Raw genomic sequence first — 112,276 nt, 5'->3', positions numbered from 1 at the left:
CCCCGACATCTGGCTGCCGACCGACGTCGGCGTCCGCAACGGCCTGGCCGCGCTGCCGGCCGGTGCCGCCGCCGACCCCGCCACCTGGGCGCCCTGGCGCTCCTACGCCCTGCTGCACCTGTGGACCTCGTTGTCCGCATCACTGGAAGGATGAACCCACCATGTGGACCGTCATCGAGTCGCCCGTCGGACCGCTCCGCATCGTCGAGCAGGACGGTGCGATCACCGCGATCGAGTTCTCACCGTTCCGCGACCACGACGGCCGTCCCCGCGGCCCACGCGCGGACGACGCGCCGCTGCTCGTCGAGACCGCACGCCAGCTGGGGGAGTACTTCGCCCGCGAGCGCACCGTGTTCGACCTGCCCCTGGCTCCCGTCGGCACCGGCTGGCAGCGCGACGTGTGGGACCAGCTGGTGAAGATCGGCTACGGCGAGACCGCGTCGTACGGCGAGATCGCGGCGCGGCTCGGCAAGAGCAACGCCGCCTCCCGCGCCGTCGGCACGGCCAACGGAGCCAACCCGATCCCGATCGTGATCCCGTGCCACCGGGTGATCGGCGCCAACGGCACGCTCACCGGGTACGCCGGCGGGCTGGACCGCAAGCAGCTCCTGCTCGGACTCGAGCAGCCTGCTCTGTTCTGAGGCTGGGGGCTATTCGGCAGCAGCGCGGCGCAGCGACTCCGAGAGCCGCTCGGCCGCGGCGAGCACGGCAGGTGCGTGCATGCGGCCGGGCTGGCGGGAGAGCCGCTCGAGGGGGCCGGAGACCGACACGGCCGCGATGACCTTGCCGCCGGGGGAGCGGACCGGTGCCGACACCGACGCCACGCCCTGCTCGCGCTCGCCGACCGACTGCGCCCAGCCGCGGCGGCGGATCGCGGACAGCTCGGCGGCCGAGAAGGCGGCGTTCTGCAGGCCGCGGTGGATCCGCTCCGGGTCGTCCCAGGCGAGCAGGACCTGCGCGGCGGAGCCCGCCCGCATGGTCAGCTGCGAGCCCACGGGGATCGTGTCGCGCAGGCCGGAGGGACGCTCGGCGGCGGCGACGCAGACACGGTGGTCGCCCTGGCGGCGCCACAGCTGCGCGGACTCGCCGGTGATGTCGCGCAGTCGCGCGAGGACCGGACCGGCCGTGGCGAGCAGGCGGTCCTCGCCGGCGGCGGCGGACAGCTCGGCCAGGCGCGGGCCCAGCACGAAGCGGCCCTGCATGTCGCGCGCGACGAGGCGGTGGTGCTCGAGGGCCACCGCCAGGCGGTGGGCCGTGGGCCGGGCCAGGCCCGTGCCCGCCACCAGTCCGGCCAGGGTGGCCGGGCCGGACTCCAGTGCGGTGAGCACCAGGGCCGCCTTGTCGAGAACTCCGACGCCGCTCGAGTTGTCCATATGGCAATACTGCCGTCTCGGATCTTGGGATGCAAGCGTAGGCTTCAACTTGGTTCACGGCAGTGGTGCCGCGAACGACCCGAACGAGGAGGAGCGAGTCATGGGCAGGACCCTGGCGGAGAAGGTGTGGGACGAGCATGTCGTCCGGTCGACCCCGGGAGAGCCGGACCTCCTCTACATCGACCTCCACCTCCTGCACGAGGTGACCAGCCCGCAGGCCTTCGACGGCCTGCGCCTGGCCGGCCGGAAGGTACGACGCCCCGACCTCACCCTCGCGACCGAGGACCACAACGTCCCCACCATCGACTGGGACAAGCCGATCGCCGACCCGGTGAGCAAGACCCAGGTCGACACCCTGCGCAAGAACGCCGCGGAGTTCGGCGTCCGGCTGCACCCGCTCGGTGACGTCGAGCAGGGCATCGTGCACGTCGTCGGCCCGCAGCTGGGCCTGACCCAGCCCGGCATGACGATCGTGTGCGGCGACTCGCACACCAGCACCCACGGCGCCTTCGGCGCGATCGCGTTCGGCATCGGCACGTCCGAGGTCGAGCACGTGCTCGCGACGCAGACGCTGCCGCAGGCCAAGCCGAAGACGATGGCCGTCACGGTCAACGGCACGCTCGCCGAGGGCGTCACCGCGAAGGACCTGATCCTCTACCTGATCACCCAGACCGGCACCGGCGGTGGGCAGGGCTACATCGTCGAGTACCGCGGCGAGGCCATCGAGGCGCTCTCGATGGAGGGCCGCATGACGGTGTGCAACATGTCGATCGAGTGGGGCGCGAAGGCCGGCATGATCGCGCCCGACGAGACCACCTTCGCCTACATCGAGGGCAAGCCCGAGGCGCCCAAGGGCGCGGAGTGGGACGCCGCCGTCGCGCACTGGCGGACCCTGGTCACCGACGCCGACGCGACCTTCGACAAGGAGATCGTGATCGACGCGGCCGACGTCACGCCGTTCGTCACCTGGGGCACGAACCCCGGCCAGGGTGCGCCGCTCGGCGCGAACGTCCCGTCGCCGGACGACTTCGAGGACCCGTCGGACAAGCTCGCCGCCGAGAAGGCGCTGGAGTACATGGGCCTCGAGGCCGGCCAGCCGCTGCGCTCGGTCAAGGTCGACACCGTCTTCGTCGGCTCCTGCACCAACGGCCGGATCGAGGACCTGCGCCTGGCGGCCGACATCATCAAGGGCCACAAGGTCGCCGAGGGCACCCGCCTGCTCGTCGTCCCCGGCTCCGTGCGCGTGCGCCTCCAGGCGATGGAGGAGGGCCTCGACAAGGTGTTCATCGAGGCCGGTGCCGAGTGGCGCGGAGCGGGCTGCTCGATGTGTCTGGGCATGAACCCCGACACGCTGCAGCCGCAGGAGCGCTCGGCGTCGACGTCCAACCGCAACTTCGAGGGTCGTCAGGGCAAGGGTGGCCGCACGCACCTGGTGTCCGTCCCCGTCGCCGCCGCCACCGCCGTCAAGGGCACGCTCGCGTCGCCCGCCGACCTGGTCTGAAACACCGAAAGGTCTTCCAGTCATGGAGAAGTTCACCTCGCACACCGGTACGGCGCTGCCGCTGCGCCGCAGCAACGTCGACACCGACCAGATCATCCCGGCGGTCTACCTCAAGCGCGTGACCCGCACGGGCTTCGAGGACGGCCTGTTCGCCGCATGGCGCAACGACCCGGAGTTCGTCGCCAACAAGCCCGAGTACCAGGGCGTCTCGATCCTCGTCGCCGGCCCCGACTTCGGCACCGGCTCGTCGCGCGAGCACGCCGTGTGGGCACTGATGGACTACGGCTTCAAGGTGGTGCTCTCGAGCCGCTTCGCCGACATCTTCCGCGGCAACTCGGGCAAGGCCGGCCTGCTCTCCGTCCCCGTCGAACAGGACGTCATCGAGCAGCTCTGGGCCGCGATCGAGGCCGACCCGACGACGCAGATCACCGTGGACCTCGAGGCCCGCACCGTGACCTGCGGCGAGCTGGTCGCGCCCTTCCAGATCGACGACTACACGCGCTACCGCCTGCTCAACGGGCTCGACGACATCGGCATCACGCTGGGCAACGAGGCCGACATCGCGGCGTACGAGGCCGGACGCCCGAGCTTCAAGCCGGTCACGCAGCACGCCTGATCCCGCTCAACGACGCGAGATCTCGGGGGAAACCCTGACGCGAGGACACGGGGTGGACAACTACAGTTCACCCCGTGTCCTCTTTCGTTCGCCCCGACGACAGGGTGACGGAGGAGCCTGACCCGGACGACGCGCCAGCGCCCGCGACGGCGTCCCCGCCCCTGGCAGCCGTGCTGCGTCGGGGCGTGCTCGGCAGCCTGCAGGCGGCGGCGGCCTCCGCGCTCGTGCTCGAGGCGGGCACACTCGGCCTGTTCCTGCCGCGCTGGTTCAAGGACCTCTTCTTCGACAGCGGCGCCTTCTACCTCGACACCCTCGTGCTGTGGGTGGTGATCGGCTTCCTGTGGGCGGTGATCGGGCGGCTGGCGTGGTCCATCGCCGTCGTCCTGACGACATCGGTCGTGGTCGCGCTCGCCAACCTCGTGAAGATGCAGTACCGCGAGGAGCCGGTCTACCCGAGCGATCGCGACTTCCTCTCCGAGCCGGGCTTCCTGGCCTCGCTGGTCTCGCCGGTGCTGCTCGTCGTGGCGGCCCTGCTGGTGGTCGGCATCTTCGTCGCTGCCGTCCGCCTCGCCGTCCGGATCGAGCGGCGCCATCCGCGCCCACGACTGCGGACGCTGGCGCGCGAGCACGTGCTGCTGATGCTCGGCCTGCGCGTCGGTGTCGGTGTCCTCACGGGCGTCCTGCTGGTCCAGGCCGCGCAGTTCAACCACCCGGGCAACATGTGGCGCGGCCTCTACGAGCTGCGCGGCAACGACTGGCGCTACTGGAACCAGAAGACCAACTACCGCTCCAACGGCTTCCTCGGCGGCTTCCTCTTCAACATGCCGGTCGACGCCATGAAGCAGCCGAAGGGGTACGACGAAGCGGCGATGGCCGACGTCGCCCACCGCTACACGGCGCTGGCCGACCGGATCAACGCGCACCGCAAGGGCAGCCTCGACGACGTCAACGTCGTGCTGGTGCTGAGTGAGTCGTTCACCGACCCCACCGAGCTCGACGGCTTCGAGCTCGGCCGCGACCCGATCCCGCGCACCCGCGCCCGGATGGCGTCCACGGCGTCGGGCCACATGCTCGCCCAGATGTACGGCGGCGGCACGGCCAACATGGAGTTCGAGACGCTGACCGGCCAGTCGCTCGGCCTGTTCCGGCCGCAGATGCTGTCGCCGTACCAGATGCTCGTGCCGGAGCACGACGACTACCCGTCGGCGGTCGGCTGGTTCCACGGCCAGGGCCACGACGTGATCGCCGTGCACCCCTACCGGGTCGGGATGTACAAGCGCGAGCAGGTCTACCAGCGCTTCGGGTTCGACGACTTCATCCACGACACGACGATCCACGAGACCGACACGATCGACGACAACCCCTACATCTCGGACGAAGCGGCGTTCGACGAGGTGCTGACGCAGATCGACGACCACGAGAAGCCACTGATGGTCAACCTCGTGACGATGCAGAACCACATCCCCGTCGACGGCAACTACACCGACCCGGTGCCGGTCAGCGGCGCCGGTGGGGGAGAGGGCAGGAGGATCGGCCAGTACGCACGGGGCCTCGAGCACACCGACGAGGCCGTGGCCGACTTCCTCGACAAGCTGGAGAAGGGACCGGAGAAGACGATCGTCCTCTTCTACGGCGACCACCTGCCCGGCATCTACGACTCGTCGGTGAAGCACGACAACAAGGGCCTCGCGCTCTACCGCACGCCTTTCTTCATCTGGAGCAACCAGCCCGGCCACAACGTGCCGCGGGCGATCCCGACGACGAGCCCGGCGTTCTTCCTTCCCCTGCTGTACGACGTCGCCGACGCGCCCGTGCCGCCGTACCTCGCCATGCTCGACGCGGTCCACCAGCACGTCAGCGCGATCCAGCAAGGACGCCTGCTCGATGCGTCGGGCGAGCCGGTGAAGGAGACCGAGCTCGACGCGACGACGCGCCAATTGCTCGACGACATGCGGCTCGTGCAGTTCGACTTCTCCATCGGTCAACGCTTCGCACTCGACGCGATGTGGCCCGGTGCGGTGTCCTGAAATGCCGGAAATCGCCCAATTACCGCCGTTTCCGTGAAAAAAGGTCCGGAAAGCACGGCGTGGTGATTGTGACTGTGCCCACTAGTGCCTAGCGTTCGCTGGAAGGACGGCTGGGCGAGGGCTCGGCCGCAAGCCCAAGGGACGCCCCCTCGGAGCGTTTCGAAAGGACAGGTAGTGAACAAGTCTCAGTTGATCGATGCGCTGGCTGACCGCTTCGAGGGCAGTCGCAAGGACGCGGCTCACGCACTCGACTCGGTTCTCGACACCATCACCCGCCAGGTGGCCAAGGGCGAGAAGGTCGCCATCACCGGCTTCGGCTCCTTCGAGAAGGCCGTCCGCAACGCCCGTTGGGTCCGCAACCCGCAGACCGGCGAGCGCGTGAAGACGAAGAAGAAGGCCGTTCCGAAGTTCAGCGCCGGCGCCGATCTCAAGAACGTCGTCTCCGGCGCGAAGAAGCTCCCGGCCCTGCCGAAGCCCGCCAAGAAGGCTGCCGCTGCTCCGGCCGCTGCCGCCAAGAAGGCTGCCGCCCCGGCGAAGAAGGCCGCTGCTCCGGCCAAGAAGGCCGCGACCACCGCGGTCAAGAAGGCTGCTGCGCCGGCGAAGAAGGCCGCCACCACGGCCAAGAAGGCCGCTCCGGCGAAGAAGGCTCCGGCTGCCAAGAAGGCCGCCCCGGCCAAGAAGGCTCCGGCTGCCAAGAAGGCCGCCCCGGCCAAGAAGGCCGCCCCGGCTGCCAAGAAGGCGCCCGCCAAGAAGGCTCCGGCCAAGAAGGCGCCCGCGAAGAAGGCTCCGGCCAAGAAGGCCTGACGCTCGACAGCGCCGATCGGGCCGTCCTCCTCCGGGAGGGCGGCCCGATCGTCATTTCCCGCCCGGGCGGGGGAATCAGGCGCGCAGCGTCGCGGGCAACGCGGCGGCCGTCGCCGCGCCCACGCCGAGCGTCACCGCGTCGGCCAGCGCCGCCAGGTCGTCGACGTCGCGGCGGAGGGAGACCAGCGAACCGGTCAGGGGCAGGGCGCCGGAGGCGCGGTGCGCGTCGGCGGAACCCGCGCCGAAGCGGGGATCGAAGGCGTCGTACGACGCCGTGTAGAGCGTCGTCCCGGTGCCGTCCGCGTCCGCGACGAAGCAGGGCCGCCCGGCAGCGCGTGCGTGGTCGAGGGCCTCGGCCAGGTCGGCCGCGGTCAGGGCCGGCACGTCGGCGAGCAGGGCGACCGGCTGCAACCCCGGCGCCAGGTCGTGCGCGAACGCGGCGCCATGGCGAAGGGCCGCATTGAGGCCCGCGCCCGGATCGGCGCACGTCGCCACACCGTCGCCGGCCAGCGAGGCAGCGAAGGCCTCGTCGTCGCTGACCACCACGACGAGCGCGACGCCCGGTGTCGTCGTACACACCGAGACGGCGTCGGTCGCGAACGCCGCCGCCAGTCGGCGCCGGTCGGCGTCGGGGAGCGCGGACAGGCGGGACTTGCCGCTCCCCGGAGACTTCACCGGCAGGAGCACGGCGAAGGAGCCCGGGCGCACGACCATCCCTCCATCCTCCCAGCCGCCCATGCGCGTCTGGAGGGCGGCCGCCCGTGACGAGCGGTAACCTGCATCCTCGTGACGGTGCGCAAGTTGCAGGAGAGACGGGGCTGGGCCTTCAACATCGCCGTCCCGATCATCAAGCCCGTGCTGAAGGCGACCACGAAGCGCGAGTGGATCGGCGGCGAGAACATCCCCGAGTCCGGCGGGTTCATCATCGCGCTCAACCACATCTCGCACGTCGACCCGCTCACGGCGGCGCACCTCGTCTACGACCACGGCTACAAGCCGCGCTATCTCGCCAAGTCCGGCCTCTTCGACAACAAGGTCCTCGGCTACTTCCTGCGGGGGGCCGGCCAGATCCCCGTGAAGCGGGAGACCAATGACGCCGTCGGCGCGTACGCCGCCGCGGTCGACGCCGTCCGCAACGGCCAGTGCGTCGTGATCTACCCGGAGGCCACGATCACCCGTGACCCGGCGATGTGGCCGATGAAGGGCAAGTCCGGTGCGGCCCGGATCGCGCTCGAGACCGGCTGCCCGGTCATCCCCGTCGGCCAGTGGGGCGCGCAGGAGCTGCTGGCGCCGTACACGAAGAACCCGCACCCCGTGCCGCGCAAGAAGATCGTGATGCGCGTCGGTCCGCCGGTGCAGCTCGACGACCTCCGCGCCAAGGAGCGCACCGGCGCGGTCGTCAACGAGGCGACCGAGCGGATCATGGCGGCGATCACGCACCAGCTGGAGCTGGTGCGTGGCGAGCAGGCGCCGGCGGAGCGCTACGACATGGCCGTGCACGGGGATCGATTCAAGAAGAAGAAGAAGGCGGCGGGCTGATGGGTGACAAGATCGCGGTCCTGGGGGCCGGTTCGTGGGGGACGGCCTTCTCCATCGTGCTCGCCGACGCCGGCAACGACGTGTCGATCTGGGCTCGGCGCGAGGAGGTCGCCGCGTCGATCAACGAGCGCCACGAGAACGTCGACTACCTCTCGGGCATCGAGCTGCCGCGGCGGATCACGTCGACCCACGACCCCGAGCAGGCGCTCGCGGGTGCGGACATCGTGGTCCTGGCGGTCCCGTCGCAGTCGCTGCGCGACAACCTCCCCACCTTCCTGCCGTACGTCGAGCAGGACGCCGTGCTCGTCTCTCTGATGAAGGGCGTGGAGCTCGGCACCCTCAAGCGGATGTCGGAGGTGATCGCCGAGGTGGGAGACGTCGGTGCGAGCCGCATCGCCGTCGTCAGCGGCCCCAACCTCGCCCGCGAGATCGCCCGCCGCGAACCGGCCGCATCCGTCGTGGCGTGCGCCGACGAGGCGGTCGCGACCCAGCTCCAGAAGCGCGTCCACTCGCCGGCCTTCCGGCCCTACACGAGCGTCGACGTCCTCGGCTGCGAGTTCGGCGGCGCCTACAAGAACGTCGTCGCGCTGTGCGTCGGCATGGCCGTCGGCCTCGGCTTCGGCGACAACACGACCGCGTCCCTGATCACGCGAGGCCTCGCGGAGACCGCGCGCCTGGCCATGAACCAGGGCGCCAACCCGCTGACCCTGATGGGCCTCGCCGGGCTCGGCGACCTCGTGGCGACCTGCTCCTCGCCGCTCTCGCGCAACCGCACCTTCGGCGAGAAGCTCGGCCACGGCATGACGGTCGAGGAGATCTACGCCTCGACCCGCCAGGTCGCCGAGGGCGCGAAGTCCTGCTCGTCGCTGCGCGCCCTGGCGGCCGCGACCGGCGTGGACGCCCCGATCGTCGACGCCGTCGACGAGGTCGTGCAGGGCCGGTTGACGACCGCGCAGCTGATGGAGGCGTTCATCAACCGCGACACGAAGGCCGAGCTGAGCTGACCGTCAGGCGTTGATCCGGTCCAGCGCCTGCACGAGGTCGTCCCAGAGGTCGTCGACGTCCTCGATGCCGACCGACATCCGCACGAGTCCCTCGGGGATGGTCGCGGCCTCGAGCTTCCAGCGGCGCCGGCGCTCGAAGGTCGACTCCACCCCGCCGAGCGACGTCGCGTGGACCCACAGCGAGGTCGCCCGCACCAGGAAGTCGCCGGCGTCCGCGCCACCGGCCAGGACCGGCGCGACGATCGCGCCGAAGCCGGGGTAGCGGACCTCCTCGACGGCAGGGTGCTCCGCGAGCCGGCGGGCGAGCTCGGCGGCGTTGGCCTGGGCCCGGTCGAGGCGCACGTGCAGGGTGCGCAGCCCGCGCAGGGCGAGCCACACCTCGAACGGCCCCGGCGTCGATCCCGCCAGCCCGCGGCGGGCCTTCAGGGCGTCGTACACCTCGTCGTCGGTGCCGGCAGGCGGGACGACGAGCGCACCCATCAGCACGTCGCTGTGGCCCGCGATGTACTTCGTCGCCGAGTGCAGCACGATGTCCGCGCCGTCGGCGAGCGGCTGCTGGAGCAGGGGAGTGGCGAAGGTGTTGTCGACGACGACGCGGATGCCGAGCTCGCGCGCAGCGGCCGCGAGGGCGGGGACGTCGGCGACCTCGAGCGCCGGGTTGGTCGGCGACTCGATCCAGAGGAAGGCGCAGTCCTCGTCGTCCTCCATCGCCTTGATCACGCCGGCGGTGTCGGTGATGTCGACGAGGTTGGCCCGCAGGCGCCCGCGCGACTCGGCGTCGGCGAGGGCGGCGACCGTGCCGTTGTAGGCATGCTGCGGCGCGATCACGCTGCTGCCCTGGCCGACCAGGTCCAGCAGCGTCGTCACGGCGGCCATGCCCGACGCGAAGGCCAGCGCGCGGCCGCCCTCGAGCGCGCCGAGGGCGTCCTCGAAGGCCGTCCAGGTGGGGTTGCCGAACCGGCCGTACTCGAGCTCGCCGGTCGCGACGTACGTCGACGTCATCGTGATCGGCACGTTGAGCGGCTGGTCCGCCTCGTGCGGCGGCCGGCCGGCGGTGACGGCGAGGGTGGCGGGGCGCAACGTGGGACCTGGCATGCCCCAAAGGTAGGGTCATCCGCGATGAACGCTCCCACTGGCCGCCGTATCCGCGTCGCCGTCGTCTTCGGCGGCCGCTCCAGCGAGCACGCCATCTCGTGCGTCACGGCCGGCAGCGTGCTGCAGGCCATCGACCGCGAGAAGTACGACGTCGTCCCGATCGGCATCGCGACCGACGGTCGCTGGGTGCTGGAGGCCGACGACCCGTCGCGGCACCGGATCACCGGTCCCGGGCAGCTGCCGTCGGTCGACGGCGAGCGGGCGTCCGTCTCCCTCGCCCGCACCGCCGAGGGCACCGAGCTGGTCGTCAGCGAGGCGTCCGCGCCGCCGCGCGCGCTGGGCGACGTCGACGTGGTCTTCCCGCTGCTGCACGGCCCGTGGGGCGAGGACGGCACCATCCAGGGCCTCTTCGAGATGACCGACGTGCGCTATGTCGGCTCCGGGGTGCTGGCGTCGGCGCTGTGCATGGACAAGGCGTTCATGAAGGTCGCCCTCCAGGCCGCCGGCCTGCCGGTCATGCCGTCGGAGACGGTGACCGCGCGCGAGTGGGCGAAGGACCCGCAGTCGGTCCGCGAGCGGGTCGCGACGCTCGGCTACCCGCTCTTCGTGAAGCCCGCCCGCGGCGGCTCCAGCATCGGCATCGCGAAGGCCCACACGGCCGACGAGATCGACGCGGCGATCGAGGGTGCTCTGGCGCACGACCCCAAGGTGCTCGTCGAGGTGTCGGCCGAGGGCGCCCGCGAGGTCGAGTGCGGCGTCCTCGAGGCGCTCGACGGCGGCGTCGACACCAGCCTCCCGGCCGAGATCCGGATCACCGGCGACCACGAGTTCTACGACTTCGAGGCGAAGTACCTCCCCGAGGAGCACACCGAGCTGGACGTCCCCGCACTGCTGCCGGACGGCGTCCAGGAGCGGATGCGCGAGCTCGCCGCGCAGGCGTTCACCGCCGTCGGCTGCGAGGGCCTGGCCCGCGTCGACTTCTTCCTCATGCCCGACGGCTCGCTCGTGGTCAACGAGCTCAACACCATGCCGGGCTTCACGCCGCTGTCGATGTTCCCGCAGATGTGGGCCGCGACGGGTGTGCCCTACGGCGAGCTGGTCGACCGGCTGCTGACGCTGGCGTTGAACCGCGACACGGGTCTGCGCTAGTCGCAGTCGTCGACGAGGGTCAGGTGCTCCTTGATGAGGGGCGCCAGGACCGCCATCGCCGCGGGACCCGCGTTGGGGCGGTACTCCGCCGGCACGGTGACCTCCACGCGCGGGCGGTAGCCGGCCGCCGTGATGGTCAGGTCGAGCCCCTGGTCGTCGTACTGCTCGTCGGGGATGTAGTAGCCCACGCCGTTGGCCTGCTCGCACGACGCGGCCAGGTCGAAGCCCTTCGGCTCGGGGACGCCGCAGCGCACGACGATCGCCGGGTCGCCGTACGCCGCCGCGGGGGCGTCGCTCGGGTCGACGTCGTCGCGCTCCTGCTCGGCGAGCGTCGCGGGCAGCGCGGCGGTGAAGGCGTCGCAGGTGGCGCGGTCGGCGTCGGACATCTCCGGGACGTCGACGTCGACCGGTCCGCCGCAGGCGGCGAGGACGGGGACGAGCAGCAGCAGGGCCGCTGTCCGGCGCATCCTCAGATGTGGACGACCGGGCAGGTCAGGGTGCGGGTGATGCCCTCGAGGTTCTGCACCTTCGAGACGACCAGCTTGCCGAGCTCGTCGACGTTGCGGGCCTCCGCACGGACGATCACGTCGTAGGGGCCGGTGACGTCCTCGGCCAGCGTGACGCCCTTGATGTTGCCGACCTCGCGTGCGACCTCCGCGGCCTTGCCGACGTCGGTCTGGATGAGGATGTAGGCCTGAACCACCATGGGACACGCCTCCTTCGTTGGGGTTGGTCGGTTGTGGAACGGCCTCAACCTACCGCGATCCGCCGCAGGCCGATAACCGGCGCAAGTGCCGGTTGTCGGCCCCGTGACCCGGGTCTGGTGGGATGGACCCATGACTTCCGGGACGGACCGTGACGCGAGCCTCGCCGACGTGGGGGAGTTCGGCCTGATCGACAGGATCAGCGAGATCGTCGCCGCCACGGCCCCCGGTGAGGACGTGCTCGTCGGGCCGGGTGACGACGCCGCGGTCCTGCGCGTGCGCAAGGGTCACGTGGTCGTCTCGACCGACGTGATGGTCGAGGGCCGCCACTTCCGGCGCGACTGGGCCGACGCCGCCGACGTGGGCGCCCGCGCGGCCGCGCAGAACCTCTCCGACATCAACGCCATGGGCGGACGCGCCCAGTGGCTCACCGTCGGTCTCGCGGCGCCGGCGGACCTGCCCGCCCAGTGGGCGCTCGACTTCACCCGCGGCTTCGCGGAGGAGTGCGCCAAGGTGGGCGCGGGGCTCGTCGGTGGTGACGTCAGCCGGGCCGACCAGGTGGTGGTCTCGGTGACGGCCATCGGCGCGTGCACGGTCTCGCCGGTGCTGCGCTCGGGAGCGGCCCCCGGCGACGTCGTCGCGATCTGCGGCCGCCAGGGCTGGGCCGCGGGCGGTCTCGCGGTGCTCGGTCGCGGCTTCCGCTCGCCGCGGGTGCTGGTGGAGGCCTACCGCCGCCCCGAGCCGCCGTACGACGCCGGGGTGGTCGCCGCCGAGGCGGGGGCCACCGCGATGGTCGACATCTCCGACGGCCTGCTCGCGGAGGCCGGGCACGTCGCCGAGGCGTCCGGGGTGTCGATCGACGTCGCCACCGCGTCCTTCGAGGTCCCCGAGCCGCTCCTCGCCGTCGGCCAGGCCACCGGCGCCGACCCGCTGCGCTTCATCCTCGCCGGCGGCGACGACCACGCGCTGCTCGCCACCTTCCCGGCCGACGTGGCGCTGCCGGACGGCTGGACGCGCATCGGCACCGTCGGCGCCGCGCCCGCCGAGGGTGCGCCGCGCGTCACGGTCGACGGGGCGTCGTACGACGGCCCTCTGGGCTGGTCGCACTTCTGATTCACCGCGCGAGCGCGTCTTCGCTCCGGCCGGGGGCAGCAAGCTGCCGTCGCTGCGCTCCCGCCGCGCTGCCGCGCCGCGGTCGTCCTGCGTGGGTCCAGCGTTGGCTTGGCGGCAGGCCGACACTGCATGGTCGGGAGCAGGCGACTGCGCGACGTCCTCGCGGGTATCTCCGCACCATGGATCTCGCACGTCCCGACCTCGCTCCCCGGTCGGTGTCCTTCGGCCCCCTGACCATCGCGTACGACGCCCGGGTGCTCACGCCCCGGCCGTGGACCGTCCTGCAGGCCGAGTGGGCGCGCGAGCTCCTCGCGGAGGCGCCGCCCGGCCCGGTGCTGGAGCTGTGCAGCGGCGCGGGGCAGATCGGGCTGCTGGCCGTCCACGGGACGGGTCGGCGCCTGGTGTGCGTCGACGTGGACCCGGTCGCCTGCGGCTACGCGGCCGCGAATGCCCGGGCCGCCGGCAGGGGCGACCTCGTCGAGGTCCGTCAGGTGGCGCTGGACGGCCTGCCGCGGGACGAGGTCTACCCGCTGATCGTCGCCGACCCGCCGTGGGTGCGCACCGACCAGACCGGCTGCTTCCCGGCGGACCCGGTCCTGGCGATCGACGGCGGTGTCGATGGTCTCCGGGTGGCGCGGGAGTGCGTGGCCGCCGTCGACCGGCACCTGCACGCCGACGGCTCGGCGCTGCTCCAGCTGGGCTCGGTCGAGGAGGCGCGGCGGCTGCGCGACGAGCTGCCGCCGACGCTGGAGCTGGTCGACGTCCGCGCGGAGGCCGGGTGTGGCCTGGTCCTGCTGCTGGAGCGCCCGTAGGCCGGAAAAATGCGCTGACCCGTCACGCCGGGGCGTGACGGGTCAGCGACGACGTGCTGGGGTCAGCGGGTGACCTTGCCGGCCTTGATGCAGCCGGTGCAGACGTTGAGGCGCTTCGGGGTGCCGTTGACGACGGCGCGCACGCGCTGGATGTTGGGGTCGAAGCGGCGCTTCGTGATCTTGCGGGACCACGGCCGGTTGTTGCCGAAGATCGGCTTCTTGTCGCAGATGTCGCACACGGCGGCCATGGGTAACTCCTGAGATCGCGGTCAGTTCGTGAAACTGGTCTTGAAGGCTGGTCGGCCCGCGCGCGGACGGCGCTTCGGGCAACCGGAAGAGAATAGCCGAGGAACGTCCCGTGGCCGAAATCGTCGGACACCCGTCCCGGCCCACTAATGTGAGGCCGATGGAGGACGGGACGACGGCCGGGGTGGCCGGTGCGGGCAGCGACGCCGGTGGCGGCATCGCGCTGGACACCGTGGCCCGCTTCGTCGACATCGCCGTCGACGCCCTGGCCCAGGCGCGCGAGGAGATCGACGCGCTCAACGTCTACCCGGTCCCCGACGGTGACACGGGCACGAACATGTACCTCACGGTCGTCGCCGCCCGCGACGCCGTGCGGGAGGCCCAGGCGGAGCCCGGCGCCGCTCGTGACGCCGTCCTCGCCGCGCTGGCCCGGGGCGCCCTGCTGGGCGCTCGCGGCAACTCCGGCGTGATCCTCAGCGAGATGCTCGGAGCGTCCGTACGCCGCATCGCGGCCGCGACCCCGCAGGAGGTGAACGCGGAGGTGATCGCCGACGCGCTGCGACAGGCGTCGGCGGCCAGCTACACCGCGGTCGGGGAGCCGGTCGAGGGGACGATGCTGACCGTGCTGCGGGCCGCGGCCGAGGCCGCCGCGGTCCAGGCCGCGAAGCCCGGCGCGCGCAGCAGCGACGTCCTGACCGAGGCGGCCGCCGCCGCCCGCGAGGCGCTCGGCCACACGCCCGAGCAGCTGGAGGTCCTCGCCCAGGCGGGGGTGGTCGACGCCGGCGGGCGCGGACTGTCGGTGATCCTCGACGCCGCCGAGACCGTGCTGACCGGCCGCCGGCCGATTCCGGTCACCGCTCCGCTGGGCAGCCACGCGATCCCGGTGCCGCACGTCGCCGCCGCGGGCGCGGGCGCGGACCTCTGCGAGGACGGCCCCGCCTACGAGGTGATGTACCTGCTCGACACCCCGGACGACGTCGCACCCGGGCTGCGCGCGAGGCTGGGCGAGCTCGGCGACTCCGTCGTGGTCGTCGGGGGCGACGGCCTGTGGAACGTGCACGTCCACACCGACGACGTCGGCGCCGCGATCGAGGCGGGGCTCGGTCTCGGGCGGCCGCACCGGATCCGGGTGACCCACTTCGCGGAGCAGATCGCCCGCCAGGAGGCGCAGCAGGAGGCTCCGGCGCTGCCGGCGCTGGCCGGCCGCCAGGTGGTGGCGGTCGCGGCCGGGCCGGGACTGGCGGCGCTCTTCGAGGAGGCGGGGGCGGTCGTCGTACACGGGGGGCCGGGACGGCGCCCGTCGACCGGCGAGCTGCTCGAGGCGATCACCGGCTGCGGGGCGCGCGAGGTCGTCGTCCTGCCCAACGACGAGCCGACGGTGCGCGCGGCGCTCGCCGCAGCGAGCACCGCCGAGGCCGACCACGGCGGCCGGGGGCTGCGGGTCGCCGTGATCCCGACCCATGCGCAGGTCCAGGGCCTGGCGGCGCTCGCCGTGCACGAGCCCGGCCGGGGGTTCGACCAGGACGTGACCGAGATGACCGCCACCGCACGCCACGTGCGGCACGGCGCCGTCACCATCGCGGCGCGGCAGGCGATGACCATGGCCGGTCCGTGCGAGCCCGGCGACGCGCTCGGCGTCATCGCCGGTGACTTCGCGGTCGTGGGTGACGAGCTCGGCGGCGTCGCGCTCGTGGTCCTCGACCGGCTGCTCGCCGCGGGTGGCGAGCTGGTGACGCTCGTGGGCGGCGTCGACTGCGGCGATCTCGCCGAGCGCGCCACGGCGTGGGTGGAGGAGTTCCACCCCCATGTCGACGTCGTGGTGTACGACGGTGGCCAGGAGCGCTACCCGCTCCTGATGTCCGTCGAGTAGGGAAGGACCCCGGTGGCGATCACCTTCGACTCACCGCTGACCGCCGTCCTCGGGGCGGCCAAGCCGGCGCAGCGCAAGAAGTTCGAGGACGGACTCGGGCTGCGCACGGTCGGCGACCTGCTGCGCCACTTCCCGCGGCGCTACCTCGAGACCGGCTCCCTGACGCGGGTCTCCGACCTCCGCATCGGCCAGCTGCTGTGCGTGGTGGGCGAGATCGCGGGGTCCACGACCCACCGCTACACCGATCGTCGTACCGGCCGGCCGGCGTACCGGGTCGAGGCCACCCTCCGCACGGGCGGCCCCAGCCTCACGATGACCTTCTTCGCGAAGACCGCGCACATGGCCGAGTGGCACGCCAGCCGCGTCGCGATCGGCAACCGCGGTGTCTTCCTCGGCAAGGCCGGGCGCTTCCGCGACCAGTGGCAGCTGACCAACCCGCAGCTGAGCATCTTCGGGATGACCGACGACGGCGACGAGGACAGCGCCGTGCAGGAGGTCCTCGAGTTCGGGGCGCTCTACCCGATCTACCCCCTCACCAAGGGCCTGCAGACCTGGGACGTCGCCCGCGCGGTGAAGTTCGCCCGCGAGGTCGTCGGCGAGGTGCCCGAGGTGCTGCCCGCCCCCGTGCGCGAGGAGTACGACGTCGCAGGCATCGCCGACGCCTACGAGTGGGTGCACCGGCCGGAGGACCGCGAGCAGGTCGCGCGTGCCCACCACCGGTTCCGCTTCGAGGAGGCGCTGGTCACCCAGCTCGTGCTCGGCCGTCGACGCCGGGCGGTCCGCGAGCAGGGCGCGACGGTCCGCGACGGCGGTGACGGCGCGGTCCTCGCGGCCTTCGACGAGCGGATGCCCTTCGAGCTCACCGCCGGGCAGGCATCGGTCGGCAAGGAGATCGACCACGACCTCGCCCAGCCGCACCCGATGAACCGGCTCCTCCAGGGCGAGGTCGGCTCGGGCAAGACGCTCGTCGCGCTCCGGGCGATGCTGCGCGTGGTCGACTCGGGCGGCCAGGCGGCGCTGCTCGCGCCGACCGAGGTGCTCGCCCAGCAGCACTACCGCTCGATCGTCACCATGCTCGGCGAGCTCGCCGAGGGCGGCACCATCTTCGGCTCCGGTGCCGGCACGCGCGTCGAGCTGCTGACCGGCTCCATGAACAAGTCCCAGCGCACGGGCCCGCTCTCGCGGATCGCCAGCGGTGAGGCCGGCATCGTGATCGGAACCCACGCGCTGCTGCAGGACAACGTCTTCTTCGCCGACCTCGGCCTGGTGGTCGTCGACGAGCAGCACCGCTTCGGCGTCGAGCAGCGCGCTGCGCTCACCGACAAGGCGGCCAGCCCGCCGCACCTGCTGGTGATGACCGCGACCCCCATCCCGCGCACGGTCGCGATGACCGTCTTCGGCGACCTCGAGACCTCGACGCTCACCGAGCTGCCCGCCGGTCGGGCGCCGATCCAGACCAACCTGGTCCCGCTCGCCGAGCAGCCCGCGTGGCTCGCCCGGGTCTGGGAGCGCGTCCGGGAGGAGGTCGGCAAGGGCCACCAGGTCTACGTCGTGTGCCCGCGCATCTCCGGTGACGAGGCCGAGGCCGGGCAGGTGGACGTGGTCGACCTGCCCGACGACGACGCGGGGGAGGGGGAGGAGGTGCGGCCCCGTCCGCCCGCCGCGGCCGTCGAGGACGTCGTCCAGCGGTTGTCGTCCGGCGCGCTGGAGGGCCTGCGGATCGGCCGCCTGCACGGTCGCCTGCCCGCCGACGAGAAGGACGCCACCATGCGGGCCTTCGCCGCGGGCGACATCGACGTCCTCGTGTCGACGACCGTCATCGAGGTCGGTGTCGACGTCGCCAACGCCACCGCGATGGTCATCCTCGACGCCGACCGGTTCGGGGTCTCGCAGCTCCACCAGCTGCGTGGCCGGGTCGGTCGTGGCGGCCTGCCCGGCCTGTGCCTGCTGGTCACCCACGCCGACGCCGAGTCGCCCGCCCGCGAGCGGCTCGACGCCGTCGCCGCGACCACCGACGGCTTCGCGCTCAGCCGGGTCGACCTGGAGATGCGCCGCGAGGGCGACGTCCTCGGCGCCTCGCAGGCCGGGCGCCGCTCCAGCCTGGTCAACCTGCGGGTGCTGCGCGACGAGGACACGATCCTCGCCGCCCGGGAGGCCGCCGAGGGCCTGCTCGACGTCGACACCGGCCTGGGCCAGGCTCCCGGTCTCGCCGCCGCCGTGCGCGACCTGGAGCTGTCGCAGCAGGCCGAGTTCGTGGACAAGTCGTGACCCGCATCATCGCCGGCCGCGCCGGCGGCCGCCGCCTGCAGACGCCCAAGGGCGACCAGACCCGACCCACGAGCGACCGCGTCCGCGAGGCGCTGTTCTCCGCGATCGAGTCCTGGTCGGGCTCGCTGCACGACCTGCGCTTCCTCGACCTGTACGCCGGGTCCGGGGCGATCGGGCTCGAGGCCTGGTCCCGCGGCGCGGCGGCCGTGACCCTCGTGGAGTCCGACCGGCGCACCGCCGACCTGATCCGGGCCAATGCCCGCAGCGTCGGGTGCGACGTGGCCGAGGTGGTGGCCCGCTCCGTGGCCGCCGTGCTCGGCGAGGCCGCGCGGTCGTCGTACGACATCGTCTTCGCGGACCCGCCGTACCCGCTCAGCGACGAGGCGGTCGCCACCGACCTCGCGCTCCTCGCGGCCCAGGGCTGGCTGTCGGACGGGGCGCTGGTGGTCGTGGAGCGCTCCCGCCGCAGCCCGGAGCCGACGTGGCCTCGGGGCCTGGAGCCGCTGGCCGGCAAGCGACGCCAGAAGAAGTACGGCGAGACCACGCTGTGGCTGGCGGAGGCCGCCTCGGACCCGACCGATAGCCTCGCCCCATGACCCGCGCGGTGTGTCCCGGCTCCTTCGACCCGGTCACCAACGGCCACGTCGACATCTTCCGGCGGACGGCTGCCCTCTTCGACGAGCTGGTCGTCGCGACCGGCACCAACATCTCCAAGTCGCGGCTCTTCGACCCCGAGGAGCGCCTCGAGATGCTCCGTGAGGCGTGCGCCGACCTGCCCAACGTGACCGTGATGGGCTTCACCGGGCTGATCGTCGACTTCTGCCGCGAGATCGACGCCCAGGCGATCGTGAAGGGCCTGCGCGGCGGCAACGACTACGAGTACGAGCTGCCGATGGCGCAGATGAACGCCCACCTCACCGGGGTGGAGACGGTGTTCGTGCCGACCACGGCCAGCCTCGGCTACGTCTCCTCCAGCCTGGTCAAGGAGGTGGCCTCCCTCGGGGGTGACATCTCCGGCCTCGTGCCCCCCGCGGTGCAGGCCCGGCTGACCGCGAAGCTGGCCTCTCGCACGACGGGACGGGGTGAGTGATTTGGAGCCGTCCCACACGCCCCACTACAGTTGCTCCGATCTGTTGTGCCCGGACCTGGAAGTGATCATCTGAACGGCCTGGACCCGAGAGCGCCGCTCGTGCTCGATACTCGCGAGCTCGGCCGCCGCCCGGGGTCCCAGCGTGAGGTGTCGCGGACAGTGCCGGCTCCAGCAGATCTGGGCATCGAAGTCCTCTCCGTTCCCGAGGGCGCGCCGGTCGAGCTCGACCTGCGCCTGGAGGCGGTCATGGAAGGCGTGCTCGTCACCGGGACGGCCTCGGCCGTGCTGGAGGGTGAGTGCGCACGGTGCCTGGAGCCGATCCACGACGAGCTCGAGGTGACGTTCCAGGAGCTGTTCGTCTACGACGACATCCGGGACTCCGCGGAGGCGGAGGAGGACGACGAGGTCAGCATGCTGCAGGACGACCTGGTCGACCTGGAGCCGCTGCTGCGGGATGCGGTGGTGCTCGCACTGCCGTTCCAGCCCTTGTGCCAGGACGACTGTCCCGGGTTGTGCCCCGAGTGCGGGGTGCGACTCATCGACGAGCCGGACCACGCGCACGAGGCGCCGATCGACCCGCGGTGGGCGGCACTGACCAAGCTCGAGCAAGACCCCACAGACTGACGAGCGCTCGACCCCGAGCGCACCCGAACCAAGGAGAAGACAGTGGCTGTTCCGAAGCGGAAGATGTCGCGCAGCAACACGCGTCACCGTCGTTCGCAGTGGAAGGCTGTCGCCCCGTCGCTGGTGACCTGCGCCAATCCGGCCTGCGGCGCCAAGCACCTGCCGCACCGTGCCTGCGGCACCTGCGGCCAGTACGGCGCGCGCGCCGACCGCCGCCAGGTCCTCTGACCTGACCCACCTGCGTCAGGCCGACGGCATCACTGCCTACGACGAGCTGCGACGAGCGCTCGGGGATCCCACGCTGGACCCCGAGCTGCTCGACCGCGCCCTGACGCACCGCTCCTACGCCTACGAGAACGGTGGTCTTCCGACCAACGAGAGGCTGGAGTTCCTCGGCGACTCGGTGCTCGGCGTCGTGGTCACCGAGACGCTGTACCGGGTCCACCCCGACCTCTCCGAGGGTCGGCTGGCCAAGCTGCGCGCGGCCGTGGTCAACGCCCGTGCGCTCGCCGGCGTGGCCCGCGAGATCGGCCTCGGCGCCCACATCAAGCTGGGGCGCGGCGAGGAGGCCACCGGTGGCCGCGACAAGGCGTCGATCCTGTCCGACACGGTCGAGGCCGTGATCGGCGCGATCCACCTCAGCGGCGGCATCGAGGTCTCCTCGGTCGTCGTCCACCGGCTCTTCGACCCGCTCATCGAGGCAGCCTCGGCGCTCGGCGCCGGCCTGGACTGGAAGACCTCCCTCCAGGAGCTCGCGGCCGACCAGAGCCTCGGCGTGCCGGAGTACGTCATCGAGGACGACGGCCCCGACCACATGAAGACCTTCGTCGCCCAGGTGCGCGTCGGCGACAAGCTCTACGGCAACGGCCACGGCCGCTCCAAGAAGGAAGCCGAGCAGGGCGCCGCCGAGACCGCCTACGGCGAGATCGCCGCAGCGCTCGGCCTCGACGCCAACGGCCGCCCGCTCGCCGCGGGCAGCTGAGCCCTTGCCCGAGCTCCCCGAGGTCGAGGTCGTCCGGGCCGGCCTCGAGCGCCACGTCACCGGCGCCACGATCACGCTCGTCGACGTCCTCCACGACCGTCCCGTGCGCCGCCACCCGGGCGGCGCATCCGGCTTCGCCGCGGCCCTGACCGGCCGCCGGATCGAGGGCGCCCGCCGCCGCGGGAAGTACCTCTGGCTCCCCTTGGACAACGGCGACGCGATCCTGGGCCACCTCGGCATGAGCGGCCAGATGCTCGTCCAGCCGGTCGACGCCCCGGCCGAGCGGCACCTGCGCGTCCGCTTCGCGCTCGCCGGCACCGACCACGGTCGTGAGCTGCGTTTCGTCGACCAGCGGATGTTCGGCGGCCTGTCGGTCTCCGCGGGCGGCGCCGAGCTGCCGCACGAGATCGCACACATCGCCCGTGACCCGCTCGACCCGGAGTTCGACGACGCGGCCTTCATCGCGCGGCTGCGCAAGCGCACCTCGGGCGTGAAGCGGCTGCTGCTCGACCAGGGCCTGGTCTCCGGCGTCGGCAACATCTACGCCGACGAGGCGCTGTGGCGCACGGGGCTCCACGGCGAGCGGCCGGGGGACCGGCTGACCCGCGCCCAGGCCGTGGCCCTGCTGGGCCACGCCCGCGACGTGATGACCGAGGCGCTCGGCCAGGGCGGCACGTCCTTCGACGCGCTCTACGTCAACGTCAACGGCGAGTCCGGCTACTTCGACCGCTCCCTGCACGCCTACGGCCGTGAGAACCAGCCGTGCGACCGGTGCGGGACGCCGATCCGCCGCGTGGCCTTCATGAACCGGTCGTCGTACTTCTGCCCGAAGTGCCAGCCGGCGCCGCGACGGCGCCACTGAGCCTGCGCCACTGAGCCTGCGCCACTGAGTCGGCGCCGCTGAACAGGTGTCCGGACAGGCCTCCGCGCGTTTGACCGGGGGCGTGTGAAGTGGGACTCTTGGAGACGGCCCCCACCCCCGGGCCAGACCTCACGAACCGGAAGGCTCAACTTCATGGCCAAGGCGCTGATCGGTCACCTGAACAGCGACCTCCGCGACCCCCGTCTCGCGGTCGAGAACGCTCGACTCCGCAACCGGGTCGCTGAGCTGGAGTCCCTCGTCCTCCGTCTGTCGGAGGAGAACGACAAGCTGATGTCGGCCCGTGCTGCCGAGATCCTCACGGGCGACGCTGCGGAGATGCAGCCCGCCTGAGTCACTGACTCCCGACGGCGGCCCGGCCGCCGTCACCAGGTGAACCACCACCACGACACGAACCACGTCGCCCCGACGGGCGAGCGTGGTTCGTCCGCTTTTCTCGTGCGGAAATCCGGTGGCGCCGGGCCCCGTACGACGCCTAACGTCTCGTCCTCGTGAGCCGGATCGTCGAAGCAGTCGCACCGGCCCGCCTCGGACCGGACTTCCGGCGACTGATGGCCTCGACCTGGGTGAGCAACCTGGGCGACGGGATCGCCCTCGCGGCCGGCCCGCTGCTGGTCGCCTCGCAGACCCGCTCGCCGGCGCTGGTGTCGATGGCGATGCTGCTCGTGGGGCTGCCGTGGCTGCTGTTCGGCCTGCTGGCCGGCGCGGTCGCCGACCGGGTCGACCGCAAGCGGATGGTCGTCCTCGCGAACTCGCTGCGGATGGTCGTGCTGGGCGCCCTGGTCGCCTCGATCCTCACCGACGTGGTCAGCATCGCGGTCGTCCTCGTCGCGATGTTGCTGCTCGGGACGGCCGAGGTGTTCGCGGACACCGCCTACCGCACCTTCCTGCCGATGCTGGTCGCCAAGCCGGACCTGGGCATCGCGAACGCGCGCCTGCAGGCGGGCTTCATCACGCTCAACCAGTTCGCCGGGGCGCCGGTCGGCGCGGCGCTGTTCGCGGTCGGGATGGCGGTGCCCTTCGGCGTCCAGATCGCGTGCGGGCTGCTGGCCGTCGTCCTCGTGTCCCGGATCGCGCTGCCGCCGGGACCGGTGCGCGGAGACGTCGACACGCACGTCCTGCGCGACATCGGTGACGGCCTGCGGTGGCTGATGGGACACCCGCCGGTGCGGACGCTGGCGCTCGTCATCGTCACCTTCAACGTCACCTGGGCGGCGGCCTGGTCGATCCTCGTCCTCTACTCGCTCGACGTGCTGCACATGGGCGCGGTCGGCTACGGCCTGCTGACCACCGCGTCGGCGGCCGGGGGACTGGTCGGCACCTTCGCCTTCGGCTGGCTCGAGCGGCACGTCCCGCTGGCGACGCTGATGCGCACCTGCCTCGCGCTGGAGGTCGTCATGCACCTCGGCTTCGCGGTCACGAAGGTGGCGTGGGTCGCGGTGCTGATCATGTTCGGCTTCGGCGTCTACGCCTTCGTCTGGGGCACCCTGTCGCAGGCGGTGCGGCAGCGGGCCGTCCCGACGGAGTTCCAGGGCCGGGTCGGCTCGGTCTACAGCGTCGCGATCTTCGGCGGCATCGTCGTCGGCAGCGCGCTCGGTGGTCAGATCGCCCAGCACGGCGGCATCACGGCGCCCTTCTGGTTCGCCTTCGTCGGCTCCGGGATCACGCTCCTCCTGGTGTGGCGGCAGCTGGGCCACATCGCACACGTCGACGAGGCCCACCACGACGGGCACGGTGGCGACACACGGGTGCAGGACTCGGACCCGATGGCGGGGTAGCCTGAGACCGCCGAGCTTCCCCCTGCGTCGGACCGGACCTGACGGACCCCTGAAGGGAGCCTGCGTGTATCTGAAGAGCCTGACCCTCAAGGGGTTCAAGTCCTTCGCGTCCGCCACGACCCTCCAGCTCGAGCCGGGCATCACCTGCATCGTCGGGCCCAACGGCTCGGGCAAGTCCAATGTCGTCGACGCCCTCGCCTGGGTGATGGGCGAGGCCAGCGCCAAGAGCCTGCGCGGCGGCAAGATGGACGACGTCATCTTCGCCGGTACGTCGGGGCGTCCGCCGCTCGGGCGGGCCGAGGTCGTGCTGACGATCGACAACAGCGACGGTGCCCTGCCGATCGACTACTCCGAGGTCACGATCAGCCGGACGATGTTCCGCACCGGCGGCTCGGAGTACGCCATCAACGGCACCACCTGCCGGCTGCTCGACGTCCAGGAGCTGCTCAGCGACTCCGGCATCGGGCGCGAGATGCACGTCATCGTCGGCCAGGGCCAGCTCGACCAGATCCTGCACGCGACCCCCGAGGACCGCCGCGGCTTCATCGAGGAGGCCGCCGGCGTCCTCAAGCACCGCAAGCGCAAGGAGAAGGCGCTGCGGAAGCTCGACTCCACCGACGGCAACCTCAACCGCCTCAACGACCTGCTGAGCGAGATCCGTCGCCAGCTCAAGCCGCTCGGCCGCCAGGCCGAGGTGGCCCGTCGGGCGGCGACCGTGCAGGCCGACGTCCGCGACGCCCGCGCCCGCCTGCTCGCCGACGACCTGGTGACCGCGCGGACCTCGCTGGAGCAGGAGCTCGCCGACGAGAGCGTGCTGCTCGCCCGCCGCCAGGAGGTCGAGGCGGCCGTCGCCCGGGCGCGCGAGCAGGAGGCCCGGCTCGAGGCCGCGCTGCGGGAGGACCTGCCCGCGCTGTCCGCTGCCCAGGAGACCCTGTCGTCCCTCAACGCGCTGCGCGAGCGCTTCCGCGGCACCCAGAGCCTCGCCGCCGAGCGGGTGCGCAACGCCGCCGGCGTCACCGAGGCCGAGGTCGAGCAGGGGCGCGACCCCGAGGAGCTCGAGGCCGAGGCCGCCCGGCTCGCCGCCCAGGAGGCGGAGATCGCCGCCCAGGTCGCCGAGCAGCAGGGCGCGCTCGAGAAGGCGGTCCAGGACCGTCGTACGGCGGAGGACGCCGCGGCCACCGAGGAGCGGCGCGTCGCGGGGCTGCTCCGCGCCGCCGCCGACCGCCGCGAGGGCCTCGCCCGGCTGCACGGCCAGGTCAACACACTGCGCTCCCGCGCCACCTCCTCGGAGGAGGAGATCGGCCGGCTGGAGGCCGCCCGCACCGACGCGGTCGCCCGCGCCGAGAAGTCCCAGCGTGACTTCACCGCGCTCGAGACCCGGGTCGCCGGCCTCGACGCCGGCGAGGAGGGCCTCGACGCCGAGCACGAGGGTGCCGTCGCCGCGCTCGACGACATCGAGGAGCGCCTGGCCAAGGTCCGCGAGGAGGCCCAGCAGGCCGACCGCGACAAGGCCGGACTGACCGCGCGCAAGGAGGCCCTCGAGCTGGGCCTGTCCCGCAAGGACGGCGCCGGCGCGCTGCTCGCGGCCAGCGACACCGTCTCCGGCCTGCTCGGCTCCGTCGCCGCGCTCGTGACGGTCCGCTCCGGCTACGAGGGCGCGGTCGCCGCCGCCCTCGGCGCCGCCGCCGACGCGGTCGCCGTCACCGACGCCGACTCCGCCGTCGCCGCCATCGACCACCTCAAGGCCGACGACCTGGGCCGCGCCGGCCTGCTGCTCGGCGGGGGAGAGGCCGAGGCCGTCTCGTCGTGGCCCGCGCTTCCGCCCGGGACGTCGTACGCCGCCGACGTCGTCGACTGCCCCGCCCAGGTCCGCCCGGCGCTCAACCGGCTGCTGCGCAAGGTCGCGGTCGTCGACGACCTGCCGGGTGCCCGCGCCCTCGTCGCCGACCTGCCCGACCTGGTCGCGGTCACCCGCGACGGCGACCTGCTCGGCGCCCACTTCGCCTCTGGCGGGTCCCACGCCACCCAGAGCCTGATCGAGGTCCAGGCCGCCGTCGACGAGGCGACCGAGCAGCTCGCCGAGGCCGTGGCCGCCTCCGAGCGGCTGTCCTTCGACCTCTCCCGGCTCGAGAACGAGCGCGCCGAGGCGCAGCAGCGCGTCGACGTCGCGCTCGCCAAGCTCCACGAGTCCGACGCCACCCTGGCCGCGGTCGCCGAGGAGCTCGGCCAGCACGGCTCGCTGGCCCGCGCCGCCCGGGCCGAGGCCGACCGCCTCACCGCCGCCATCAGCCAGGCCGAGACCGCCCGCGAGCAGGCGCTCGTCGGACTCGCCGAGCTCGAGCAGCGGCTCGCCGCCGCCGAGGAGGACGGTGGCGAGGAGGAGCCCGACACCACCGAGCAGGAGCGCCTCGTCGAGGCCACCCGCGCCGCCCGTCAGACCGAGATGGAGGCGCGCCTGGCGCTGCGCACCTCGGAGGAGCGGGCTCGCGCACTGCACGGCCGCGTCGACCAGATGCGCAAGGCCGCCGAGGCCGAGCGGGTCGCCCGCGCCCGCGCCGCCGAGCGTCGCGCCCGGTTGATCGCCGAGGGCCGGGCCGGTCAGGCGGTCGCCACGGCGGCGGCGTACGCCCTGACGCGGCTGGAGGCCTCCGTCGCGCAGGCGGCCGAGCGCCGGCAGGCCGTCGAGGACTCGCGCCGCGGCCGTGAGCAGGAGCTGATGGGTGTGCGGCAGGCGCTGCGCGACCTCGGCAAGGAGCTCGAGGAGCTGGTCAGCTCGGTCCACCGCGACGAGATGGCCCGCGCCCAGCAGCGGATGCGGATCGAGCAGATCGAGACGAAGGCGCTCGAGGAGCTCGGCCTGGAGCCCGACGGCCTCGTCGCCGACTACGGCCCCGACCAGCCGGTCCCCGTGCTGGAGCCGCCCGCCGACGGCGACGCGGCCGCGGACGCCGAGGCGGAGGCCGCGGACGGCGCCGAGCCCGAGCCGCGCACGGTGCCCTACGTCCGCGAGGAGCAGGTCAAGCGCCTGAGGACCGCCGAGAAGGCGCTGTCGATGCTCGGCAAGGTCAACCCGCTCGCGCTGGAGGAGTTCTCCGCGATGGAGGAGCGCCACCAGTTCCTGTCCGAGCAGCTCGAGGACCTGCGCCAGACCCGCAAGGACCTCCTCGACATCGTCAAGGACGTCGACGCCCGCGTCGAGGCGGTCTTCACCGAGGCCTACGCCGACGTGACCAAGGCGTTCGACCAGACCTTCGCGCGCCTCTTCCCGGGGGGCGAGGGACGCCTCGTCCTGACCGACCCGTCCGACATGCTCACCACCGGCGTCGAGGTCGAGGCCCGCCCGCCGGGCAAGAAGGTCAAGCGCCTCTCGCTGCTCTCCGGCGGCGAGCGGTCCCTGGTCGCCGTCGCCTTCCTGGTGGCGCTCTTCAAGGCCCGGCCCTCGCCGTTCTACATCCTCGACGAGGTCGAGGCCGCCCTGGACGACACCAACCTCGGCCGCCTGCTGGAGATCTACGAGGAGCTGCGCGAGAACTCCCAGCTCCTCGTGATCACCCACCAGAAGCGCACCATGGAGGTCGGCGACGCGCTCTACGGCGTCACCATGCGCGGCGACGGCGTCTCGGCCGTGATCAGCCAGCGGCTCCGCAAGGAGACCGCGTGACCGACGGCGTGAAGACCGAGGCGGACCGGAGCCGGCCGACCCGGTCGTCGTACAAGGCATGGCGCACGGCGACCACGCGGTGGTCCGACGACGACGTCTACGGCCACCTCAACAACGCCCGCTACTTCGACCTGATCGACACCGCGGTCAACGTCCACCTCCACGAGGAGACCGGCACCGACATCCGCGTCCTGCCGGCGATCGGAGTGGTGGCCGAGGTGTCCTGCCGCTACTTCGCCGAGATGGGCTACCCCCGCCCGATCGAGATGGGTCTGGCGGTCGAGCGGCTCGGCACCTCGTCGGTCGTCTACCGCGTCGGCCTGTTCCAGGGTGACGGCGACGAGGCCTGTGCGGAGGGCCGGTTCGTGCACGTGTACGTCGACAACACCGACCCCGCGCGGCCGGTCACCCCGATCCCGGACGTGATCCGCGCGGCCGTCGCGCCGCTCGTGGTGTGACTCCGGTTGTGACGTCGGTCGCTCCGTGACCGGATCGGGCCACGCCGGTTCACGATCGGTGCGGTCCGCGAGGCAGGATGGAGAGGACAGACCGATCCCTGCTCGGAGGAGTCGACCGTGCTTTTCGTCCTGCTGGCCATCCTGCTCAGCCTCGCCGTGTCCGGCGTCGTGGTCCTCTACGTGGCCTACCCGCACCGCGGCGAGCAGGTCCCCGGCGTCCCGTGGCTCGGCGACGCGATGGCGAAGGCCGTCGACGCCGCTCCGGTGATCGAGGACGAGGAGCGCGACCTGCTGCGCATGCAGTAGTCCCTCCGGCGGTCGAGGAGGTCGCGCAGCGACCGTCACGAGACCCCCGGACGCGATTGCCGGACTGTGCCGACGGCGTGATGGGATGGGTCCATGCAGGAGTGGATCTACCTGGTCATCGGCATCGCCGTCGTCGGCGTGCTCGCGATCGCCGGCTTCGTCACCACGCGGGTACGACGCCCGGGCGGCCTCCCCGAGAAGGCAAGCACCGACGTCATCACCCCGGCGCCGTCCACCACGGTCGAGGCGCCGACGGCACCACCGACCGTCGAGGTCGAGACCCCCGAGGCTCCGGCCGAGCCGGCGGCCCCGACCCTCGAGACGCCGGAGAAGCCTGCCTCCCGCCTGGTCCGCCTGCGCCAGCGCCTCGCCGGCTCCAACGCGCTGGGCCGAGGCCTGCTCGGCCTGCTCAGCCGTGACCAGCTCGACGAGGACACCTGGGAGGCCATCGAGGACCTCCTCATCGGCGCCGACATCGGCGTCGCCCCCACCCAGGAGCTGGTCGAGAACCTCCGCACCCGGCTCCGGGTCGAGGGCGGCCAGGCCGCCGACGCCCGCGCCGTGCTGCGCGAGGAGCTGATCAACCTGGTCGACCCGACCATGGACCGCGCGCTGAAGGTCAGCGGCGAGGGCGATGCTCCCGGCGTCGTGCTCGTGGTCGGGGTGAACGGGACCGGCAAGACCACCACCGTCGGCAAGATCGCCCGCATCCTCGTCGCCGACGAACGCACCACGCTGCTCGCCGCCGCCGACACCTTCCGCGCCGCGGCCGCCGACCAGCTGTCCACCTGGGGCGAGCGGGTCGGCGTCGAGGTCGTCCGTGGCCCCGAGGGCGGCGACCCCGCCAGCGTCGCGTTCGACGCCGTCAAGGAGGGCATCGACCGCGGTGTCGACACCGTCGTCGTCGACACCGCCGGCCGCCTGCAGAACAAGCAGGGCCTGATGGACGAGCTCGGCAAGGTCAAGCGGGTCATCGAGAAGCAGACCCCGGTCACCGAGGTCCTGCTCGTCCTCGACGCCACGACGGGCCAGAACGGCCTGATCCAGGCGAAGGTCTTCTCCGAGGTCGTCGACGTCACCGGCATCGCGCTCACCAAGCTCGACGGCTCCGCCAAGGGTGGCATCGTCGTCGCCGTCCAGCGCCAGCTCGGCGTCCCGGTCAAGCTCGTCGGCCTCGGCGAGGGCCCCGACGACCTGGCGCCGTTCGACCCGGCGGCGTTCGTCGACGCGCTGCTGAGCTGAGGCCTCCGGGACGGCGTCCGGCCGTCATGACCCCGTAACGGATCCGGGGAACTCGTTACCTGCCCGAAACACGACCCCTCTGCGGCCGAAACCAACCGCGAGGAACGTTCGGGGCATGGAAAACGGCTACTACACCTGGATGCTGGTGTCGGCCTCGCTCGTCCTCTTGATGACCGCCCCTGGCCTGGCGCTCTTCTACGGCGGCATGAGCCGGACCAAGTCGGTCCTCAACATGCTGATGATGTCGTTCAGCGCCCTCGGCGTCGTCGGCATCGTCTACGCCCTCTGGGGCTGGTCGATGTCGTACAGCACGACATTCGGCGACACCGACGGCGGCTCGGGCAAGGAGATCGCGAAGCTGTTCTCCGACCCGTTCAACCAGTTCGGGCTCGAGAAGACGCTCCCCGACAACTACGTGTTCGTGGCCTTCCAGCTCACCTTCGCGGTGATCACGGCCGCCCTGATCAGCGGTGCGGTCGCCGACCGGCTGAAGTTCTCGGCGTGGCTGGTGTTCCTGCCGATCTGGGTGACCCTCTCCTACTTCCCGCTCGCCCACCAGGTGTGGGGCGGCGGATTCCTCAGCGGTGTCGAGGGCGGCCTCGCCGACTGGCTGTTCTCCGGCCCGGAGGGCGCGGAGGTCGCGCCGATCGACTACGCCGGCGGCACGGTCGTCCACATCAACGCCGGTGTCGCGGGCCTGGTCCTCGCGCTGCTGGTCGGCAAGCGGATCGGCTTCGGCAAGGAGCCCTTCAAGCCGCACAACCTGACCCTCACGATGATCGGTGCCGGCCTGCTGTGGTTCGGCTGGTTCGGCTTCAACGTCGGCTCGATCGTCAACCTCGACGCCTACACGACCGAGACCGGCCTGGTCTGGCTCAACACCACGCTCGCCACCTGCGCCGCGATGCTGGGCTGGCTGCTCGTCGAGAAGCTGCGTGACGGCCACGCCACCTCCCTCGGCGCCGCGTCCGGCGTCGTCGCCGGCCTGGTCGCGATCACCCCGGCCTGCGGCAACCTCGTGCCGTGGAGCTCGATCGTGCTGGGCGCGGTGGCCGGTGGCGTCTGCGCCCTGGCCGTCGGCCTCAAGTACAAGCTCGGGTACGACGACTCGCTGGACGTCGTGGGCGTCCACCTCGTCGGCGGCCTCATCGGCACCATCGGCGTCGGCTTCCTCGCCTCCAACGACGGCGGCCTGCTCACCGGCGGCGGTCCCAAGCAGCTCGTCGTGCAGCTGGTGGTCGCGCTCTACGCGGTCGTCTGGTCGGCGCTCGCCACGCTGGTCGTGGGGCTCGCCATCAAGTTCACGATCGGGCTCCGGCTCGAGGCCGACGACGAGGTCGAGGGCATCGACTTCGTCGAGCACGGCGAGTCCGCCTACGACCTCGGTACCGGCGGTGGCGCCCGTCGTGCCTCGGTCCTCACCCCCTGAAGCGAGAGGTAGAGCCCAATGAAGCTGGTCACGGCAGTCATCAAGCCGCACAAGTGGGAGGACGTCCGCGAGGCCCTCGAGACCTTCGGGGTCACCGGGATGACGGTGAGCGAGGTCAGCGGCTACGGCCGCCAGAAGGGCCACACCGAGGTCTACCGCGGCGCGGAGTACGACATCGCGCTGGTGCCCAAGATCCGGATCGAGATCGTCGTGGACGACGCGGACACCGAGGACATCGTCGGCATCATCACCAAGACGGCCCACACCGGCCGGATCGGTGACGGCAAGGTCTGGGTGAGCCCCGTCGAGACGGTGGTCCGGGTCCGGACCGGCGACAAGGACAACGCGGCGATCTGAGCGCAGCGGGCTCCAGCCGAGCCATTCACCGCCGTGTAACGCGTACCGGGAGACGCGTTACACGGCGGTAACAATGCGCCTCCACAGTTTTCGGATGCCTGAACTGCTCCAGCCCCAGCTCGCGGTGGCCGCGGCCGACACGGCCGCCGGTGACACCGCCTGGCTCCTCGCCGCAGCCGCCTTGGTCCTGCTGATGGCCCCGGGCCTCGCCTTCTTCTACGGCGGCATGGTCCGGTCCAAGAGCGTCCTCAACATGATGATGATGGTCTTCGGCGCGCTCGCCGTCGTGATGGTCGTCTGGGTGCTCGTCGGCTACTCGCTCGCGTTCGGCGACGACCTCGGTGGCGGCCTCGTCGGCGACCCGACCCAGTTCGCCGGGTTCAAGGGGATGCTCGAGGCGGACCCGGAGGCGTCGTACCCGATCACGCTGTTCGCGGCCTTCCAGGGCCTCTTCGCGGTGATCACGGTCGGCCTGATCGCCGGCGCGATCGCGGACCGCACGCGCTTCGGCACCTGGCTGGTCTTCGCCGGGCTATGGACCGTCCTCGTCTACGCGCCGGTCGCGCACTGGATCTTCGACTTCAGCGCCGGCGACCACGTCGGTGGCTGGATGGCCAACCGGCTCGGCGCCCTCGACTTCGCCGGTGGTACGGCGGTCGAGATCAACTCCGGCGCGGCCGGCCTCGCCGCCGCCCTCGTGCTGGGCCGCCGGGTCGGCTTCGGCCGCGACCCGATGAAGCCGCACAACCTGACCCTGGTCATGGTCGGCGCGGGCCTGCTGTGGTTCGGCTGGTTCGGCTTCAACGCCGGCTCGGCGCTCGCCGCCAACAACACCGCCGCCATCGTCTTCGTCAACACGCTGCTCGCGGGCTGCACCGGCCTGCTGGCCTGGCTCGCGGTCGAGCGCTTCCGCGACGGCCACGCGACGTCCTTCGGCGCCGCCTCCGGTGTCGTCGCGGGCCTGGTGGCGATCACGCCCTCGTGCGGCGCGGTCACCCCGATCGGCGCGATGCTCGTCGGCGTCGCGGCCGGTGCGATCTGTGCGCTCGCGGTCGGCCTCAAGTACACCTTCAAGTACGACGACTCGCTCGACGTCGTCGGCGTCCACCTCGTCGGCGGCCTGGTCGGCACGATCATCATCGGCCTGCTGGCCTCCTCGGACGTGACCAGCGTGGACGGCCTGCTCTACGGCGGTGGGGCCGACCAGCTCGGCAAGCAGCTGGTGGCGGCCGGCGCGACCCTCGCGTTCTCGTTCACGATGACCGCGCTCCTCGTGTGGGTGCTCGAGAAGACGATGGGCTTCCGGGTCGACCCCGAGCACGAGGTGGCCGGTGTCGACCTCGTGATCCACGCCGAGACGGCGTACGACCTGCACATCACCGGCGGTGCCCGCCCCCATTTCGGCCCCGGTACTGGAAGCATGCACTCATGAAGCTGATCAGCGCGGTCGTGAAGCCGCACAAGTGGGAGGACGTCCGGCAGGCGCTCGAGGCCGTCGGCGTCAACGGGATGACCGTCAGCGAGGTCAGCGGCTACGGCCGCCAGAAGGGCCACACGGAGGTCTACCGCGGCGCCGAGTACGACATCGCGATGGTGCCGAAGGTGCGCATCGAGATCGTCGCCGACGACCACGACGTCGAGCAGATCGTCGAGACCATCACGAAGGCGGCCCAGACCGGCAAGGTCGGCGACGGCAAGATCTGGGTGACACCGGTCGAGTCCGTCGTCCGGGTGCGCACCGGCGACACCGGCCCGTCGGCCGTCTGACGCCGGACGCCGCCACCGCCCGATGACCGCCGCCGACCGCGTCGCCCGGACCGCCGCCGCCGACGCCCTCTGCGCCAAGGCGTACGACGACGCGGGCGGCCCCGACACGGGCGTGGCGCTGGTCGCGGTCGGCGGCTACGGACGCGGCGACATGGCGCCCTACTCCGACCTCGACCTGGTCCTCGTCTCCGACGAGGGCGTGGCCGAGGAGCGGGGGGAGTGGTGGGCGGAGTTCGCCGGCCAGGTCTGGTACCCGCTCTGGGACACCGGGATGAAGCTCGACCACTCGGTGCGCTCACTGCCGGAGATGCTCACCGCCGCGGGGGCGGACGTGCGGGTCGCCTCCGGCCTGCTCGACGTGCGCCACGTCGCGGGCGACCCCAACCTCACCCTGCGGCTGCGGACCACGATCCTCGCCCAGTGGCGACGCCAGGCCCGCGAGCGGTTGCCCGAGCTGCACGAGATGGTGCGCAACCGGCACCGGCTGATCGGCGAGCTGGCGCACCTGTCGATGCCCGACCTCAAGGAGGCCGAGGGCGGGCTCCGCGACGCGACCGTCCTGAAGAGCCTCACCGCGACCTGGCTGGTCGACGTGCCGGCGGCCGACCTCGAGCGCTGCCGGGTACACCTGCTCGACGTGCGCGACGTGCTGCACGAGGCGGCGGGCCGGGCCACCGACCGGATCGCCCCCGAGTTCTGGACGCCCCTCGCGGAGGGGCTCGACCTCCCGGACGAGCGCGCGGCGCAGCGCCACGTGCGTGAGCTCGGTCGCCGGCTGACCCACCTGTCACGGCTCGCCTGGCGGCGGGCCGACGACGCGGTGCGGCGTACTCCCGCGGCGCGGCCACGGCGGCCCGAGCTCGAGCGGATCGCGGCCGGGGTGGCCCTGTCCAAGGGCGAGGTCGTGCTCGACAAGGGCGCACGCCCGGCCCAGGACCCGGTGCTCCTGCTGCGGGCGGCCGCCGAGGCCGCCACCCGCGACGCCGTGCTCGCCCCGCCTACCGCCGCGCGGCTCGTGCGCGAGTGCCCTCCGCTGCCGGTGCCGTGGCCCGACGAGGCGCGCCAGCAGATGGTCCGCCTGCTCGCCGCCGGACGCGGCCTGCTCGGCGTGTGGGAGACGCTCGAGGAGACGGGGGCGCTGGCCCGGATCCTGCCCGAGTGGGAGCGGATCCGGCTGCTGCCGCACGCCTCGGTCATCCACCGCTTCACCGTCGACCGCCACGTCGTCGAGACGTGCGTCGAGGCGGCCGCGCTGATCCGCGACGTGTCCCGCCCCGACGTGCTGGTCGTCGCCGCGCTGCTCCACGACATCGGCAAGGGCGGGCTGACCGAGCACAGCGTCGCCGGGGCGCCGATCGCCCGCGAGATCGCCGAGCGGATGGGCTTCGCGGCCGACGAGGTCGAGCTGGTCGCGCAGCTCGTGCGCTGGCACCTGCTGCTCGCCGACATCGCGACCACCCGCGACCCCGACGACCCCGCGACCATCGACGCGCTGACCGAGCACATCCGTACGCCGGAGGCGCTCGCCCTGCTGACCGCGCTCACGGAGGCCGACGCCAAGGCCGCCTCCGCCAAGGCCTGGTCGTCGTGGCGGGCCGGGCTGGTCCTCGACCTGTCCCGCCGGGCCCGCGCCGCGCTCCAGCAGGGCAGCGTCCCGCCCGCCTTCCGGGTCGAGGAGATCGAGGTCCCGCCGGCCGCCCTCGCGGGTGGCGTCTCCATCGAGGTCGCGCCCGTCGACGACGGCGCCCGGGTCACCACGGTCGCTCCCGACCGGGTCGGCCTGCTGGCCGACGTCGCCGCCATGTTCGCGCTGCGCCGGGTCCCGGTCCGGGCCGCCCGGGTCTGGTCCCAGGGCGACTACGGCGTCTCCGTGTGGGACGTCGCCGACGAGTTCCTCGACGCCGGTGCCCTGCGCAACCAGCTGGACGGCATCGCCGCCCGCCGGGTGGACCCGGCCCAGCGGCTGGCCCCGCGCCCGGCCGCCGAGGGCGAGCTCGCGCCGACGGTCGTCGTACGGCCCGAGGCGAGCGACCACGCGACGGTCATCGAGGTCCGGGCGGCCGACCGGATCGGCGTGGTCTACCAGGTCAGTGCCGCGCTCGCCGGCCTCGACATGACGGTGCGCTCGGCCCACGTCTCGACGCTCGGCCCCCAGGCCGTCGACGTCTTCTACGTGCAGGAGGCCTCGGCCGGCGCGCTCTCGGAGACGCGCGCAGCCGAGGCCGCCCACACGGTCCGGGCCGCGATCAGCCCGGAGTGACGATTCGCCCGATCAGGGGGTCGGGGAGACCACCTTCGTCGAGGCACCGGTGACCGGGTCCACCTCGTAGTAGTAGTGCGGCGAGCCGTCCGCGTTGGGCATGGCGGCAGGGTCGGGGCTGACGCCGAACGCGGTGCAGACCAGGGTGCCGTTGGGGTTGAGGTGGGCCTTGATGAACTCGGTGTTGCCCGGGAAGCGCTCCGAGAACGGCAGCTGCGGCTTGTTGGCGCAGGTCTCCGGCAGCATCAGCCCGTAGATGCCGCCGTGGGCGACGACGACACCGGTGCCGCGGTCGTTGCGGTGCTCGCGGGCGTACTGCGTCCACCAGCGCTCCCAGCGCTCCTGGACGTCGTAGTAGTCCTCGGCCCCGCCGAACGCGTTGCCGCGCGTCGACGGGTCGTTGACCCACTGGTACATGATGCCGCCGGCGATGCGCTCGTCCTTGGAGGGGAGCTCGACCTCGCGGAGGTCCTCGTCGGCGAGGACGGGGACGTCGTGGTCGGCGGCGACACCGTCGGCGGTCTGGTAGGTCCGGACCATGATCGAGGAGTCGACCGAGGCGATCGGCTCGTCGTGCAGGAACTCGACCAGCCTGGCGGCCTGCTGGATGCCCACGGCGTTGAGCTCCTCCTCCGGCACCGGGTAGACGGACTTGGCGTGGCGGACGAAGAGCAGGTCGTAGCCGGGGGAGACCTGCTTGGGCTTCGGGTCGGCGTCGGCCTGGAGGCCCACGACGGCGGGCGTCGTGGCCAGGACGGCGATCGTCGCAGCGAGGGCGGAGAGTCGGGTACGGCGCTTCATCGGTTGTCCTCCGGGTTCGGTGTGCGCGGAGGCCCGAGCATCGGGAGGAGCAGTCCGGCCCAGGGCGCCGGTCCCGGTCAGTGAGACCTGCGTCACGTCCGGGCGGGGTGGCTCAGCGGGGCTTGCGCACCTTCGCCACCCGGCGGTCCAGGTCGACGCGGACCGGCCGGTCGTCGTCGTCGTCCGGGTTGGGCGTGACGACGCCCTGGTTGTCGTGCGACTTGAGGTCGCGGTCGGCGCGCGCCCGGGCGGGGTCGAAGACGTCGATGAAGCTGCCCAGGCCGTCGGCCATCCCGCTCGAGACGGGGTTGTCCGAGCGGAGCACCCGGTTGCCGGCGACGACGACGAGCACCAGCAGGAGCAGCCCCGCCCCCACGAACACCGCCACCGTCACCATCGTCCCAGCGTAGGCCGGTGCCGGGAGCGGGGCAGCGGGATCAGCAGCAGCGCGACTGCGGGCTGTGCTCCCGCTGGTCGGCGCGGTGCCGCTCCCAGGCCCGCCGCGTCATCGGCACGGTGCCGGACGCGGCGCACCGGGCGACGTACTCGTCCCAGCGGGCCTCGCCCGTCGACTCCCGGACGAACCAGCGCAGGCCCGCCCACCAGTGGCGTACGACGCTCACTGCCGGCTCCCCGTCAGCCGCGACTCCTCCCACTCCCGCACGGCCGCCTTCTCGTCGGCCGTGGCGAAGAAGTCCGAGGGCGCGACGATCCGCGACGGCGTGGCCGGCACCTCCGTCGTGGGCAGGCCACCGGCCCGGAGGGCCCGCACCCAGACGACGGCCGCGTTGGCGACCACGACCAGGGTCAGGATGGCGAAGGTGAGCTGGAGGACGCCGTTGGTGGTGGAGTTCTGGATGACCTGGTCCATCTGGCCCACGTCCTTCGCCGGTGCGAGCACCTGGCCCGCGTCGCGGGCGTCGCGGTAGCGGTCCGCCTGCGCGAAGTAGCCGATCGCAGGGTTGTCCGAGAACACCTTCTGCCAGCTCGCGGTCATCGTCGTGACCAGGTCCCACGCGAGCGGGACCAGCGGCACCCACACCCACCGTGCCTTGCCGTGCTTGAGCATCAGCGTCACGCACACGCACAGCGCGATCGCCGCGAGCAGCTGGTTGCTGATGCCGAACAGCGGGAACAGCTGGTTGATGCCGCCCAGCGGGTCGGTCACGCCGACGTAGAGCATGTAGCCCCAGGCCGCGACGACCAGTGCGCTCGCGCCCCACGCCGCCGGCTTCCACGACGTGTCGCCGAAGCGCGGCCAGAAGTTGCCGATCGTGTCCTGCAGCATGAAGCGGCCCACGCGGGTGCCCGCGTCGACGGCCGTGAGGATGAAGAGCGCCTCGAACATGATCGCGAAGTGGTACCAGAACGCCGCCAGCCCGCCGCCGAACGCGTCGGTGAAGATCGACGAGATGCCGACGGCGAGGGTCGGCGCGCCGCCCGTGCGGGAGACGAGCGTCGGCTCCTGCACGGCTGCGGCGGCCTGGGTGAGGACGTCGGGGGAGACGGTGAAGCCCAGCGTGCCGACGAACTCCGCCGCGCTCGCGGCCGTGCCGCCGGTCGCGCCCGCGGGGCTGTTCATCGCGAAGTAGAGGCCCTGGTCGATGACGCACGCGGCGATGAGGGCGCTGATCGCGACGAAGGACTCCATCAGCATCCCGCCGTAGCCGATCATCCGGACCTGGCTCTCCTTGGCGATCATCTTCGGCGTCGTGCCGGAGGAGATCAGCGCGTGGAAGCCCGAAAGGGCGCCGCAGGCGATCGTGATGAAGACGAACGGGAAGAGCTTGCCCGCGAAGACCGGGCCGTCGCCGTCGAGCGCGAAGGACGTCACGTCCTCGTTGGCGAGGACCGGACGCGCCAGCACCAGCCCGACGGCCAGGAGCAGGATCACGCCGACCTTCATGAACGTCGACAGGTAGTCGCGCGGCGTCAGCAGCATCCACACCGGCAGCACCGAGGCGATGAAGCCGTAGACGATGAGGCAGATCGTCAACGTCTCGTGCGACAGGGTGAGCGTGTCACCCAGGCCGGTGTCGTCGATCCAGCCGCCGACGATGATCGCCAGCAGGAGCAGGGCGACGCCGATCGCGGTCGTCTCGCTGACCCGGCCCGGGCGCAGGTAGCGCAGGTAGAAGCCCATGAACAGGGCGATCGGGATCGTCAGCCCGATCGAGAAGACGCCCCACGGCGACTCCGCGAGCGCGTTGACCACGACCAGCGCGAGCACGGCGAGGATGATGATCATGATCGCGAAGACCGCGACGAGCGCGGCCGTGCCGCCGACCACGCCGATCTCCTCGCGCACCATCTGGCCCAGGCTCTTGCCGTCGCGGCGCATCGAGAAGAAGAGCACCATCATGTCCTGGACGGCGCCGGCGAGGATGACGCCGACGATGATCCAGATCGTCCCGGGCAGGTAGCCCATCTGCGCCGCCAGCACGGGGCCGACGAGCGGTCCGGCGCCGGCGATCGCGGCGAAGTGGTGCCCGAAGAGCACCCGGCGGTCCGTGACGTCGAAGTCCTGACCGTTCTCCAGCCGCTCCGCCGGGGTCGCGCGGGTGTCGTCGACCTCGAGCACCCGGTCCGCGATGAAGCGGGCGTAGAACCGGTAGGCGATCGCGTACGACGCCAGCGCCGCGAACAGGATCCACAGGGCCGACACCTCCTCCCCGCGGGAGAGGGCGAGCACCGTCCAGCAGACCGCGCCGACGAGGGCGATGCCGCCCCAGATCGCGATGCCGGCGGGTGTGAGCCGGCGCCGCCGGCCGTCCTGGCGTCGTACAGGTGTCGTGGTGGGCATGAGGATCCTCCTTGACCCCGGCGGGGTGCCCCCGATGGCACTCCCGACCACCGCGCAGGCCCCGAGCGCCAGCGCAGTACCCTCGAACGTCCACCGCAGACGTCAGGCCCGTGGGCCGTGGCGGCTACGATCGGTGTTCGAAGACCTCACTTCTACCGACGATTCCGACGAGGACGCAACGCTCTTGTTCGCCACACTGTCCGACCGCCTGTCCGCGACCTTCAAGAACCTCCGCGGCAAGGGCCGGCTCTCCGAGGCCGACATCGACGCGACCGCGCGCGAGATCCGGATCGCCCTGCTCGAGGCCGACGTCGCGCTGCCCGTTGTCAAGGACTTCGTGGCCGCGGTCAAGGAGCGCGCCCGCGGCGAGGAGGTCAGCCAGGCGCTGAACCCCGCCCAGCAGGTCGTCAAGATCGTCAACGAGGAGCTCATCGAGATCCTCGGCGGCGAGACCCGCCGGCTGCGCTACGCCAAGACCGGCCCGACGGTCATCATGCTCGCCGGCCTCCAGGGTGCCGGCAAGACCACGCTCGCGGCCAAGCTCGCGCTGTGGCTCAAGGACCAGGGCAAGGCGCCCCTGCTGGTGGCCTGTGACCTGCAGCGTCCCAACGCGGTCCAGCAGCTCCAGGTCAACGGCGAGAAGGTCGGCGTCCCCGTCTTCGCCCCGGAGCCGGGCAACGGCACGGGCGACCCGGTGTCGGTCGCCAAGGCGTCGATCGAGGAGGCCAAGCGCAAGCTCCACGACGTCGTCATCGTCGACACCGCCGGCCGCCTCGGCGTCGACGCCGAGATGATGGCGCAGGCCGCGGGCATCCGCGACGCCGTGCAGCCCGACGAGGTCCTCTTCGTCGTTGACGCCATGATCGGCCAGGACGCCCTCACCACGGCGCAGGCCTTCCTCGACGGCGTCGGGTACGACGGCGTGGTGCTCACCAAGCTCGACGGTGACGCCCGCGGTGGTGCCGCCCTGTCGATCCGCCAGGTCACCGGTCGACCGGTCATGTTCGCCTCCACCGGCGAGAAGCTCACCGACTTCGACGTCTTCCACCCCGACCGGATGGCCTCGCGCATCCTCGACATGGGCGACGTGCTCACCCTGATCGAGCAGGCCGAGAAGGCGTTCGACCAGGAGGAGGCGCTCCGCGCGGCGGAGAAGCTGACCGGCGGCGACTTCACGCTCGACGACTTCCTGGCCCAGATGCAGCAGCTGAAGAAGCTGGGCTCGATGACCAGCATCCTCAAGATGCTCCCGGGCATGGGCCAGATCCGCGACCAGATCGAGAACTTCGACGAGCGCGAGATCGACCGGGTCGAGGCGATCATCCGCTCGATGACCCCGGCCGAGCGCGCCAACCCGAAGATCATCGACGGCTCGCGCCGCTCCCGCATCGCCAAGGGCTCCGGCCGCACGGTGTCCGACGTCAACGGCCTCGTCGACCGCTTCTTCGAGGCGCGGAAGATGATGATGCAGATGGCCCGCGGCGGCGGGATGCCCGGAATGCCGGGCATGCCCGGCCTGGGCGGTCCCGGTGGCGGCAAGCGGGTCAGCGCCAAGCAGAAGGCCAAGCAGGGCAAGGGCAAGGGCGCGCGCAAGTCGGGCAACCCGGCCAAGGCCGCGCAGGAGGCCGCCGCCGCGAAGGCGAAGGCCGCCGAGGCGAAGCCGAACCCGTTCGGCATCGGCCAGGACATCGACTACGAGGCCGCGGCGGAGAACCTGCAGCTGCCGAAGGACTTCTCGAAGTTCCTGAAGTGACCGACCGGCGCGTCGGGACCCGGTAGGCCAGGAGCCGAGATGACCTCCACGCTCATCGTGGACGGCGCCAATGTCGTCGGTGCCCGCCCCGACGGCTGGTGGAAGGACCGCGCCGGTGCCGCGCAGCGGCTCCACGAGCAGCTCCTCGTCGCCGACGTCCCGTACGACGTCGTGGTGCTCGTGCTCGAGGGGCAGGCCAAGGGCGGGGTCCGCGCCGGTCGGGACGCCCACGTGCGCACCGTGCACGCGCCGAAGGACGGCGACGCGACGATCCTGGCCGAGGCGGCGAAGGCCGTCGAGAAGGGCCACCGGACGGTCGTGGTCACGGCCGACCGGGCCCTCGACGCGCGGGTGCACGGCGTCGGGGCGACCACGCTCAGCCCGACCTGGCTGCTGTCCCACCTCTGAGGATCCTCCTCGAAGGAGGACGCCGCGGCGTCGTACGACGTTGGTAGGTTCGCTCGCGTGAGTGCGCTGCGGTTCTCCGGTCCGGTCCTGCCCGACGGCGAGGTGCGCGAGCTCTTCGTCGTCGACGGCCACGTCACCTATGAGCGGCCGGCGGGTGCCGAGACGGCCGCGGAGGGCTGGATCGTGCCCGGCCTGGTCGACGCCCACAATCACCTCGGCCTCGAGGACGGGGGAGCGGTCTCCGACGAGGAGATCGAGCGGACCGCGATCGCCGACCGCGACAACGGGGTGCTGCTGACCCGCGACTGCGGTTCGCCCGCCGACACCCGCTGGGTCCACGAGCGGGAGGACCTGCCGCGGCTGATCCGCTGCGGACGCCACGTGGCGCGCACCCGCCGCTACATCCGCAACTACGGCCAGGAGGTCGAGCCCGACGGCCTGGTCGACGCGGTCGCCGAGCAGGCGCAGGCGGGCGACGGCTGGGTGAAGCTCGTCGGTGACTGGATCTCACGCGAGGAGGGCGACCTCGCGCCGTCCTTCCCCGCCGACGCGGTCGCGGCGGCGATCGAGGTCGCCCACGCGCACGGCGCCAAGGTGACGGCCCACTGCTTCGGCGAGGAGTCGCTCGCGCCGCTGCTGGACGCCGGCATCGACTGCATCGAGCACGGCACCGGCCTCACCGAGGCCCACCTCGACCGGATGGTCGCCGGTGGCGTCGCGCTGGTGCCGACGGTGCTGCAGACCTCGAAGTTCCCGGGCTTCGCGGCGGACGGCCGGGAGAAGTTCCCGGCGTACTCCGCGACCATGGAGCGGCTGTACGCCCGCCGCCGCGAGGTGCTGATGAACGCCCACGACGCGGGTGTCGCGCTCTACGTCGGCAGCGACGGCGGCGGCTCCTCACGGCACGGCGTCCTCCACGAGGAGATCCTCGCGATGGTGGAGCTGGGCCTGTCCGCCGAGACCGTCCTCGGCGCCGCCTCCTGGCGGGGGCGCGCGTGGCTCGGCTGGAACCCCGGCCTGGACGAGGGCGACGCCGCCGACTTCGTCGTCTACCCGCGCAACCCGCTGGAGGACCTCTCGGTGCTGGCCGAGCCGGCACGCGTGGTGCTGCGGGGCAAGGTCGTCGCCTGAGGGCTCAGGCCGGCGACGGCCGGCTCCGTCGGACGACGGTCACGACGATCACCACCAGCCCCGCGGTGCCGAGCAGCATCCCGAGGCACACGCCGCCGAACACCAGGCCGACCAGCCCGGGGATGCTCGGCAGCGGGCCGAGCCGCACCTCGGTGCCGGCGGCGTCGGCGCCGGGCGTGCAGGTGACCGTCAGCGTGCCGCTCCCCGTCTCGAAGGACCGGTCGGCGTCCCACTGGTTGACCTCGTAGCTGCCGTCCGGTCGCTCGAGCGTGACCTCGCCGCCATCGGCGTCGACGACCCGGCAGGTCGCGGGCCGGGCCGGTTCGACCCAGGTGCCGTAGGTCTCGTCGGCCGGCAGCGTCACCTCGTGCGGCGTGCCGTCGGCGTCGATCACCTCGACCTCACCCGCGAGCAGGCGCCACACCAGGACGCCGGCGACGACCGCGACCGCGACGGCCGCGACCATCAGGCCGACGCCGATCCAGATGCCGGTGCGGGGGGCCTTCCGGAGCGGGGGAGGGTACGACGTCATGGGCACAGCCTGCCCGGACGGGCGGCCCGGCGAAACGGGCCGCCCGTCGGGCGGTCAGCCGACCGGCTCCACCTCGGGCGTGTCCCCGCCGCCGTCGGTGCCGCCGTCGGTGCCGCCGTCGTCCCCGCCGTCGGTGCCGCCGTCGGTGCCGCCGTCGGTGCCGCTGTCGTCACCGTCCTCGGTCCCGTCGTCCCCGCCGTCGTCCGTGCAGTCCTCGGTCTCGTCGACCGTGCACTCCTCGGGCTCGGCGCTCAGCTCCTCGTACAGCGCCCAGGCGTCCTCGAGGTCGGCGTGGGCCGTGCGCACGAGCGTCCGGCCGCCGGTCGAGGTCACGCCGAGCACACCGTCGACGACGCCCTCGACGAGGTCGAGGACCTCGGGCAGGTCGACGGCGAGGTCGGCCAGCTCGGCGGCGTCGCGCAGGATCGCGACGGCCTGGAGGTAGCTCTCCACGCGGTAGGCCTTCAGCGCAGCGCGAGCGCCCCGGGGGGTCGTCGTACCGGCCGTGACGGCGGCACGCAGCTCGGCGAGCGCGGCGCGGTCCGCGGCGACGGAGGCGACGAGCACGCTCGACTGCTCCGCGGGCAGGGCGGTCAGGCCCTTCGACCTGGCGACCCGAGCCAGCGCGCGGTCCTTGACGGCGACCTGCTTCAGCGCCGCGCGGACCCGGGCCGCGGCCTTCCCGGACTTCCCGGACTTCCCGCCCGCCTTGTCCCCGTGGGAGGCGTGGACGCCGTGCGGCTTCGCGTGGGCGGCGGCCTCGGCGTGGGCGAGGGGAGCGGTGGCGAGGGCAGCCGCGGCGATGACGGCGGCGGCAGTACGACGGATCGGGTGCATGGTGGTCCTTCCACGGGCAGCAGTTCCCGACGATCGTCCGTCGCGGGGACAGGTCCTCCCCACCCCCGCGCGGCCGGTCCACGGTGGCCGGAAGGGACCACCGGACCGGGCCCCGGGTCCCGGTCGCGGAGAGGGGGCGGACAGGATTTCTTGAGCGGCGGGTCGTCTGGCAGACTTGGCGGCTGAGTTCTGCGCCTTCCGGACCCTCTCAACCGGTGGGTGCAGCGCCCATCGAGTCCGGGTCCCGGTGTTCCCCACCTGGTCGCCCGCGCCTCACCCACACTAGTTCTCAAGGAGACACCACAAACGTGGCCGTCAAGATCCGTCTGAAGCGCCTGGGCAAGGTCCGGGTCCCGCAGTACCGCATCGTGATCGTCGACTCGCGCAAGAAGCGCGACGGCGCCGTGATCGAGGAGATCGGCAAGTACCACCCCAAGGAGGACCCGTCGTACATCGACGTCGTCTCCGAGCGGGCGCAGTACTGGCTCGGTGTCGGCGCGCAGCCGTCCGAGGCCGTCGAGGCCATCCTCAAGGTCACCGGCGACTGGCAGAAGTTCAAGGGCATCGAGGGCGCCGAGGGCACCCTCAAGGTCAAGGAGCCCAAGCGCGACAAGCTCGAGGTCTTCAACGAGGCCCTCAAGGACGCCGCCAACGAGCCCAAGGGCGCCGCGGTGACCAAGAAGGCCGAGAAGAAGAAGGCCGACAAGGTCGAGGAGGCGCCGGCCGAGGCCGCCGCCGAGGAGACCCCGGCCGAGGAGCCGGCCGCCGAGGCCGAGGCTCCCGCCGCCGAGAGCACCGAGGCCTGAGTCGATGTTGGCCGACGCGCTGGAGCACCTCGTCCGCGGAGTGGTGGACCACCCCGATGACGTGGTCGTGCGCGACAAGCAGCTGCGTCGTGGCTCGGTGCTCGAGGTCCGGGTGCACCCCGACGACCTCGGCAAGGTGATCGGACGGGGCGGCCGCACGGCCACCGCGTTCCGCACGGTCATCGGCGCCATCGCGGGCAACGGCAACACCCGGATCGACTTCGTCGACACCGACCGCCGCTGACCTGACGCAGGTTCGAAGCAGCCGAACGGGCGCCTCCCCTCCGGGGGAGGCGCCCGTTCGTCGTTCCCGGCCGGCTGGCCCTAACCTCGGACCCGTGGAGAGCATCGAGGTCGTCGTCGGCCGGATCGGCAAGCCGCACGGCATCCGGGGCGAGGTGACGGTCGACGTCCGCACCGACGAGCCCGACCGGCGCTACGTCGCGGGCGCGGTCCTGCAGGCCGAGGCGCCCCGTGGCTCCGCGTTCGCCGCCCGCACCCTCACCGTCGAGCGCACCCGCTGGCACCAGGGCGTCCTCCTCGTCGCGTTCAGCGAGCTGCCCGACCGCAACGCGGCCGAGTCGGCCCGCGGCGTGGTGCTCCGGGCCGTCGTCGCGGCCGACGAGGCGCCGGAGGACCCGGAGGAGTTCTACGACCACCAGCTGGTCGGCCTGGCGGCGTACGACGTCGACGGCACCCACCTCGGCGAGCTGGTCGGCCTCGTCCACGGCGCCCAGGACCTGCTCCGCATCAAGACCCTCGACCGTCGCGAGGCGCTGGTGCCCTTCGTCAGCGCGCTGGTGCCCGAGGTCGACGTGGCCGGTGGCCGGGTCGTGATCGCCGACCGGCCGGGGCTGGTGAGCCCGTTCCCCGAGGACAGCGACGAGGAGGGCGGGGAGTGAGGCTCGACTACCTCACGATCTTCCCGGACTTCTTCGCGCCGCTGGAGCTCTCGCTCCCCGGCAAGGCCGCCGCGAGCGGCCTCCTCGAGTTCCACGTGCACGACCTGCGGCAGTGGGCGCACGACCGGCACCGCACGGTCGACGACACCCCCTACGGCGGCGGCGCCGGCATGGTGATGAAGCCCGAGCCGTGGGGCGAGGCCTTCGACGCGATCGGCGTCGACGCGGACACGACAGTCGTCTTCACCACGCCCTCGGGGGAGCCGTTCGACCAGCGGGTCGCCGAGGACCTCGCCACCCGCGGGCGGATCGTCTTCGCGTGCGGCCGCTACGAGGGCATCGACCAGCGCGTGATCGACCACGCCCGCGAGATCGCCGAGGTCCGCGAGATCAGCCTCGGCGACTACGTCCTCAACGGCGGTGAGGTGGCCGCGCTGGCCGTCACCGAGGCGGTCGTCCGGCTGCTGCCGGGCTTCATGGGCAACGCCGAGTCGCTCGTCGAGGAGTCGCACGGGGCGTCCGGGCTGCTGGAGTACCCCGTCTACACCAAGCCGCGCACGTGGCGTGGCCGCGACGTACCCGACGTCCTGCTCAGCGGCGACCACGGCAAGGTCGCGGCGTGGCGCCGCGAGGAGGCCCGCCGTCGTACGGCGCAGCGCCGGCCGGACCTGCTGCACCCCTCGGTCCTCGACGACGGCACGCCGATCGTGCGCGCCCGGCCCGGCGACGCCGGGGAGATCCTCACCCTCCAGCGCGCCTGCTGGCTGCAGGAGGCCCAGGCCAACGACACCCTCGACATCCCCGCATTGCACGAGTCGCTCGACGACGTGCGGGCCTGGCTGGGGGAGTGGGACACCTGGGTCGTGCGGCGGGCCGGGCGCCTCGTCGGCGCGGTCCGCGGGCGGCTCGAGGGCGGTGAGCGCTGGGACATCGGGCGGATCATGGTCGCCCCGGACCTGCAGGGCTCCGGTCTCGGACGGGTGCTCCTCGAGCACATCCAGGCGGTCGCGCCGGCCGAGGCGACGTCGTACGTCCTCTTCACGGGGGCGGGGAGCGTGCGCAACCAGCGGATGTACCGGAAGGCGGGCTTCCGGCTGCGGCCGGACCTGCCCGCGCCGCCGAACGCGGTCGTGCTCACCAAGCGCCGCTGAGCGGCGGTTCGGCCGGGCCCGTGTTCACCGGGGCGACACACGCTGGTGAAACCTGTAACAAGCGGGAAACGATCGTCTCCTCTGGGTGAAACCACGCGGGGTCAGAGTCGGGGCAGACGCGAGGAGCACCGCTGCTCCCGCAGGTTCCCGAGAGACCCGAGAGGTACCAATGACCGACTCGACCGCGTGGTTGCTGCTCAGCACCGCACTCGTCATCTTCATGACGCCAGGCGTCGCCTTCTTCTACGGCGGCCTGGTCAAGTCCAAGAGCGTCGTCTCCATGATGATGCTGAGCTTCGGCTCGATGGGCCTCGTCAGCGTCCTGTGGATCCTCTACGGGTTCAACATGGGCCTGCTGGACGGCGAGGGCATCGGCAACTTCGTCGCCAACCCGTTCTCCGACTTCGCCCTCGAGGACCTGTCCAAGGTGACCGACGGCTCCCCGCTCGCCGGCGTGGCCTTCGGTGCCTCGTTCGCCATCATCACGGTCGCGCTCATCTCGGGAGCCATCGCCGACCGTGCGCGCTTCTGGCCGTGGATGCTCTTCGCCGGCGTGTGGGCCACCACCGTGTACTTCCTCGTCCAGGGGTGGGTCTGGGCGTTCGACGACAACGGCATGACCGGCTGGGTCGGCAAGTTCGGCTTCGGTGACACCGCCACGATGGACTGGGCCGGTGGTACGGCGGTCCACATCAACGCCGGCGCCGCGGCGCTCGCCCTCGCGCTGGTCCTCGGCAAGCGCAAGGTCGGCTTCTCCAAGGAGGAGGCGCAGCCGCACAACGTCCCGCTGGTGCTCATCGGTGCCGCGATCCTGTGGTTCGGCTGGTTCGGCTTCAACACCGGCCTCAACACCGGCGAGGCCGGCGCGGGCCTGATCTTCCTCAACACCGTCGGTGCCCCGGCGGCCGCGATGATCGGCTGGATCGTCGTGGAGCAGTTCAAGGAGGGCAAGGCCACCGCGGTCGGCGCCGCCTCCGGTGCCGTCGCCGGCCTGGTCGCGATCACCCCGGCCTGTGCGTTCCTCACCCCGGCCTGGTCGCTGCTCCTCGGCCTCATCGCGGGCGCCGTCTGCGCCTTCGCGATCGACCTGAAGTTCAAGCTCGGCTTCGACGACACGCTCGACGTGGTCGGCATCCACATGGTCGGCGGCTTCATCGGCTGCTGGTTCCTCGGCTTCTTCGCCACCGACACCGGCCTGTTCACCGGCGGCGGCAACCTCGACCAGCTCGGCACCCAGGTGGTGACCTCGCTGGGCGTGGCGGCGTACTCCTTCGTGATGGCGTTCGTCATCGGCACGGTCATCGAGAAGACGATCGGCTTCCGCGCCAAGGAGGAGGACGAGATCGCCGGAATCGACCTGGTCCTGCACGGCGAGGGCTACGCGATCGACTGATCCACCCAGCTCCGCACGAGGCCCGCTCCGGCTCAGCCGGGGCGGGCCTCGCGCATGCGGCGGCTCGAGGCCTGGATCCGGTCGCTCAGGTCGGTGACCTCGTCGAGCACCGCGCCGGCCAGCCAGACCGGCGCACGGCGGGAGCGGGGGGCCCGGCGCAGCACCCCTGCCCTCGTCAGCGCATCGATCACCGCCGCCGCCTCGTCCTCCGGTACGTCGACCCGCTCGGCCACCAGCGCGGCGTTCACGATCGGCTGCTCGGTCAGCAGGTCCAGCGTGCGGTGCAGGGGAGTGCCCGGCCGCGAGCCGCCGACGGCCGCACCCCAGGCCCCGCGGACCTCGTTGAGCCGGGTGGCCGTCACCCACGACTCCGCGGTCGCGATCCGGACGGCCGAGGCCAGCATCGCCACCATCGTCCGTGCGGTGCCGTCGCGGTAGTCGCCGAGGGCAGCGAAGTAGCGCTCACGGTGGGACACCAGCGCCGACGCGATCGGCACGGTGAGGTGACGGGTGGCGCGGCGACGTCGGAGCACGGCGTGGATCAGTGCGCGCCCGATCCGGCCGTTGCCGTCGATGAACGGGTGGATCGACTCGAACTGGGCGTGCACGACCGCGGCCTGCACGACGGGCGGCACGTCGTCGCGGTTGGCGTAGGTGAACAGGTCGTCGAGGTAGCCGGCCACGGTCTCCGGTGGTGGCGGCACGTGGAGGGCGCCGAGCGGGGACCAGTCGCTGCCGCCGACCCAGTTCTGCGTCGTACGGAAGGTGCCGGCACGGTGGGCCTCGGACGGGGTACGACGGAACAGGTCGTGGTGGGCCTGCAGGATCGCCTCCGGGCGGATCGCGCGCGAGGTGTCGGCGTCGCGGATCATGCGCGTCAGTGCCGCCGTCGCCGACGCCATGGACACCGCCGAGGCGTTGGCGCCGACGCCGAGGAGCGCCCGCCCGTAGTCGGCGAGGCTGGCGTCGACGTTCTCGATCTTCGACGAGTCCACCGCCTCGGTCCGCAGCAGGAGGTGGTTGAGGGCGCTCAGGGTGCGCCCGTGGACGAGGTCGAGGTGGCTCAGGTCGCCCGCGCTGGCCGTCGTCATCGCCGCCAGCGAGCGGTCCATCGGCAGGTCCAGCCCGGCGACGTACGGCGGCAGGGCGACCGTGATCCGGTCCAGGCGGCGGTCGGCGGCGGGCCCCCGGGGTGCGCGCTGGCGCCAGGGCCGGACCTCGCGCGCGTGGGGCTGCCAGTCGCGCGAGGCGTCGGGAGGCGGCGCCTCCTCCGCGGGTCCGGTCATGGGAGCATCCTTCCAGCCGGGATTTCCGGTCGCGGTGACGGCTGTGCGAAGATTCTTCGTCGGTGTCGCGGACGCTTCTGCCACAGGGGAATCGTCGACCGTGCCGCCGCTTCGATCGAACCACTACTACCGCGGCTGACCTGTGGCACTCGCGAGGAGAATCATGAGCAACCCCAGCCCCGCCGTCGTCACCGAGCTCGGCAACGCCGCGAAGCGTGACGACGTCCCCGCCTTCCGCGCCGGTGACACCGTCAAGGTCCACGTCAAGGTCGTCGAGGGCAACCGGTCCCGCGTCCAGGTCTTCCAGGGTGTCGTCATCCGCATCCACGGTTCGGGCGTCGGCCGCACCTTCACGGTCCGCAAGGTCTCCTTCGGCGTCGGTGTCGAGCGCACCTTCCCGCTCCACTCGCCGATCTTCGAGCAGATCGAGGTCGTCACCTACGGTGACGTGCGCCGCGCGAAGCTCTACTACCTGCGCAACCTCACCGGCAAGAAGGCCAAGATCAAGGAGCGTCGCGAGGTCTGATCCCCGCTTCGTCCCGAAGGCCCGACCGTCATGGTCGGGCCTTCGTGCTTTCCCGACCGGGACGTGCATAGACTCGACCATCGTGACGAGCGACGAGACCGACGCCCCGGCCACCGACGGCGCCCGGGGGCGGCACGGCCACGCCGCGCCCCGCAAGCACCTGCCGGTCTGGCAGGAGAGCATCCTGCTGCTCGCCGTGGCCCTGGGCCTCGCCGTGCTGATCAAGGCACTGTTCGTGCAGGCCTTCTACATCCCGTCGGAGTCGATGGAGCCGGGCCTGGTCAAGAACGACCGGATCCTGGTCCAGAAGGTCTCCTACTGGTTCGGCGGCAACCCGTCGCGCGGCGACGTCGTCGTCTTCGAGGACCCCGGCTCCTGGCTCGCCACCGCCGACTCCCAGGGCCCGACCGGCTTCGCCAACCTCCTGTCGAAGGTGGGCCTCTACCCGACCGGCGGCCACCTCGTGAAGCGCGTCATCGGCACCGAGGGCGACGTCATCGTGTGCTGCGACGAGCAGGGCCGGATCGAGGTCAACGGCAAGGCCATCGACGAGGAGGACTACGTCCGCCACGACTCGCGCGGCTGCGACGGCTACATCGAGTGGGTCGTCGAGCCCGACTCCTCCAAGGTGCGCCCGTGCTCGTGGACCATCGGGCCGGTGCCCAAGGGCAAGCTCTTCGTGATGGGCGACAACCGCGAGCACTCCGCCGACTCCCGCGCCCACCTCTGCAGCCCCGACGAGGACCCCTGCACGCAGAGCCCGTGGGTCGACCGCGACCTCGTGGTCGGCAAGGTCTTCACGCTGATCTGGCCCCGTGACCGCTGGCGCTGGATCAGCCGCCCGGAGGTCTTCGACGACGTCCCCGGGTCGCCGTCCGACGACCTGGTCGAGAAGGCCGAGAAGGTCGGCGTCGCCCAGGTCGGCTGAGACGGGCGACTGAGGTGCCGGCATGACCACACTGCCCCGCGGCTCGACCGTACGACGCGACGCCGGGATCTACGGCTACGAGCGCGCCCTGCGCCGCCACGGCCTCGAGCCGGTCGCCGGCGTCGACGAGGCCGGCCGCGGCGCCTGCGCCGGGCCGCTCGTCGCCGGCGCGGCGATCCTGCCGCCGGGCAAGGCCGGCATCGTCCCCGGGCTCGCCGACTCCAAGCTGCTGACCGCCGCGGCGCGGGAGCGCTGCTACGAGCAGGTCGTCCGACGCGCCCTGGCCTGGTCGGTCGTCGTGGTCTCCCAGGAGGAGTGCGACCGGCTGGGGATGCACGTCGCCAACGTGGAGGCGCTGCGGCGGGCCGTCGCGAAGCTGGCCGTCCCGCCGTCGTACGTGCTGACGGACGGGTTCCCGGTCGACGGGCTGGGCGTGCCCGGGCTCGCGGTGTGGAAGGGCGACCGGGTCGCGGCCTGCGTCGCAGCCGCGTCGGTGCTGGCGAAGGTCACCCGCGACCGGATCATGCTCGACCTCGACGAGCAGTGGCCGGCGTACGACTTCAAGACCCACAAGGGCTACATCACGGCCACCCACACCGCTGCGCTCGAGGAGCACGGACCCTCGCCGATCCACCGGATGCGCTTCGTGAACGTACGACGCGCGGCCGGACTCGAGCCGTTGCCGGAGGAAGTGGACGAGCGGCGGCTAGAGTCGGGCTCGTGAGCGCCGAGGACCTCGAGAAGTACGAGACCGAGCAGGAGCTGAACCTCTACCGGGAGTACCGCGACGTCGTCGGCATCTTCAAGTACGTCGTCGAGACCGACCGCCGGTTCTACCTCTGCAACTCGGTCGACGTGAAGGCCCGCTCGGAGGGCACGGACGTGTTCTTCGAGGTCACGATCGCGGACGCCTGGGTGTGGGACATGTACCGCCCGGCCCGGTTCGCGAAGAACGTCAAGGTCCTGACCTTCAAGGACGTCAACGTGGAGGAGCTGGCCACCTCGGACCTGGAGCTCCCGAAGTCCTGACCGGAGCGGGACTTCGTCCTGATTTCCGGCCGATGCCTTGCGTCGTCGGCCCACCTGCCGACCTCATGGTGTCAGGGACGGCATGGGGTCGTCCTGTCTGCGACACGGCATCGGGGAGGGCGCCATGTGGCGACGGCTCCGGGGCACCCGGACGGACGAGCGGGGAGCGGTCACGCTCGTCGTCGTCTTCGTGCTGGCCGTGATGATGATCGGGTCGGCCTTCGTCGTCGACCTCGGTCTCCAGCGCGTCGCCCGGTCCGACATGCAGGCGGTGGCCGACCTCGTCGCGCTGGACCTCGCCCGGGAGCTGGACGGCCGCACGGTCAGCCAGCTCCAGCCGGTGATGGACGCGGCGCTCGCCCGGAGCCTGGCCCGCAACGCCGACTCCGTCGGCGAGGACGCCGACCTCGACTACAGCCTGGGCCGGATGTGGCAGGGCGAGTTCGACGAGGTCGGCAGCGGCGTTCCCACGGCGGTCCGCGTCGGTGCGAGCACCGAGGTCGCCTTCGCCTTCGCCGCCTTCACCGGGACGGAGTCCGGCGCCGCGGCGCGCAGCGCGGTCGCGGAGAGCTCCTCGACGACGTGCTTCCGGCTCGGTTCCTTCGTGGCGGCGGTGCGCGCCGACGACAGCACCGTCCTCGCCCCGTTGAACGCGCTGCTGGGCGTCAAGCTCGACCTGGTCTCCTACAAGGCCCTGGCGGGTGCCGACGTGCGGCTGGCCCAGCTGGCCGCCTCCTCGGTCTTCGGTACGCCGGAGGAGCTGCTGTCCGGGCAGGTCCAGTACTCCGACGTGCTCGCGGCGACCATCGAGGCGCTCAGCAAGGAGCCGGGCGGCAACACCGTCGCCGTCCAGGCGCTCACCAAGATCCTCGCCTCGAACACCACGGCCACGGTCGGTGCCATCGCCCTGAGCGACGTGCTGCACGTCGCGCCGACCGACGCCGCGGCCCTCGCGGTCGACCTCGACGTGCTCGACCTCGTCGGTTCGGCTCGCCTCGCCAACGGCAAGTACTTCCTCGGGGTCCCGAACATCCAGGCCCACGTGCCCGGCGTCGGCTTCCAGTTCACCGGGGCCCTCTACCTCATCTCGGCCGCGGAGCTGGCCTGCGGCGCCCCCAACTCCGCCCAGGCCGTGGCGGACACCTCCCAGCTCGACGGCACCATCGGCATCACGTTCACCAACATGCCCAGCCTCAACATCTCCGGCCTCGGAACCCTCCAGACCGCGAAGGGCACGGGATCCCTGCAGGTCGTCGCGGGCTCCGGCAAGGGCCAGGTCGTCAGCCCGCCGGCCGTGCACTGCGGCAAGAACACGGCGGCCGACCCGACGACCTTCCGCGTCGACGTCTCGACCGGCCTGGCGTCGTACCGGCTGGAGACGAACGTGACCGTGGGCGGCGACGTCCAGTTCAAGGCGTTGCAGGACCTCGGTCTCGGCCCGCTGGTCACGAACCTGCTCGGCCTGCTCGGGCTGAACACGAAGGTGGCGATCGAGGTGGACGTCCGGCTCAGCATCGGGACCGCGAGCGCGGGCGGGACCGGTCACGCGGACCTGAAGCTCCCCCCGAACGACACGACCCCGATCTCGACGGGCTCGCCGATGGTCCTCGACCCGGCCACGGTCGTGCCGACGGTCCTGTCGGTGAAGCTCGGCGGCAAGGCGGCCAACCTCTCGGCCGTCACCGCACTCACGTCGCTGATCACGAATGCCCTCGTCACCTCGGGCAAGGGATTCTTCGAGAAGTCGCTCACCCCGCTCGTCGCGAACATCAACCAGGACTTCATCGGCCCGGTCGCGCGGATGATCGGCCTCCGGCTCGCGGGCGCCGACGTCTATGGCGTGCACGCCACGTGCGCTCGACCCCGGCTCTCGCGGTGACGCCACGGCGGGGTCACCGAGGTCATGACGGGGCTAGTCACAACGGACTAGACCCGGTCGCTCGGACGGGCAGAATCGCCCGGGAAGCGTTCCCTCGTCGTGCACGCCAGCACTAGGGTGCGGAAATCGCCACTCGGGAGGGCGTCATGGGAGCGAGGGCGGGGAGGCCGGTCGATGGGGCGTTGTGTGCTGTGGGGGCGCGCTCGAGAACGTTCGGGTGAGCGTCGGTCCGAGCGCGGGGCAGCCGCTGTCGAGTTCGCGCTGATCATGCCGATCCTGCTGCTCCTCGTCTTCGGCATCATCAGCTACGGCTACATGCTGAGCTTCCGTCAGGCGATCAGCCAGGCGGCCGCCGAGGGCGCCCGGGCCGCCGCCGTGGCCCAGGTCGCGGCGGATCGGGACGGCAACGCCCTCGACGCGGTCAACGAGGCCCTCGACAGCTACGGCGTGACCTGCTCCGGCGTCGCCGGCAACCTGCGGCGCAACGACGAGAACGTCGGGACCTGCTCGATCACGATCGCCGCCTGCGCCAACGACGCCAGCGTCCAGTGCGCCACCGTGAGCCTCGACTACGCGTACGACGACCATCCGCTCCTGCCCGTCCCGGGCGTGGGGATCGTGCTTCCCGACAACCTGGGCTACTCCGCCGTCGCGAGGGTCAGCTGATGCCGAGCCGCCGCCGCGAGAGCGGGGAGCGCGGCGCAGCAGCGGTGATCATGGGGGTCGGTCTGACCCTGGTGCTCGTGCTGATCGCGGCCTTCGCGGTCGACATCGGGATGCAGCGCACGGCCCGGCGCGACATGCAGGCCCTCGCCGACGTGGTCGCCCTCGACCTCGCCCGCAACCTGGACGGGCGGACCAAGTCCGCACTCGGGGCGACGATGGATGCGGCGATGGCGAAGAGCCTCGCACGCAACCGGGACACCATCGGCGACCTCCCCGACCTCGACTGGGACCTCGGCACGATGCAGGACGGCGCGTTCGTGTCCGGCGCCGCCGGCGACGTACCCACGGCGGTCGAGGTGACCGCGGACACGAGCGTCGACTTCGCCTTCGGTGGGGTCACCGGCGTCGCCAGCGGTGACGCGGGGCGCCGGGCAGTGGCGGAGTCGGTCGAGTCGGCCTGCTTCCGTCTGGGGTCGTTCATCGCCTCCCTCGACAGCAGCCAGGGGACCCTGCTGAACCCGCTGCTCGGGGGGCTCCTCAGCAGCAGCCTCAACCTCAGCCTGGTCAGCTACAAGGGCCTGGCCGCCGCCAATGTGTCACTCCTCGACCTCGTCGAGGTCGGCGGCCTGGGAGTGGGCACCGTCGATGAGCTCCTGGAGCTCGACAACGTCTCGGTCGGAGCGCTCTTCATCGCCGCGGCGAAGGTGCTCGACTCCCAGGGCAAGCTGGTGGAGGCCAACCTCCTGCGCGCCATCCCCATCGGTGCCAGCACACCCCACATCAGCATCGGCGACATCCTCGACGCCGCGCCGACCGACGCGGCCGCCCTCGACGCGCAGGTCAACGTCCTGGACCTGGTCACGGGCGCGGCCCTGGTGGCCAACGAGGGTCACGCGATCAACATCCCCAACCTCGGGATCACGCTGCCCGGGCTCGTCAGCACGACCACCACGCTCACCGTCATCGAGTCGCCGCGGACGAAGTGCGGGCGCAAGGGCACCACGAACGAGACGGCCCAGGTCCGGCTCAAGCTGACCGGGACGATCCCGGCCAAGAACCTCAACGTCTCCATCCTCGGCCTCGCGAACGTCGGCGTCGCGCTGGACCAGACGCAGGTCAGCGTCGACATCGACCTCGGCAAGGCGGTGGCGCAGCTCATGGCCGTGACCTGCAACGCCTCGGGACCGGACTCGATCAAGGTCGACCTCGCCTCAGCCGTCGTCGGCGGCATCAACGTGACCGCGTCGCTGGGCGCCCACCTCAACGTGACCGTGCCGCTGCTGGGCAGCGGCGGGCTGCTGAACCAGATCCTCAGCCTGCTCGGCCTCGGCAGCCTGCTGAACCCACCCGAGATCAAGCTCGACACGGGGCTGACCCTCACGGCCAGCTCGTCCGGTGTGAGCACCTTCGACAAGATCGTCACCGTCCCCCTGCCGGGTGGCTACACGACTCCGGTCGGGAGCGGGAGCGGGATCATCCTCGGCCCGACGACGGCCACGACGTCGGGAACCACGAAGATGACGGTGGTCTACGGGCTGTTCGGCACCCAGACCAAGGCGGTCCTCAACGCGGACCCGCTCTACAGCACCGTGCTCAACCCCATCCTGTCGGGCGTCGCCTCCTCGTTGAACCCGCTGGTGACGGCCCTCCAGTCCGCGCTGATCACGCCGCTGTCGAAGTTGCTCGGCCTGCAGCTCGGCGGCGCCGACGTCTTCGCGGTGCCGACGCCGGTCTGCAACGGAGTACGGCTCGTCGGGTGACCCCATGCGTCCCGCGCGTGGCCTGACCGTCCAGGTGTGCGCGGTCCTCCTGTGGACGACGGGTGGTCGTCCACAGGGCGCCGCTGCCCGGCCCGGCGCCGCCGGCCTTGACCGCCACGCTGGCGGGCATGACGACGACAGCGCAGGCCCGGCGGGCGATCGGGGCGTACGGCGAGGGACGGGCCGCCCGGCACCTCGCCGATCTCGGGATGATCGTGCTCGAGCGCAACTGGCGGTGCGACGAGGGCGAGATCGACATCGTGCTGCGCGAGGGCGCGACCCTCGTCGTGTGCGAGGTCAAGACGCGCACCAGCCTGGTGGCCGGCAGCCCGCAGGAGGCGATCACCGACGACAAGCTCGCCCGGCTCAAGCGGCTGGGGGAGCGGTGGGCCGGCGAGCGCGGCATCCGCCCCGACGGCATCCGGATCGACCTCGTCGCGGTCCTCGTCCCGCGGCGCGGCGCCCCGTCCGTCGAGCACGTGGTAGGGCTCCTCTGATGGCGTTCGCCACCACGCACTGCGTCGCGCTCGACGGCGCCCGTGGCCACCTGATCGACGTCCAGGCCGACGTGTCGAACGGGCAGGCCGGAGTGGTCGTCGTCGGGCGTGCCGGTGCCGCGCTGCGCGAGGGGCTCGACCGGGTCCGGATGGCGATCGTCAACAGCGACCTGAAGTGGCCGGCCGCGTTCCGCACCACCATCCTGCTCTCGCCCGCGGACCTGCCGAAGGGTGGCACCCACTTCGACCTCGCGATGGCGGTCAGCGTGCTGGCCGCGACGGGACAGGTGGAGCATCCCCAGGTCGCGGGGACGGCGTTCATCGGCGAGCTGACCCTCGCCGGCGGGCTGCGGCCGGCGGTCGGGGTCCTGCCGATGGTCATGGCTGCGGTGAGCCGGGGCGTGCGGCGGGTCGTCGTACCGGAGCCGCAGGTCGAGGAGGCGCGGATGGTGCCCGACGTGGTGGTGATCGGGGTGCGGTCCCTGGCGCAGGTCGTCGCCGTCCTGGTCGGGGACCTGCCGCCGGACGCACCGCCGGTGGCGTCGGCCTCGGGCATCCACCTCGTGCAGTGGCGCGGCTCCGACCGCCTCGACGACCTCGACCTCGCCGACCTCCGCGGGATGCTGGACGAGAAGTACGCCGCCGAGGTTGCTGCGGCGGGCGGCCACGCGCTGATGCTCTCGGGCGCCAAGGGGTGCGGCAAGACCAGCCTCGCCGAGCGGCTGCCGACCATCCTGCCCGACCTGACGACCGAGGAGTCCCTCGAGCTCACCGCGCTGCACTCGCTGGCCGGTGCGCTCGACCCCGCCGCCGGGATGCTCACCCGCCCACCCTTCGCTGCGCCGCACCACGACGCCAGCAAGGTGAGCATCATCGGTGGCGGCCACGGCCGCATCCATCCCGGCGAGATCTCCCGGGCGCACTGCGGGGTCCTCTTCCTCGACGAGTTCCCCCTCTTCCGCTCCGACGTCATCGAGGCGCTGCGCCAGCCCCTGGAGAGCGGTGACATCACGATCGCGCGACGCGACGAGTCGATCACCCTGCCCGCCGGCGGGATGCTCGTGGTGGCGAGCAACCCGTGTCCCTGTGGCAACTACACCGCCAACAACCGCACCAACCACTGCACCTGTCCCGAGCCCGTGCGGCGGCGCTACCAGGGCCGCCTGTCGGGACCGATCGCCGACCGGATCGACATCCTCCGTCACGTGCGCCCCGCCTCGCCGGCGAGCCACGACCCGTTCCAGCCGGCCGAGTCGTCCGCGACGGTGCGGGAGCGCGTCGCGGCCGCGCGCGAGCGCCAGCGCCTCCGGTTCGCGGGTCACGGGTGGCGCCTCAACGCGCAGATCCCGAGCCCCCGGCTCAAGGACACGTGGCCCCTCGCCGACGAGGCCCGGCGGCTGATCGACAACGAGACCTACGCCGGACGCCTGGGCGCACGGGGCGCCGTCCGTGTGCAGCGCCTCGCGTGGACGGTCGCCGACCTGCGGGCGGTCCGCTCGGGTCGCGACGTCCCGCCGGGTCCGGGCGAGGTCGAGGTCGCCCTGCGGCTGCGGATGGGCCGGGCGCTCGACGCCCGCACGGTCCGCGGCGCGGAGGGTGCGGCATGAGCGTGAGCGAGGAGGAGCGGGTGGCGAGGGCGACCATCAGCCTGGTCGCCGAGCCGGGCGACCTGCGCGTCCTCGGGCTGAGCCGCCAGTTCGGGCCGGCAGGCTTTCTCGAGGTGCTCCGCGACCACGCCGACCTCCGCGACACCTTCACCGCGGCCGCGGGGCGCCTGGCGACGGTCCAGCCGGAGCGGGTGCTCGCGAGCGCCGCGAGCCGGGGGATCCGGTTCGTGGTCCCGGGCGACGCCGAGTGGCCGCGCCAGCTCGACGACCTCGACGCCGCCGGGGCGCTGCAGGAGCGCGGCGGCGTCCCCGCCGGCCTGTGGGTCAGGGGGCCGCAGCGCCTGGACGAGCTCGCGGACGCGGTCGCGGTCGTGGGGTCGCGGTCGTCGACGACCTATGGCGACGAGGTCGCCGGCGACCTCGCGGCCGTGGTCGGGGCCGCCGGCCGCCCGGTGGTCAGCGGAGGCGCGTTCGGCGTCGACTACGCGGCCCATCGAGGAGCCGTGGCGGCGGGGGCGAGCACGGTGGCGGTGCTGGCCTGCGGCGTCGACCGGGCCTACCCGGCGGCGCACCGGGCGATGCTCGAGCACCTCGCCGAGCACCACCTCGTCGTCTCCGAGGCGCCGCCCGGAGCGTCGCCGTTCCGGATCCGGTTCCTGGCCCGCAACCGGTTGATCGCAGCGCTCTCGCGCGGCACGGTCGTGGTCGAGGCCGCCCTGCGCAGCGGTGCGCTCAACACCGCCAACTGGGCCGAACGGCTCAACCGCGTCGTGATGGGGACGCCCGGCCCGCTGACGAGCGTCGCCTCCGAGGGCGTCCACCAGCTCATCCGCCGCGGTGGCGCCGCCCTCGTCACCGGTGGAGCAGACGTGCTCGAGCTGGTGGGCTCGGCGGGGGAGCAGCTGGTCGCCGACGCCCGGGCGCCCGAGCAGCCTCGCGACCGGCTCAGCGTGCGGGCGCGGCAGGTGGTCGACGCGGTCCCGGTCGCGGCACCGGCTCCGTCGGAGTCCGTCGCACTCGTGGCCGGTCTCGGTGTCACGGAGGTCGACCGCATCCTCAGCGGGCTCGAGGCCGACGGCCTGGTGGAGCTGCTGCCGACCGGGTGGCGACTCACCGAGCGGGGGAGGCGGTGACGACACCTGGCGTCCCTACGATGAACGAGTGAGCGCCGCGGACACCGAGGACGTGCTGCCCGAGTGGGCGGCGGGCGTGCTGGCGTCGTACGAGCGGCACCTGGTCGCCGAGCGGGACCTGGCCCCGCACACGGTGACGGCCTACCTCGGCGACATCGGCAACCTGCTCGACCATGCCGCCCGGCTGGGGCTCGAGGGACCCGACGAGCTCGACCTGCGCACGCTGCGCAGCTGGCTCGCGCGCCAGCAGGCGTCCGGGCTGTCGCGGACCACGCTGGCCCGCCGCGCGACCGCTGCACGGGTCTTCACGGGCTGGCTGGCGCGGACCGGCAGGGCGGCGTCGGACGTCGGGTCCGCCCTGGGGTCGCCCAAGCCGCACCGCACGCTGCCCGACGTGCTGCGGGTCGACGAGGCCCGCGAGCTGATCGCCGCTGCCGCCGAGCTCGCCGACGACGGCAGCCCGGTCGGCGCCCGTGACGTGGCGATGCTCGAGCTGCTCTACGCCACCGGCATGCGGGTGGGGGAGCTGTGCGCCCTCGACGTCGACGACGTGGACCGCGACCGCAACGTCGTCCGCGTCTTCGGCAAGGGCCGCAAGGAGCGGACGATCCCGTTCGGGCATCCCGCCGCTGCTGCTCTCGACCGGTGGGTGGCGGCGGGGCGCCCCCGGCTCGCGCGTCCCGGCTCGGGGCCGGCGCTCTTCCTCGGCGCCCGGGGCGGACGGATCGACCAGCGCGCGGTGCGCACGCTGGTGCACCGGCGACTGGCCGACGTCCCCGGAGCGCCCGACTTGGGACCCCACGGACTGCGCCACACCGCGGCGACCCACCTCCTCGAGGGCGGTGCCGACCTCAGGTCCGTCCAGGAGCTGCTCGGCCACGCGTCGCTGGCCACGACCCAGCGCTACACCCACGTCACCACCGACCGGCTGCGCCGGGCCTACCAGCAAGCACATCCACGGGCCTAGCACCGAGCACCGCGAGCGCCGGCAGCGCCCGCCACAGCGGCAGCAGGCGCACCGGACCGGCCCCGACCAGGCGCAGCGGGTCGAGGTAGTCCTCGCCACGCAGCCAGCCCCAGTGGAGGCAGGCGCGGGGGAAGCAGTGGGAGCCGGCCAGCTCGAGCGTGCCGATCGACCCGCCCGCGGACACCTCGTCACCGACCCGGACCGTCGCTGCCACCGGTTCGTACGTCGTCCGGGTGCTCCCGTGGCCGACCGCGACCACCCCGCGCCCCGCGATGCGGCCGGCGAACACCACGCGCCCCGGCAGCGCCGAGCGGACGACCTGACCGACCCGGCCGGCGAGGTCGACCCCGCGGTGGCCCTCGCCCCACGGCTGGTCGGGTGGGTCGAAGCGCGCGACGACCTCGGGCTCGGGCTGCAGCGGCCACACCCCGACGGGGTCGTCGGCCTCGGCCGCATCGGCGGGGACGGGGCCGGTGGACGAGAGGGTCAGGGCGATGCTGGTGAGGGCCACCACGAGCCAGGACGGGCGCATGGGACGAGCCTGCGCTCGTGGCCCGGGGAAGCAGCCCGGGCGCTCGCGCTCCTGTGGAGGAGGACGTGCCGGACGTGCGCTGTGGATGGTCGGTGGCCGCAATTGGTCCGGGGAGCACCTCGCGCCGTACGCTGGGAGGCACCGGTCCGCCCTGGACCGGAATTCGCTCGTCCGCAGACCACGACGGGGTCCCTCTCCTTGAGAACAGTGGCCCCGGTCGCCCGTGGGCGTCGATCCTCAGTCCGCCGATCACCGGATCGGCGGTCGGATCGCGTGCAGACGACAGGACCAACTGAAACAAGTACAGGAGAAATCATGGCTGTCGTGACCATGCGCCAGCTCCTCGAGAGCGGCGTCCACTTCGGACACCAGACCCGTCGCTGGAACCCGAAGATGAAGCGCTTCATCCTCACGGACCGCAACGGCATCTACATCATCGACCTGCAGCAGTCGCTGGCCTTCATCGACCGCAGCTACGCCTTCGTCAAGGAGACCGTGGCCAAGGGCGGGACGATCATGTTCGTCGGCACCAAGAAGCAGGCCCAGGAGGCGATCGCCGAGCAGGCGACCCGCGTCGGCATGCCCTACGTCAACCAGCGCTGGCTGGGCGGCATGCTCACCAACTTCTCGACCGTGCACCAGCGGATCAACCGCCTCAAGGAGCTCGACGAGATCGACTTCGACGACGTCGCGGGCAGCAGCCGCACCAAGAAGGAGCTGCTGCAGATGCGCCGCGAGCGCGACAAGCTGAACAAGTCGCTCGGTGGTATCCGCGACATGACCCGCACCCCCTCCGCGGTGTGGATCGTCGACACCAACAAGGAGCACCTGGCCGTCGAGGAGGCGCGCAAGCTGCGCATCCCGATCATCGCCATCCTCGACTCCAACTGCGACCCGGACGACGTCGACTTCCCGATCCCGGGCAACGACGACGCGATCCGCGCGGTCGGCCTGCTCACCCGCGTGATCGCCGACGCCGCCGCCGAGGGCCTCATGGCCCGCTCCGGCGCGGGTGCGTCGAGCGCCACCGCCGAGGAGCCGCTGGCCGAGTGGGAGCGCGAGCTGCTCGAGGGTGACGCCGAGAAGGCTGCCGTGGAGGCGACCGGCGGCGAGCCCACCGAGGACACCCCCGCGTCCGAGTCGACCGGTGCGTCCAGCGAGGCTGCCGAGGCGCCCGCCGCCGAGGCGCCCGCCGCCGAGGAGACCCCGGCCGACGCCCCGGCCGAGGCCTGAGCGACACCCCCACCCGATCCAGAAAGCGATTGAGGATTCATGGCATTCACTGCTGCTGACGTCAAGAAGCTCCGCGAGCTGACCGGCGCCGGAATGATGGACTGCAAGAAGGCGCTCGACGAGACCGACGGCGACTTCGACAAGGCCGTCGAGCTGCTCCGCGTCAAGGGCGCCGCCAAGGCGGCCGCCCGCGGCGCCGAGCGCGAGACCTCGGCCGGTCTCGTGGCCAACGCCGGCGGCGCGCTCATCGAGCTGAAGTCGGAGACCGACTTCGTCGCGAAGAACGAGGAGTTCATCAAGGCCGCCCAGCAGATCGCCGAGGCGGTCGACGCGGGCAAGGCCACCGACACCGAGGCCGCCAAGGCGCTGCCGCTGGGCGACAGCACCGTCGGCCAGGTGGTCGAGAACCTCGCCATCACCATCGGCGAGAAGATCGAGCTCGGCGGCGTCGCGTACTTCGACGGCCCGGTCGCGGTCTACCTGCACAAGCGTGCGGCCGACCTGCCGCCCGCCGTCGGCGTGCTCGTCGAGTACGACGGCGACGAGGCCGCTGCCCGTGGCGCCGCGATGCAGGTCGCCGCGCTCAAGGCGCAGTACCTCACCCGCGACGAGGTCCCCGCGGACATCGTCGCGGCCGAGAAGGACGTCCTGACCAAGAAGACGATCGAGGAGGGCAAGCCCGAGGCTGCCGTCGCCAAGATCGTCGAGGGTCGCCTGGGCGGCTTCTTCAAGGAGCTCGTGCTCCTCGAGCAGGAGTCGGTCTCGGAGTCGAAGAAGACGGTCAAGGCCGTCCTCGACGAGGCCGGCACGACGGTCAAGCGCTTCGCGCGCTTCGAGGTCGGCGCCTGATCGCGCACTGATCGCACCGACGGCCGGTGGTCACCCTGGGGTGATCACCGGCCGTCGGCTTTTTGCCTGTGCCGTCGCGGCGCACGGGGTAGGTTTGTGGATCCCGGCTTCGGACATGTGTCCGTGACGTGCGCCCACACGCGGACGCACGCGTCTGCAAAGGAGATCGTCACGTGGGACTCATCCAGGCTGCTGTCGGCGCGATCGGCGGCACGCTCGCCGACCAGTGGGTCGACTTCTACGGCGTCCCGGACGGCGTCGGCTCGACGGTTGCGGTCTTCCCCGCGGTCGCGAAGGGCCAGAACGCCGGCCGCGGCAGCAACACGCAGGGCTCCGAGGGCGTGATCACGAACGGCTCCAAGATCATCGTGCCGGAGGGCTACGGGCTGGTGCTGCTCGAGGACGGCGCCTTCACGGGCTTCGCCGCCGAGCCGGGCGCCTACATCTGGAACTCCGACGACCCGGCCTCGCAGTCGGTCTTCACCGGCGGCGGGCTGGTCGACTCGATCATCAAGCAGAGCTGGGAGCGCTTCAAGTTCGGCGGTCGCCCGTCCGCCCAGCAGTCCGCGATCTTCGTGACGCTCAAGGAGCTGCCCAACAACAAGTTCGGCACCCAGTCGGAGATCTACTGGGACGACGCCTTCCTCAACACCCAGGTCGGCGCGATCACCCGCGGCACCTACACGCTGAAGATCACCGACCCGCTGACCTTCATCCGCAACTTCGTCCCGGCCGACGTCATCGGCGGGCGCCAGCAGTTCGACTTCACCGACATCGACAACCCGGCGGGCGAGCAGCTCTTCAACGAGGTCGTGGGCTCGCTGGCCCCGGCGTTCTCGATGTACACCAACGACCCTGCCAAGGGCAACCGGATCACCCGGCTCCAGCAGGACTCGATCGGGTTCGCCCAGTCGCTCTCCGCCGCCGTCGAGCAGAACTACCAGTGGCGCACCGACCGTGGCCTCGAGATCGTCAAGGTCGCCCTCGTCTCCATCGAGTACGACGCCAACACCCGCGAGCTGCTCAAGAACGTCCAGCGTGCCGACGCCCTGTCCGGCTCGCGCGGCAACTCCAACCTGCAGGCGTCGGTCGCCGCGGGCATCGAGGCCGCGGGCGAGAACGCCGGTCCCGGCGGCCTGATCGGGATGGGCATGGCGACGGGCGGGATGGGCCTCGGTGGCCTCCAGCAGCCGGCCACGCCGGCCCCCGCCGCCCCGGCTCCCGCCCCGGCCGCCCCGGCGGCTCCGGCAGCTCCGGCGGCCCCGGCCGCCGAGGACCCGATGGCGGTCCTCAAGCGCGCCAAGGAGATGCTCGACGCCGGCCTCATCACGCAGGAGGACTACGACGCGGCGAAGGCGAAGGCGCTCGGTCTGTGACGCAGGAGCCGGTGGAGCCGCAGCAGCCGACCTTCGACGGTCCGCCGCTGTCGCTCGAGGAGGAGCTGGCCGCGGCCAAGGCCGAGCCAGAGGCGGGGCCCAGCATCGAGACCGTCAACGAGTCGCTCAAGGACGGCCTCAACAGGTGCCCGAAGTGCGGTTCGACCGACGTCCAGCTGCGCGCGTCGACCGGGATGCTGGTGTGCCTGTTCTGCCGCAACGAGTGGCACGAGGCGCGGGTCGAGGAGGAGTTCGGCCTCGGTGAGGGCATCGACGAGCTCGAGGGCACGGTCATCGCCAGCGGCGCGGAGGACATCCGGGCCGACGCCAGCGACGTGCTCACCTTCAAGTGCGAGGCCTGCGGGGCCGAGGTCGTCGTCGACACCGCGCACGCGCTCAACGCCCGCTGCCACTGGTGCCGGCACACGCTGAACGTCAACCAGCAGATCCCCAACGGCGCCGTACCCGACGCGGTCCTGCCGTTCCGGCTCACCAAGGAGGAGGCGGTCGAGAAGATCCGCGCCTTCGCGGGCAGCCGTCGGCTGTTCGCGCACCGCCGGTTCAAGAAGGAGTTCGTGCCGGAGAACGTCCTGGGTGTCTACCTGCCCTACCTGGTCATCGACGCCCGCGCCGAGTCGCAGTACTGGGGCAAGGGCGAGGTCCAGACCCGACGCTGGACCGAGACGACGGGCAGCGGGGACAACAAGCGCACGACGACCTACTACGCCGCCGACATCTACCAGGTCACGCGCCAGGTCAGCTTCACCGTCGACGACCTCACCGTCGAGGGCTCCTCGGAGCGCGCGCAGTTCGGCACCGCGAACACCAACAACATCGTCAACTCGATCCTGCCGTTCGACACGAAGAACGCCGTGAAGTGGAACGCCAGCTACCTCGTCGGCTTCACCAGCGAGAAGCGCGACCTCAACGTCGAGGCGGTCAAGCCGGTCCTCGAGGACCAGCTCCTCTCGATCGGCCGCTCGCAGGTGCACGCCTCGCTCGGCCGGTTCGACCGCGGCGTGCGGTGGGAGCAGGAGAAGGTCGACGTCGGCGGATCGCGCTGGGTGTCGATGTACCTCCCGGTGTGGCTCTACTCCTACCAGCAGGAGAGCAACGGCCTCCTGCACTACATCGCGGTCAACGCGCGGACGGGGGAGACGATGGGCAGCATCCCGGTCTCACAGCCCAAGCTGCTGCTCGCGGCGTTCACGGTCGGCACCTTCCTCGAGGGCATCGCCGGCTCGATCCTGGTGGCGTCCGCATGATCGCCCAGCTGATCGCGATGGCCAGTGACGACGGACTGGTCTGGCTGCTCGCGGCAGGGCCGGCCGGCGCGGCCGGCACGTACTGGCTGATCTACCGCTACTACCGCAACACCGACAAGTCCCACGCCTACGAGCGCGACACGATCATCGAGGCCCAGCCGGTGCAGGGCGGCGAGGAGAAGGTCGACCACATCTCGAAGACCACGGACCCCGACATCGACGGTGACAACAGCGACGACTACCGCGAGCGGGTCCAGCGGGTCCAATGAGCGCGCGTGAGCGCGTCTGCCGGCTTCTCGGGCCCCTGCTGGCAGCCCTGCTCCTCGTCACGGCCTGCACCGATGCCCGTTCCGACGAGCCCCGCGGAGACCAGCCCGCGGGCCTCGTCCCCGGTCCGTACGACGTCCGGCCGGGCGTCGTACTCGGGACGCCGGTGGACGACACGGAGACCCAGGCGGCCGAGCACCCGGTGGTCGCCCGGCTCCTGGAGCTGATCGCCCACACCCCGAAGGGGGAGCGGATCCGGATCATCACCCGGTCGTTCTCGCTGCACCCCGTCGCGGACGCGCTGGTCGACGCCCACCAGCGGGGCGTCTCGGTGCAGATCATCGCCAACCGGTTCGCGTCGAAGAGCTTCCGCGCGGTCGCGAAGATGAGGGACGAGGTCGGCACCGACCGGCGCAAGGACTCCTTCATCTACCTGTCGAGCGGCTCGCGGCGGGGCCCGCGGACCGGCACGCACCAGAAGACCTGGACCTTCAGCCGGGTCGGCGACTCGCGCCACGTCGTGATGGTCGGCTCCGCGAACCTGTCCTACTACTCCACCCAGCAGTACAGCGACATGTACGTCTTCGTCGACCGGACCGACGTGTGGCGGGCCTTCGACCGCGACTTCCGCGACCAGGTCGGGATCGAAAAGCCCCGGGGCCCCGGCTACGCGCCGGTGCTCGGCAGGGACCGGGCGTGGTTCTTCCCCGGCTGGGACGAGGAGACCGACCCCGTCCAGGCGTTGCTCCGCGACCTGCCGGCCCGCGGCACGGTGCTGCGCTTCGCGATGTACGCCTGGCACAGCGAGCGCGGCCGCCGGCTGGCGGAGATCGTGGCGGACAAGGCCCGCGGCGGAGCCCGGGTGCAGGTCATCTCGCTGAACATCGGCAAGGAGATCGTGGCCAGCCTGCGGGCGGCCGGCGTGGAGGTGCACAGCGCGCGGTTCCGCAACGGCAACGACGTCCACAGCAAGCTCAGCCTGCTCGAGTGGACCGCGGCCGACGGTGCCCGGCACCGCCGGGTCATCACCGGCAGCGACAACTTCGGGTCGGACTCCCTGCCGCGCGACGAGCTGGCGCTCGAGATCGCGCCCGACCGGGGATCGTGGCGCCGCTACGTGCGCTGGTACGACGCGATCATCGAACGCGCTGCCGGCGAGGGTCACTGATAACCTCGGACCGCTCACCGCACACGACTGGAAGGACCCTGGTGCCCGGTTACAAGCGAGTCCTGCTGAAGCTCTCGGGTGAGGTCTTCGGCGGAGGCAAGGTCGGCGTCGATCCCGACGTCGTGCAGGCGATCGCCCGCGAGATCAAGGCGGTCGTGGACGCGGGCGTCCAGATCGCCGTGGTGACGGGCGGCGGCAACTTCTTCCGCGGTGCCGAGCTCCAGCAGCGGGGCATGGACCGCGTCCGTGCCGACTACATGGGCATGCTCGGCATCGTCATGAACTGCCTGGCGCTCCAGGACTTCCTGGAGAAGCTGGGCGTCGAGACCCGCGTGCAGACCGCCATCACGATGGGCCAGGTCGCCGAGCCCTACATCCCGCGCCGCGCGATCCGGCACATGGAGAAGGGCCGCGTCGTGATCTTCGGCGCCGGCATGGGCATGCCCTACTTCTCGACCGACACCGTCGCCGTCCAGCGCGCGCTCGAGAGCAAGTGCGATGTCGTCCTCGTGGCGAAGAGCGGCGTCGACGGCGTCTACACCGCCGACCCCAAGGTCGACCCGACGGCCACCAAGTACGACGAGCTCAGCTACGACGAGGCCATCTCGAAGGGCCTGCGGATCATGGACCAGACCGCGTTCGCGCTCTGCGGGGAGAACAAGCTCCCGATGATCGTCTTCGGCATGGAGCCGGAGGGCAACATCCTTCGGGTGGTCCGGGGTGAGAAGATCGGGACGCGGGTCAGCGCAGGCTGAGTCCTGCCCTGCTCCGCCCGAACCAGCCAAGAATGGAGAACCGGTGATCAACGACACCCTCAACGAGGCCGACCAGAAGATGGGGAAGTCGGTCGACGCGACCCGTGAGGAGTTCGCCGCGATCCGGGCGGGACGGGCGCACCCGAGCATGTTCAGCAAGATCCTCGTCGACTACTACGGCTCGCCGACCCCGATCCAGCAGCTCGCGTCGTTCAGCGCGCCCGAGCCGCGGGTGATCCTGGTGTCGCCGTTCGACGTCGGCGCGAAGGCCAACATCGAGAAGGCCATCCGCGACTCCGACCTCGGCATCAACCCGTCCGACGACGGCCAGGTGCTGCGCTGCGTCTTCCCCGAGCTCACCGAGGAGCGCCGCAAGGAGTTCATCAAGCTCGCCAAGGAGAAGGCCGAGGGCGGCAAGATCGCCGTGCGCCAGGTGCGCCAGAAGGCCAAGCAGAGCCTGGAGAAGCTCGAGAAGGACGGCGAGGTCGGCAAGGACGACGTCACCGGTGCCGAGAAGCGTCTCGACGGCCTCACCAAGAAGCACACCGACGCCATCGACGAGCTGCTCAAGAGCAAGGAAGCCGAGCTGCTCGAGGTCTGATCCTCGAGCCGCTCCCATTCCTGATGTCGACACCGCCGTCGTCTGAGTCCTCCACGTCCGAGGCGACCCCGAAGAAGGACCACGGCCGCGCCGGCCGCGACCTCAAGGCCGCGGTCGGGTCCGCGGTCGTGCTGCTGAGCGCGATCGCCGCTTCGCTGGTCTTCTGGAAGCCGGCCTTCATGGTGATCGTCGCGGTCGCCGTGGTGGTCGCCGTCTGGGAGCTGCGCAAGGGCCTGCTCGCCAAGGACATCGACCTGCCCGAGCAGCCGCTCATGATCGGCGGCGTCGTGATGGTCGTCGTGGCCTACGTGTGGGGTTCGGCGGCGCTGGTGACCGCGACCGCGGTCAGCGCGCTGGTGATCATGCTGTGGCTGCTGCGTCGCGGCGTCGACGGCTACGTCAAGAATGCCACCGCGTCGGTCTTCGCGCTGGTCTACCTGCCCTTCCTGGGCTCCTTCGTGGCGCTGATGCTGGCCGAGGGCGGCCGCACCGGCGGCGGCCTCGACGACAAGGGCGTGCAGGGCATCATCACCTTCATCCTGGTGACGATCGCCTCCGACATCGGCGGCTACATCGCCGGCGTCCTGTTCGGCAAGCACCCGATGGCTCCGGTCATCTCGCCGAAGAAGTCGTGGGAGGGCTTCGCCGGCTCCACGCTCGCGACGGTCGGCGCCGGTGTCGCGCTGGTCGTCTACCTGCTCGAGGGCGACTGGTGGATCGGCGTCGCGCTGGGCCTGATCGCGGTCGTCATGGCCACGCTCGGCGACCTCTGCGAATCGGTCATCAAGCGCGACCTCGGCATCAAGGACATGAGCCAGGTGATCCCGGGCCACGGCGGCCTGATGGACCGCCTGGACTCGCTGCTCGCCACGATCGCCCCGATCTGGCTGCTGCTGCACTACGGCATCTTCACCTGAGGCCGGCGGCGACCTCGCCGAGCAGCGCCATCGCCTCGGCCAGCTGCTCGTCGGAGAGGTACGGCGCCGGGCCGAGCCTGAGGTGCTGTCCCCGGTGGTCGGCCTGCACGCCGCGCCCGGCGAGTGCCGCCCGCAGCTCGGCCGCGCGAGGCGAGCGCAACGCGAGGAAGCCGCCGAAGCCCTCGGCCGGGGTCGCCCGGTCCCGGGTGACGAGGTCGTCGGGCAGGTCGAGGGCGTCGAAGGCAGCGGTGAGCAGCCCGCGCTGGCGTTGCGAGACGGCCCGGAGGACCGGGGGAGCCAGGCCCTGCTCGTCGAAGAAGTCGAGCACACGGGCGGCGCGGTAGTGGCTGGTCGGGTCGTACGTCGACCCGGCGAACCGGTCTCCGTCGTGGGCGAACCAGCCGGTGACCACCGGCTGCAGGCCGCTGGCGTGCGGGGGGATGCGCAGGAAGCAGTTGCCCTCGCCGAGCTGGAGGTACTTGTAGCCGCCGCCGAGGATCCAGGCCTCGTCCAGCCCATCGGTCCCCACGTCCAGCGGGAGCACGCCGAGCTGGTGGTAGGCGTCGACGAGGAGCTCGGTCCCGGTCCGCTCGCAGGCAGCGGCCACGGCCGCGAGCCCCGGCACGACCAGGGAGGTCTCGTACAGCACGGACGACACCACCACGGCCGCGGTCCGGTCGTCCACCGCTGCCGCGACGCGCTCGGCCAGCGAGTCGACCGGCGTGGCCGGCACCCGCACCACCTCGAGCCCGGCGTCGGCGAGCCGGTCGAGCTGGCGACGGGCGGAGTCGAACTCGGCGTCGGTGGTGACCAGCCGGGGCCGGGCGCACAGGTCGAGCGCGGAGAGGAAGCGCACCAGCAGTTCGTGGGCGCTGCCGCCGAGCGCCACGTCGGCGATCGGGTCGCCGACGAGCACCCGGACGCCGTCGCGCAGCCGCTCCGCCTTGGCCGCGGCCCGGTCCCACTTCCGGCCGAGGTCGAGGGCGGCGTCGTCCCACGCCTCGAGGACGCCCTCCCGGGCGATGTCCGGCCACGCCTGGTGGGAGTGACCGGTCAGCAGCAGCCGCTCCGCCACCCGGAACCGGGAGTAGTGGGCGGCGAGCGGCGCAGAGGTCACATCTCGCTCCGGATCGCCCAGAGGTCGGGGAACAGCTGCCGGGTGACCGTGCTCCACAGGTAGGTCGCGCCCGAGGAGCCGCCCGTGCCCGGCTTGGCCCCGATCGTCCGCTCGACCATCTTCACGTGCCGGTAGCGCCACTCCTGGAGGCCCTCGTCGAGGTCGACCAGCCGCTCGGCGACCTGGGCCGCCCCGCCGTCGTCCGTGTACGCCGCCAGCAGCAGCTGCTGGACCTCCGGCGACGGCTCCCACGGGCTGGTCAGGTCGCGGTCGAGCGCGGCCCGCGGGACGTCGTACCCCTGCGTGGTGAGGTAGCGCAGGAAGGAGTCGAAGACCGACGGACGCGACATCGCGGCCGCGATCCGCTCGCGGCCGGCGCTGCCCTCGGGGTAGTGCTCGAAGACGCGGCGGTCGCGGCGGCCCAGGGTGGCCTCAAGCTCGCGGAACTGCTCGGACTGGAAGCCGCTGGACGCGTCGAGGCGGCCGCGGAAGCTGGTGAACTGGCGCGGCGTCATCGTCTCGAGGACGTCGACCTGGGCGACCGCGACCTTGAGGATGGCGAGCACGCGGCCCAGCGTGTGCAGCGCGCGGGGGGTGTCGCCCGCCTCGAGGCGGGCCTGCAGGCCCGCGGTCTCGTGGAGCATCTGCTTGAACCAGAGCTCGTAGACCTGGTGGATGACGATGAAGAGCAGCTCGTCGTGCTCGTCCGAGCGGGGGTGCTGCGCGGAGAGGACGTCGTCGAGCGAGAGGTAGGCGCTGTAGGTGAGCGCGGGGTGCTGGTCGTTCACGGGCCTACTGTCACAGGTCGGCCGGGGGGACGGCCAGCGGGACGCGCGATGGGCCCGTTGGCTACGATCGGCCGGACATGAACCAGGGATTCGAGGACCGCGCGCTGGCGGACGAGACGGACGACGCGGCCGAGCGGTCGCGGCGGCCCGACTGGTTCCACCGCGGGCACCCGGTGTTCTTCCCGCTGGCCGGCTTCTTCACGGGCATGGCGTCGATCATCGTCGTCCCCGGCCTGTACGCCGCGGTGGTCAAGAGCATCGCGGGCTACGAGCGGGCCGAGGAGCTCTTCCCGTTCGTGCTCCTGCTGCTCGTCGTACCGATCGCGATGCTGGTGCCGCACCACACCCGCCGCTTCGCGAAGTACATGCTGCTCGGCATGGTCGCGACGATCCTCGTGGTCGGCGGCGTCGCCGCGGCCGTGCTCTGGTTCCTGCTCAAGAAGGACGCCTGAGCGCACGATTGGGTACGCCGCCGGGTCGGTGGGACAATCGACGGTGATGTCCGAGCAGCCCGCGACCCCGCCGAAGTCGCTTCCCCTCGTCCTCGCGGAGCCGCGTGGGCGCAAGAAGCCTCCCCGGCACCTCGCGGACCTGACCGACACCGAGCGCAAGGACCTGCTCGTCGAGATGGGCCTGCCGGGCTTCCGCGCCAAGCAGCTCTCGACGCACTACTTCGGCCGGCTGGTCCACGACCCCGCCGAGATGACCGACCTGCCCGCCGCCCAGCGCGACGAGCTGGTGGGTGCCCTGCTGCCCGACCTGATGGACCCGATCCGGCAGCAGAGCGCCGACAAGGGCAAGACCGTCAAGACGCTGTGGAAGCTCTTCGATGGCTCGCTCGTCGAGTCGGTGCTGATGCGCTACAAGGACCGCGCCACCATCTGCATCTCCAGCCAGGCCGGCTGCGGCATGGCCTGCCCGTTCTGCGCGACCGGCCAGGGCGGCCTGCAGCGCAACATGTCGACGGCCGAGATCGTGCACCAGGTCGTCGTCGGCGCGCGGGCGATGGCCAACGGCGACGTCGCCGGCGGCCCCGGTCGCCTGTCCAACGTGGTGTTCATGGGCATGGGTGAGCCGCTCGCCAACTACAAGGCCACCGTCGGCGCCGTACGCCGCCTCACGGACCCGGCTCCGTCCGGGCTGGGCCTGTCGGCCCGCCACGTCACGGTCTCCACCGTCGGCCTGGTCCCGCGTATCCGACAGCTGGCCGACGAGGGCGTCCCCGTCACGCTGGCCCTGTCGCTGCACGCCCCCGACGACGAGCTGCGCAACGACCTGGTGCCGATCAACACCCGCTTCTCCGTGGCCGAGACCGTGGATGCGGCGTACGAGTACTTCGCGAAGACCGGACGGCGCGTCTCGATCGAGTACGCCCTGATGCGCGACATCAACGACCAGGGCTGGCGCGCCGACCTGCTCGCCGACGTGCTCGCGGCCGACGGTCGCGGCACCAGCTGGGTCCACGTCAACCCGATCCCGCTCAACGAGGTCCCCGGCTCGCAGTTCACCCGCTCGCGCGAGGAGGACATGGACGAGTTCGTCCGTCGCCTCGAGGCCAAGGGGATCGCGGCGACGATGCGGGACACGCGGGGCAGCGAGATCGACGCCGCCTGCGGACAGCTGGCCGCCGCGGAGTGATCCCGCCGTCTCGGGAGCGGGTGCACGCGGCGAGCGCGGCGTGGGTCTTCGTCCCCGCCGGCGCGCCGCGGGCCGAGGCCGACGAGTACCTCCTCGTCCGCCACCCCGACTGGACCGAGCGACCGGTGCAGGTGGTCCGGACGCATGCCGGCCGGCCGATGGCCGAGGTCGTCGACGAGGTCCTCGAGCGAGCCCGCCCGATGGTGGACCCGGCCGTGCCGTCGTCGGCGGACGTGGCCTGGTGGGTCCGCCTGGACGCCCCGGACGGGCTGGAGGAGGCCCTGGTCGCCCACGGCGCCCGGCCGGACGAGACCGTGGACGTGCTGGCCCGGACGATCGCGGACGCGGCGGACGACGAGCCGCAGCTGCACCCGGCCGGGGACGTCGAGCTGCGCTGGAGCGACGACCTCGCGGTCTTCGCCGACGCGGTCCGCCTCGCCGCGGACGTCTTCGGCGGCGTGGCCACCGACCGCACGGCGCTCAAGGCGACCTTCCCCGGAGAGGCGGCGAAGGTCCGCGGCGGCGGTGGGGGAGCGGTCGTCGCCTACCTCGACGGTCGCCCGGTCGGCTCGGGCGGGGTGACGCTCGCCGGCCCGGACGCGCGGCTGTGGGGCGGCGTCGTCCTGCCCGAGGCGCGTGGGCGCGGCGTCTACCGGGCCGTGCTCGCCGCCCGGCTCGCCTACGCGCGGGAGGTCGGAGCCGACCTCGCGATCGTCAAGGGCCGGGTGGAGACGTCCGGACCGATCCTGCGCCGGGCGGGCTTCGCCGCGTTCGGGCAGGAGCGGTCCTGGCTGCTCCCGATCGGCTGAGCGGGAGGTCGGGGCGCGGGGTCTCGTGACGGTCGCTGCGCGACCTCCTCGACCACCGGGGCTCAGGCCAGCGGGTTGCCGACCAGCAGCTCGACGTTGCGGTCCTCCGGCGCGCCGGAGCCGTCCAGGTGCTCGTGCCAGTCGTTGGCCGCCAGCTCACGGGCGAGACCGGCGAGCTGGACGGCGTTCGCCGTACCCGCCCCGGCCGACGGCGGGCCGGCGTGGTCCACCATCGTCGTGAAGATCGACAGGGTGCCGTCGGCGTTGTCGGCGACCTCGATGATCCGTGCCTGCTGGGGCCAGTCGATGTGCGAGGCCGTGGTGATCTCCCACAGGCCGCCGCCCGCGGGGCGGGGGCGCGGGGTGATCTTGTTGCGGTGGGTGTGGCCGTTGATCCAGGCGATGACCTGCGGTCGCGCCAGGAGCGCGTCGAGCACGGCGCCGCCGGTGACCCGCGCCTCCAGGCTGCCGCCGGTCGCGATGAGCGGGTTGCCCATCGTGTCGGAGGTGTGGTGGCTGAAGACGAGCACGATCTTGTCGGCGGACTGGTCCAGGAGCGCCTCGAGCCAGGCGAACTGCGTCTTGTCGAGCGACCCGTCGGCGTACCCGTTGGGGTTGACCGTGTCCATGACGACGAAGCGGAAGGCGCCGTTGTCGAAGTGGTAGTACGCCGTGCCGGCCTGGCGGTTGGCGGCAGTGAAGCCGTGGCCGAAGGGTGCGCCGCCCATCGCGAAGTGCTGCTCGACGACCTGCTTGCGGGTGAGCAGGCGGCGGTTCAGGTCGGGCTGGACGGTGCGGACGACGGTGTTCAGCGCCCCGCCGAGCAGGTTGGTCAGCAGCGCGGCCGGGTCGGTCATCAGGTCGTCGAAGAGCTGCGCCGGGTTGAGGCCGAGCGGCGGGGAGACGATCTTGAGGGTGCCCAGCGCCAGCAGGTTGAGCTGGAGGGTGCTCGTGGGGAAGTTGCCCTGGACGAGGCCGTCGTGGTTGCCGAAGACGGAGTACCACGGCATGTTCAGGCCCTCGGCGTTGAACGGCCGGCGGGCGGCGTCGAGCAGACCCGGTACGACGGGGAAGCCGTACTCCGCGCGCGGCCGGTCGACGGGCTTGCCGGCCGGCGCCCCGTGCGGGTGCCAGTAGGCGGTGTCGTAGGTGAGCGGCGAGCTGTCGGCGACGCCCTCCCACTTGTTGGGGTTGCCGGAGTCGACCCGCACCGAGCCGCCGTTGAGCACCCCGATGTTCCAGCGGACCTCGTTGAGCTGCGAGTTGTCGGAGTTGTCGCCGGTCTGGATCGCCAGCGCGAGCGGCTTGCCCGTGACCGGGCCGTCGGCGATCTCGTTGATGGCGCGCACCATCGAGTCGGCGACCTGGCCGGTGAGCATCTCGTGCGGTCGGTACGACGACGTGAACAGCCCCGTCGCGGGGAGCGGGCTCGGGTCGTCGAGCCGGTCGGTCCACTCGAGGCGGAGCGGCGACTGCGCGTCGACGATGTGGATGTCGCTCAGCTGGACGAAGGCGATCATGCCCTCGCGGGCACGGCCCGCACCGGCGGGGACGCCCAGGCCGGCACGTACGCCGTGCGCCTCGCCGGCGACCGAGATGACGGGGCGGTAGCCGCCGGCGCCGGGGGTGCCGGTGGTGAACGTCCGCTGGACGGTGCTGCTGCCGGCGGCGTTGGCCGCGGACGAGCGGAGCACCCCGGGCAGGGCGGTGGCGGCGGCGGCGAGGCCTCCGGCGGCGATGGTCTTGCGGATCAGGTCACGGCGAGAGATCTCCACGCTGCCGTAACGAACCTTCTATGAAATGGGTCACGTCCCGATTCGGGGCACCCCAGCCGTTCACGCGGCGGTCGCCGGACACTTCCGGTCAGGTGACGTTCCGTTGTCGCGGCGTCCCTAGCGTCCTTGGCATGACGAAGCCCGGTACGACGCGACTCAGGGTCCTCGTGGTCACCGAGTCCTTCCTCCCGCAGATCAACGGGGTCACCAACTCGGTGCGCCGCGTGCTGGAGCACCTCTCCGCCGAGGGGCACCACGCCCAGCTGGTCGCGCCGACCGGCCCGGACAGCTACGCCGGGTTCCGCGTCAAGCGCGCCCGCGGCGCCAACCTCCCCTTCTACCCCGACTTCCGGCTCGGCCTCGAGACCCGGCGCCGACTGCGCACCGTGATGACGCAGTACCGCCCCGACGTCGTCCACATCGCCTCGCCGGCCACCCTGGGCTACCAGGCGTCCCGTGCCGCCGCCGAGCTCGGCATCCCGACGGTCGCGATCTACCAGACCGACCTCGTGGGCTTCGCCGAGCGCTACGACCTGCCGGGCGGCGCCCGCGCGATGGCCACGCTCACCCGCCGCATCCACCACCACGTGGACCGCACCCTCGCCCCGTCGACCGCCAGCATCGAGCAGCTGCGTGAGCTCGGCGTGCCGGAGGTCCACCGGTGGGGCCGCGGGGTGGACCTGGTCGCCTTCAACCCGCGCCACCGCGACGAGGAGCTGCGCCGGCGGATCTCGCCGGACGGCCGCCTGCTCGTCGGGTACGTCGGCCGGCTGGCCGCCGAGAAGGAGCTCGACCTCCTGACCCACCTCGCCGACGACCCCCGCTACCGCCTCGTCGTGGTCGGCGGTGGCCCGGACGAGCAGCGCCTCAAGGGGCTGCTCGGCGACCGGGCCGCCTTCCTCGGGCTGCTGCACGGCGACGACCTGAGCCGCGCCTACGCCTCCCTCGACGTCTTCGTGCACACCGGTCGCTACGAGACCTTCTGCCAGTCGGCCCAGGAGGCGCTCGCCTCGGCCGTCCCGGTGGTCGCGCCGGCCGCCGGCGGACCCGTCGACGTGGTCGCCCACGGCGCCACCGGGTTGCTCTACCGGCCCGGCGACGGCCGGGACCTCGCCGCCGCCGTGGACCGCCTCGCGTCGGACGCCGGGCTGCGGGCGACGATGGGTGCGACCGCGCTACGGGCGGTCCAGGAGCGGTCCTGGTTCGCGATCAACGAGCAGCTGATGGAGCACTACCGGGCGGTGATCGGTCCGCGCGCGACCAGCCGGACGTCGTACCGCGCTGCGTGACGGGCGGCCCTCAGCCGAAGAGCGCCGCTGCCTCGTCGACGGTGTCGACGAGGTGGACGTGTCCCTCCATGGCGCGGCCGCGCGCGAGCGCCTGCAGGAGCGGCCAGGCGGGGAGGGTCTGCGTCCAGTAGGTCCGTCCGACCAGGACCATCGGCGCCACCGACTCGTCGGTCGCGTAGTAGTTCTCGCACGCGTCCTGGAAGATCTCCTGCACGGTGCCGCCGGCGCCCGGCAGGAAGACGATGCCGGCATCGCAGACCTGCAGCAGGATCGCCTCGCGCAGCGCGTTGCGGAAGTACTTCGCGACCGCCGTGGCGAAGAGGTTCGGCGGCTCGTGGCCGTAGTGCCAGGTCGGCACGCCGAGGGAAGGCCGCGGCGACGGGCTGAGCTCCAGGGCGTCCCGTGCCGCTCGCACCCAGGCGTCGATCGACGGCCGGAACGACGGTACGACGCCCAGCCGGCCCAGCGCGTCGAGCAGTGCCTCCTCGGGCAGCCCGGCCATCCTGCCGCCGAGGTTGGCCGCCTCCATCGCGCCGGGACCCCCACCGGTCGCCACCACGTGGCGAGCACCGAGGAGGCGGCCCAGCCGGGCGGCGTCGGCGTAGGCCGTGGTGCCCCGGTCCGCGGCGTGGCCGCCCATCACCCCGACGAGGTCGCGATCGCGCACCCACGCGGCGAGGGCGGTGTCGATGGCCTGGTCGTGGAGGACCTCGGCGAGCGCCTCGGCCGGTCCGCAGGCGGCGCGTGCCCAGACGTAGGCGCGGGCGTCGAAGCTCGCGGCGTAGTCGTCGCGGTCGTAGAGGTCGGCGGGGGAGTAGAGCGTGCTCCGCGTGATGTCGAGGCCGGCCAGGTGGGCGGCGCCGGCCTCGCCGGCGCGGGAGTGCCACTGCCGGTCGGTGTCGGTGCGGGACTCGACGACGACGGTCCTGCTGCGGGTGCTCCTCACGCGGCCGGACGCTACCCGACGGGTCCTCGCGGGCCGTGGGTCCGCGGGTTGGACGGTTCCTTGAAATGTTTCTTGATTGACTCACTACAGTTAAGCGAGGACGCACCGGGGTCTCGTGACGGTTGCTGCGCAACCTCCTCGACCACCGGGGACGGCCGCGCCACACCGACACCCATCCCCCGCCAGGAGCCCACGATGACCTACCGTCCCGAGACCCTCGCCGTGCACGCCGGCCAGGAGCAGCCCGACCCCGCGACCAACGCGCGGGCGGTGCCGATCTACCAGACGACGTCGTACGTCTTCAACGACACCGAGCACGCCGCCAACCTGTTCGCCCTCGCCGAGCCCGGCAACATCTACACGCGGATCATGAACCCGACGCAGTCGGCGTTCGAGGAGCGGGTCGCCCAGCTCGAGGGCGGTGTGGGCGCCCTCGCGGTGGCGTCGGGCTCGGCCGCGATCACCTACGCCGTGCTCAACCTGACCTACTCCGGTGACAACATCGTCGCGATCTCGACGCTCTACGGCGGCACCTACGCGCTGTTCGCGCACACGCTGCCGCAGTACGGCATCGAGGTCCGCTTCGTCGACCCGGAGAAGCCCGAGGACCTGGCCAAGCACGTCGACGACAGGACGAAGCTGGTGTTCGCCGAGACGATCGGCAACCCGAAGCTCAACGTCGTCGACACCCGTGCCTGGGCCGACGCGGCCCACGCGCAGGGACTCCCGCTGGTGGTCGACAACACCGCCACGACGCCGTACCTCGAGCGGGTCTTCGACCACGGCGCCGACGTCTCGGTCCACTCGGCGACGAAGTACATCGGCGGCCACGGCACCTCGATCGGCGGCATCATCGTCGACTCCGGCAACTTCGACTGGGCCGCCCACGCGGACCGCTTCCCGGGCCTGACCGGGCCGGACACGGCGTACCACGGCGTGGTGTGGACCGAGGCCGTCGGCAACCTCGCCTACATCATCCGGGCGCGGACCGTGCTGCTGCGCAACACCGGCGCCGCGATCGCCCCGCTCAACTCGTTCCTCTTCCTGCAGGGCCTCGAGACGCTCCACCTGCGCGTCGAGCGGCACAGCGAGAACGCGCTGGCCGTCGCGAAGTACCTCCAGGGCCACGAGGCGGTCGCGTGGGTCAACTACCCCGGCCTCGACGGGGACCCTACAAGGCCGTGGCCGACAAGTTGTTCACCGGCAAGGGGTACGGCGGCCTGGTCTCCTTCGGCCTCAAGAGCGGCCGCGACGGCGGCAAGCGCTTCATCGAGTCGGTCGAGCTGTTCAGCCACCTCGTCAACATCGGCGACGCGAAGTCGCTGGCCGTGCACAACGCCAGCACCACGCACTCGCAGCTGACGCCGGAGGAGCTGGAGGCGGCCGGCGTGCCCGAGGACCTGGTCCGGCTCTCGGTCGGCATCGAGAACGTCGACGACATCATCGCCGACCTCCAGCAGGCCCTGATCGCCGCCAAGTAGGCGCAGGGGCAGCCACCATGACCGACTCCGTCGGGGTCGTCGCGACCCAGCGGGCCGTGCTCACGCAGCGCGGCCCGCTGGTGCTCGCCTCGGGTGCCGCGCTGGTGCACGTCGAGGTCGCCTACGAGACCTACGGCGAGCTGTCGCCGGCCCGCGACAACGCCGTCTTCGTCTGCCACGCGCTGACCGGCGACGCCCACGCCGCCGGCTGGCACGAGGGCGCACGCCGGCCCGGGTGGTGGGACAACCTGATCGGCCCGGGCAAGGCGCTCGACACCGAGCGCTTCTTCGTCGTCTCCGCCAACCTCATCGGCGGCTGCTCCGGCACGACCGGCCCGCAGTCGGTCGACCCGGCCACCGGCCGGCGCTACGGACCGGACTTCCCGGCGCTCGACATGGCCGACTTCGTGACGGCCCACCGCGGCCTGCTCGACCACCTCGGCATCGACCGCCTGCACGCCGCGGTCGGCGGCTCGCTCGGTGGCATGCAGGTCCTCGAGTGGGCGCTGCAGGAGCCGGACCGGATCGACCGCGCGGTGCTGGTCGCCGCGAGCTCGCGGCTCACGCCGGAGAACATCGCCTTCTCCTCGGTGGCCCGTGCCGCCATCCTCGAGGACCCCGACTTCCACGACGGCCGGTACGCCGACCACGGCACCTCGCCACGCCACGGGCTCAAGATCGCCCGGATGATGGCCCACATCACCTACGTGTCCGGGACGTCGCTGGAGGCGAAGTTCGGCCACCGGCGGGCGACCTCGGGCACCGACAAGCGGCTCGGTGCCGACTTCGAGGTCGAGGACTACCTGCAGCACCAGGGGGAGTCCTTCCTGCGCCGGTTCGACGCGCTGTCGTACCTCCACCTGACCCGGCCGATGGACTACTTCGACCCGTTCGGGAGCCACCCGGACGTCGTACCGTCGACGCGCTTCCGGCTGTTGTCCTTCGACTCCGACTGGCGCTTCCCGACGGCCCACTCGCTGCGGATCCGCGACCAGCTGGCCGCGCGCGGGGTGGCCGTGGACCACGCGGAGATCGCGTCTCCGTGGGGCCACGACTCGTTCCTGCTGGAGCCGCCGGGCTACCACGACCTGGTGCGCGGCTTCCTCTGAGCGACCCGGCCTTCCTCAGAAGGCGTGGGCCACCAGCTCGCCGAACAGCTCCTGCGGATCGACCTCCAGCCCGCGCCGCGTGAACCACGAGCAGACGTTCGTGCAGTCGCGCAGCAGGAAGTCGAAGCCCTGGGCGTTGCCGACCAGGTCGACGAGCTGGGGCAGGTCGATGATGACGAGCCGCTCGCCGGCCGCGAGGATGTTGTACGGCGACAGGTCGCCGTGCACGAGACCGGCCTGCACCAGCGTCGCCATCGCGTCCCGCAGCTGGTCGAGGTACGACGCCAGCAGCGCGGGCTCCGGCCGGGTCTGGGCGAGCCGGGGCGCGGTCTCGCCGTCGACCGAGATCCACTCCATCAGGATCTCGGTGCCGTCGACCTGCACGGGGTAGGGGACCGGCAGGCCGAGCTCCCAGCAGCGCTTGAGCGCGTTCCACTCCGACACCGCCCACTCGCCGGCGGCGACCTCGCGGCCGAACGTGCTCTTGCGCTTGATGGCGCGCTCGTCGCGGGAGCGCTTCATGCTGCGGCCCTCGGTGTAGCTCGCCGAGCGGTGGAAGGTGCGGTGGTCGGGCGCGCGGTAGCGCTTGGCCGCCATCACCACGGACTGCGCCGGGTCGTGCGGGTCGGTGCGGTCCAGCAGGAAGACGTCGGCCTCCTTGCCGGTCTTCAGGATGCCGAGCTCGGTGTCGATCGCGCCCTGCGAGGTGACCACCCAGTCGGGGCGGGGCTCGGGGCCGCGGGACAGCGGCTCGACGGAGAGCCAGGTCGACCATCGCTGGCCGGGCTCGACCTCGTCGTAGGACTGGTAGTCGAAGACGAAGCGGGGATCGATGCCGGGGTCGATGCGGGGGGCGATGCGGGGTGCATCGAGATCAGGGGAGAGGTTCTCCTGGAACAAGACGGGTGCTCCTGTGGGTCGAAAGGGTTCGGTCTGAAGGCAGGCCGAGGACAGTCATGGACATGTCACGCTCCTCTCGACGGGTCCGCGGGAACGCGCGGACGGACGCACCCGATGGTGACCGACATCCGTTCGCCGGGGCAACCGAATTAGCTCGCCCCTCCGACGGCTGCGGGACGTAGGGTGGCCCGATGCGCATGCGGACCGTTCTCGTGGTGTTCCTCCTGCTGCTCGTCCCGGGTCTGTCCGGCGCGGGCGCTGCCACCCTCACGGCCGGGCCGGGCTCGCCCGTCGGTCCCGACCCCTACTGGAAGTACGACGGCAACGGCGGCACGGACGCCCTGCGCTACAACATCCAGGTCTCCTACGACTTCGGCTCCCGCACCCTGCGCGGCCGCACCGTCGTGACGATGCGCGCGAAGCAGGACCTGACCAGCTTCACCCTCGACCTGCTGCTGCCGGTCTCGGCGGTCAAGGTCGACGGCCGCACCGCCCGGTTCGCCAAGCCGCTCAACCACGAGCTGAAGGTGGTGCCGCCGGCGACGATCGCGAGCGGCGACATCTTCCGGGTGGACGTGACCTACGCCGGGAAGCCCGACGCCTACACCTACGGCGGGGAGCGGAACTGGCTGGCCGACCGCAACGAGGTCGTCGCGATGAACCAGCCGCACATGGCGCCGTGGTGGTTCCCGTCCAACGACCACCCCACCGACAAGGCGGTCTTCGACGTCCGGGTGAGCGTCCCGCGCGCCAAGCGGGTCGTCAGCAACGGCTCGCTCGTCAGCCGCACGGTGAGCGGCACCCGCGCCACGACCCACTGGCGGACGGTCGACCCGATGGTGACCTATCTCGCCTTCTTCGCCGCCGGTGGCTACGACGTCGCGAGCGGCCGTACCGGCAAGGGCATCCCGTACTACTACGCGGTCTCGCAACAGCTCTCGTCCGGCGACCGCACCCGCGCGATGAGGCAGCTGCGGCAGAGCGGGCCGGTCACCGACTGGCTGCAGGGCTGGCTCGGCACCTACCCGTTCACGTCCACCGGCGGCCTGGTGACCGGTCTCGACGTCGGCTTCGCGCTCGAGAACCAGACCCGGCCGACGTACGGCGCCTGGATCTATCCCAGCGTGGTCGTGCACGAGCTCGCGCACCAGTGGTTCGGCGACAGCGTCGCCGTCCACCGCTGGAAGGACATCTGGATCAACGAGGGCTTCGCGACCTTCTCCGAGGTCGCGTACGCCGCCGCGCACGGCGGGCCGTCGGTGGCGTCGTGGCTCAACGCGGCCTACCAGGACCGCTGCCACGAGTCCGGGTCGTCGTTCTGGACCCTCGACCTCACCGCCCCCGGAGCGGCGAACATCTTCGACGAGGCGGTCTACGACCGCGGCGCGATGGTCCTCGCGGCCCTGCAGAACCGGATCGGCGCGACGGCCCTGCGCGACCTGCTCCGCACCTGGGTGGCGCAGCACCACGACGGCAACGCGAGCGTGGCCCAGTTCGAGGCGCTGGCGGCCAGCGAGACGGGGGAGGACCTGGACGGGTTCTTCGACGCGTGGCTGCGCGACGGCACCGTTCCCTCCGGGGCCGGCAACGGGCTGCTGCACGCCTGCTCGTAGCGTGCAGCGCGCCTCCCACGGCACCGGTGGGGCTTTTGGTACCAATGTGTCGAACTGTGCCCCGTAGCACGCCGGACCAGGATGGAGACGCCCGCCGATGGACGCCAAGAAGGTGATCGCCCTCGTGGTGATCGTGTTCCTCGGGTTCTGGATGTTCACGGACCCCAACGGCCTGGCCGACACCTCCAAGAGCGCCGCCAGCAACGGCTGGGACCTGACGACCGATGCGTTCAACGGCGTCATCGACTTCGTCGGCGCGATGGACTGATCCGAGAGCCACCATGAGCTTCGTCGCGGGCGTCGTCCTGCGACTCGGCGACCCGAAGATCGGCAAGCACCTCCTGCGTGACGAGGGCGAGGTCGTGGTCGACGAGGTCACGCACCACTGGTTCGCCTACCTGCGACCGGGCGCCGAGGCCGTGCTGGCCACCCTGCTGCTGGTCGCGAGCTGGTTCGTCGCCGTCGAGGTCGCCTGGTTCTTCATCATCGTGGCGGTGGGGCTGCTCGGCCACGCCGCGTGGGGCGGCCTCGCGGTGCTGCGCGACCGGTTCGTGATCACCAACATGCGGGTGTTCCGCGTCCACGGCGTGCTGTCGCAGAGCCTGGCGACCATGCCGCTCAGCCGGATCCTCGACATCTCGGTCAAGAAGCCGCTGCACGGACGGATCCTCGGCTTCGGCCACTTCTGCTTCGAGTCCGCCGCCCAGGAGCAGGGCCTGCGCGACATCCGGTACGTCGGCCGGCCCGACGACCGCGACCTGGCGATCCAGCGCGTGGTCCAGCGAGCGGGCCTGCGCGGACCCCGAGTCCCGAACTGACCACCGTTCCGTAGGATTTGCTGCCATGACGCAGCAGCCGTTCTCCCGTCCCGGAGCCATCGACCTCTCGGCGCTGAAGCGGCCCGCCGGAGCCGCGCCCGCCGGAGCGCCGACAGGTGGCGCGAGCAGCGCTCCCGCAGGCGGCTCGGCGTACTCGGTGGCGATCGACGAGGCCAACTTCCAGACTGTGCTCGAGGCGTCGATGACGGCGCCGGTGGTGCTCGTCTTCCACTCGCCCTCGCAGTCGCCCGAGAGCGAGCAGCTGGCCCGCGACGTGGCCACCGTCGCCGACGAGTACGACGGCCGCTTCCTCGCCGCGACCATCGACGTCGACGCGGTGCCCCAGATCGCGCAGGCGATGCAGATCCCGCAGGTGCCGCTGATGCTGGTCATCCTCGACGGCCGCCCGGCGACCCAGCCGATCCCGGGCGCCGCCCCGATCGACGACATCCGCGCGCTCTTCAACCAGTTCGCCCAGCAGCTGACCGCCCAGGGCATCGCCGGGCGCCACCAGCCCAACGCCTTCGGCGGCGCCGCTGCCGGCGAGGTGGGCGAGGACGGCGAGCCCGAGCTCGACCCGCGATACGCGCCCGCGCAGGAGGCCCTCGCCGCGGGCGACATCGACGCCGCGGTGGCCGAGTACCAGAAGCTCGCCGACGCCAACCCCGCCGACCACGAGGCCGCGGCCGGCCTGGCGATGGCCAAGGTGCTCCAGCGCACTCAGGGCGCCGACCTCAACGCGGCGCGGGCGGCCGCCGCCGCCAACCCCGACGACGTCGACGCGCAGACCCTGGTCGCCGACCTCGACATGCTCGGCGGCCACGTCGAGGACGCCTTCGCGCGGCTGGTCGAGCTCGTTCGTCGTACCGCCGGCAAGGACCGCGACCGCGCCCGCGAGCACCTGCTCGGCCTGTTCGGCGCCGTCGGCAACGACGACCCGCGGGTGCTCAAGGGCCGCCAGGCCCTCGCGTCTGCCCTCTTCTGAAGTCGGACGCCTGATGTCGGTCACGCCCGCGAGCCGGGCGATGGGAGTCCGGCAGGGCGCCGGCTTCCTCGCGCAGGGCATGCGCCTGTGGAAGCACCGGCCGCGGCTGATGCTGCTCGGGATCATCCCGGCGCTGATCAGCGCCGCGCTCATCGTGACGCTGTTCGTCGTGCTCGTGATGTACGCCGACGACGTCATCGACTGGGCCACGCCCTTCGCCGACGACTGGTACGACGCCCTCCGCACCACCTTCCGCGCGGTGCTCTTCGTGCTGGTGCTGGCGGGCGCGGCGATGCTCTCGATCATCACCTTCACCGGCCTGACCCTCGCGGTCGGCGACCCCTTCTACGAGAAGATCTGGAAGGAGGTCGAGATCTCCCTCGGCGGCGACGTGCCCGAGCAGGGCGTCGGCTGGCTGCGCGGGATCCTCGACGGCGTCCAGCTCGTGCTGATGGGCATCGGCACCGCGATCCTCGTCTTCGTCATCGGGCTGCTCCCGCTGGTCGGCGCGATCGCCGGCTTCTGCATCGGCCTCGTCCTGGCCGGGCGCCTGCTCGCCGGCGAGCTGGTGTCGCGCCCGCTCGAGGCCCGCGGCATGGACCGCGCGCAGCGCCGCGAGCTGATGGCCGAGCACCGCCGGGCGATGCTCGGCTTCGGGGTCTGCGTGCAGGCGTGCTTCCTGATCCCCCTCGGCGGCATCGCGGTGATGCCGGGCGCCGTCGCGGGCGCGACCTACTTCGCCCGCGAGGCCCTGGACCGGCGACCGGGCGCGGACGTGCCCGCCCGCGAAATTGATTGACGTCAATCAATTTCCCGGGCGGGGCCTCTGAGCACCGGTTCGATTGCGGCGCGATCGACCGTCAGCCGCCCACTCCCGCGAACGCAGCCAGCACCGCCTGCACGGCGGGGGAGTCGGCCATCGTGCGCCGGTGCAGGGCGTCGACGAGCCGGATCGGCTCCGGGTCCTCCACCCGTACGGCGACCAGCTCCTCGCCCAGTGGCGCGCGCCCCATCCGCGGGATCAGCGCGACGCCGAGGCCGGCGCGGACGAGGGCGAGGTGCGACTCGAACTCCCCGGAGACGTGGGCGATGCGGGGCGGGCGGCCGGTGCCGTCGTACATGCGGGAGAGCCACTGGCGACAGATCGTGCCCTCGGGGGTGGCGATCCAGCCGACGTCGACGAGGTCGTGCGGCGTCACCCGCGCACACCGGGCCAGCGGGTCGTCGCGGTGCACGACGAGGTCGGCGAGGTCCGTGGCGACCGGCGTGCTGACGACGTGGTCCGGCACCGCGAGCGGTACGCCGCCCCAGCGGTGGACGATCCCGAGCTCGGCCTGGCCCGAGGCGACGAGGTCCACGACGTCCCACGGCTCGCGCTCGTCCAGGGTGAGGGTGAGGTCGGGGTGGGCGTCGCGCAGGGAGCGGGCGATCGGGGCGATCAGCCCGCGCATGGCGGTGGAGAAGGCGGCGAGCCGGACCCGGCCGGCGACCACGCCGGCCCGCTGCTGCAGCCCCGCCTCGAGCTGCTCGAGATCGGCCAGGACCTGCTCGCCGGCGTCGACGAGGTGCTGGCCGTGGCTGGTGAGCATCACCCCGCGGCCGACCCGCTCGAGCAGGGGGACGCCGGTCTGCCGCTCGAGGCGCTTGACCTGCTGGGAGATCGCGCTTGGGGTGAAGCCGGTCGCCGCCGCGGCGGCGACGACCGATCCGTGGGTGGCGACGGCGCGCAGGCCGGCGAGGGCGTCCAGGTCAATCATGCAGCAACGCTACATGAAGTTGCGCAGATCTATTCGCTGGTGCTTCATGGTTCCGGCGGCGACGATGGACGGGTGACCCGCAAGGACCAGGCCCTCGCCGCCCTCGTCGCCGTGATCTGGGGCTTCAACTTCGTCGTGATCGACTGGGGGATGGGCGACGTGCCGCCGCTCCTGTTCCTCGCCGCGCGCTTCCTCGCCGTGGTCGTGCCGGCGGTCTTCCTGCTCCCGCGTCCGCCCGTCCCGTGGCGCACCGTGGCGGCGGTGGGCGTCTTCATGTCGCTGGGCCAGTTCGGGTTCCTCTACGTCGCGATGGACGCCGGCATGCCGCCGGGGCTCGCGGGCCTGGTCCTCCAGGCGCAGGTCGTGCTGACCATCGCGCTCGCCGCGGTGGTGCTGCGCGAGCGGCCGACGCGGCCGCAGGTCGCCGGCGTCCTCCTCGGCGCCGTCGGGCTGGTCGTCGTCGGCCTCGGCCGCGGCGGGCACGTCCCGGCGATCGCCCTCCTGCTGTGCCTGTCGGCGGCGCTGATGTGGGCGATCGGCAACGTCGTGTCCCGTGCCTCCGGAGCGACCGGCGGCCTCTCGCTCACGGTCTGGTCGGCGCTCGTCGTCCCGGTCCCGCTGGTGCTGCTCTCGCTCGTCGTCGACGGCCCGAGCGCGGTCGCGGACGGCGTCGCCGCGTTCGGGTGGCGGGCCGGCCTGTCCACCGTCTACACCGCCGGGCTCGCCTCGCTGGTCGGCTACGGCCTCTTCAACGGGCTGCTGTCGCGCAACCCGTCGTCGGCCGTGGTGCCGTGGATCCTGCTCGTCCCGCCGGTCGCGATCGGGTCGGCGTGGGCGCTGCTCGACGAGGTCCCGTCGACCGGCGAGCTGGCCGGTGGCGCGCTGCTGGTGCTCGGCGTGCTGGTCGCCCAGGCCCGCTGGTCCGGTCGGCTCAGCGGCCGGACTCGGTATAGCCGGGACCCTCGCCCGCGAGACTCGCCAGAGCAGCTCGCACCCGCCGGGCGGTGAAGTCCGCGGCCCGCTCGTCGACCTCGTCGAGGGTGAGGAAGGCCGCGCTGCGGATCTCGCGGGCCTGCGGCACGACCTGCTCGACGATCGACGCGGGGTGCGCGCCGCCGTCGAACACGAGGCAGAGCGCGTCGTCCCAGCCGCCCCACGGCGGCAGCCAGTCGGTCAGCAGCAGCCGGCCGGCGGGGATCTCGAGGGCGAGCTCCTCCTCGACCTCGCGAGCGACGGCGACGTGCGGCGACTCACCGACCTCGACCACGCCTCCGGGCAGGTCCCAGTCGGTCTTGTAGGTCAGGTTGCACATCAGCACCCGTGCCGCGGGGCCGTCGGCGTCGCGGACCAGCATCTGCGCGATCCCGCGCTTGCGGGGCAGGAACGAGTTGAGCAGCGCGCGGAAGCCGCCCGGCTCGTGCACCGGGACGTCGTCGACCAGGCGCGCGTAGACGACCACGTCGCCCGCGCGCCCGCGCTGGACGCCCTCGCGGCGCAGGCCGGACCAGGTCGCGATCCGCTGGGCCTCGGCATCGTCGATCGCGACCTTGACCTCGACCCGGTCGTGGTCGGTCAGCGCCTCGGCCACCTGGCGTCGTACGACGTCGACGGCGGCCTGCCAGCCGCGCTCGGTGAGGTCGGAGGTCCAGGTCAGCCGGGCGATGCCGTCGTCGACGGTCGCGTGGCTGATCTCCGGCTGCTCCGACACAGCGCAAACCCTAGACGACTGGTCGTCATTCAGCGGAGGGTGCCACCAGCCAGAGCGTGGCGAGCGGTGGCAGCACGAGGTCCGCGTACGCGGGGCTGCCGCCCGGCGCACCGGCCTCCATCGGGCCGGCCGGCTCCGCGTGGACGGTGCCGAGGTTGCCGACCCCACTGCCGCCGTACGACGCCGCGTCGGTGTTGAGCGCCTCGGTCCACGCGCCGGCGACCGGCAGCCCGAGCCGGTAGTCGTGGGGGACCGCGGCGAAGTTCGACACGCTGACCAGGTCCGGCACGCCGGGCTGCCCGGAGCGGCGGACGAACGAGAAGACGTTGTGTCCCGCGTCCTGGCCGTCGATCCACGCGAACCCGGCGGGGTCGTTGTCCAGGCGCCACAGCGCCGGCTGGTCGCGATAGCGGGCGTTGAGGTCGCGGACGAAGTCGAGCATGCCGCGGTGCTCGGGCTTCTGCAGCAGCCACCAGTCCAGCTCGCGCGCCTCGGCCCACTCCGACTCCTGGGCGAACTCGCAGCCCATCATCAGCAGCTGCTTGCCGGGGTGGGACCACATGAAGGCGAGATAGGCGCGCAGCGTCGCGAGCTGCTGCCAGCGGTCGCCGGGCATCTTGCGGACCAGCGATCCCTTGCCGTGGACGACCTCGTCGTGGCTCAGCGGCAGGACGTAGTTCTCCGAGAAGGCGTAGACGAGGGAGAAGGTCATCTCGCCGTGGTGGTAGGCGCGGTGCACCGGCTCGTGGCGCAGGTAGCCGAGGCTGTCGTGCATCCAGCCCATGTTCCACTTGAAGCCGAAGCCGAGCCCGCCGCCGGAGGTCGCGCCGGTGACGCCCGGCCAGGCGGTCGACTCCTCGGCGATCGTGACGATTCCGGGCACCCGCTTGTAGGCGGTGGCGTTGAGCTCCTGCAGGAACTGCACCGCCTCGAGGTGCTCGCGGCCGCCGTACCGGTTCGGGTGCCACTCGCCCTCGTTGCGGCCGTAGTCGAGGTAGAGCATGGACGCGACCCCGTCGACGCGCAGGCCGTCGACGTGGAACTCCTCCAGCCAGTAGAGCGCGTTCGCGAAGAGGAAGTTGCGCACCTCGGGGCGACCGAAGTCGAAGATGTAGGAGCCCCACTCCGGGTGCCACCCCCGCTGCGGGTCGGGGTGCTCGTAGAGCGCGGTGCCGTCGAAGCGGGCCAGCGCCCACTCGTCGGTCGCGAAGTGGCCGGGCACCCAGTCCAGGATGACCGCGATGCCGGCGGCGTGCAGCGCGTCGACGAGCCGGCGGAAGCCGTCGGGATCGCCGAAGCGCGCGTCGGGCGCGAAGTACGACGTCACGTGGTAGCCCCACGAGCCCCCGAACGGGTGCTGCATCACCGGCATCAGCTCGACGTGCGTGAAGCCGAGGTCGGCGAGATAGCCGGGCAGGTCGGCGGCGAGCTCGTCGTAGGTCCAGTAGGACCCGTCGGGGTGCTTCTTCCACGAGCCCAGGTGCAGCTCGTAGGTCGACATCGGCTCGTTGACCGGCTGCCGGGTCGCGCGCTGCTCCAGCCAGGCGTCGTCCTGCCACGTGTGGGTGCTGGTGAAGACGCGGGAGGCGGTGGCCGGCGGCGGCTCGGCGAAGAAGGCCATCGGGTCGGCCTTGTGCCGCCACACGCCGTCGGCGCCCTCCACCACGAACTTGTACGACGCCCCGGAGCCCACGCCCGGCGCGAAGGCCTCCCACAGGCCGCTGCCGATCGGCACCATCCGGTGGGCATTGCCGTCCCAGCCGTTGAAGTCGCCGATCACGCTGACGTTGCGCGCGTTGGGCGCCCACACGACGAAGCTGGTGCCGGGCTCGGGCTCGGTGCGCTCGTGAGCGCCCAGGGCTTGCCAGAGCAGCTCGTGGCGGCCCTCCGCGACGAGGTGCAGGTCGATCTCTCCGAGTGTCGTCGACACGTGTTTCGGCATCCTCTCGAGTCTAACGAGGTGGTGAGCGACCGGGCGGTACCCCGCGCCGTCCCCGGCAGTCGCCGACGCGACGGCCCGCCTCGGGGAGCGCTGGGGGCGGGTGATCTGATGGGCTGGTGACGACCACCCCCGACGAGCGCCTCGGCTGGCGGCTGACCGTCCTCGTCCCGGTCGTGCTCGGCTGCCTGTCGATGATCGGGCCGTTCAGCATCGACACCCCGTTCCCGGCCTTCGCCCAGATGGAGCGCGAGCTCCCGGCCACGGCCGGCCAGCTGCAGCTCGTCGTCACCGTCTACCTCGCTGCCTTCGCCGCGATGAGCGTGCTCCACGGCCCGATCTCCGACGCGGTCGGGCGCCGCCCCGTCATGGTCGTCGGTCTCACCGTGTACGCCGCCGCCTCCATCGCCTGCGCCTTCGCGCCCGACCTCGGCTGGCTCCTCGTGGGCCGGGCGTTGCAGGGGCTCAGCGCCGGCGGGGCGACCATCGTCAGCCGCACCGTCATCCGCGACCTCTTCTCGGGAGCCACCGCGCAGCGGCTGATGAGCCGGGTCGCGCTGGTCTTCGGCGTCGCGCCGGCGATCGGGCCGATCATCGGTGGCCTCGTGCTGCAGCTCGGCGACTGGCCCCTGGTGTTCGTCTTCCAGGCCGGCCTCGGGGTCGTGCTAGTGCTCGCCGTCGTGCTCCTCCTGCCGGAGACCCACCCGCGCGAGCGGCGTACCGCCCTGCGCGTGGGCTCGGTCGTCGGCGGTCTCCTGCAGGTCGCCCGCGAGCCCGCCTTCCACCGCCTCGCGTGGGCGACCGCGCTCCTCTTCGGCGCCCAGTTCCTCTACATCGGCGGCGCCGCGATCTTCGTGGTCGACGTGCTGGGCGAGGGCGAGCTCGACTTCTGGAAGCTCTTCGTCCCGATGATCGGCGCGATGATGCTCGGCTCGTGGCTGTGCGGCCGCGCCGCCGGCCGGATCTCGGCGCGGCGCCTCACCTCCATCGGGTGCACCACCTCGTTCGTCGGCGGCGTCATCGGCATCCTGGTGGCCGCCTCGCCCCTCGCGGCGGACCTGCCGTGGGCGGTGGTCGGGGTCAGCCTGGTCGCCCTCGGCAACGGCATCACCTACCCGACCATCCAGCTCCTCCTGCTCGACCTGTTCCCGGGCCGGCTCGGCGCCGTGGTCTCGATGTCGGCCTTCCTCGCGCTCGTCCTCAACGCGATCACCGCCGTCGCCGTCACCCCGCACCTCGGCACCTCGGCCCTCGGCTTCGCCACCGCCGCGTTCATCGGCGTCGCCGGCGGCCAGCTCTGCTGGGCCTGGCACTGCGCGGTCGAGAACCGCGACTGCGCGGTGGCGGGTGTGGGGGAGCGGGAGCCCGTCGAGCTCCTCTGACGCACCGTTCGTCGAGGAGGTCGCGCCGACCCTCGTTCGTCGAGGAGGTCGCGCCCACCCTCGTTCGTCGAGGAGGTCGCGCAGCGACCGTCACGAGACGCCGCTGGTCGGTCCACCCACACCGTGGCCGGTCCGGATTCCCGCGTACCTGCGCGCCGTCGGCCCGGCGCTGCCACCATCGTGCCGTGATCGTGCTCCGTCCCCTGCTCGTCCTCGCCCTGCTGGCGCTCTCCGGTTGCTCGCACGAGTCGGACCACGTGGACTCCGCGCGACCCGAGCCGGCGGAGGGGTTCGGGCGGCGGGCGCTCGGGGCGATCGACGCGGCGACCAGCTGTGCGGCGCTGCAGGCCGCCTGGGACGAGTACCTCGACTCCGCCACCCGCGCTTCCGTCGCGAGGCGGGTGCCGTGCACGCGCCGTGTCCTCGCCACCCGGCACGAGGTCGTCGAGGTCCTCCGCTACGACGGAGGCATCTTCTTCGAGCTCCCCGAAGGGGTCTCCGGCGCTGGCGTCCACCGGGTCGTGCTCGAGCCGACCGATCGGAGCGAGGTCGACTCGTTCCCCCTCTCCGACTTCCTCGACGACGGCTGGTACGTGGTGACGGAGGACGGACGCCGACGGCTGCTGAACCCGGCGATCGTGGCCCTCGACGAGTGCCTGGCGCAGCAGGACGAGTGCCGCATGGCCGGTTGAGCACCTGATCGGTGGTCGCCGACTTTCACCTGCGGTTCGCCGTGTCCCGCCTGCCCGGCACGCCCGGCGGTGCTTTGATGCCCGCATGGGCGCGAAGTGCTGGATGGTCGTGTACGCCGACGGACCGGTCCCGCCGCTGCTGCGTGGTGAGCCGGAGCTGGACGAGGAGGCCACCGCGGACCTGGTGGCCCGCCTGCACCCCCGGGCGGCGCTGACCGAGCTCGGTTACGGCGACCTGCTCGAGAACCCGAACCCTCCGGACCGGGAGGCATGGGCGGCGGTCTACCCCGGCGTCGCCATCGTCTGCACGTCGCGGGTCGCGAAGGACCGGCCGACCGACATCGACCCCGCCATCCTCGGCGCCATGCCGGGCCGTACGACGTACGTCGCGGCGATGCACAGCGTGGTCGACTGGTTCGCGTACGCGATCTGGGACGCCGACGGCGAGCTGGTCCGGTCGCTGAGCCTGTCGCCCGACGACGGCATCATCGAGGACGTCGGCGAGCGGCGGGCCTTCGAGGCGCCCTACTGGGCCGGCGAGCACGCGGAGGAGGACGACTACCCGCTGCCCTTCCACCCGCTCGACTTCGGTGAGGACGCGCTCGTGGACCTGTTCGGCTTCTGCTTCGAGGGCGACCTCCCGCCCGACGGGACCGACGTCGAGGACGTCACCCTGCTCGGGTTCCGGGTGGGCTAGCCCACGAGCCGGGCGACGCCCTCCAGCGGGATCGACAGCCAGTTCGGCCGGTTCCGGGCCTCGTAGAGGCACTCGTAGACGGCCTTGTCGACGACGTACGCGGTGAGCAGGGTGCGGTCGGCAGGACCCAGCCCACCCTCACCGCAGTACGACGCCAGGAACGCCCGCCGGTTGCGCTTGGCCCACTCGGCGGCGCGGATCGCGCGCTGGTGCTCGACGTCGGCGTCCTCGGCCGGCATCGAGGCGGCCACGGCGTGCGGGGCGTAGTCGAACGAGCGGGTCATCCCGGCGACGTCGCGCCACGGGGAGTCGGGGAGCAGCCGCTCGGACAGCGGCTTGGCCGGCTCGCCCTCGAAGTCGACGAACTTCCAGCCGGCGACGGTGCGCAGCGTCTGCCCGAGGTGCAGGTCGCCGTGGACCCGCTGCACCGGGATCTCGCCGAGCCCGGCGACGGCCGCGAACACCGCACGGGCGCCGTCCGCGTGCTCGGCGAGCTGGGGCACGACCCCGATGGCGGCGTCGAGCCGCTGCGCCATCACCTCGGCCAGGACGGACGCGGGCAGCGCGGAGGTGGGGAAGGACTCGCGGAGCTGGCGGTGCACCTCGGCGAGCGCCTCGCCGAGCCGGGCCGCCTCGCTGGCGAAGTCGCCGCCGACCTCCTCGGCGTGCAGGTCCGCCTCGGCGAACAGGTCCCGCACGCTCGCGAGCGCCTGACCCCAGCCGTCGCTCGCCGTGCGGAGGAACTGCTGCAGCATGCCGAGCTGCCGGTCGCCCTGCTCGATCCAGCCGTAGAGCGCGGCGACGTGCGTGGAGCCGGCCTCGGTGAGCGCGCGGTGGGTGGTGACGTCGGGGTTCTCGCCCGGGGTCACCTTGCGGAAGAGCTTGAGGACGGCGTCCTCGCCGAAGAAGACCGACGAGTTCGACTGCTCCCCGCCGAAGGGGCTCGCCGTTGCCTCGAGGTCGAGCTCGTGGCCCTCGAGCCGCACGAACCGGAGCCCGCCCTCGACCGGCACGCCGTCCGCGAACGCCCTCAGGTACGCCGCCATCGCCTGCCGGTCCTGCACGGCGTCGTACACGGGGCGGCCGTCGCGCTCGCCGACGAGGGCGTGCTCGAGGTGGTCCTGCAGGTCGTCGTACACGGAGAGCGGGAGCTGGTAGAGCTCGACGTCGCCGTCGGCGTAGGTGAGCTCGACGAGTCGCACCTCGACGCGCGGGGCGTCGCCGACGGTGCCGACGACCTCCTCGCCGGTCACCGTGAAGTCGCGACCCTTGCCGCCGAACCACCGGCTGCGGCCGATGAACGGGGCGAGGAACTGGTCCGTCACAGCACGGGCCTCCCTGTCGTGTCCGGATCCGTGAGCCGGAACCAGTAGAAGCCGTGCCCGCTGAGCGTCAGGAGATACGGGAGCTCGCCGATCGCGGGGAACGGGACACCGCCGATCAGCTCCACGGGGACGCGTCCCTCGAACTTCCGCAGGTCGAGCTCGACCGGCTGCGGGAAGCGCGAGAGGTTGTTGACGCACAGGATGACGTCGTCGCGGCCGTCGGCCTTGGGCAGCTCGCGGACGTAGGACAGCACGGTCGGGTTGGAGCCACCGAGGTCCTCGAAGGTGCCGAGGCCGAAGGCGTCGTGCTGGCGGCGGATGTGGATCATCCGGCGGGTCCAGTGCAGCAGCGAGGAGGGGTTCTCCAGCTGCGCCTCGACGTTGACGCTCTGGTAGCCGTAGACCGGGTCCTGGATCGTCGGCAGGTGCAGCTTGCCGGGCGTGGCCGCGGAGAAGCCGGCGTTGCGGTCCGGCGTCCACTGCATCGGCGTCCGGACGCCGTCGCGGTCGCCGAGCCAGATGTTGTCGCCCATGCCGATCTCGTCGCCGTAGTACAGGACGGGCGACCCGGGCAGCGACAGCAGCAGCGCGGTGAACAGCTCGATCTGGTTGGTGTCGTTGTCGAGCAGCGGGGCGAGCCGGCGGCGGATGCCGATGTTGGCCTTCATGCGGGGGTCCTTGGCGTACTCGCCCCACATGTAGTCACGGTCCTCGTCGGTCACCATCTCGAGCGTCAGCTCGTCGTGGTTGCGCAGGAAGATGCCCCACTGGCAGCCGGACGGGATCGGCGGCGTCTGCTCCATGATCTCCGAGATCGGGAAGCGGGACTCGCGACGCACGGCCATGAAGATGCGCGGCATCACGGGGAAGTGGAACGCCATGTGGCACTCGTCGCCGCCGACCTCCGGGTCGCCGAAGTACTGCACGACCTCGGTCGGCCACTGGTTCGCCTCGCAGAGCAGGACCCGGCCGGGGTAGTTGTCGTCGACGAACTTGCGGACCTTCTTGAGGAAGTCGTGCGTCTCCGGCAGGTTCTCGCCGTTGGTGCCGGGCCGCTCGTAGAGGTAGGGAACCGCGTCGAGCCGGAAGCCGTCGAGGCCCATGTCGAGCCAGAAGGCCATCGCCTCCAGCATCGCGTCGTGGACCGCCGGGTTGTCGAAGTTGAGGTCCGGCTGGTGGTGGAAGAAGCGGTGCCAGTAGTACTGGCCGCGGGCCTGGTCCCACGTCCAGTTCGAGGGCTCGGTGTCGACGAAGATGATCCGCGCGTCCTGGTAGAGCTCGTCGGTGTCGGACCACACGTAGAAGTCGCCGTAGGGCCCGTCGGGGTCGCTGCGCGACGCCTGGAACCACGGGTGCGCGTCGCTCGTGTGGTTCATGACGAAGTCGATGATCACGCGGATCCCACGCTCGTGTGCCGCGTCGAGGAAGGCGTGGAAGTCGTCGACCGTGCCGATCTCGGGGAGGATCCCGGTGTAGTCGGCGACGTCGTACCCGCCGTCGCGCAGCGGCGAGCTGAAGAACGGCGGCACCCACAGGCAGTCGACGCCGAGCCACTGCAGGTAGTCGAGCTTCTCGGTGAGGCCGCGGAAGTCGCCGGTGCCGTCGGCGTTCGAGTCGCGGAACGACCGGACCAGGACCTCGTAGAAGACCGCGGTCCGGAACCACTCGGGCTCGTCGTTGAGGACGGTCGACTCCGCCACGCTCACGTGTGCTCCTTCACGCTCAGGATGTGGGCCGGCTGCTCGGGTGGGAGCCGGACGTAGTTGTGCTCGCCCCAGGTCCACTCGTCGCCGGTCAGCTCGTCGTGCACCGTGTACGACGAGCCCGGCGGCAGGCCGAGGGCGGCGAGGTCGACGTGCACCATCGTCTCGCGCGGCTGGTGCGGGTCGAGGTTGATGACCACGATGACGCGGTCGGGGCCGGCGACCTTCGAGTACGACACGATCTGGTCGGAGTCGGTCGGGTTGACGCTCAGGTTGCGCAGCAGCTGCAGCGCCGGGTGGGCGCGGCGGACCGCGTTGAGCCGGGAGATGTACGACGTCAGGTCGGCCCCGACCGTGCCGGGTGCCGTCGCGGCGTCCCAGTCGCGGTGGCGCACCTGGTACTTCTCCGAGTCGAGGTACTCCTCGCTGCCCGGGCGCACCGCCACGTGCTCGCCGAGCTCGTAGCCCGAGTAGACACCCCACGTGGGGGAGGAGGTCGCCGCGAGCGCAGCCCTGATCCTGAAGGCCGGCGGGCCGCCGTACTGCAGGAACTCGTGGAGGATGTCGGGGGTGTTGACGAAGAAGTTCGGCCGCACCCGGTGCGCCGACTCCGCCGACACCTCCAGCAGGTAGTCCTCGATGTCGACCTTCGCCGTGCGCCACGTGAAGTACGTGTACGACTGGTGGAAGCCGATCGCGCCGAGGGTCTGCATCATCGGCGGCTTGGTGAAGGCCTCGGCGAGGAAGAGCACGTCGGGGTCGGTGCCCCGGACCTCGGCGAGCAACCACTGCCAGAACGAGACCGGCTTGGTGTGCGGGTTGTCGACGCGGAAGATCCGCACCCCGTGGGCCATCCAGTGACGCACCACCCGCAGCACCTCGGTCGCGAGGCTGTCCGGGTGGTCGTAGGGGTAGGCGTCGAAGTTGACCGGGTAGATGTCCTGGTACTTCTTCGGCGGGTTCTCCGCGTAGGCGATGGTGCCGTCGGCGCGGGTCGTGAACCACTCCGGGTGGGCGGCGACCCACGGGTGGTCGGGAGCGGCCTGCAGGGCCAGGTCGAGCGCCACCTCGAGGTCCAGGGCGCGGGCCTCGGCGACGAAGGCGTCGAAGTCCTCGATCGTGCCGAGGTCGGGGTGGATCGCGTCGTGGCCGCCGTACCGGCTGCCGATCGCCCACGGCGACCCGTCCCAGTCGTCCGGGATCGGCTCGCCCTCGGCGGCCACCGTGTTGTTCGGACCCTTGCGGTTGACCTCGCCGATCGGGTGGATCGGCGGCAGGTAGACGACGTCGAAGCCCATCGCCGCGATCGCGGGCAGCCGCTTCGTCGAGCCGGCGAAGCCGCCCTCCGAACGCGGGAAGAACTCGTACCAGCTGCCGAAGAGGGCGCGGGGGCGGTCGACGAACACCGGGAAGGGGCCCTCGACCGTCAGCAGGTCGCGCAGCGGGTGCGCCTCGAGCGCGGCGACGACCTCGGCCGACTCGATCTGCGCCAGGCGCGCCTCGACCGGTCGCTTGGTGTCGCCGGCGGCGGCGATCGCCGCCTTCACCGTGGCCCGCTCGGCCCGCGTCAGGCCCTTGCCCTTGAGGACCCGCTCGAAGAGCAGCTTGCCGTCCTTGAACATCAGCTCGACGTCCACGCCGGCCCGGATCTTGATGCCGGCGTCGTGGAACCAGGTGCCCAGCGGGCTGGACCACGCGTGGATCTCGAACGCCCACGGTCCCTCGAGGTCCGCGGCCACCCACGCCTCGTAGCGGTCGACGCTGTGCCGGTCGACCGGCGGCCGCGTCGTCATCCGCACCGGCGGCCGTCTCTTCCCGTCCGGGCCCACGAGGACCACTTCGGCGCCGAGGCGATCGTGTCCCTCGCGGAACACGGTGGCGCTCACGGGGAACGGCTCGCCGACGGCGGCCTTCACCGGGAGCGCTCCCTCGGTCGGTGCGGTCACGAGGACCGGCTTCACGTCGATGACGGGGATGCGTCCGACCATGTCACGAACCTATCGGGTCTCAGGAGAGCGCCAAGTCCCACACCTCGACGGTGTCGCCCGGCGCCAGGGGCCCGGTACCCGGCTGCAGGTCGATCAGTGCGTCCGCTCCCGCGAACCAGCCGAGGAAGCCCGACCCGGGCGGGCCCCAGGGCGTCACCGTCCCGGCGGTGCGGTCGAGCCGGGCGCGGCGCCACTGCCGCTTGTGGGGGAGCGGGGTGAGGGGCTCGGTCAGCGCGGCCCGGACCACGGCGCGGGCCGGGACCGGGTGGCCGAAGGCGGCACGGAGTGCCGGCCGCACGAAGACCTCGAACGACGTCAGCGCGCTGACCGGGTTGCCGGGGAGGCAGACGACGGGGACGCCGTCGACCAGGCCGGAGCCCTGCGGCATGCCCGGCTGCATGGCCACCTTCACGAACTCGATGCCCCGTGGGCCGAGCCCGTCCTTGACGACCTCGTAGGCGCCGGCGCTCACGCCGCCGGACGTCAGCACCAGGTCCACCTCGCCGGAGGCCAGCTCGCCGTCGAGCAGGGCCAGGAAGGTGGGCACGTCGTCCTCGACCCACAGCCTGCGCACGGCGATCCCGCCGGCGTCCTCGACCGCGGTGGCCAGCAGGGCGCCGTTGGCGTCGCGGATCTGTCCCGAGCCGGGGAGCGGCTCCTCGGCCAGCTCCGAGCCGGTCGACACGACGAGCACGCGCGGCCGGCGTCGTACGACGACCTGGCGGACGCCGAGCGCGGCCAGCACCCCGACCTGGGCGGCTCCGAGCACGGCGCCGGCGGCGAGCACCTCGTCGCCCACGGCGACGTCGCTGCCCGCGGGGCGCACGAAGGAGCCGGTCGTGCGGGCCTCGGTGATGGTGACGGTCTCGGTGCCGCCGTCGGTCACCTCGACCTCGACGACGGCGTCCGCGCCGCGGGGGACCGGGGCGCCGGTCATGATCCGGACCGTCGTACCCGGCGCCAGCTCGCCGACCGGCGCACCGGCCGGCACGTCGCCCGCGACCGGGAGTCGGACCGGAGCGTCGGGCGAGGCGCCGTCGACCTCGGCCGCCCGGACGGCGTACCCGTCCATGCCGGAGTTGTCGAAGGACGGCAGCGGCTCGGCGGCCAGCACCGGCTCGGCCAGGACCCGGCCGCGGGCGTCGTCGAGGGGGACCGTCTCGGTCGGCCAGGCATCGGGCCCGCCGGCACGGGCGAGCAGCCCGGCGACGTGGCGCTGGTGGTCGGCGACGGAGCGGAGGGCTGGGGTGCTCATCGGAGCCAGCCTAGAGCGCCGACGAGACGGGCGAGGCAGCCCCCATGACCCGCCTCGCCCGTCTGTTGCCCCCTCAACCACGGGGACGGTCGGGAGTTACGCCCTGTCGCGGACAGTTCTGGTGACGCCTCTGCCCGGGCCAGGCGCGACCGGCAGGTGGTCGGCGCATTGGATCGTTCAAGTCGGAGGCGTTAACGTCGACCCATGCGTGCGATCCGGAGGTTCACGGTCCGCCCCGTCCTGCCCGACGCGCTCGCCGCCCTCGGCGAGCTCGCGGCGAACCTGCGCTGGTCGTGGCACCCACCGACCCAGGCGCTCTTCGAGGAGATCGACCCCGAGCTGTGGCTCGGCGTGCGCGACCCGCTGCGCCTGCTGGGCGAGGTCCCGGCCGAGCGCTGGGCCGAGCTGGCCGCCGACGAGTCGTACGTCGCGCGGGTCGCCGAGGTGCGGGCCGACCTGGCGTCGTACCTCACGGGGGAGCGGTGGTACCAACGGGCCAGTGCCGCCGAGCCGGAGCAGACGTGGCCGGCGTCGATCGCGTACTTCTCGCCCGAGTTCGGCATCACGGCGGTGCTGCCGCAGTACTCCGGCGGTCTCGGCATCCTCGCCGGCGACCACCTCAAGGCCGCCAGCGACCTCGGCGCCCCGATCGTCGGCGTCGGGCTGCTCTACAAGCACGGCTACTTCAAGCAGGCACTGTCGCGGGAGGCGTGGCAGGTCGAGAGCTATCCCGTCCTCGACCCCGACGGGCTCCCGATCTCGCTCCTGCACGAGGAGGACGGCCAGCGCGCGACGATCTCGATCCGGATGCCCGGCGGGCCCGACCTGCTGGCGCGGATCTGGGTGGCGTCGGTCGGCCGGGTCCCGCTGCTGCTCCTCGACACCGACTTCGAGCAGAACCCCGAGCCCTACCGGCTGATCACCGACCGCCTCTACGGCGGCAACACCGAGCACCGCCTGCGCCAGGAGCTGCTGCTGGGCGTCGGCGGCGTCCGCGCCCTGCGCGCCTTCTCGCGGATCACCGGAGCCCCGGCGCCGGAGGTCTTCCACACCAACGAGGGCCACGCCGGCTTCCTCGGCGTCGAGCGGATCCGGGAGCTCACCGTGGGCGAGCAAGGCGACGGCGACGTCGACTTCGCGACCGCCCTCGAGATCGGCCGTACGTCGACCGTCTTCACCACGCACACGCCGGTGCCCGCCGGCATCGACCGCTTCCCGCGCACCCTCGTCGAGCAGTACCTCGGCGACCAGGGCGCGACCCCCGGCGTCCCGGTGGAGCTGGTGCTCGGCCTCGGCGCCGAGGACTACGAGGGCGGCGACCCGGGCGTCTTCAACATGGCCGTGATGGGCTTCCGGCTCGCGCAGCGCGCCAACGGCGTCTCGCAGCTGCACGGCCACGTCAGCCGCGGCATGTTCAACGGCCTGTGGCCGGCCTTCGACGAGGCCGAGGTCCCGATCACCTCGATCACCAACGGCGTGCACGCGCCGACGTGGGTCGCCCCCGAGGTCGCCGCGCTCGCGACCGCGCAGGGCGCCGACTACGACGGCGACGACACCGAGGCCTTCTGGGCCGCCTTCGACAAGGTCTCCGGCCCCGACGTGTGGCAGACCAAGCGGGCGCTGCGCGAGCGGCTCGTGGCCGACGCGCGCCGTCGCCTGCGCAAGTCCTGGGAGAAGCGCGGGGCGGCGCCGGCCGAGCTCGGCTGGATCGACGAGGCGCTCGACCCGGACGTGCTGACCATCGGCTTCGCACGCCGCGTGCCGTCGTACAAGCGACTGACGCTGATGCTGCGCGACCCCGAGCGGCTCAAGTCGCTGCTGCTGCACCCCGAGCGCCCGGTCCAGCTGGTCGTCGCCGGCAAGGCGCACCCGGCCGACGACGGCGGCAAGCGGCTGATCCAGGAGCTGGTCCGCTTCGCCGACGCCGAGGACGTGCGGCACCGCATCGTCTTCCTGCCCAACTACGACATCGCGCTCGCGCAGCCGCTCTACCCCGGCTGCGACGTGTGGCTCAACAACCCGCTGCGGCCCTACGAGGCCTGCGGGACGTCGGGCATGAAGGCCGCGCTCAACGGCGGCCTCAACCTGTCGATCCTCGACGGCTGGTGGGACGAGTGGTACGAGCCGGAGTTCGGCTGGCCGATCCCGTCCGCCGACGGCCTGGAGGACTACTCCGACAAGCGCGACGACCTCGAGGCGACCGCGCTCTACGACCTCATCGAGAACGAGGTCGCCCCGCGGTTCTACGACGTCGACCACGACGGCGTGCCGGTGCGCTGGGTCGAGATGCTGCGCCACACGTGGGCCAACCTCGGCCCCAAGGTGCTCGCCACCCGGATGGTCCGCGACTACATCGCCCAGCTCTACGCCCCGGCCGCCGCCAACGCCCGCGCCCTCGCGGCGACCGAGAACGGCGCCCGCGACCTCGCCGCCTGGAAGGCCCGCGTGCGAGCGGCCTGGCCGGGCGTGCGGGTCGAGCACGTCGAGGCCGCCGGACTGGGCGACGTGACCGAGGTCGGCGCCCGCCTGGCGGTGCACTCCTACGTCGCGCTCGGCGACCTCGCCCCCGGTGACGTGGAGGTGCAGCTCGTGCACGGCCGCGTCGACTCCGAGGACGACCTGGTCGACACCGCCCTGACGCCGCTCACCCTCGTCGAGTCGTACGACGGCGGCCGCCACCGCTTCGACGGCGACCTCGAGCTCGGCCGACCGGGCCCGTTCGGCTACACCGTCCGGGTCGTGCCGAGGCACCCGCTCCTGGTCGCGCCCGCCGAGCTCGGGGTCGTCGCGCTCGCCTGAGGACGGTCAGGCGTCGGCCTCCTGCATGACCACGACGCTGCGCGCGCCGATCGTCAGCACCTCGCCGACCTCGACCCGCGTCCCGTCGGGCAGCCCCGGATCGGTGGACAGCACGATCGCACCGGCGTGCACCCAGTCGTTGTCGGGCAGGTAGACCTCGATCGGCTCGGCACCGGCGTGGAACCACAGCAGGAAGGACGTGTCGATCTGCTGCTCGCCGCGGGGGCCGGGGGTGCGGAGCGGCCGCCCGGAGACGAACATCCCGATGGTGGTCAGCCCGGCGTCGTACCAGTCCTCGTCGGTCATCTCCCGACCCGAGGGGTGCAGCCAGGCCAGGTCCTTGGGGCCGCCGACGATGGTCGGGCGCCCCTCGAACCAGTGCCGCTGCCGCAGGGCGGGGTGCTCACGCCGCAGCGTCAGGGCCGCGCGGGTGACCTCGTAGACGTCGAGCCACGCGTCGTCCACGCTCCAGTCGACCCAGGAGATCTCGTTGTCCTGGCAGTAGGGGTTGTTGTTGCCGCCCTGGGTGCGGCCGCGCTCGTCGCCGGCCGTCAGCATCGGCACGCCGTTGGAGAGGCACAGCGTCGCCATCAGGTTGGCGGCCTGGCGCCGCCGCAGCGCCACGATGTCCGGGTCGTCGGTCTCGCCCTCGACGCCGTGGTTCCACGAGCGGTTGTTGTCCGAGCCGTCGCGGTTGTCCTCGCCGTTGGCCTCGTTGTGCTTGTGGTCGTAGGACACCAGGTCGCGCACGGTGAAGCCGTCGTGGGCGGTGACGAAGTTGACCGAGTTGTACGCCGACCGGCCGTCGTCGGCGTACAGGTCCGACGATCCGGCGAGCCGCGTCGCGACGCTCTGGGTGCCGCCGGACTGCCCGCGCCAGAAGTCGCGGATCGTGTCGCGGTACTGGTCGTTCCACTCCACCCACGGCGGCGGCATCCCGCCGACGAGGTAGCCGTCCATCGACACGTCCCACGGCTCGGCGATCAGCTTCACGTGCCGCAGCACGGGGTCCTGGCCGATGGCGATGAGCAGCTTGCACGCCATGTCGACCTTGATCGCGTCCGGCCCGGCCGTCCGGGTGATCGCCGACATCAGGTCGAAGCGGAACCCGTCGACGTGCATCTCGGTGACCCAGTGGCGCAGGGAGTCGAGGATGAGGCGCAGCGCCAGCGGGTCCTCGGAGTTGACCGTGTTGCCGCAGCCGGTCACGTCCCAGTATGTGTCGTCGTAGTCGGGGTCCCCGTCCAGCCCCGGGGGGTTGCGGCGGTAGAAGCCGCGGTCGTCGAGCCCGCGGAAGGAGTACGTCGGCCCGTCGGGCCCGGCCTCCGCGGTGTGGTTGTAGACCACGTCGAGGATCACCTCGATCCCGGCCGCGTGCAGGCTGCGCACCATCTCCTTGAACTCGGTGACCTGCTGGCCCCGGTCGCCGCTCGAGGAGTACGCCGCGTGCGGCGCGAAGTACCCGATCGAGTTGTAGCCCCAGTAGTTGACCGTGCCGCGCTCGAGGAGCGCCGGCTCGGAGAAGAACTGGTGGACCGGCAGCAGCTCGACGGCGGTGACGCCGAGGTCGTTGAGGTACTGCGTCACGACGGGGTGCCCCAGGCCGGCGTACGTGCCGCGCAGCTCCTCGGGGATCCGGTCGTGGAGCTTCGTGAAGCCCTTGACGTGGAGCTCGTAGATCACGGTGTCGAGGTAGCGGCGGCGGATCGGCGTCTCGCCCTGCCAGTCGAACGCCGGGTCGACGACCACGCTCCACGCGGCGCCTGCCTCGCCGGAGACCGCGAGGCCGTAGGGGTCGAGGAGCAGGACCGAGGGGTCGAAGCGCATGCCCTGCTCGGGCGCGTCCGGGCCCTCGACCCGGTAGGCGTAGCGGGTGCCGGGCGCGACGGAGGGCAGCGCGCCGTGCCAGATGCCGAGCGACTGCTCGGTGAGGGCGTAGCGACGCTCGGCGCCGCCGGGACCGTCGAGGGCGACGCAGAGCCACACCGCCGTCGCGTTGGGTGCGTAGACGGCGAAGTTCGTCGACTCGGCCGACCAAGTCGCGCCGAGCGGCCAGTTGCGCCCCGGCCACACCTCTGCCTGCTCTCCGAGAGTTCGCCACAGGGTGGGGGTCACTCGGCCATTGTGCCGGGTGCACGAATTCGGCCGACACGCCGACGCGCGTCCAAACCCGGGTTCATGTGACCGACGCGCCTGGGTAGCGGCAGAATGCGGGACGGGGCCCAACCCCAGCCGAGCCATCGAGAGGGAGCAGATGACGAGCGAGTTCGTGCGCCTGGAGGTCACCGACGGAGTCGGGACGATCCGGCTGGACCGCGCCAAGGCGATGAACGCCATCAGCATCCAGGTCCAGGACGAGCTCACGCTCGCTGCGGCCGAGGCCACCGACCGGTCCGACGTCCGCGCCGTCGTCGTCTGGGGCGGCGAGCGGGTCTTCGCTGCCGGCAACGACGTCAAGGAGATGGCCGACATGTCCTACACGGACATGGTCGACCGTGTGGAGAAGCTCCAGAACGCCGTCAACTCCATCGCCCGGATCCCCAAGCCCGTCGTCGCGGCGGTGAACGGCTACGCCCTCGGCGGTGGCTGCGAGCTCGCGATGGCCGCCGACGTCCGCTTCGCCGCCGACAACGCGGTGCTCGGCCAGCCCGAGATCCTGCTCGGCATCATCCCCGGCGCGGGCGGCACCCAGCGCCTGCCGCGCCTGGTCGGCCCGAGCAAGGCCAAGGACCTGCTCTACACCGGCCGCTTCGTGAAGGCGGAGGAGGCGCTCGCGATCGGACTGGTCGACCGTGTCGTCCCGGCCGCCGACGTGTACGCCGAGGCCGTGGCCTGGGCGTCGACCTTCGCCACCGCCGCGCCGTACGCGCTGCGGGCGATCAAGGAGTCCGTGGACCGCGGGCTCGAGGCCGACATCGAGACCGGCCTCCAGATCGAGCGGCAGCACTTCTCGGCCGTGTTCGCCACCCAGGACAGCCGGACCGGCATGGCGTCGTTCATCGAGAACGGGCCCGGCAAGGCCACCTTCGAAGGCCGTTGAGCGGCATGGTGGAGGACGACATGGCGGAGGAACCGATGGGCGAGCACAAGGCGGAGACCGCCGACACCGGTGCGACCGGCACCGACACCCGCGCGCTCAACGTGGCGCGGCTGCGCGACAACGCCGCCCGGGTCGTGTGGATCATCTGCGTCACCCTCGCGCTGGTGCTCGCCGCTGCGGCGTTCTCGTACGCCCTCGAGGCCAACGAGGACAACGCGCTGGTCCAGACCGTCCGCGACCTGGCCAACACCTTCGACCTCGGCTTCTTCGACCTGGACAACCCGGTGAAGGAGTTCGCCGACCCCAACGGCTCGGTGAAGACCGCGTTGTTCAACTACGGCATCGCCTGCGTCGTCTACCTCATGGTCGGGCGGATCCTGGAGCGGATCCTGCGTCCCTGAGCCACCTCGGGGGGCTCTGCGTGTGAGGTAGTCCACTGAGACGCGGATTCCGCGTCTGATGACCGAGCGGTAACCTGCAAGACGCTGTCCGGAAACGGACCTCAGTTGCGCCCTGCCCGCGGACCACGCGGCAGGACCCATGAAGCACAGGAAGGGGCCGGTCCGGCCACAACCATGACTCTCTCCAACATTGTCGTCCTTGTGAAGTACGTCCCGGACGCGACCGGCGACCGCAAGTTCGAGGCGGACAACACCGTCGACCGCGTCGGTGTCGACGGCCTCCTGTCGGAGCTCGACGAGTACGCCGTCGAGCAGGCCCTCCAGATCAAGGAGAAGCGCGCCGACGAGGAGATCACCGTCACCGCGCTGACCGTCGGCCCGGCCGAGGCCGAGGCCGCCGTGCGCAAGGCGCTGCAGATGGGTGCCGACAAGGCCGTCCACGTGCAGGACGACGCGATCGCCGGCTCCGACGCCGTTGCGACCTCGCTCGTGCTTGCGAAGGCGATCGAGAAGATCGGCGTCCCGGAGCTGATCGTCGGTGGCCTCGCGTCGACCGACGGCGGCATGAGCGTCGTCCCGGCGATGCTCGCCGAGCGCCTCGGCCTCCCGCAGGTCACCCTCGCCGCCGTGGTCGAGACCCAGGGCGACCAGGTCCGCATCAAGCGCGACGGCGACACCGCCACCGAGGTCATCGGCGGCACGCTGCCGCTGGTCCTGTCGGTGACCGACCAGTCGGGCGAGGCCCGCTACCCGTCGTTCAAGGGCATCATGGCCGCGAAGAAGAAGCCCCTCGAGTCGCTCTCCCTCGCCGACATCGGCGTGGACGCCTCGGAGGTCGGCCTCGACGCCGCCTGGACCAAGGTCGAGGCCACCACGGCCCGCCCGCCGCGCACTGCCGGCGAGATCGTCAAGGACGAGGACGGCTCGGGCGCCACGGCGCTGGTCGAGTTCCTCGCGTCCAAGAAGTTCATCTGAGGAGCCTGATCCATGTCTGAAGTTCTCGTTCTGGTCGACCACGTCGACGGCGCGGTCCGCAAGCCCACCTACGAGCTGCTGGCGATCGCCAAGCGGATCGGCTCCCCGTCGGCCGTCTTCATCGGCGGTGCCGACAAGGCCGCTGCCGCCGCCGACGCGGTCAAGGCCTACGGCGCCGACAAGGTCTACGTCGTCGACGACACGGAGATCAAGGGCTACCTCGTGGCCCCCAAGGCCGAGGTGCTCCAGCAGCTCGCTGAGAAGACCTCGCCCGCCGCGATCCTGATCCCGGCCTCGGCCGAGGGCAAGGAAATCGGTGGCCGCCTGGCGATCAAGCTCTCCTCGGGCCTGATCACCGACGCCGTCGACGTCCAGGTCGACGGCGACGACATCGTCACCACCCAGTCGGTCTTCGCCGGCAACTTCACGGTGGACGCCAAGGTCGTCAAGGGCACCCCGATCATCACGGTCAAGCCCAACGCCGCCGCTCCGGAGGAGGGCGCCGGCGCCGGTGCCGTCGAGGAGTTCGCCGCGTCGATCTCCGACTCCGCCAAGACCGCGCAGATCGTCGCCTCGCAGCCGCGCCAGGCCACCGGTCGCCCCGAGCTCACCGAGGCCGCCATCGTGGTCTCCGGTGGTCGTGGCACCGGCGGTGACTTCACCGCGGTCGAGGGCCTCGCGGACGCGCTCGGCGCGGCCGTCGGCGCCTCGCGTGCGGCCGTCGACTCCGGCTGGAAGCCGCACACCTTCCAGGTCGGCCAGACCGGCAAGGTCGTCTCGCCGCAGCTCTACGTCGCCAACGGCATCTCGGGCGCGATCCAGCACCGCGCCGGCATGCAGACCTCGAAGACCATCGTCGCGGTCAACAAGGACGAGGAGGCCCCGATCTTCGAGCTCGTGGACTTCGGCGTCGTCGGCGACCTGCACTCGGTCCTCCCGGCCGTCACTGCCGAGATCGAGAAGCGCAAGGGCTGAGCACGAAGCCCCGTACGACGGCGAGCGCCGCGGTGACCTGGTCACCGCGGCGCTCGCCGTTTTCAGGGGCATCGAGTGGGCACGAACTGCAGGTCCGGGGCACCAGATGTTGCGGGTTGGTCCCAAACCGCAGCGAATTGGTGACCCCTCAGTGACCCTCCTCCTCGCCCCCGTAGCCGTGGTCGTCGACCAGGCCCACCTTGTAGAAGGTCACCCGGCGGTTGGTCGGCGTACCGCTGAGCCGGACCTTGCGCAGGGCGCGGTTGTTGCTGGTGTTCGACTCGACCAGGTTGCGGTTCGGGTTGGCCTCGACGGCGATGTAGTAGTCGCCGTTGGGGAGGTTGTCGACCCGGAAGGCCTGGCCGGCGCGGAACTGGTCGTAGGTGTCGCCGGAGCCGGCGGAGAGGACCTCGCGCAGCGAGATCGAGCCGCGGTCGCCGCAGGACGTGTGGAGGTCGGTGTTCTCCGGCTTCCAGTCGGCGCCCTCGACCGTGTAGTCGACCGCGTCGGTGTTGGCGAGGCAGAACGACTCCTTGCGCGACACCACGACCTCGGTCTTGTCCGCGCGCAGCAGCGTGTAGCGGGCGAAGTCCTTGAAGTGCCAGTGGTTGTGGCTGGGGGCGGTGTGCCAGATCATCGTGCCGACCTGCTGGTAGCCGGTCTGGTTGCCGTCGGAGTCGACGAAGACCTGGTAGGCGTCCATGACGTCGGTCGTGCCGCGGCGGAAGCCGTCGACGACCATCGGGCCGTTGCCGGCGTTCCACACGTTGGCGGAGAAGCGCAGGTAGCGGCCGTCGCCGGAGAGGCGCATCCCGAAGGCGGGCAGCGCCCGCAGGTCCGGAACGGCGTCGGTGGGCGCGCCCGCGCGGGCCTTGCGGGGCTTCGAGCCCGGCTCGAGGGGAGTCACGACGTCGCCGTCGCCCTGCGCCCGCGCGCCCTGGCCCGGCAGCGTGGACCGCTTCACGACCTCGCCGTCGGTCTCCTTGCGGACCACCAGCTTGTAGCGGCGTACGGCGTCGGCCGCGTCGATGCCGAGGGCGTCGATGTAGGGCCGGCCGATGCGGGCGACCATGTCGTAGGTCCCGGGGGCCAGGCGGAGGCTCTCGTCGCCGGCCTCGACGTTGGTGACCCAGCCCTCCTCGATGCCCTGCACCGAGCCGATCGTGAACGGGTTGTAGGGACAGCCGGTGGGATAGCGCGAGCGCAGCGGCGCGTCCGGGCGGGTGCGCTGGGTGTTCCACTGGTTGAGGCAGACGTCGAGGTGCCGGGTGCGCAGCAGCTTGCCGTCCGAGGGCCGCTTGATCGCGAAGACGATGAAGTCGTCGAGCGCGTCCCAGCGGGTCTGGGGCGGGAGTGCCTTCGGGCCGGACGGTGAGAGCCACTCGGCCGTGATCGGGCTGGTCCAGGTCGGACGGTGGGTCCGGACCTCGAACGCGCTGTCGCGGGCGATCAGGTTGATGCCGAGGTCGCCGTACAGCGTGCCGTCGTAGGTGGTCACGGTGACCGTGGCCGGGCCGGTCAGCGCCACGGGCGAGGACGGCGGTGCCCCTGCCCGAGCGGGGGTGACCGGGAGGGTGGTGGCAGTCAGGGCGGTCGTCGCGAGGACGGCGGCCGTGACACCGAGACGCAGCTTCACGTGGTTCTCCTTCGAATGAGTTTCTGTTCCCCCTGGTTGTCCTGACGCGCGCGGAGCCGATTCGGTTGCGCAACGGGGCGAGGACGTCGCGACGAGTTGATTGCACAAAGTCGAGCGATATACCGTGCTTTGGTGGCTGCGCATCCTCGGACGACCCTGACCGCACCGATCACCGCCGTGGCGGTGCTGGCGGCGGTCCTCGCCCTCCTCGCCGTCGTACGGTGGCAGCCGGCGTCGGCGGCACCGGCCCCCGAGGAGGCGCCGCGGGAGGCCGCGGCGGTCCCGTGGGTGCCCTACACGGGCATCACCTTCAACTGGCCGATCGGTGACTTCAACCAGCGCACGATCATCGTGCGGCGCATCCACGCGGCGATCGACCACACGCCCGCCGGCGAGACGATCCGGATCGCGACCTACAACCTCGGGCTCAAGGCCAGTGCCGACAAGCTGATCGCGGCCAAGAGGCGCGGCGTCAAGGTGCAGGTGATCGTCAACGCGAACCTGATCGGGCCGCTCGAGGCGCGCGTGCAGCGGGCCATCGGGAAGAACCCCAACCACTCGAGCTTCCTCTTCGTCTGTCGCGACGCCTGCCGCAACAGCAGCCCGGCCGGCAACATGCACCTGAAGATCTACTCCTTCACCCGCACCGGTACGACGAAGCGCCTCCTGATCAGCAGCTCGTCGAACCTGGGCGGCCCGGCCATGCACGGCCAGTGGAACGACTCCGTGGCGATCGCCGGCGAGGTCGGCCTGTTCAGCACCTGGTGGAACCTCTTCGACCAGATGCGCCACGACCGCGCCTACACGCCGCGGCGGATCACCTACGTCAGCGACCAGATGAAGGCCTACTTCCAGCGTCCGGTGGCGGGCTCCACGAGCCGGGTCACGACGTCGAAGGCGATCACGGATGCGCCGTACGTCCGGCTCCGCGACGTCAGCTGCAACGCCCCCGACGGCTTCGGGAACGCCGCGGGCAAGACGGTCATCACGGTCAACATGCGTGCCTGGTACGGCACCCGCGGGGAGCGGCTCGCGAGCCTGCTGGCCCTGCGCAAGAAGTACGGCTGCCAGGTCCGGGTCATCGGCTCGCTGATGAGCCGCGAGGTGGTCCGGATCCTCGTGGGCGCCCGGATCCCGGTGAAGGCCGCCGACTGGGAGTGGGGGCCGCGCACGTCGACCTCCGACCCGGACAAGACCGTCTACGGACCGAGCTGCTACTCACACCTGAAGTACGTCACGGTCAACGGCACCTACCAGGGGCGCGGCGACCGGCTCGTGTGGACCGGCTCGGAGAACTGGTCGCCGCCCGGGCTGAGCAGCGACGAGGTCACCCTCGAGCTGCACGGCGCGCAGGTCACCAAGACCTACAACGACATGTTCGTGCGGATGTGGAACAACGGCCGGGTGACCCACCGGGTCGGGATCGAGCCGAAGTACCGGCCCTGCGCCTGAGCGGATGCAGGCCGCCTGCGGCCTCGCCCTATCCTTGGGCACATGAGTGCCGAGGCCGCCGTACGTGAGGTCGCCCAGCGGGCGCGGGTCGCCAGCCGGGGGCTGGCCCTCGCGACGCGGGCGCAGAAGGACGCCACGCTGCACGCGATGGCCGACGCCCTGCTCGCCCGCTCCGAGGAGGTCCTCGCGGCCAACGCCGAGGACGTCGCGCGCGCCGAGGCCGACGGCACCCCGCCCAACATCATCGACCGGCTCCGGCTGACCGACGAGCGGCTGGCCGGGATGGCGCAGGGCCTGCGTGACGTCGCCGGGCTCGCCGACCCCGTGGGCGAGGTCGTCCGCGGGGGCGTCCTCGCCAACGGGCTGGAGCTGCGCCAGGTCCGGGTGCCCTTCGGCGTCGTGGGGATGATCTACGAGGCGCGGCCCAATGTCACCGCCGACGCCGCCGGCATCTGCCTCAAGTCCGGCAACGCCGTGCTGCTGCGCGGCAGCTCCTCGGCCCGCTCCAGCAACGCCGCGATCGTCGCGGTGCTCCGCGACGCGGTCGCCGCCTCCGGGCTCGAGGCCGACGTCGTGCAGCTCGTCCCCGGCGACTCGCACGACAGCGTCAAGGCGCTCATGCGGGCCCGCGGCCTCGTCGACGTGCTCATCCCGCGCGGCGGTGCCGGCCTCATCCAGTCCGTCGTCAACGACTCGACGGTGCCGGTCATCGAGACCGGTGTCGGCAACTGCCACGTGTACGTCGACCGGGCGGCCGACCTCGACAAGGCGCTCCCGCTCGTCCTCAACGCCAAGACCCACCGCACGAGCGTGTGCAACGCGGCCGAGTCGCTGCTCGTGCACGCCGACGTCGCCGGGGAGTTCCTCCCGCGCGTGGTCGCCGCCCTGCAGGAGGCCGGGGTGACCATCCACGGCGACGACGCCTTCGGCTCGTACGACGACGTCGTGGCCGCCACCGACGACGACTGGGGCACCGAGTACCTCTCGCTGGACATCGCCGCGCGCGTCGTACCCGACCTGGATGCGGCGCTCGAGCACATCCGCACCTGGTCCAGCGGGCACACCGACGCCATCGTGACCGAGGACCAGGGCGCCGCCCGGCGCTTCGTCGCGGAGGTCGACTCAGCGGCCGTGCTCGTGAACGCCTCCACGCGGTTCACCGACGGCGGAGAGTTCGGGTTCGGCGCCGAGATCGGGATCAGCACCCAGAAGCTGCACGCCCGCGGCCCCATGGGCCTGCCCGAGATGACGTCCACCAAGTACGTCGTCATCGGCGACGGCCACGTCCGCTGACGCCAGCCGCCACAACCCCCACGCCATCGCGGCGAGCGCGGCCACCGAGGCGCTGACCGACACCGCGTCGTGGTGGGGCACCTCGCCCAGCAGCAGGTGGGCGAAGCCCAGCGTGAGCAGCACGTTGACCACGTTGAGCACCGGCATCGAGGCCGACAACCGCGCCGCGCGGTAGGCCAGCTGGTTGACCGCGACCCCGCTGACCCCGCACGCGACGAGCGCCCAGCGGAGCTGGTCGGCCTCGATCAGGACCGACATCAGTCCGAACAGGATCCCCGACGCGCTGCCGAGCAGGAACGCCCGCCCGGTCGGGTGCGGAACGCCCCCGGCGACGGCGACGAGCAGCACCGCCACCAGCGCGAGGGCGCCGACGGAGGCGACCAGCGCGCCGCGGTCGGGGGCCAGCGGCGCCTCCCGGGCGTCGGTCGCCAGCAGCAGTGCGGCGATCGCCAGTCCCGTGACCGCGACCGCGACCAGCTCCGCCCGGCCGGGCCGGGTGCGGCCCAGCGCTGCCCGCAGGGGGACCGCGAGGACGATGCCCAGGATCGCGATGGGCTGCACCAGCCCGATCGGACCGTTGTCCAGCGCGAGCACGTGCAGCACGAAGCCCACGGGGCCCAGGGTGACCGCGAGCAGCACCGCGACCAGCGGGGCGCGGGAGGCGGCCAGGTGCTGGGTCGAGGTGGACACCGCGGTGGTCGCCGCGCTCGCCAGGGCGAAGACGACGGCCAGCCAGATCACGCAGCGACGCTAGGCGCGGCAGGTGGACGGCCGGTGAATCCCTCGCCAATGTCGGAGGCCGACCCGGGGGAGTGTCGTCCGGCTGCTTCGGCGGGACCGGTAGGTTTCGCCGCATGGCAGGCTCCCCGGACCGGATCTACGCCGATCCCTCCGTCGAACGGCTCTTCACCGGGGCCACCATCATCACCTTCGTCCGCACCGTCATCACGCTGGCGATCGCCGTGTGGGCGGCGTACGACCAGAGCCTGACGTGGATCGTCATCGGCCTGGTCACCTACTGGGTCGGCGACAGCATCGACGGCGAGTGGGCGCGCTGGCGCGACTGCGAGACCCGGATGGGCGCGGTCGTCGACATGATGTGCGACCGGCTCAGCTGCGGCGCGCTCTACGTCGGGCTGATCTGGCTCCAGCCGGGCGGCTGGATCAGCGACGACCCGATGAAGTGGATCGGCATCCCGATCGGGATCTACCTCTTCGAATTCATGGTCATCGACATGTACCTGTCGCTGGCCTTCCTCGCCTGGCCGATCCGCAGCC

The 112,276-nt window shown here is 72.0% G+C and carries 109 protein-coding genes and 2 pseudogenes (2 of these 111 cut by a window edge); 83 read left to right on the top strand and 28 right to left on the bottom strand.

The window, feature by feature from the left end; translation table 11 throughout:
* Both AC2YHB_RS09120 and AC2YHB_RS09115 read left to right on the top strand, forming a co-directional pair.
* On the top strand, positions 1–154 hold the 3' portion of the coding sequence (locus AC2YHB_RS09120) for a DNA-3-methyladenine glycosylase 2 family protein (RefSeq protein WP_487353795.1). Its footprint begins 1,352 nt before the window's first position; 154 of the gene's 1,506 nt are visible here — the last part of the coding sequence; its start codon lies off the left edge, out of view; its stop codon occupies positions 152–154.
* A gap of 7 nt (positions 155–161) precedes the next feature.
* Entirely contained in the window at positions 162–641 is a 480-nt protein-coding gene (locus AC2YHB_RS09115; RefSeq protein WP_179647593.1) for a methylated-DNA--[protein]-cysteine S-methyltransferase, read from the top strand.
* A 9-nt stretch (positions 642–650) separates the two neighbouring features.
* Here the strand turns inward: AC2YHB_RS09115 and AC2YHB_RS09110 are convergent, their stop codons facing one another.
* Entirely contained in the window at positions 651–1,373 is a 723-nt protein-coding gene (locus AC2YHB_RS09110) for an IclR family transcriptional regulator (protein WP_028655929.1), read from the bottom strand.
* A gap of 100 nt (positions 1,374–1,473) precedes the next feature.
* On the opposite strand from AC2YHB_RS09110, the gene leuC reads away from it, so the two are divergent.
* The 4 genes from leuC to AC2YHB_RS09090 all read left to right on the top strand — a co-directional run bounded on the left by leuC (position 1,474) and on the right by AC2YHB_RS09090 (position 6,321).
* Positions 1,474–2,874 carry a 3-isopropylmalate dehydratase large subunit gene (gene leuC / locus AC2YHB_RS09105; protein WP_036546845.1) on the top strand — a complete coding sequence of 467 codons (1,401 nt, stop codon included), beginning with the start codon at positions 1,474–1,476 and terminating at the stop codon, positions 2,872–2,874.
* A gap of 22 nt (positions 2,875–2,896) precedes the next feature.
* A complete protein-coding gene (leuD, locus tag AC2YHB_RS09100; protein ID WP_036546842.1) occupies positions 2,897–3,490 on the top strand; it encodes a 3-isopropylmalate dehydratase small subunit in 594 nt (197 codons plus the stop codon).
* 74 nt (positions 3,491–3,564) lie between these two features.
* Complete coding sequence (locus AC2YHB_RS09095; protein WP_487353794.1) at positions 3,565–5,517, top strand: LTA synthase family protein; 1,953 nt, start codon at positions 3,565–3,567, stop codon at positions 5,515–5,517.
* Positions 5,518–5,691: 174 nt separating this feature from the next.
* Complete coding sequence (locus AC2YHB_RS09090; protein ID WP_036546836.1) at positions 5,692–6,321, top strand: HU family DNA-binding protein; 630 nt, start codon at positions 5,692–5,694, stop codon at positions 6,319–6,321.
* A gap of 75 nt (positions 6,322–6,396) precedes the next feature.
* Here the strand turns inward: AC2YHB_RS09090 and cofC are convergent, their stop codons facing one another.
* Complete coding sequence (gene cofC, locus AC2YHB_RS09085) at positions 6,397–7,035, bottom strand: 2-phospho-L-lactate guanylyltransferase (protein WP_487353793.1); 639 nt, start codon at positions 7,033–7,035, stop codon at positions 6,397–6,399.
* A gap of 78 nt (positions 7,036–7,113) precedes the next feature.
* Between cofC and AC2YHB_RS09080 the strand changes: the two genes are divergently transcribed.
* Both AC2YHB_RS09080 and AC2YHB_RS09075 read left to right on the top strand, forming a co-directional pair.
* The gene (locus tag AC2YHB_RS09080) at positions 7,114–7,860 is read left to right on the top strand and encodes a lysophospholipid acyltransferase family protein (RefSeq protein ID WP_487353792.1); all 747 of its coding nucleotides are present in this window, start codon (positions 7,114–7,116) and stop codon (positions 7,858–7,860) included.
* Positions 7,860–8,864 (top strand): NAD(P)H-dependent glycerol-3-phosphate dehydrogenase, encoded by a 1,005-nt coding sequence (locus AC2YHB_RS09075; RefSeq protein WP_179647586.1) that lies wholly within the window; start codon positions 7,860–7,862, stop codon positions 8,862–8,864. The genes AC2YHB_RS09080 and AC2YHB_RS09075 overlap by 1 nt, the downstream gene beginning before the upstream one ends.
* A gap of 3 nt (positions 8,865–8,867) precedes the next feature.
* Here the strand turns inward: AC2YHB_RS09075 and AC2YHB_RS09070 are convergent, their stop codons facing one another.
* Complete coding sequence (locus AC2YHB_RS09070; RefSeq protein ID WP_207006360.1) at positions 8,868–9,959, bottom strand: trans-sulfuration enzyme family protein; 1,092 nt, start codon at positions 9,957–9,959, stop codon at positions 8,868–8,870.
* Between the two features lie 24 nt (positions 9,960–9,983).
* Between AC2YHB_RS09070 and AC2YHB_RS09065 the strand changes: the two genes are divergently transcribed.
* Positions 9,984–11,108: a D-alanine--D-alanine ligase family protein gene (locus AC2YHB_RS09065; protein ID WP_179647584.1), complete on the top strand. Its 1,125-nt coding sequence runs from the start codon at positions 9,984–9,986 to the stop codon at positions 11,106–11,108.
* Here AC2YHB_RS09065 and AC2YHB_RS09060 read toward each other — a convergent pair.
* On the bottom strand, positions 11,105–11,575 hold the full coding sequence (locus tag AC2YHB_RS09060; protein ID WP_179647583.1) for a DUF3515 domain-containing protein: 471 nt from the start codon (positions 11,573–11,575) through the stop codon (positions 11,105–11,107). The two genes, AC2YHB_RS09065 and AC2YHB_RS09060, sit on opposite strands and share 4 nt — an antisense overlap.
* 2 nt (positions 11,576–11,577) lie before the next feature.
* Entirely contained in the window at positions 11,578–11,814 is a 237-nt protein-coding gene (locus AC2YHB_RS09055) for an Lrp/AsnC family transcriptional regulator (RefSeq protein ID WP_028655943.1), read from the bottom strand.
* Positions 11,815–11,944: 130 nt separating this feature from the next.
* Here AC2YHB_RS09055 and AC2YHB_RS09050 point away from each other — a divergent pair, with 130 nt between their 5' ends.
* Entirely contained in the window at positions 11,945–12,925 is a 981-nt protein-coding gene (locus AC2YHB_RS09050) for a thiamine-phosphate kinase (RefSeq protein WP_179647582.1), read from the top strand.
* 179 nt (positions 12,926–13,104) lie between these two features.
* Entirely contained in the window at positions 13,105–13,737 is a 633-nt protein-coding gene (locus tag AC2YHB_RS09045; protein WP_487353791.1) for a class I SAM-dependent methyltransferase, read from the top strand.
* Between the two features lie 62 nt (positions 13,738–13,799).
* Here AC2YHB_RS09045 and rpmB read toward each other — a convergent pair whose 3' ends face one another.
* Positions 13,800–13,985, bottom strand: a complete 186-nt coding sequence (rpmB, locus tag AC2YHB_RS09040; RefSeq protein WP_036546818.1) for a 50S ribosomal protein L28 — start codon at positions 13,983–13,985, stop codon at positions 13,800–13,802.
* Positions 13,986–14,143: 158 nt separating this feature from the next.
* Here rpmB and AC2YHB_RS09035 point away from each other — a divergent pair, with 158 nt between their 5' ends.
* The 19 genes from AC2YHB_RS09035 to AC2YHB_RS08945 all read left to right on the top strand — a co-directional run bounded on the left by AC2YHB_RS09035 (position 14,144) and on the right by AC2YHB_RS08945 (position 34,955).
* Positions 14,144–15,853: a DAK2 domain-containing protein gene (locus AC2YHB_RS09035; protein WP_487353790.1), complete on the top strand. Its 1,710-nt coding sequence runs from the start codon at positions 14,144–14,146 to the stop codon at positions 15,851–15,853.
* A 12-nt stretch (positions 15,854–15,865) separates the two neighbouring features.
* Positions 15,866–18,121, top strand: a complete 2,256-nt coding sequence (locus AC2YHB_RS09030; protein WP_487353789.1) for an ATP-dependent DNA helicase RecG — start codon at positions 15,866–15,868, stop codon at positions 18,119–18,121.
* Positions 18,118–18,717 (top strand): 16S rRNA (guanine(966)-N(2))-methyltransferase RsmD, encoded by a 600-nt coding sequence (gene rsmD / locus AC2YHB_RS09025; RefSeq protein ID WP_487353788.1) that lies wholly within the window; start codon positions 18,118–18,120, stop codon positions 18,715–18,717. Before AC2YHB_RS09030 ends, rsmD begins: the two co-directional genes overlap by 4 nt.
* Positions 18,714–19,211 carry a pantetheine-phosphate adenylyltransferase gene (coaD, locus tag AC2YHB_RS09020; RefSeq protein ID WP_036546810.1) on the top strand — a complete coding sequence of 166 codons (498 nt, stop codon included), beginning with the start codon at positions 18,714–18,716 and terminating at the stop codon, positions 19,209–19,211. The genes rsmD and coaD overlap by 4 nt, the downstream gene beginning before the upstream one ends.
* A 69-nt stretch (positions 19,212–19,280) precedes the next feature.
* Positions 19,281–19,835, top strand: coding sequence for a YceD family protein (locus tag AC2YHB_RS09015; protein ID WP_218864844.1), 555 nt, complete (start codon positions 19,281–19,283; stop codon positions 19,833–19,835).
* Positions 19,836–19,877: 42 nt separating this feature from the next.
* Entirely contained in the window at positions 19,878–20,063 is a 186-nt protein-coding gene (gene rpmF / locus AC2YHB_RS09010) for a 50S ribosomal protein L32 (RefSeq protein ID WP_028655951.1), read from the top strand.
* The gene (gene rnc / locus AC2YHB_RS09005; RefSeq protein WP_487353787.1) at positions 20,005–20,817 is read left to right on the top strand and encodes a ribonuclease III; all 813 of its coding nucleotides are present in this window, start codon (positions 20,005–20,007) and stop codon (positions 20,815–20,817) included. Before rpmF ends, rnc begins: the two co-directional genes overlap by 59 nt.
* A 4-nt stretch (positions 20,818–20,821) precedes the next feature.
* Positions 20,822–21,679: a bifunctional DNA-formamidopyrimidine glycosylase/DNA-(apurinic or apyrimidinic site) lyase gene (mutM, locus tag AC2YHB_RS09000; RefSeq protein ID WP_487353786.1), complete on the top strand. Its 858-nt coding sequence runs from the start codon at positions 20,822–20,824 to the stop codon at positions 21,677–21,679.
* 153 nt (positions 21,680–21,832) lie between these two features.
* Positions 21,833–22,030, top strand: a complete 198-nt coding sequence (locus AC2YHB_RS08995) for a hypothetical protein (protein WP_036546804.1) — start codon at positions 21,833–21,835, stop codon at positions 22,028–22,030.
* 158 nt (positions 22,031–22,188) lie between these two features.
* A complete protein-coding gene (locus tag AC2YHB_RS08990; RefSeq protein ID WP_487353785.1) occupies positions 22,189–23,475 on the top strand; it encodes an MFS transporter in 1,287 nt (428 codons plus the stop codon).
* Between the two features lie 64 nt (positions 23,476–23,539).
* Positions 23,540–27,136, top strand: a complete 3,597-nt coding sequence (smc, locus tag AC2YHB_RS08985; RefSeq protein WP_487353784.1) for a chromosome segregation protein SMC — start codon at positions 23,540–23,542, stop codon at positions 27,134–27,136.
* The gene (locus tag AC2YHB_RS08980; protein ID WP_308645451.1) at positions 27,133–27,594 is read left to right on the top strand and encodes an acyl-CoA thioesterase; all 462 of its coding nucleotides are present in this window, start codon (positions 27,133–27,135) and stop codon (positions 27,592–27,594) included. The genes smc and AC2YHB_RS08980 overlap by 4 nt, the downstream gene beginning before the upstream one ends.
* A gap of 117 nt (positions 27,595–27,711) precedes the next feature.
* Complete coding sequence (locus AC2YHB_RS08975; protein WP_036546795.1) at positions 27,712–27,900, top strand: hypothetical protein; 189 nt, start codon at positions 27,712–27,714, stop codon at positions 27,898–27,900.
* A 93-nt stretch (positions 27,901–27,993) separates the two neighbouring features.
* Positions 27,994–29,142, top strand: coding sequence for a signal recognition particle-docking protein FtsY (ftsY, locus tag AC2YHB_RS08970; RefSeq protein WP_179647575.1), 1,149 nt, complete (start codon positions 27,994–27,996; stop codon positions 29,140–29,142).
* A gap of 115 nt (positions 29,143–29,257) precedes the next feature.
* Positions 29,258–30,571 carry an ammonium transporter gene (locus AC2YHB_RS08965; protein ID WP_036546789.1) on the top strand — a complete coding sequence of 438 codons (1,314 nt, stop codon included), beginning with the start codon at positions 29,258–29,260 and terminating at the stop codon, positions 30,569–30,571.
* An 18-nt stretch (positions 30,572–30,589) separates the two neighbouring features.
* Complete coding sequence (locus AC2YHB_RS08960) at positions 30,590–30,928, top strand: P-II family nitrogen regulator (RefSeq protein ID WP_036546785.1); 339 nt, start codon at positions 30,590–30,592, stop codon at positions 30,926–30,928.
* A gap of 94 nt (positions 30,929–31,022) precedes the next feature.
* Positions 31,023–32,360, top strand: a complete 1,338-nt coding sequence (locus tag AC2YHB_RS08955; protein WP_179647574.1) for an ammonium transporter — start codon at positions 31,023–31,025, stop codon at positions 32,358–32,360.
* Entirely contained in the window at positions 32,357–32,695 is a 339-nt protein-coding gene (locus tag AC2YHB_RS08950) for a P-II family nitrogen regulator (protein WP_036546782.1), read from the top strand. Before AC2YHB_RS08955 ends, AC2YHB_RS08950 begins: the two co-directional genes overlap by 4 nt.
* A gap of 22 nt (positions 32,696–32,717) precedes the next feature.
* Positions 32,718–34,955 (top strand): [protein-PII] uridylyltransferase, encoded by a 2,238-nt coding sequence (locus tag AC2YHB_RS08945; RefSeq protein ID WP_179647573.1) that lies wholly within the window; start codon positions 32,718–32,720, stop codon positions 34,953–34,955.
* A gap of 12 nt (positions 34,956–34,967) precedes the next feature.
* Here AC2YHB_RS08945 and AC2YHB_RS08940 read toward each other — a convergent pair whose 3' ends face one another.
* From AC2YHB_RS08940 to AC2YHB_RS08925, 4 genes are all read right to left on the bottom strand, one after another.
* Positions 34,968–35,756, bottom strand: a complete 789-nt coding sequence (locus AC2YHB_RS08940; protein ID WP_179647572.1) for a histidine phosphatase family protein — start codon at positions 35,754–35,756, stop codon at positions 34,968–34,970.
* 112 nt (positions 35,757–35,868) lie between these two features.
* A complete protein-coding gene (locus AC2YHB_RS08935) occupies positions 35,869–36,153 on the bottom strand; it encodes a hypothetical protein (protein WP_179647571.1) in 285 nt (94 codons plus the stop codon).
* 40 nt (positions 36,154–36,193) lie between these two features.
* Positions 36,194–36,379, bottom strand: a complete 186-nt coding sequence (locus AC2YHB_RS08930) for a YbdD/YjiX family protein (protein WP_308645450.1) — start codon at positions 36,377–36,379, stop codon at positions 36,194–36,196.
* Positions 36,376–38,559: a carbon starvation CstA family protein gene (locus AC2YHB_RS08925; RefSeq protein ID WP_179647569.1), complete on the bottom strand. Its 2,184-nt coding sequence runs from the start codon at positions 38,557–38,559 to the stop codon at positions 36,376–36,378. The genes AC2YHB_RS08930 and AC2YHB_RS08925 overlap by 4 nt, the downstream gene beginning before the upstream one ends.
* Before the next feature lie 184 nt (positions 38,560–38,743).
* Between AC2YHB_RS08925 and ffh the strand changes: the two genes are divergently transcribed.
* The 3 genes from ffh to AC2YHB_RS08910 are packed head-to-tail and all read left to right on the top strand — an operon-like array spanning position 38,744 to position 41,851.
* A complete protein-coding gene (ffh, locus tag AC2YHB_RS08920) occupies positions 38,744–40,312 on the top strand; it encodes a signal recognition particle protein (protein ID WP_036546772.1) in 1,569 nt (522 codons plus the stop codon).
* A 39-nt stretch (positions 40,313–40,351) separates the two neighbouring features.
* Positions 40,352–40,720 carry an NYN domain-containing protein gene (locus AC2YHB_RS08915; RefSeq protein ID WP_036546770.1) on the top strand — a complete coding sequence of 123 codons (369 nt, stop codon included), beginning with the start codon at positions 40,352–40,354 and terminating at the stop codon, positions 40,718–40,720.
* A gap of 57 nt (positions 40,721–40,777) precedes the next feature.
* Positions 40,778–41,851: an amidohydrolase family protein gene (locus AC2YHB_RS08910; protein ID WP_179647568.1), complete on the top strand. Its 1,074-nt coding sequence runs from the start codon at positions 40,778–40,780 to the stop codon at positions 41,849–41,851.
* A gap of 4 nt (positions 41,852–41,855) precedes the next feature.
* Here AC2YHB_RS08910 and AC2YHB_RS08905 read toward each other — a convergent pair whose 3' ends face one another.
* Both AC2YHB_RS08905 and AC2YHB_RS08900 read right to left on the bottom strand, forming a co-directional pair.
* Entirely contained in the window at positions 41,856–42,383 is a 528-nt protein-coding gene (locus AC2YHB_RS08905; RefSeq protein ID WP_179647567.1) for a hypothetical protein, read from the bottom strand.
* 54 nt (positions 42,384–42,437) lie between these two features.
* The gene (locus AC2YHB_RS08900) at positions 42,438–43,220 is read right to left on the bottom strand and encodes a hypothetical protein (RefSeq protein WP_179647566.1); all 783 of its coding nucleotides are present in this window, start codon (positions 43,218–43,220) and stop codon (positions 42,438–42,440) included.
* 308 nt (positions 43,221–43,528) lie between these two features.
* Here AC2YHB_RS08900 and rpsP point away from each other — a divergent pair, with 308 nt between their 5' ends.
* The 6 genes and pseudogenes from rpsP (at position 43,529) to AC2YHB_RS08870 (ending at position 47,472) form a co-directional block, all read left to right on the top strand.
* Positions 43,529–44,026 carry a 30S ribosomal protein S16 gene (rpsP, locus tag AC2YHB_RS08895; protein WP_036546760.1) on the top strand — a complete coding sequence of 166 codons (498 nt, stop codon included), beginning with the start codon at positions 43,529–43,531 and terminating at the stop codon, positions 44,024–44,026.
* Positions 44,027–44,030: 4 nt separating this feature from the next.
* Complete coding sequence (locus AC2YHB_RS08890; RefSeq protein WP_036546758.1) at positions 44,031–44,270, top strand: RNA-binding protein; 240 nt, start codon at positions 44,031–44,033, stop codon at positions 44,268–44,270.
* Between the two features lie 94 nt (positions 44,271–44,364).
* The gene (gene rimM / locus AC2YHB_RS08885; protein WP_207006338.1) at positions 44,365–44,928 is read left to right on the top strand and encodes a ribosome maturation factor RimM; all 564 of its coding nucleotides are present in this window, start codon (positions 44,365–44,367) and stop codon (positions 44,926–44,928) included.
* Positions 44,925–45,599 (top strand): annotated as a pseudogene (gene trmD / locus AC2YHB_RS08880) (tRNA (guanosine(37)-N1)-methyltransferase TrmD); the annotation flags it as partial. The gene rimM and the pseudogene trmD, both read left to right, overlap by 4 nt.
* Positions 45,600–45,635: 36 nt before the next feature.
* On the top strand, positions 45,636–46,079 hold the full coding sequence (locus tag AC2YHB_RS08875; protein WP_308645703.1) for a GNAT family N-acetyltransferase: 444 nt from the start codon (positions 45,636–45,638) through the stop codon (positions 46,077–46,079).
* 169 nt (positions 46,080–46,248) lie between these two features.
* Positions 46,249–47,472, top strand: a complete 1,224-nt coding sequence (locus AC2YHB_RS08870; protein ID WP_036546754.1) for an ammonium transporter — start codon at positions 46,249–46,251, stop codon at positions 47,470–47,472.
* A 32-nt stretch (positions 47,473–47,504) separates the two neighbouring features.
* On the opposite strand, the gene AC2YHB_RS08865 is transcribed toward AC2YHB_RS08870, so the two are convergent.
* Positions 47,505–48,758, bottom strand: a complete 1,254-nt coding sequence (locus tag AC2YHB_RS08865) for a Fic family protein (RefSeq protein ID WP_179647564.1) — start codon at positions 48,756–48,758, stop codon at positions 47,505–47,507.
* A gap of 163 nt (positions 48,759–48,921) precedes the next feature.
* Between AC2YHB_RS08865 and rplS the strand changes: the two genes are divergently transcribed.
* From rplS to AC2YHB_RS08810, 11 genes are all read left to right on the top strand, one after another.
* A complete protein-coding gene (rplS, locus tag AC2YHB_RS08860; protein WP_036546748.1) occupies positions 48,922–49,284 on the top strand; it encodes a 50S ribosomal protein L19 in 363 nt (120 codons plus the stop codon).
* 82 nt (positions 49,285–49,366) lie between these two features.
* Positions 49,367–50,212, top strand: a complete 846-nt coding sequence (lepB, locus tag AC2YHB_RS08855; RefSeq protein ID WP_051932353.1) for a signal peptidase I — start codon at positions 49,367–49,369, stop codon at positions 50,210–50,212.
* 22 nt (positions 50,213–50,234) lie between these two features.
* Positions 50,235–50,936 carry a ribonuclease HII gene (locus tag AC2YHB_RS08850; protein ID WP_036546746.1) on the top strand — a complete coding sequence of 234 codons (702 nt, stop codon included), beginning with the start codon at positions 50,235–50,237 and terminating at the stop codon, positions 50,934–50,936.
* A complete protein-coding gene (locus tag AC2YHB_RS08845; RefSeq protein ID WP_036546742.1) occupies positions 50,933–51,241 on the top strand; it encodes a DUF2469 domain-containing protein in 309 nt (102 codons plus the stop codon). Before AC2YHB_RS08850 ends, AC2YHB_RS08845 begins: the two co-directional genes overlap by 4 nt.
* Before the next feature lie 124 nt (positions 51,242–51,365).
* Positions 51,366–53,120 carry a pilus assembly protein TadG-related protein gene (locus AC2YHB_RS08840; protein ID WP_179647563.1) on the top strand — a complete coding sequence of 585 codons (1,755 nt, stop codon included), beginning with the start codon at positions 51,366–51,368 and terminating at the stop codon, positions 53,118–53,120.
* A gap of 174 nt (positions 53,121–53,294) precedes the next feature.
* Entirely contained in the window at positions 53,295–53,786 is a 492-nt protein-coding gene (locus AC2YHB_RS08835; RefSeq protein WP_257026790.1) for a TadE/TadG family type IV pilus assembly protein, read from the top strand.
* Positions 53,786–55,546 carry a pilus assembly protein TadG-related protein gene (locus AC2YHB_RS08830; protein ID WP_179647561.1) on the top strand — a complete coding sequence of 587 codons (1,761 nt, stop codon included), beginning with the start codon at positions 53,786–53,788 and terminating at the stop codon, positions 55,544–55,546. Before AC2YHB_RS08835 ends, AC2YHB_RS08830 begins: the two co-directional genes overlap by 1 nt.
* A 128-nt stretch (positions 55,547–55,674) precedes the next feature.
* A complete protein-coding gene (locus AC2YHB_RS08825) occupies positions 55,675–56,043 on the top strand; it encodes a YraN family protein (RefSeq protein ID WP_179647560.1) in 369 nt (122 codons plus the stop codon).
* Positions 56,043–57,650 carry a YifB family Mg chelatase-like AAA ATPase gene (locus AC2YHB_RS08820; RefSeq protein WP_179647559.1) on the top strand — a complete coding sequence of 536 codons (1,608 nt, stop codon included), beginning with the start codon at positions 56,043–56,045 and terminating at the stop codon, positions 57,648–57,650. The genes AC2YHB_RS08825 and AC2YHB_RS08820 overlap by 1 nt, the downstream gene beginning before the upstream one ends.
* On the top strand, positions 57,647–58,783 hold the full coding sequence (gene dprA, locus AC2YHB_RS08815) for a DNA-processing protein DprA (protein WP_179647558.1): 1,137 nt from the start codon (positions 57,647–57,649) through the stop codon (positions 58,781–58,783). Before AC2YHB_RS08820 ends, dprA begins: the two co-directional genes overlap by 4 nt.
* A 28-nt stretch (positions 58,784–58,811) precedes the next feature.
* Positions 58,812–59,750, top strand: coding sequence for a tyrosine recombinase XerC (locus AC2YHB_RS08810; RefSeq protein WP_179647557.1), 939 nt, complete (start codon positions 58,812–58,814; stop codon positions 59,748–59,750).
* Here the strand turns inward: AC2YHB_RS08810 and AC2YHB_RS08805 are convergent.
* Positions 59,698–60,282 (bottom strand): M23 family metallopeptidase, encoded by a 585-nt coding sequence (locus AC2YHB_RS08805; RefSeq protein WP_179647556.1) that lies wholly within the window; start codon positions 60,280–60,282, stop codon positions 59,698–59,700. The two genes, AC2YHB_RS08810 and AC2YHB_RS08805, sit on opposite strands and share 53 nt — an antisense overlap.
* A 315-nt stretch (positions 60,283–60,597) precedes the next feature.
* Between AC2YHB_RS08805 and rpsB the strand changes: the two genes are divergently transcribed.
* From rpsB to AC2YHB_RS08760, 9 genes are all read left to right on the top strand, one after another.
* Complete coding sequence (gene rpsB, locus AC2YHB_RS08800; RefSeq protein WP_179647555.1) at positions 60,598–61,515, top strand: 30S ribosomal protein S2; 918 nt, start codon at positions 60,598–60,600, stop codon at positions 61,513–61,515.
* Between the two features lie 39 nt (positions 61,516–61,554).
* The gene (tsf, locus tag AC2YHB_RS08795; protein ID WP_036546719.1) at positions 61,555–62,364 is read left to right on the top strand and encodes a translation elongation factor Ts; all 810 of its coding nucleotides are present in this window, start codon (positions 61,555–61,557) and stop codon (positions 62,362–62,364) included.
* Positions 62,365–62,537: 173 nt separating this feature from the next.
* Positions 62,538–63,740 carry an SHOCT domain-containing protein gene (locus AC2YHB_RS08790; RefSeq protein ID WP_036546716.1) on the top strand — a complete coding sequence of 401 codons (1,203 nt, stop codon included), beginning with the start codon at positions 62,538–62,540 and terminating at the stop codon, positions 63,738–63,740.
* On the top strand, positions 63,737–65,005 hold the full coding sequence (locus AC2YHB_RS08785; RefSeq protein WP_036546714.1) for a TFIIB-type zinc ribbon-containing protein: 1,269 nt from the start codon (positions 63,737–63,739) through the stop codon (positions 65,003–65,005). The genes AC2YHB_RS08790 and AC2YHB_RS08785 overlap by 4 nt, the downstream gene beginning before the upstream one ends.
* On the top strand, positions 65,002–65,274 hold the full coding sequence (locus AC2YHB_RS08780) for a hypothetical protein (RefSeq protein WP_207006328.1): 273 nt from the start codon (positions 65,002–65,004) through the stop codon (positions 65,272–65,274). Before AC2YHB_RS08785 ends, AC2YHB_RS08780 begins: the two co-directional genes overlap by 4 nt.
* The gene (locus tag AC2YHB_RS08775) at positions 65,271–66,440 is read left to right on the top strand and encodes a phospholipase D-like domain-containing protein (RefSeq protein ID WP_036546712.1); all 1,170 of its coding nucleotides are present in this window, start codon (positions 65,271–65,273) and stop codon (positions 66,438–66,440) included. Before AC2YHB_RS08780 ends, AC2YHB_RS08775 begins: the two co-directional genes overlap by 4 nt.
* A gap of 41 nt (positions 66,441–66,481) precedes the next feature.
* Positions 66,482–67,195, top strand: a complete 714-nt coding sequence (gene pyrH, locus AC2YHB_RS08770) for a UMP kinase (RefSeq protein WP_036546709.1) — start codon at positions 66,482–66,484, stop codon at positions 67,193–67,195.
* A 46-nt stretch (positions 67,196–67,241) separates the two neighbouring features.
* Positions 67,242–67,796, top strand: a complete 555-nt coding sequence (frr, locus tag AC2YHB_RS08765; protein ID WP_207011296.1) for a ribosome recycling factor — start codon at positions 67,242–67,244, stop codon at positions 67,794–67,796.
* 23 nt (positions 67,797–67,819) lie between these two features.
* On the top strand, positions 67,820–68,713 hold the full coding sequence (locus AC2YHB_RS08760; RefSeq protein WP_179647554.1) for a phosphatidate cytidylyltransferase: 894 nt from the start codon (positions 67,820–67,822) through the stop codon (positions 68,711–68,713).
* Here the strand turns inward: AC2YHB_RS08760 and AC2YHB_RS08755 are convergent.
* Positions 68,706–69,830, bottom strand: a complete 1,125-nt coding sequence (locus AC2YHB_RS08755) for an aminotransferase class V-fold PLP-dependent enzyme (RefSeq protein ID WP_179647553.1) — start codon at positions 69,828–69,830, stop codon at positions 68,706–68,708. The two genes, AC2YHB_RS08760 and AC2YHB_RS08755, sit on opposite strands and share 8 nt — an antisense overlap.
* The gene (locus tag AC2YHB_RS08750; protein ID WP_036546698.1) at positions 69,827–70,618 is read right to left on the bottom strand and encodes a tryptophan 2,3-dioxygenase; all 792 of its coding nucleotides are present in this window, start codon (positions 70,616–70,618) and stop codon (positions 69,827–69,829) included. The genes AC2YHB_RS08755 and AC2YHB_RS08750 overlap by 4 nt, the downstream gene beginning before the upstream one ends.
* Before the next feature lie 77 nt (positions 70,619–70,695).
* On the opposite strand from AC2YHB_RS08750, the gene AC2YHB_RS08745 reads away from it, so the two are divergent.
* The 3 genes from AC2YHB_RS08745 to AC2YHB_RS08735 are packed head-to-tail and all read left to right on the top strand — an operon-like array spanning position 70,696 to position 73,065.
* Complete coding sequence (locus AC2YHB_RS08745; protein ID WP_257026788.1) at positions 70,696–71,070, top strand: hypothetical protein; 375 nt, start codon at positions 70,696–70,698, stop codon at positions 71,068–71,070.
* A 46-nt stretch (positions 71,071–71,116) separates the two neighbouring features.
* Positions 71,117–72,256 (top strand): dual-specificity RNA methyltransferase RlmN, encoded by a 1,140-nt coding sequence (rlmN, locus tag AC2YHB_RS08740; RefSeq protein WP_179647552.1) that lies wholly within the window; start codon positions 71,117–71,119, stop codon positions 72,254–72,256.
* Positions 72,253–73,065, top strand: a complete 813-nt coding sequence (locus AC2YHB_RS08735; RefSeq protein WP_179647551.1) for a GNAT family N-acetyltransferase — start codon at positions 72,253–72,255, stop codon at positions 73,063–73,065. Before rlmN ends, AC2YHB_RS08735 begins: the two co-directional genes overlap by 4 nt.
* 62 nt (positions 73,066–73,127) lie before the next feature.
* Here the strand turns inward: AC2YHB_RS08735 and AC2YHB_RS08730 are convergent, their stop codons facing one another.
* On the bottom strand, positions 73,128–74,840 hold the full coding sequence (locus AC2YHB_RS08730; protein ID WP_179647550.1) for a TIGR03767 family metallophosphoesterase: 1,713 nt from the start codon (positions 74,838–74,840) through the stop codon (positions 73,128–73,130).
* A gap of 131 nt (positions 74,841–74,971) precedes the next feature.
* Between AC2YHB_RS08730 and AC2YHB_RS08725 the strand changes: the two genes are divergently transcribed.
* Positions 74,972–76,129, top strand: coding sequence for a glycosyltransferase family 4 protein (locus AC2YHB_RS08725; protein WP_179647549.1), 1,158 nt, complete (start codon positions 74,972–74,974; stop codon positions 76,127–76,129).
* A 10-nt stretch (positions 76,130–76,139) separates the two neighbouring features.
* Here AC2YHB_RS08725 and AC2YHB_RS08720 read toward each other — a convergent pair whose 3' ends face one another.
* Positions 76,140–77,075, bottom strand: coding sequence for an LOG family protein (locus tag AC2YHB_RS08720; RefSeq protein ID WP_308645448.1), 936 nt, complete (start codon positions 77,073–77,075; stop codon positions 76,140–76,142).
* 195 nt (positions 77,076–77,270) lie between these two features.
* On the opposite strand from AC2YHB_RS08720, the pseudogene AC2YHB_RS08715 reads away from it, so the two are divergent.
* The 3 genes and pseudogenes from AC2YHB_RS08715 to metX form a co-directional block, all read left to right on the top strand.
* A pseudogene (locus AC2YHB_RS08715) lies at positions 77,271–78,188 on the top strand (O-acetylhomoserine aminocarboxypropyltransferase/cysteine synthase family protein); the annotation flags it as partial.
* Between the two features lie 26 nt (positions 78,189–78,214).
* Positions 78,215–78,556, top strand: coding sequence for a PLP-dependent transferase (locus AC2YHB_RS08710; protein WP_487353783.1), 342 nt, complete (start codon positions 78,215–78,217; stop codon positions 78,554–78,556).
* A gap of 17 nt (positions 78,557–78,573) precedes the next feature.
* Positions 78,574–79,665, top strand: coding sequence for a homoserine O-acetyltransferase MetX (gene metX, locus AC2YHB_RS08705; protein WP_179647547.1), 1,092 nt, complete (start codon positions 78,574–78,576; stop codon positions 79,663–79,665).
* 15 nt (positions 79,666–79,680) lie between these two features.
* On the opposite strand, the gene AC2YHB_RS08700 is transcribed toward metX, so the two are convergent.
* Positions 79,681–80,565 (bottom strand): serine protein kinase RIO, encoded by an 885-nt coding sequence (locus tag AC2YHB_RS08700; protein WP_179647546.1) that lies wholly within the window; start codon positions 80,563–80,565, stop codon positions 79,681–79,683.
* A 191-nt stretch (positions 80,566–80,756) separates the two neighbouring features.
* Between AC2YHB_RS08700 and AC2YHB_RS08695 the strand changes: the two genes are divergently transcribed.
* From AC2YHB_RS08695 to AC2YHB_RS08675, 5 genes are all read left to right on the top strand, one after another.
* Positions 80,757–82,178: a M1 family metallopeptidase gene (locus AC2YHB_RS08695; RefSeq protein WP_179647545.1), complete on the top strand. Its 1,422-nt coding sequence runs from the start codon at positions 80,757–80,759 to the stop codon at positions 82,176–82,178.
* A gap of 97 nt (positions 82,179–82,275) precedes the next feature.
* On the top strand, positions 82,276–82,446 hold the full coding sequence (locus AC2YHB_RS08690) for a hypothetical protein (protein ID WP_179647544.1): 171 nt from the start codon (positions 82,276–82,278) through the stop codon (positions 82,444–82,446).
* Between the two features lie 13 nt (positions 82,447–82,459).
* Positions 82,460–82,996: a PH domain-containing protein gene (locus AC2YHB_RS08685; protein ID WP_179647543.1), complete on the top strand. Its 537-nt coding sequence runs from the start codon at positions 82,460–82,462 to the stop codon at positions 82,994–82,996.
* Between the two features lie 25 nt (positions 82,997–83,021).
* Complete coding sequence (locus AC2YHB_RS08680) at positions 83,022–83,981, top strand: co-chaperone YbbN (RefSeq protein ID WP_179647542.1); 960 nt, start codon at positions 83,022–83,024, stop codon at positions 83,979–83,981.
* 13 nt (positions 83,982–83,994) lie between these two features.
* The gene (locus AC2YHB_RS08675) at positions 83,995–84,780 is read left to right on the top strand and encodes an EI24 domain-containing protein (protein ID WP_179647541.1); all 786 of its coding nucleotides are present in this window, start codon (positions 83,995–83,997) and stop codon (positions 84,778–84,780) included.
* A 61-nt stretch (positions 84,781–84,841) separates the two neighbouring features.
* Here the strand turns inward: AC2YHB_RS08675 and AC2YHB_RS08670 are convergent, their stop codons facing one another.
* Positions 84,842–85,738 (bottom strand): LysR family transcriptional regulator, encoded by an 897-nt coding sequence (locus AC2YHB_RS08670; protein WP_179647540.1) that lies wholly within the window; start codon positions 85,736–85,738, stop codon positions 84,842–84,844.
* 72 nt (positions 85,739–85,810) lie between these two features.
* On the opposite strand from AC2YHB_RS08670, the gene AC2YHB_RS08665 reads away from it, so the two are divergent.
* A complete protein-coding gene (locus AC2YHB_RS08665; RefSeq protein ID WP_179647539.1) occupies positions 85,811–86,746 on the top strand; it encodes an EamA family transporter in 936 nt (311 codons plus the stop codon).
* Here the strand turns inward: AC2YHB_RS08665 and AC2YHB_RS08660 are convergent.
* Positions 86,670–87,446: an NUDIX domain-containing protein gene (locus AC2YHB_RS08660; RefSeq protein ID WP_036546664.1), complete on the bottom strand. Its 777-nt coding sequence runs from the start codon at positions 87,444–87,446 to the stop codon at positions 86,670–86,672. The genes AC2YHB_RS08665 and AC2YHB_RS08660 overlap by 77 nt on opposite strands.
* A gap of 25 nt (positions 87,447–87,471) precedes the next feature.
* Positions 87,472–89,376 carry a 1,4-alpha-glucan branching protein GlgB gene (glgB, locus tag AC2YHB_RS08655; RefSeq protein WP_308645447.1) on the bottom strand — a complete coding sequence of 635 codons (1,905 nt, stop codon included), beginning with the start codon at positions 89,374–89,376 and terminating at the stop codon, positions 87,472–87,474.
* A 128-nt stretch (positions 89,377–89,504) separates the two neighbouring features.
* Between glgB and AC2YHB_RS08650 the strand changes: the two genes are divergently transcribed.
* The 3 genes from AC2YHB_RS08650 (at position 89,505) to AC2YHB_RS08640 (ending at position 92,156) form a co-directional block, all read left to right on the top strand.
* A complete protein-coding gene (locus AC2YHB_RS08650) occupies positions 89,505–90,767 on the top strand; it encodes a multidrug effflux MFS transporter (RefSeq protein WP_179647537.1) in 1,263 nt (420 codons plus the stop codon).
* A 185-nt stretch (positions 90,768–90,952) separates the two neighbouring features.
* Positions 90,953–91,459 carry a hypothetical protein gene (locus AC2YHB_RS08645; protein ID WP_179647536.1) on the top strand — a complete coding sequence of 169 codons (507 nt, stop codon included), beginning with the start codon at positions 90,953–90,955 and terminating at the stop codon, positions 91,457–91,459.
* An 85-nt stretch (positions 91,460–91,544) separates the two neighbouring features.
* Complete coding sequence (locus AC2YHB_RS08640; RefSeq protein WP_218864583.1) at positions 91,545–92,156, top strand: DUF6928 family protein; 612 nt, start codon at positions 91,545–91,547, stop codon at positions 92,154–92,156.
* On the opposite strand, the gene AC2YHB_RS08635 is transcribed toward AC2YHB_RS08640, so the two are convergent.
* Genes AC2YHB_RS08635 through AC2YHB_RS08620 form a run of 4 tightly spaced genes read right to left on the bottom strand, consistent with a single transcriptional unit; the run spans position 92,153 to position 98,427 of the window.
* A complete protein-coding gene (locus tag AC2YHB_RS08635; protein WP_036546655.1) occupies positions 92,153–93,481 on the bottom strand; it encodes a maltokinase N-terminal cap-like domain-containing protein in 1,329 nt (442 codons plus the stop codon). The two genes, AC2YHB_RS08640 and AC2YHB_RS08635, sit on opposite strands and share 4 nt — an antisense overlap.
* A complete protein-coding gene (treS, locus tag AC2YHB_RS08630; RefSeq protein ID WP_036546652.1) occupies positions 93,478–95,187 on the bottom strand; it encodes a maltose alpha-D-glucosyltransferase in 1,710 nt (569 codons plus the stop codon). Before treS ends, AC2YHB_RS08635 begins: the two co-directional genes overlap by 4 nt.
* Positions 95,184–97,172, bottom strand: coding sequence for a maltotransferase domain-containing protein (locus AC2YHB_RS08625; protein ID WP_179647535.1), 1,989 nt, complete (start codon positions 97,170–97,172; stop codon positions 95,184–95,186). The genes treS and AC2YHB_RS08625 overlap by 4 nt, the downstream gene beginning before the upstream one ends.
* Positions 97,173–97,191: 19 nt before the next feature.
* The gene (locus AC2YHB_RS08620; protein WP_179647534.1) at positions 97,192–98,427 is read right to left on the bottom strand and encodes a molybdopterin molybdotransferase MoeA; all 1,236 of its coding nucleotides are present in this window, start codon (positions 98,425–98,427) and stop codon (positions 97,192–97,194) included.
* Positions 98,428–98,631: 204 nt separating this feature from the next.
* Between AC2YHB_RS08620 and glgP the strand changes: the two genes are divergently transcribed.
* Positions 98,632–101,226 carry an alpha-glucan family phosphorylase gene (gene glgP, locus AC2YHB_RS08615; RefSeq protein WP_036546646.1) on the top strand — a complete coding sequence of 865 codons (2,595 nt, stop codon included), beginning with the start codon at positions 98,632–98,634 and terminating at the stop codon, positions 101,224–101,226.
* Between the two features lie 6 nt (positions 101,227–101,232).
* On the opposite strand, the gene glgX is transcribed toward glgP, so the two are convergent.
* The gene (glgX, locus tag AC2YHB_RS08610; RefSeq protein WP_179647533.1) at positions 101,233–103,341 is read right to left on the bottom strand and encodes a glycogen debranching protein GlgX; all 2,109 of its coding nucleotides are present in this window, start codon (positions 103,339–103,341) and stop codon (positions 101,233–101,235) included.
* A 139-nt stretch (positions 103,342–103,480) separates the two neighbouring features.
* Here glgX and AC2YHB_RS08605 point away from each other — a divergent pair, with 139 nt between their 5' ends.
* The 4 genes from AC2YHB_RS08605 to AC2YHB_RS08590 all read left to right on the top strand — a co-directional run bounded on the left by AC2YHB_RS08605 (position 103,481) and on the right by AC2YHB_RS08590 (position 106,617).
* The gene (locus tag AC2YHB_RS08605) at positions 103,481–104,266 is read left to right on the top strand and encodes an enoyl-CoA hydratase/isomerase family protein (RefSeq protein WP_179647532.1); all 786 of its coding nucleotides are present in this window, start codon (positions 103,481–103,483) and stop codon (positions 104,264–104,266) included.
* A 20-nt stretch (positions 104,267–104,286) separates the two neighbouring features.
* Positions 104,287–104,667, top strand: a complete 381-nt coding sequence (locus tag AC2YHB_RS08600) for a hypothetical protein (protein WP_257026786.1) — start codon at positions 104,287–104,289, stop codon at positions 104,665–104,667.
* A 174-nt stretch (positions 104,668–104,841) separates the two neighbouring features.
* Positions 104,842–105,642 carry an electron transfer flavoprotein subunit beta/FixA family protein gene (locus AC2YHB_RS08595; RefSeq protein WP_036546636.1) on the top strand — a complete coding sequence of 267 codons (801 nt, stop codon included), beginning with the start codon at positions 104,842–104,844 and terminating at the stop codon, positions 105,640–105,642.
* Positions 105,643–105,654: 12 nt separating this feature from the next.
* On the top strand, positions 105,655–106,617 hold the full coding sequence (locus tag AC2YHB_RS08590) for an electron transfer flavoprotein subunit alpha/FixB family protein (RefSeq protein ID WP_179647531.1): 963 nt from the start codon (positions 105,655–105,657) through the stop codon (positions 106,615–106,617).
* A gap of 148 nt (positions 106,618–106,765) precedes the next feature.
* Here the strand turns inward: AC2YHB_RS08590 and AC2YHB_RS08585 are convergent, their stop codons facing one another.
* Positions 106,766–108,253, bottom strand: coding sequence for a lysyl oxidase family protein (locus AC2YHB_RS08585; protein WP_179647530.1), 1,488 nt, complete (start codon positions 108,251–108,253; stop codon positions 106,766–106,768).
* Between the two features lie 132 nt (positions 108,254–108,385).
* Between AC2YHB_RS08585 and AC2YHB_RS08580 the strand changes: the two genes are divergently transcribed.
* The 3 genes from AC2YHB_RS08580 to AC2YHB_RS08570 form a co-directional block, all read left to right on the top strand.
* Positions 108,386–109,705: a phospholipase D-like domain-containing protein gene (locus tag AC2YHB_RS08580; RefSeq protein WP_179647529.1), complete on the top strand. Its 1,320-nt coding sequence runs from the start codon at positions 108,386–108,388 to the stop codon at positions 109,703–109,705.
* Positions 109,706–109,747: 42 nt separating this feature from the next.
* Positions 109,748–110,998, top strand: coding sequence for a glutamate-5-semialdehyde dehydrogenase (locus AC2YHB_RS08575; RefSeq protein ID WP_179647528.1), 1,251 nt, complete (start codon positions 109,748–109,750; stop codon positions 110,996–110,998).
* Between the two features lie 854 nt (positions 110,999–111,852).
* On the top strand, positions 111,853–112,276 hold the 5' portion of the coding sequence (locus AC2YHB_RS08570) for a CDP-alcohol phosphatidyltransferase family protein (RefSeq protein ID WP_179647527.1). 236 nt of this gene lie beyond the right edge of the window; the window shows 424 of its 660 coding nt (coding positions 1–424); it begins with the start codon at positions 111,853–111,855; its stop codon lies off the right edge, out of view.

The sequence above is a fragment of the Nocardioides sp. SRI_004 genome (assembly GCF_057586415.1).
The sequence above is the reverse complement of the archived record's forward strand: the minus strand, read 5'-3'. Positions and strand labels throughout refer to the sequence as shown.

What these genes read in the sequence shown, in the direction of transcription:
- AC2YHB_RS09115 (WP_179647593.1), top strand. Translation starts at nt 162, where the DNA reads ATGTGGACCGTCATCGAGTCGCCCGTCGGACCGCTCCGCATCGTCGAG.
- AC2YHB_RS09110 (WP_028655929.1), bottom strand. Translation starts at nt 1,373, where the DNA reads ATGGACAACTCGAGCGGCGTCGGAGTTCTCGACAAGGCGGCCCTGGTG.
- leuC (WP_036546845.1), top strand. Translation starts at nt 1,474, where the DNA reads ATGGGCAGGACCCTGGCGGAGAAGGTGTGGGACGAGCATGTCGTCCGG.
- leuD (WP_036546842.1), top strand. Translation starts at nt 2,897, where the DNA reads ATGGAGAAGTTCACCTCGCACACCGGTACGGCGCTGCCGCTGCGCCGC.
- cofC (WP_487353793.1), bottom strand. Translation starts at nt 7,035, where the DNA reads ATGGTCGTGCGCCCGGGCTCCTTCGCCGTGCTCCTGCCGGTGAAGTCT.
- AC2YHB_RS09075 (WP_179647586.1), top strand. Translation starts at nt 7,860, where the DNA reads ATGGGTGACAAGATCGCGGTCCTGGGGGCCGGTTCGTGGGGGACGGCC.
- AC2YHB_RS09070 (WP_207006360.1), bottom strand. Translation starts at nt 9,959, where the DNA reads ATGCCAGGTCCCACGTTGCGCCCCGCCACCCTCGCCGTCACCGCCGGC.
- AC2YHB_RS09065 (WP_179647584.1), top strand. Translation starts at nt 9,984, where the DNA reads ATGAACGCTCCCACTGGCCGCCGTATCCGCGTCGCCGTCGTCTTCGGC.
- AC2YHB_RS09060 (WP_179647583.1), bottom strand. Translation starts at nt 11,575, where the DNA reads ATGCGCCGGACAGCGGCCCTGCTGCTGCTCGTCCCCGTCCTCGCCGCC.
- AC2YHB_RS09055 (WP_028655943.1), bottom strand. Translation starts at nt 11,814, where the DNA reads ATGGTGGTTCAGGCCTACATCCTCATCCAGACCGACGTCGGCAAGGCC.
- AC2YHB_RS09050 (WP_179647582.1), top strand. Translation starts at nt 11,945, where the DNA reads ATGACTTCCGGGACGGACCGTGACGCGAGCCTCGCCGACGTGGGGGAG.
- AC2YHB_RS09045 (WP_487353791.1), top strand. Translation starts at nt 13,105, where the DNA reads ATGGATCTCGCACGTCCCGACCTCGCTCCCCGGTCGGTGTCCTTCGGC.
- rpmB (WP_036546818.1), bottom strand. Translation starts at nt 13,985, where the DNA reads ATGGCCGCCGTGTGCGACATCTGCGACAAGAAGCCGATCTTCGGCAAC.
- AC2YHB_RS09035 (WP_487353790.1), top strand. Translation starts at nt 14,144, where the DNA reads ATGGAGGACGGGACGACGGCCGGGGTGGCCGGTGCGGGCAGCGACGCC.
- coaD (WP_036546810.1), top strand. Translation starts at nt 18,714, where the DNA reads ATGACCCGCGCGGTGTGTCCCGGCTCCTTCGACCCGGTCACCAACGGC.
- AC2YHB_RS08995 (WP_036546804.1), top strand. Translation starts at nt 21,833, where the DNA reads ATGGCCAAGGCGCTGATCGGTCACCTGAACAGCGACCTCCGCGACCCC.
- ftsY (WP_179647575.1), top strand. Translation starts at nt 27,994, where the DNA reads ATGCAGGAGTGGATCTACCTGGTCATCGGCATCGCCGTCGTCGGCGTG.
- AC2YHB_RS08965 (WP_036546789.1), top strand. Translation starts at nt 29,258, where the DNA reads ATGGAAAACGGCTACTACACCTGGATGCTGGTGTCGGCCTCGCTCGTC.
- AC2YHB_RS08960 (WP_036546785.1), top strand. Translation starts at nt 30,590, where the DNA reads ATGAAGCTGGTCACGGCAGTCATCAAGCCGCACAAGTGGGAGGACGTC.
- AC2YHB_RS08955 (WP_179647574.1), top strand. Translation starts at nt 31,023, where the DNA reads ATGCCTGAACTGCTCCAGCCCCAGCTCGCGGTGGCCGCGGCCGACACG.
- AC2YHB_RS08950 (WP_036546782.1), top strand. Translation starts at nt 32,357, where the DNA reads ATGAAGCTGATCAGCGCGGTCGTGAAGCCGCACAAGTGGGAGGACGTC.
- AC2YHB_RS08945 (WP_179647573.1), top strand. Translation starts at nt 32,718, where the DNA reads ATGACCGCCGCCGACCGCGTCGCCCGGACCGCCGCCGCCGACGCCCTC.
- AC2YHB_RS08940 (WP_179647572.1), bottom strand. Translation starts at nt 35,756, where the DNA reads ATGAAGCGCCGTACCCGACTCTCCGCCCTCGCTGCGACGATCGCCGTC.
- AC2YHB_RS08935 (WP_179647571.1), bottom strand. Translation starts at nt 36,153, where the DNA reads ATGGTGACGGTGGCGGTGTTCGTGGGGGCGGGGCTGCTCCTGCTGGTG.
- AC2YHB_RS08925 (WP_179647569.1), bottom strand. Translation starts at nt 38,559, where the DNA reads ATGCCCACCACGACACCTGTACGACGCCAGGACGGCCGGCGGCGCCGG.
- AC2YHB_RS08915 (WP_036546770.1), top strand. Translation starts at nt 40,352, where the DNA reads ATGACCTCCACGCTCATCGTGGACGGCGCCAATGTCGTCGGTGCCCGC.
- AC2YHB_RS08905 (WP_179647567.1), bottom strand. Translation starts at nt 42,383, where the DNA reads ATGACGTCGTACCCTCCCCCGCTCCGGAAGGCCCCCCGCACCGGCATC.
- AC2YHB_RS08900 (WP_179647566.1), bottom strand. Translation starts at nt 43,220, where the DNA reads ATGCACCCGATCCGTCGTACTGCCGCCGCCGTCATCGCCGCGGCTGCC.
- AC2YHB_RS08890 (WP_036546758.1), top strand. Translation starts at nt 44,031, where the DNA reads ATGTTGGCCGACGCGCTGGAGCACCTCGTCCGCGGAGTGGTGGACCAC.
- AC2YHB_RS08870 (WP_036546754.1), top strand. Translation starts at nt 46,249, where the DNA reads ATGACCGACTCGACCGCGTGGTTGCTGCTCAGCACCGCACTCGTCATC.
- AC2YHB_RS08865 (WP_179647564.1), bottom strand. Translation starts at nt 48,758, where the DNA reads ATGACCGGACCCGCGGAGGAGGCGCCGCCTCCCGACGCCTCGCGCGAC.
- rplS (WP_036546748.1), top strand. Translation starts at nt 48,922, where the DNA reads ATGAGCAACCCCAGCCCCGCCGTCGTCACCGAGCTCGGCAACGCCGCG.
- AC2YHB_RS08850 (WP_036546746.1), top strand. Translation starts at nt 50,235, where the DNA reads ATGACCACACTGCCCCGCGGCTCGACCGTACGACGCGACGCCGGGATC.
- AC2YHB_RS08840 (WP_179647563.1), top strand. Translation starts at nt 51,366, where the DNA reads ATGTGGCGACGGCTCCGGGGCACCCGGACGGACGAGCGGGGAGCGGTC.
- AC2YHB_RS08835 (WP_257026790.1), top strand. Translation starts at nt 53,295, where the DNA reads ATGGGGCGTTGTGTGCTGTGGGGGCGCGCTCGAGAACGTTCGGGTGAG.
- AC2YHB_RS08830 (WP_179647561.1), top strand. Translation starts at nt 53,786, where the DNA reads ATGCCGAGCCGCCGCCGCGAGAGCGGGGAGCGCGGCGCAGCAGCGGTG.
- AC2YHB_RS08825 (WP_179647560.1), top strand. Translation starts at nt 55,675, where the DNA reads ATGACGACGACAGCGCAGGCCCGGCGGGCGATCGGGGCGTACGGCGAG.
- AC2YHB_RS08820 (WP_179647559.1), top strand. Translation starts at nt 56,043, where the DNA reads ATGGCGTTCGCCACCACGCACTGCGTCGCGCTCGACGGCGCCCGTGGC.
- dprA (WP_179647558.1), top strand. Translation starts at nt 57,647, where the DNA reads ATGAGCGTGAGCGAGGAGGAGCGGGTGGCGAGGGCGACCATCAGCCTG.
- AC2YHB_RS08805 (WP_179647556.1), bottom strand. Translation starts at nt 60,282, where the DNA reads ATGCGCCCGTCCTGGCTCGTGGTGGCCCTCACCAGCATCGCCCTGACC.
- rpsB (WP_179647555.1), top strand. Translation starts at nt 60,598, where the DNA reads ATGGCTGTCGTGACCATGCGCCAGCTCCTCGAGAGCGGCGTCCACTTC.
- tsf (WP_036546719.1), top strand. Translation starts at nt 61,555, where the DNA reads ATGGCATTCACTGCTGCTGACGTCAAGAAGCTCCGCGAGCTGACCGGC.
- AC2YHB_RS08780 (WP_207006328.1), top strand. Translation starts at nt 65,002, where the DNA reads ATGATCGCCCAGCTGATCGCGATGGCCAGTGACGACGGACTGGTCTGG.
- AC2YHB_RS08775 (WP_036546712.1), top strand. Translation starts at nt 65,271, where the DNA reads ATGAGCGCGCGTGAGCGCGTCTGCCGGCTTCTCGGGCCCCTGCTGGCA.
- AC2YHB_RS08760 (WP_179647554.1), top strand. Translation starts at nt 67,820, where the DNA reads ATGTCGACACCGCCGTCGTCTGAGTCCTCCACGTCCGAGGCGACCCCG.
- AC2YHB_RS08745 (WP_257026788.1), top strand. Translation starts at nt 70,696, where the DNA reads ATGAACCAGGGATTCGAGGACCGCGCGCTGGCGGACGAGACGGACGAC.
- rlmN (WP_179647552.1), top strand. Translation starts at nt 71,117, where the DNA reads ATGTCCGAGCAGCCCGCGACCCCGCCGAAGTCGCTTCCCCTCGTCCTC.
- AC2YHB_RS08725 (WP_179647549.1), top strand. Translation starts at nt 74,972, where the DNA reads ATGACGAAGCCCGGTACGACGCGACTCAGGGTCCTCGTGGTCACCGAG.
- metX (WP_179647547.1), top strand. Translation starts at nt 78,574, where the DNA reads ATGACCGACTCCGTCGGGGTCGTCGCGACCCAGCGGGCCGTGCTCACG.
- AC2YHB_RS08695 (WP_179647545.1), top strand. Translation starts at nt 80,757, where the DNA reads ATGCGCATGCGGACCGTTCTCGTGGTGTTCCTCCTGCTGCTCGTCCCG.
- AC2YHB_RS08690 (WP_179647544.1), top strand. Translation starts at nt 82,276, where the DNA reads ATGGACGCCAAGAAGGTGATCGCCCTCGTGGTGATCGTGTTCCTCGGG.
- AC2YHB_RS08685 (WP_179647543.1), top strand. Translation starts at nt 82,460, where the DNA reads ATGAGCTTCGTCGCGGGCGTCGTCCTGCGACTCGGCGACCCGAAGATC.
- AC2YHB_RS08680 (WP_179647542.1), top strand. Translation starts at nt 83,022, where the DNA reads ATGACGCAGCAGCCGTTCTCCCGTCCCGGAGCCATCGACCTCTCGGCG.
- AC2YHB_RS08675 (WP_179647541.1), top strand. Translation starts at nt 83,995, where the DNA reads ATGTCGGTCACGCCCGCGAGCCGGGCGATGGGAGTCCGGCAGGGCGCC.
- AC2YHB_RS08670 (WP_179647540.1), bottom strand. Translation starts at nt 85,738, where the DNA reads ATGATTGACCTGGACGCCCTCGCCGGCCTGCGCGCCGTCGCCACCCAC.
- AC2YHB_RS08640 (WP_218864583.1), top strand. Translation starts at nt 91,545, where the DNA reads ATGGGCGCGAAGTGCTGGATGGTCGTGTACGCCGACGGACCGGTCCCG.
- AC2YHB_RS08625 (WP_179647535.1), bottom strand. Translation starts at nt 97,172, where the DNA reads ATGGTCGGACGCATCCCCGTCATCGACGTGAAGCCGGTCCTCGTGACC.
- AC2YHB_RS08620 (WP_179647534.1), bottom strand. Translation starts at nt 98,427, where the DNA reads ATGAGCACCCCAGCCCTCCGCTCCGTCGCCGACCACCAGCGCCACGTC.
- glgP (WP_036546646.1), top strand. Translation starts at nt 98,632, where the DNA reads ATGCGTGCGATCCGGAGGTTCACGGTCCGCCCCGTCCTGCCCGACGCG.
- AC2YHB_RS08605 (WP_179647532.1), top strand. Translation starts at nt 103,481, where the DNA reads ATGACGAGCGAGTTCGTGCGCCTGGAGGTCACCGACGGAGTCGGGACG.
- AC2YHB_RS08600 (WP_257026786.1), top strand. Translation starts at nt 104,287, where the DNA reads ATGGCGGAGGAACCGATGGGCGAGCACAAGGCGGAGACCGCCGACACC.
- AC2YHB_RS08595 (WP_036546636.1), top strand. Translation starts at nt 104,842, where the DNA reads ATGACTCTCTCCAACATTGTCGTCCTTGTGAAGTACGTCCCGGACGCG.
- AC2YHB_RS08590 (WP_179647531.1), top strand. Translation starts at nt 105,655, where the DNA reads ATGTCTGAAGTTCTCGTTCTGGTCGACCACGTCGACGGCGCGGTCCGC.
- AC2YHB_RS08575 (WP_179647528.1), top strand. Translation starts at nt 109,748, where the DNA reads ATGAGTGCCGAGGCCGCCGTACGTGAGGTCGCCCAGCGGGCGCGGGTC.